A 111,776-nucleotide genomic window follows, 5' to 3' on the forward strand; every position below is an offset into this window, starting at 1 on the left:
GGCGCGCCCGCCCGGCGCGCCCCGGGGGGGCCCCCCCCCCGGGGGGGGGGGGCGGGGGGGGGGCCCCCCGGGGGGGGGGGGGGGGGGGGGGGGGGGGGCGCGCCCCCCCCCCCCCCCCCACGACCGTGCGCGCCCGCTTCGCGATCCTCGCGCACGCTCCGGTGCTCTACAGCCGCATCGCCTTGACGCCGCCGCTGCCGCGTCGTCAGCACCAGATGCACCAGCACATCTCGATGGGCTTCGTGATCAAGGTGCACGCCGTCTACGACCGTCCGTTCTGGCGCGAGCAGGGTCTCAGCGGCACCGCGTTCAGCCCCTATGAGCTCTCGCACGAGGCGTACGACAACACCAACCACGGCGACGCGCGCGGCACCCTGGTCGGCTTCGTGAGCGACCAGAATGCCGACGACCTGTTCACACTGTCGGCCGAGGAGCGCAAGGAGCGCATCCTCGAGTCCCTCTCGCACTACTACGGCGACGAGGCGAAGAACCCCGTCGTGTACTACGAGAGCGACTGGGGCACCGAGGAGTGGACTCGCGGCGCGTACGCGGCGAGCTTCGACATGGGCGGACTGCACCGCTACGGCGCGGACCTGCGTTCGGCCGTCGGACCCATCCACTTCGCGTGCAGCGACATGGCAGGAGCCGGCTACCAGCACGTCGACGGCGCGATCCGCATGGGACACCTCGTCGCCTCGAACATCGTCGAAGCCACGCGCGCCGCGGGCGACACCGCCGAGGTCGGCCGATGAGCGGCGCGATCGTCGTCGGCTACACGGCGACGGATGCGGGAGCGGATGCCGCTGCGCTCGGCGCGCGGCTCGCCCGCAGCCTCGGTGCGGTCCTGCACCTCGTGATCGTGCTGCCCTCGGAGGGCACTCGCAGCGCGGCCGTCCCCCCGGAGCGCGCCTACGAGGAGCACATCCGGCGACAGGCGAAGGAGTGGCTCGAGGATGCTGTCGTGCGAATGCCTCAGGAGCTCACCCGCACGGGGCACGTGCGCTTCGCGGAGTCGTTCGCCGAGGGGCTCATCGCCGCCGGTGAGGAATTCGATGCGCGCCTGATCGTCATCGGCACCGCAGGCGGCAGCATCTTCGGCCGTCATCGCCTCGGCAGCGTCGCTTCTGAGCTGCTGCACTCGTCGACCATCCCCGTCGCGCTCGCCCCGGCCGGCACGGCGGAGCGGGACGACCATGTGCTTCCGAGGGTGACTGCGGCGGTCGGCAACCGCGCCGGCGCCGACAATCTCCTCGACGAGGCCGCCGCGATCGCGAGCGAGTCCCGCGTCGGTCTGCGACTGGTCTCGCTCGTGCCGTTCGACGTGCCGCCCGGTCTCGACACCGGCGCGATCCGCGTGGTCGGCGAAGAGCACGCGAGCGAAGTGCTCGAGGTGGCCAAGGGGCTGCTGCCGGAAGAGCTGAAGGCCGAGGCCGAAGAGGCCCCCGGCGACACGGTCGAAGACGCCGTCGCGAACCTCACCTGGCTGCCCGGTGAGGTCGTCCTCGTCGGTTCCAGCCGTCTGGCGCAGCCGCGCCGCCTGTTCCTGGGCTCGACCGCAGCAAAGATGCTGCACGAACTGCCCGTACCCATGATCGTCGTCCCGCGCACCCGCGCCGAAGCAGGAGTCCGCTGATGAGCAGCTCGAACCGGGCGACGAAGCCCGAATCAGGAGTCACGACAGGAATCTCCACGAAGGGGCTGAGCGCGGGAACCGTGGGCCTCATCGGTGCCGTGGTGATCGGCATCTCGTGTATCGCCCCGGCATACACGTTCACGGCGGCCATCGGGCCCACGGCGTCGGAGGTCGGCGCGCAGATCCCCGCCATCATTCTCGTCGGGTTCATCCCGATGCTCCTGGTGGCCTTCGGCTATCGCGAGCTCAACAACCGGATGCCCGACTCGGGCACCTCGTTCACCTGGGCGACGCGGGCGTTCGGCCCCTGGATCGGCTGGATGGCCGGGTGGGGCCTGGTGGTCGCGACCATCCTGGTGCTCTCCAACCTCGCGGGCGTGGCGGTGGACTTCCTCTTCTTGCTGATCTCGCAGATCACCGGCAACGCGGACATCGCCGCGATCGCGTCGAACACCTGGGTCAACATCGGCGTGTGCCTGCTGTTCATGCTCGGTGCCACGTGGATCTCATACCGCGACATGCAGACCACGCAGAAGCTGCAGTACTGGCTGGTCAGCTTCCAGATCCTCGTGCTGGTCTTCTTTGCCGGCGCGGCGATCGTGCAGGCGGTCAACGGCAACGGCTTCGACTACCAGCCGTTCGACCTGAACTGGTTCAACCCGTTCGCGATCACGTCGTTCAGCGCCGTCGCCGCCGGTCTGTCGCTCTCGATCTTCATCTTCTGGGGCTGGGATGTCACCCTCACGATGAACGAGGAGACCAAGGATCCCGAGAAGACACCCGGTCGCGCCGCGACCGCCACGGTTCTCACCATCGTCTCGCTGTACCTGCTGCTCGCCGTCGCGATGATCATGTTCGCGGGAGTCGGTGACGGGGAGCTCGGTCTCGGCAACGGAGACATCCAGGAGAACGTGTTCTTCCACCTCTCCGGTCCGATCCTCGGCCCGCTCGCGTTCCTCGTCTCGCTCGCGGTGCTCACCAGCTCCGCCTCGTCGCTGCAGTCGACGTTCGTGGGGCCGGCACGCACGCTGCTGGCGATGGGGCACTACGGTGCGCTGCCGAAGCCCTTCGCCAAGGTCAGCCCGCGGTTCTTCACGCCGGGGTACGCGACCATCGTGTCGGCCATCGTCGCCTCGGCGTTCTACGCCGTGATGCGAGTGGTCAGCGAGGACACGCTCTGGGACACCATCCTGACGCTCGGCATGATGATCTGCTTCTACTACGGCATCACGGCGTTCGCCTGCGTCTGGTACTTCCGCAAGCAGTGGTTCGACTCGACGAGGAACCTGTTCTTCACGTTCCTGTTCCCGCTCATCGGCGGGATCATCCTCGGCATCCTGTTCTTCACCACGCTGATCGACTCCATGGACCCGGCCTACGGCTCCGGGTCGCAGATCGGCGGCGTCGGCATCGTCTTCATCCTCGGGATGCTCATCATCGTGGTCGGCATCGCGGTGATGATCTGGCAGCGCATCAAGCGCCCGGCCTTCTTCCGCGGCGAGACGCTCGGGATGGATGCCCCCGCGAGCATCCGCAGACGCTGACCGCTCTCCGCCGAATCCGGATTCCCCCCTCCCCACAGAAAGAGATTCATGAGCACTCAGACTGAGCAGGCGCTGCTCGACAGCATCCCCACCGGCCTCTTCATCGGGGGAGAGTGGATCGACGGCGAGACCGGCGGCACGTTCGACGTGCAGGACCCGGCGACCGGCGCGGTCATCCGCACGATCGCCGACGCGACGCCTGGCGACGGCATCCGTGCATTGGATGCTGCCGTCGCCGCCCAGGACGAATGGGCGGCCACGGCACCGCGCACCCGGAGCGAGATCCTGCGCCGCGCCTTCGACCTCGTGCAGGAGCACAAGGAGGACCTCGCGCTGCTGATGACGCTCGAGATGGGCAAGCCTCTCGCCGAGGCCCGCGGAGAGGTCGCCTACGGCGGTGAGTTCCTGCGCTGGTTCAGCGAGGAGGCGGTGCGCATCAGCGGTCGCTACGGCATCAATCCCGAGGGCACCGGCCACATGGTCGTCTCGCAGCGTCCCGTCGGCCCGTCGTTCTTCGTCACTCCGTGGAACTTCCCCTTCGCGATGGCGACGCGCAAGATCGCTCCGGCTCTCGCCGCCGGCTGCACGGTCGTCATCAAGCCCCCGGCACTCACGCCGCTGACGACGATGTTCTTCACGTCCCTGCTCGAGAAGGCGGGCCTGCCTGCCGGCGTCGTCAACGTCGTGCAGACCTCGAAGTCGTCGGCGCTGTCCGCGCCGATCATCGCCGATCCTCGTCTGCGCAAGCTGTCGTTCACCGGGTCGACCGAGGTGGGCCGCAAGCTCATCGCGCAGGCCGCCGAGGGCGTGCTGCGGGTCTCGATGGAGCTCGGCGGCAACGCACCGTTCGTCGTGTTCGACGATGCCGACCTCGACAAGGCGGTCGACGGCGCTCTGGCGGCGAAGTTCCGCAACATCGGCCAGGCGTGCACCGCGGCCAACCGCTTCATCGTGCACCAGGACGTCGCTGAGGAGTTCGCCCGCAAGGTCACCGAGCGCGTGAAGTCGATGAAGATCGGCCGCGGCACCGAAGACGGCGTCTCGATCGGACCGCTCATCGATGAGGGCGCTGTGGCGAAGGCCGGCGAGCTCGTCGATGACGCCGTCGAACGAGGTGCCACGCTGCTCGCCGGCGGCAAGGCGCTCGAGGGCACCGGCACCTTCTATGAGCCGACCGTGCTCACCGACGTGGTCGCGGGCTCGGCGATCCTCCGAGAGGAGATCTTCGGTCCGGTGCTCGCGATCGCGACCTTCGAGACCGAGGACGACGCCGTGCGTCTCGCGAACGACACCGAGTACGGTCTCGTCTCGTACGTGTTCACCGAGAACCTGCAGCGTGGCCAGCGGATGATCGACAAGCTCGAGACCGGCATGATGGGTCTCAACGTGGGCGTCGTGTCGAACGCGGCGGCACCCTTCGGCGGCGTCAAGCAGTCCGGCGTCGGCCGCGAGGGCGGTCTCGAGGGCATCCACGAGTACCTGTCCACCAAGTACACGCTGATCCCGATCTCCTGACCAACACCTCCGGTCTGGGTCCCTGAGCCTGTCGAAGCGCCCAGACCAACAACATGAGAGGACACGACATGACCGATTACGCCGTCATCAACCCCGCCACCGGAGAGACGCTGGCGTCCTTCGACACGTTCACGGATGCGCAGATCGAAGAGGCCGTAGCGGCTGCCGACGAGGCGCACCGCGAGTGGTCGCGGTCCTCGACCGTCGCGGAGCGCGCAGCGCTGCTGCGCCGTGCGGCAGAGCTGCACCGCGAACGCCGTGAGGAGCTCGCCGACGTGTTCGTGCGCGAGATGGGCAAGCCGCGCGAGGCCGCGCTCGGAGAGGTCGACTTCGCCGCCGACATCGCCGAGTACTACGCAGACCAGGCCGAGGCGATCATGGCCGACCAGCCGATCGCCATCCTCGGCGAGGGCTCGGCGATCGTACGCCGCTCGTCGCTCGGACCGCTCGTCGGCATCATGCCGTGGAACTTCCCGGCGTACCAGATCGTGCGCTTCGCGGCCCCGAACCTGATCGTCGGGAACACCATCCTGCTCAAGCCGGCGCCGCAGTGCCCCGAGTCGTCGACGGCGATCGAGGCGATCTACCACGACGCCGGATTCCCGAAGGGCGCCTACCAGAACGTCCTCGCGACGAATGACCAGATCGCCGACATGATCGCCGACCCGCGCGTGCAGGGCGTCTCGCTCACGGGCTCGGAGCGTGCAGGCGCCGCGGTCGCCGAGATCGCCGGACGCAACCTCAAGAAGGTCGCGCTCGAGCTGGGCGGTTCAGACCCGTTCATCGTGCTGTCGACCGATGACCTCGACGCCACGGTGCAGGCCGGTGTCGACGCGCGCCTCGACAACAACGGCCAGGCGTGCAACGGAGCGAAGCGCTTCATCATCGTCGACGGGCTGTACGACGAGTTCGTCGAGAAGTTCACCGCGGCGATGGCTGCGGTGACAGCGACCGACCCGACACTCGATGACACCGTGCTCGGCCCTGTGTCTTCCGAGACGGCGGCCGAGAACCTGCAGAAGCAGATCGACCAGGCCGTCGAGCAGGGCGCGACGCTGCTGACCGGCGGCACGCGCGACGGTGCGTTCTTCGCGCCGACCGTGCTGGCCGACGTGACGCCCGAGATGAACGTCTACCACGAGGAGCTCTTCGGCCCCGCGGCGGTCGTCTACCGGGTCTCCGACGAGGACGCCGCCGTCGCCCTCGCGAACGACACGACCTTCGGGCTCGGCTCGTACGTCTTCACCACCGACGAGGAGCAGGCCGAGCGGGTCGCTGACAACATCGAGGCGGGCATGGTCTACGTCAACCTCGTGCTGGCCGACAGCCCCGAGCTGCCGTTCGGCGGCATCAAGCGCAGCGGCACCTCGCGTGAGCTCGGACACCTCGCCGCAGACGAGTTCGTGAACAAGAAGCTCATCCGCATCGGCTGAGCGTCTGTGCGAAGGGGCGGATGCTGCAGCATCCGCCCCTTCGTCGCACCCGCCGCCCTCTCGTGTCGGCTCCCGCAACCGTCTGCAGGACCGAGGCACGTCCGCAGGATAGAAATCGCTTCAAGACCCTGCAGACGTGCCTGAGTCCTGCAGCCGGACGTGAGCAACGGATGTCGAGCTGAGGTCCGACGGATGCCGGAGCCCGCACCGGCCCCCGGGCGTAGGTTGGAAGCATGGCAACCGTCGCAGCGAACATCGTCAAGACCCTCCGCGCCAACGGGATCGACCGTGTCTACGGCCTTCCGGGTGACTCCCTCAACGGGTTCACCGACGCCCTCCGCAAGGACGGCGGCATCCGATGGGTGCACGTGCGTCATGAGGAGTCGGCGGCCTTCGCGGCGGCGGCGGATGCTGCGCTCACGGGTGACCTCGCCGTCGTCGCCGGCTCGTGCGGGCCGGGCAACCTGCACCTGATCAACGGCCTCTACGACGCCAACCGCTCGCGTGTGCCGGTGCTCGCGATCGCGGCGCACATCCCCACGACCGAGATCGGCACCGGGTACTTCCAGGAGACGCACCCGCAGGAGCTCTTCCGCGAGTGCAGCGTCTACGTCGAGTACGTCGCAGACCCGAAGCAGATGCCCCGTCTGCTCGAGATCGCGATGCGCGCCGCGATCGAGCAGCGCGGGGTCGCGGTGCTCGTGATCCCCGGTGACGTCGCCCTGGCGGAGATCGCCGACGACCGAGCTGTGGTCATCGAGCGGTCGCACCCGGTGATCGTGCCGAGCGGCGACGAGCTCGCCAGGGCCGCAACACTGCTCAACGCCTCGAAGAAGACCACGATCCTCGCCGGCGCAGGCGTCGAGGGCGCCCACGATGAGGTCATCGCACTCGCCGACCGGCTCGGTGCGCCGATCGTGCACGCCCTCCGGGGCAAGGAGTTCATCGAGTACGACAATCCGTTCGATGTCGGCATGACGGGCCTGCTCGGCTTCGCCTCCGGCTATCGGGCGATGGAGGCGGCCGACACGCTGTTGGTGCTGGGAAGCGACTTCCCCTACGAGCAGTTCTACCCGGAGCACGCCACGACGATCCAGGTCGACATCCGCGGCTCGCAGCTCGGCAAGCGGCATCCGCTCGATCTCGGTCTGGTCGGCGATGTCCGTGCGACCGCCGAAGCGCTGCTCCCGCGCCTCGCGGAGAAGAGCGATCGCGATCACCTCGACGACTCGACCGCGCACTACCGCAAGACGAGGGCGAAGCTCGACGACCTCGCGACGCCCACGAAGGCCGGTCGGCCCATCCACCCGCAGTACCTCGCGCGACTGCTCGATGAGCAGGCAGCGGATGACGCGGTATTCACCGCCGACGTGGGTTCGCCGACCGTGTGGGCCGCCCGTTATCTGTCGATGACCGAGAACCGACGACTGATCGGCTCTTTCACGCACGGGTCGATGGCCAACGCGCTGCTGCACGGCATCGGCGCGCAGGTCTCGCATCCTGACCGGCAGGTGATCGCCCTCGCCGGCGACGGCGGACTGGCGATGATGCTGGGTGAGTTGCTCACTCTCACGCAGAACAAGCTCCCTGTGAAGACGATCGTCGTGAACAATTCGTCTCTGAACTTCGTCGAGCTCGAGATGAAGGCAGCCGGCTTCGTGACCTACGGCACCGCGCTCGACAACCCGAGTTTCGCCGCGATCGCCGAGGCCATGGGCATCTTCGCCCGCCGGGTCGAGAACAGCGAGGATCTGCCGGATGCCGTGCGCGAGGTGCTCGCGCACGACGGCCCCGCGCTGCTCGATGTCGTCACCGAACGGCAGGAGCTGTCGATGCCGCCGGCGATCGAGGCCGCGCAGGTCAAGGGCTTCGCGCTCTATGCGATCCGCACGGTGATGTCGGGCAAGGGAGACGAACTGCTCGATCTCGCGCGAGCGAACTGGCGCCAGTTCCTCTGAGCCGCGCACCCCTTGGGGAGGAGAACACCTCCTGGGGAGGAGCAATCCGCCCGATCTCTCCTCGCCAAGGGGAGATCTCCTCCCGACGAGGTGCTGCCCGGAAGTCGGACCCGGGCCCGAACCCGCACCTAGCTCTCGATGAGCGCGCGCACCTCGGCAGCCTCGAGCTGGCGGCCGAGCGACTCGAGCACGTTGCCGAGCTCGAGCGCCGACACCTGACGCAGTGGCGCATGGTCCGCGGCGTGCTCGAGAGCGCTGCGGTAGATCGGCACGGCGTCAGCGGCGCGGTCGTCGCCGGCGAGCAGGCGGGCGGCGAACAGCTCTGATCCTCCGGCCGACCCCGCATCCCCGATCACGGCGAATCCGTCGGCTGCGGTCAGTGCTGCGGCGACGGCCTCATCGATGCGCCCGAACTGAGCGAGCGCCCGACCCCGCGAGTCGGTGACGTCGGCCAGCAGCCACTCCGCGTCGTGTTCCCGAGCCAGCGCCGCGACCTCATCGAACAGTGCGAAGGCACGGTCGTCCTGCTTCGCACTGTAGGCCTGGCCGAGGTTGTGCAGCACGTCGGCGAGTGCGCCGACCGCCTCGGGTGCCCGGCGCACGATCACGGATGCTGATTCGAGCGACTCGATCGCCTCGTCGTGCCCGTCGAATCGGGCGAGGATCTTCGCGCGCTCGGTCAGTGCCATGGCCTGATCGGCGTGCTCTTCCGCCTCGCCGAAGAGATCGGCCGCATAGCCGAACGCGCCGACCGCCTGACCGAACTCGCCGGCCGAGCCGAGGGCGCGAGCGAGCAGCGATGCCGTCATCGCCCGAGACGCGGCAGGCACCTCGGCCTTCTCCTCACGCTCGAGGACCTGACCGAGGAGCTCGGCGGCCACTTCGGCATCGCCCGCGGCGAGCATCGCCCGCGCGAGACGGAAATCAGCCCCGGCCTGATCGCCGCCCTCCTGGGCGACGAGACGTGAGGTGACGCGGTAGCGGGCGACGGCCTTCTCGGGGTCTCCGGCGTCCTCCCAGAGCGCTCCGGCGAGCAGGTGCGCCGTCGCCAGCGCGGTGGTCGCACCCAGTCCGACCAGGAGACGCGACGCCTCGTCGGCATCCGCCGCGCCCTCCGCGTAGTCCTCGCTGCCGCCGCGCACCCTGGCACGCGTCTGCAGTGCCTGTGCGCGGTGTCCGACGCTGAGATCGTCCTGAGCCAGGAAGCGATCGAGCAGAGCGGATGCCGCCTCGACGTCACCCTTCTGCAGCACCGCCGCGACGGCGACGAGCGTCGTCGTGTTCGAGAGAGGCACATCGTCGGCGTCGGCGAATGCTCGAGCAGCGATCTCCGCCATGTCGAGCGCCGCATCCGGTTCGTCGGCCTGCATGTGCAGCGATGCCCGGCTGATCGCCACATCTCCCCGGGACCAGGCCGGGAGGGATGCCGCGTCCGCGAGCTCGTCCTCGAGTGCCGCAGCGGCATCGGCGGTGTTCAGCCCGAAGGTCGCGAGACCCAGGCGCTGCTCGAGATCGGCCTGTGCGTCGAGCCCGGCGGCGCGCAGGGCATCGATCCGTGCGGGCAGCAGCTCGGCGGCCTCGTCGGCGCGGTCGAGGGCGATGAGGATGCCGAGGCGCATCGACATGAGCTGAGCGAGCTTCGAGGGGTCCTCGATCCCCAGGGCATGCGGCAGAGCCCGCAGCGTCTCGTGCTCAGCACCGAACTGGGCGAGATCCATGACCCGATCGAACCAGGCGTTCGCATCGCCGGGGGTGGCCGAATCCGGAGTGGTGACGAACGCATCCGACCTGATCGGCACGTCGTAGTGCTCGTCCGCGAGAGAGCGCATGCGGGCGAGGCTGCGTGCATGGCCCTCGGTGTCGTCGCGTCGATCGAACTCGGAGCCGATGCGCTCGGCAGCGACCCATGCGGCGGCGGCGAGCTCGGCTGCGCCCCACGCTCCGTCGTGCTCGCCGAAGAACGCGGTGAGCGCGGGGGAGTCGGCACCGCGCACCGGGGCGTCACCGTGGCCCGCTGCGGTGACGCGGTCGAGGGCGAACGCGAACGCGGCCAGCGCCGCGAAGTGCGCGTCGACGTTCAGCCCGTCGTGCGCGAGCCACGGGATGTGGCGCTCGACCTGCGCGAGCGCCCTGGCCTCGTTGTCCGTGAGGGCGGAGAACACGATGTTGTTGGCCACGATCCGCAGGTTGTCGGGGTTGTCCTTCGCGAGACGGTAGCTGCGCAGATGCGCGCTCCTCGCCTCGTCGAGGCGCCCGGCGCGCAGATAGGGCACGAGCACGCGCGACAGTGCGTGCTCCGGCTCCTCGCCGCATGAGAATCCGCCCTCGAGCATCTCCTCGACGAGCCGGATGGCCTCGGCGTCTCGATCGGTGTCTGCGAAGAACCCGGCGAACTGGCTGCGCCCGCACGCGTCGCAGTGGCTGTGGTCATCGCGGGGCGTGGTCTCCAGCTGCACGCGCAGCGCCTCGGCATCATCGATGCGCCCGGCATCCCACGCGTCTTCGAATCGCGCGGTGAGCACTCCGCTCATGCCGAGCCCGGCAGCGCGGTAGTGCGTCTCCATGTCGTCGAGCACCGCCGCGATCTGCTCGACCGAGAAGGCGGGAGACGAACGCAGAGACGACGCCATCCACTTGAACTGCCACATCAGATCGGCGCCGCCGTACTCGAGGTCGGCGGGGAACCGCTGTGGGTCGGCGTCGTGCCTGGCGAGGCACCACGCGAAGGAGTTCAGCATCACGTCGGTCGCGCCGTTCATGTTCGCCGACGCGGTCTGCCGCATCCGCGCCTCGTACTCGAGCCGCTCGTCGCCGAGCTCGACGGCGAGTGAGACGGCATCGGCCACCAGCGCCTGCTCCGCCGGCCCCCACGGCGTGCGATCGATCTCCTCGATGAGCTGCGTGAAGCGCTTCTTGGGAGGTGTCATGGGGATCCTTCGAACGGAGTGGACGGCAGAGCTGTGCTCAGACGGCGTCGCCGAAGGGGATCGAGTCCTCTTCGATGCCGGCCGAGAGCGAGACGAGGTCCGAGAGCGCGGTCGTCATGAGCGCACGATCGGAGTCGGAGAGCGGGTGGTGACCGGCCAGCAACGCCTGGATGTAGAGCAGCTGCACGGTGCGTGCGAACACCGCGTCGTCGTGCACCCGCACCAGCGCCCGCACGACGCGGTTCGACCAGTTCAGACACAGGCGAGCGCTCAGATCGTCGTCGCGGGATGCCGAGACGGTCGAGTCGATGCGGTCGAGCACACCGCCCCACAGGGATCCGGTGATGCCCTTCGTGCGACCTCGGTCGATCCGGCGCAGCACCTCGGGGTCGGCGACGTAGAGCGCTGCGAGCTCCGGCTGGTCGATCGAGCGCACCGTGACGGAGCATCCGGATGCCGTCAGCACGCCGCCCGCTCTTTCCTCCAGGGCCATCGCTGCATCACGGTCGTCGAGGGGCGGAGGGTCGAGGCGATCGAGTTCGCCGGCGACGTCGACGAGCTCGATCGTGACGTGAGGGTACAGCTCCGGCAGCATCCGCACGAGGTCCGCGTCGTACAGGTAGCCGCCGTTGACCAGCACCTCTGATCCGGGCGAGATCCCTGCGACCTGGCGGAACTCGTCGACCGACTGCGCGAAGCGCACGTGCGGGTACCGCTCGACGAGATCTCCGATGCGGATCGTGCCGTGCGTCGTCTCGAGCGTCAGCCAGCGGGTGATGAACCTCGCCAGCTCGTCGTCGTGGCGCACGAGGGACTTCAGTCCGACCTCGTGGATGGCCACGAACTGGGCCAGTCTGTGCGGCTCACGCAACCCGAGCTCGAGCACCCAGCGACGGATTCCGGCGCCCAGCTGCTCGCGCACGCGCTCGAGTGCCGCGTCGTCGACGAGCGACTCGCGACTCGCCGTCGGAGCGAGGCCCGTCGAATCGACGACCGCGCGCACGAAGAACGCCCACTCGGGCAGCACGTCGTCGACCCGCTCGCCCAGGAGCATCCTGCCGAGGTACATGCGGGTGGCCTGACGAGCACCCGGCGGGGGAGCGTAGGGGAGCACGTAGGCGAGGCCTCTGGTGCCCGTGGCCGGTTCGCTGAGCTCGATCGCGTCGAGCGGCGTGGCACCGAGCAGGTCGCGTCCGTACTGCACAGCTCCGTCGATGTCGTCGACCGCGTCGAGGAAGGGCGCGCGCCTCGTGATGTCGATGTCGCCGTTCGAGGACTCGAGCGTCACCCGCACAGGCAGGAACTCGGCGAAGGCGGTGGCCAGTTCGCGCACGGCCGCGGGGCGCAGCAGCTCGTCGGCGTCGAATCGGGGTGTCAGATGCACGCTCGTGCCGATGGGCAGGTCGTCGTCGATCTCGACGACGCGGAAGGTGCCGTCGGCGCTGCCCGTCCACTCGACGGCCGAACCGCCCCGTGCGCTGCGTGAGCGGATCACGATCGAATCGGCGACCATGAAGCAGCTGAGCAGGCCGATGCCGAACTGACCCAGGTAGTCGCTGCGAGGAAGGTCGAAGATGTCGCGCTTCGAGCTGCGCCCGACCGTGGCGAGCAGATCGCCCACTTCGGCGGCGTTCAGGCCCACCCCGTCGTCTCGCAGCACGAACTCGCCGGAGCCGTCCGTCAGCGCGGTGATGCGGATCCTCCCACCCTCACCGTCGACCTCGCGCCGTGCCGTGATGGCGTCGCGCGCGTTCTGCAGCAGTTCACGCAGATACACCCGCGGGCTCGAGTAGATGTGGCGGCTCAAGAGGTCGACGACACCGCGCAGGTCCACCTGGAACTGCTGCACGTCTGCGCTCACTGCGCCCCCTCCCGTTTCGTCCGCCCGCCGAGCCTAACAACAACGATGAGAGCGGGCCCGGTTCGGCACCGACCGGCGGATGCCGTATGCTTGACCAGCAGTTGTTGTCTGCATTCTTTCGCCGTGCCCGGTCCTTCCGGTCCGGCAGCGGTGGCAGGATGAAGATGACACCCCGAGACCTCCCGGTCTCTAGGGCGGTAGCTCAATTGGCAGAGCAGCGGTCTCCAAAACCGCAGGTTGCAGGTTCGATTCCTGTCCGCCCTGCGCGTCAGCACACGCTGACACACGAAAGGTACATTCAGGATGGATCAGGACGAACCGCGCGGCGAGGTCGTCGCGGCCGGCGCCACCCGCGAGAAGAAGCGTGGCATCGCGGGCTTCTTCGCAGGCATCGCCCTGTTCTTCCGTCAGGTCATCGCCGAGCTGCGCAAGGTCGTCACCCCGACCCGCAAAGAGCTGGTCAAGTTCACCGCAGTGGTGCTCGTCTTCGTTCTCATCGTCATGGGCATCGTCTACGGACTGGACACCCTGTTCGCCTGGGTGACGCACATCGTCTTCGGAGTCCCGGACGCCTGATGCCTCGCGGCCCCGGCCGCAGTGATTGGAAAGAAACAACGTGTCTGAACGATATTCCGACGACGCCGACTGGGCGACGGCTGCCGAGCAGTCCAGCGAAGAGGACGAGGCCCAGGAGGGCAACGTGCTCGCTGCGGAAGAGCAGTCGGTCACCTCGGCCGAACATGTCGCCATCCACATCGAGAACGTCGACGGAGACGACGACGCAGATGCGCAGGACGACACCGACATCGACATCAACGACCCGGAGGCGGACGCGATCGTGAACGACGCTCTCAACCTGGACGAAGCGGCTGAGACTGAGGCTGCCGCTGAGGTCCTCAACGAATCCGTGGCGGAAGAGACCGCTGAGCTCGAAGCCGCTGAGGCCGACGAGGTCACCCCGTACGACGGGCCCGACGTCAACGGCGACGAAGACGCCGAGGCCGACGCCGAGTCGGACGACGACGCTGAGGAAGACCCGTACGAGGCGTTCCGCATGGACCTGCGGATGCTCCCGGGCAAGTGGTACGTCATCCACTCGTACGCCGGGTTCGAGCGCAAGGTCAAGGCCAACATCGAGCAGCGCAAGTCGACGCTCGAGGTCGAGGACGAGATCTACCAGATCGAGGTCCCGATGGAAGACGTGGTCGAGATCAAGAACGGCCAGCGCAAGATGGTCACCCGCGTGCGCATCCCGGGCTACGTGCTCGTGCGCATGGAGCTCACGGAAGACACCTGGTCGGTCGTGCGCCACACTCCCGGCGTCACCGGCTTCGTGGGCAACGCCCACAACCCGACGCCGCTGCGCTTCGAAGAGGCCTTCAACATGCTGAAGTCGCTCGTCGAGGTCAAGGACGTCCCGACCGCCAAGAACATCGCGTCGAAGGGCGGCCTCGCCGTCGCTCGGCCGCTGCCGGCCGAGGTCGACTTCGAGGTCGGCGAGACCATCACGATCAAGGAGGGCTCGTTCGCGGGTCTTCCCGGTTCGATCAGCGAGATCAAGCCCGAGAGCGGCAAGCTCACGGTGCTCGTCTCCCTCTTCGAGCGCGAGACCCCGGTCGAGCTGTCGTTCGACCAGGTCACCAAGATGGTCTGACACGCAGGTCACTGAGCCTGTCGAAGTGCTCGAGAACGGCCGTCCCCTTCGGGGCGGCCGTTCTTGCGTTCTCGGGGTGCTCTCGCGTCAGGTAGACTTGTGTGGTTTGCGTGACAACCCTCTGGGTCCCTGAGCTGGTCGAAGGGCGCGCAGACGACCGCAGCCCGGAGATGCCGGGTTCGCGGGAGAGCGGATGCAGCCGCACCCGTTCGATGAAAGGAAGAGGATATGGCACCGAAGAAGAAGGTGACCGGCCTGATCAAGCTTCAGATCAACGCCGGTGCAGCCAACCCGGCGCCGCCGATCGGCCCCGCGCTCGGTCAGCATGGCGTCAACATCATGGAGTTCTGCAAGGCGTACAACGCCGCGACCGAGTCGCAGCGCGGCAACGTCATCCCCGTCGAGATCACCGTCTACGAGGACCGCAGCTTCACGTTCATCCTGAAGACCCCGCCGGCCGCGGAGCTCATCAAGAAGGCCGCCGGCGTGCCCAAGGGCTCGTCGACGCCTCACACGGTCAAGGTCGCGAAGATCACCAAGGACCAGGTCCGTCAGATCGCCGAGACCAAGCAGGCCGACCTGAACGCGAACGACATCGAGGCTGCCTCGAAGATCATCGCCGGCACCGCCCGTTCCATGGGCATCACGGTCGAGGGCTGAGGAGAATAATCATGGCTACGAAGTCCAAGGCTTACAAGGCTGCCGCCGAGAAGATCGAGGCAGACCGTTTCTACACTCCCAGCGAGGCAGTCGCCCTCGCCAAGGAGACCGGCTCGTCGAAGTTCGACTCGACCGTCGAGGTCGCGCTGAAGCTCGCAGTCGACCCCCGCAAGGCAGACCAGATGGTGCGCGGCACCGTCATCCTGCCCCACGGCACCGGAAAGACCGCGCGCGTCATCGTCTTCGCCACCGGCCCCGCGGCCGAGGCAGCGATCGCCGCAGGTGCGGATGAGGTCGGCGGCGCCGAGCTCATCGAGAAGGTCGCCGCAGGCTGGACCGCGTTCGACGCGGCCGTCTCGACCCCGGAGCTCATGGGCCAGGTCGGTCGTCTCGGAAAGGTCCTGGGTCCGCGTGGACTCATGCCGAACCCGAAGACCGGCACCGTGACCCCCAACACGGCCAAGGCCGTCGAGGAGATCAAGGGCGGAAAGATCGAGTTCCGCGTCGACAAGCACGCCAACGTGCACTTCGTCGTGGGCAAGTCGTCGTTCTCGGCTGACCAGCTCAACGAGAACATCGGCGCAGCGCTCGAGGAGATCGTCCGCCTCAAGCCGTCGAGCTCGAAGGGCCGTTACATCCAGAAGGGCGCCGTGTCGACCACGTTCGGCCCCGGCATCCCGCTGGACGTCAACTCCATCTGAGTGTGATTCCAGAAAGGCCCCCGCATCGCGCGGGGGCCTTTCTGCATCCTGAACGACATCGAGCGTCATCGGATGTTGGGATGCAGGTCGGATGCCGCGTACTGTGAATGAGTTCCGCGCCACAGCACTCGCGCCTCACCGCACCCCTGGAGGGTCACATGTCTCGTCGCCTCATCGCCGTCACCGCATTGGTCGTCGCCGCAGCGGCACTCACCGCCTGCAGCGGGAGCACCGCGCCTGCCGAGAGCAGCTCGAGCGAGGGCGGATCCGACTTCGGCCTCGTCAACGACGGTGTTCTGACGGTCGCCACCGAGGGCACGTACCGCCCGTTCAGCTTCCACGATGACGGCGGAACCGGCGACCTGACCGGCTTCGACGTCGAGATCATCGAGGCGGTCGCCGAGAAGCTCGACCTCGAGGTCGAGTTCCAGGAGACCCAGTGGGACGCGATCTTCGCCGGGCTCGACGCTGGCCGCTTCGACGTGATCGCGAATCAGGTCAGCATCAACGAGCAGCGCCAGGAGAAGTACCTGTTCAGCGCTCCGTACACTGTCTCGCCGGGAGTCATCGTGGTCGCCGAGGACGACGACTCGATCTCATCGTTCGACGACCTCGAGGGCAAGACGACGGCGCAGTCGCTCACCAGCAACTGGTACGAGCTGGCCACTGAGTCCGGTGCCACGGTCGAAGGCGTCGAGGGCTGGGCGCAGGCCGTCGAGCTGCTGCGCCAGGGCCGCGTCGACGCGACCGTCAACGACATGCTGACCTTCCTCGACTACGAGACGACGAACAGTCCGTCCGGCCTGAAGATCGCTGCCGAGACCGATGAGGCCGGCGAGCAGGCGTTCGTGTTCACCAAGGACAAGACCGACCTGGTCGAGGCCATCGACGGCGCACTCGACGAGCTGCGTGCCGACGGCACCCTGGCCGAGATCAGCGACAAGTACTTCGGCGAAGACGTGACGCAGTAGCCCATGGAGAATCCCTGGCAGCTGTTCTTCGATTCGCTCGGCCCGATCGCCCTCGCGGGCGTGACGGTGACTGTTCCGCTCGCGCTGATCTCGTTCGCGCTGGGTCTCGTGCTCGCCGTCGGCGCGGCACTCATGCGGATCTCGGTCAATCCTGTGTTGTCGGGCATCGCCAGGTTCTACATCTCGGTCATCCGTGGCACGCCGATGATCGTGCAGCTGTTCGTGATCTTCTACGGGCTCGGGTCGATCGGGCTGAAGCTGGACCCGTGGACCAGCGCGATCATCGCGCTGTCGCTGAACGTCGGCGGCTACGGAGCCGAGGTGGTGCGCGCAGCGATCCTCTCCGTTCCGAAGGGGCAGTGGGAGGCGGCGTACACGGTCGGCATGAATCGCACGCGCACGCTCACGCGCGTGATCCTGCCGCAGGCTGCGCGGGTCTCGGTGCCGCCGCTGTCGAACACGTTCATCTCGCTCGTGAAGGACACTTCGCTCGCCTCGCTGATCCTCGTGACGGAGCTCTTCAAGGTCGCGCAGCAGATCGCGGCGGCGACCCTGGAGTTCATGGTCGTCTATCTGGCTGCCGCGCTCGTGTACTGGGTGATCTGCCTCGTGCTGTCGTTCGGCCAGAGCGCACTCGAGAGGAGGCTCGATCGCAATGTCGCTCACTGACCCCGCGCACGCGCACACGTCCACCGCCGACGCCCTGCTCACGGCCCGCGGCCTGCACAAGCGATTCGGTGACAACGAGGTGCTCCGAGGCATCGACCTCACGCTGCACCGTGGCGAGGTCGTCGTGCTGATCGGTCCGAGCGGGTCGGGCAAGACGACCGTCCTGCGGGCGCTCAACGGCCTCGAGACGCCGGATGCCGGCACGATCGTCGTCGCGGGCGGGCCCGACATCGATTTCGCTCCGGAGGCGGCGCTGCCGAAACGGACGCGCGCGCAGAAGCGGCTCGCACTGCGCGACCGCTCGGCGATGGTGTTCCAGCATCACAATCTCTTCCCGCATCTCTCGGTGCTCGAGAACGTGATCGAGGGTCCGTGGCGGGTGCAGGGCAGGCCGAAGGCCGAGGTGGTCGCCGAGGCGCGAGTGCTCCTCGCCAGGGTCGGGCTCGCCGACAAGGAGAACGCGCGTCCGCACGAGCTCTCCGGCGGCCAGCAGCAGCGGGTCGGCATCGTTCGCGCACTCGCGCTGCGCCCCGACCTGCTGCTCTTCGATGAGCCGACCAGCGCGCTCGACCCCGAACTCGTGGGTGAGGTGCTGCTGGTCATCAAGGAGCTCGCCGACGAGGGGTGGAGCATGGTGGTCGTCACGCACGAGCTGAGCTTCGCCCGCGAGGCGGCAGACCATGTGCTGTTCATGGATGCGGGCGTCGTCGTGGAGGAGGGCGCGCCTGCCGACATCTTCGGCGCTCCGCAGCACGAGCGCACGAAGAAGTTCCTCACCCGCATCCTGCGGCCGCTCGACGGCGACTGACCGCAAGAGATTCCCGAGCAGGCCGGGAGGAATCCCTCGAGCCGCCTCAGGTTCCGAGCACCGGCAGCACCAGGCTGATAGCCAACGTGATCATGACGACCGCGATGAGCGCGTCGACGATGCGCCACGAACGTTCGGTGCGCAGCCAGCGACCGAGGTAGCGGGCGCCGAACCCCAGCGCGATGAACCACAGGATGCTGGCGGTGATCGCGCCGGCAGCGAACAGCCAGCGATCCTCTCCGTGGGTGGCCGCGATCGACCCGAGCATGAGCACAGTGTCGAGGTAGACATGGGGGTTCAGCCAGGTCAGCGCCAACGCCGTCGCGATCACCGGGACGAGCGCCGTGCGAGTCGCCGTGGATGTGCCGCCGCTCGATCGCGCATTCGAGCTCTCACCGTCCGCCGGCTCGACCCGCAGTTGCTCGCCGCCCCGCCACGCACGACGAGCCGCCAGAAGCCCGTAGGCCAGCAGGAACAGCGCACCCGCCCAGCGGGCGACGACGACGAGCCAGGGAGCCGCGGAGATCACGAATCCGAGTCCGGCGACACCCGCAGCGATCAGCAGAGCGTCCGACACCGCGCAGATGATGACCACGGGCAGTACGTGCTCCCTGCGGATGCCCTGACGAAGGACGAAGACGTTCTGGGCGCCGATGGCGATGATCAGGGAGAGGCCGAGGCCGAGGCCCGAGAGCGCGGGAAGCATGATCCCAAACTAGGATCAGATGTACATCAACACCAGTTCGGATTTCTATCGGACCATTAGCATTCCTAATGTGAAGATCGATCCCGAACTCGCTGCCACCCTCGCCGCCGTCGCTGACGAAGGAACCTTCGACGCGGCATCCCGACTGCTGGGAGTGACCCCCTCTGCCGTGAGCCAGCGGCTGAAGAGCCTCGAAGAGCAGCTGGGGCGCGTGCTCGTGGTGCGCACCAAGCCGGCGCGCCTCACGGAAGCCGGAGAGTCGGTCGTGCGTCTGGCACGGCAGATCGCGCTGCTCGAACACGACGCCCTCGCCGGACTGGGGCTCGACGATGTGAATGCGCCGCGCACCCGCATCCCTCTCGCCGTCAATGCAGACTCGATGGCGACGTGGTTCCTCGGCCCGCTGGCGAGGCTCTCCGCAGCGCACGACCTCGATTTCGACCTGCATCGGGACGATCAGAACTTCACTGCCCGTCTGCTCGAATCCGGCACCGTGATGGCCGCGGTCACCAGTGAAGCGGAGCCCGTGGCCGGATGCTCGGTCTCACCACTCGGCGTGCTGGAGTACCACGCGATGGCGGCGCCTGTGTTCGCCCGGCGTTGGTTCGGAGGCGGCATCACGTCCGAGGCTCTCGCAGTCGCGCCGTTCGTGGACTTCGACCGTCGCGACACGCTTCAGCACGAGTGGCTGGGGGCCATGGGCGTCGCGCAGCAGGGGGTGCCCAGGCACTACGTGCCGGCGTCGCATGATTACGCGCTCGCCGTCCGACTGGGACTCGGGTGGGGAATGGTGCCGCTTCTGCAGGGCGATCACGAGCTGGTGCGGCTCGGTGGGCCGCCGTTGCGCGTCAGCCTCTACTGGCAGCAGTGGAATCTGCGGTCCGGGTTGCTCGACACGATCGCCGCCGAAGTGGCGTCTGAAGCGCGACATGTCCTGTCTCACTGAACAGTCATCCGGTCGATCGGCTGCCGATTCGTCAAGACATTATGTCGGTAGCGACGACTGGAGGCGTTGATTCGTGATCGCGCCACCCTTGAAATCGCAGTGATCTTGGACAAAGCTGTCGACAACGACATGAACACTCGGATGCGGGTCGCAGAAGGGCGACCATCCCCAGGCATCTGCGGTTCATGAATTCCTGAGGGGGAATGTCATGGCTGAGAGAGACACACAACGCAAGGTTCTGGCAGTTCTGGCCGGTGGACTGGTGCTCGGCGTCGGGATCGGGGTGACGCTCGCAGCCTGGAACGATTCCGAGTTCGCGACCGGCACCTTCACCGCAGGCGCGTTCAACCTGGAGGGCTCGACGACGAGCGCCGACGACGGATACGACGATCACAACGTCGATCTGGGTGACACCGCGGCGTCGCTCGTCTTCCAGTTGCCCGCTGTCGCGTCATCGATGTCACCCGACGATGTCGTGTACGCGCCGTTCTGGGTGCGCCTCGACAGCACGACCACGAACGGCGCAACGCTCGTGCCGTCCGGGGTCACTGCGGGAACGGGTGGCAATGAGGCGAACCTCTCGTACACCGTGACCGCGATCGACGCCGCCGACACCTGTGACGCGACGGCGACGGGAACAGTCGTGGCGACGGGCGCAACCCTGAGCGATCAGACCGGAGCCACGTCCGTTCCGCTGGTCGAGGGCACCCCGGCAGGGACGGCGGGAACGCCCGTTCAGCTGTGCTTCGCGGTGACCGCGGGCGCCGGTCTCACACAGGGCGCCACCGCGACCGCGACCTGGGAGTTCACGGCCACCTCGACTGCGGACTGATCATGGCCGACACCCGCAGAAGCATGCGGGAGGGGAAGCGACTGCTCTCCCGTCGGATACGCGCCGTGCTCGCGGGCGGCCTGGTGTTCGGCGTCGGCGCGACGATGACCCTCGCCGCCTGGAACGATTCCGAATACGGCACCGCGACCTTCACCGCGGGAACGTTCGACATCGTGGGTGCGACCGACGGCGCCACGTTCTCGAGCCATCCCGCGGGCACTCCGGCGGCGCTGTCGTTCAGTGCACCGTTCTCGGCCATGGCCCCCGGCAACACGACCTATGCGCTGTTCAGCGTGCGCACCGCGAATCCGTCGGTGGCGGGCACCCTGCAGCTCAGTGTGACCTCGACGGCGGGAAGCGGGCTCGGGACGTATCTGCGATACGGGGTGCGGACGATCGCAGGCACGGCCTGCAACAGCACGACGTATGCGGCCGGCACCGCCGTCGTTCCCGACAACTCACTGCTGTCGGTCGGGGGCACCGGAACCCAGGTGGCCGCGGCGAACGGCGGAACGACCGTGAACTACTGCTTCGCGGTGACACTGCCGGCCGCGACCGGCAACGCCGCCCAGGGACTGACGGCGATCCAGACATGGCAGGTCGCCGGGGTCTCGAGCTGATACACGGGCAGACACGTCGATGACGGCTGAGGAGGAATGATGAGCGCACCGACGAGGCGCAGCCTGCGTGAGCAGGCGACCGCGATCGACGCGTCGCCGTCTGCGCCCCCGGCTTCGGCATCCGTCCAGCCCCGTCCGACAGGGCGAGGTCTCGGGCGCATGCTCGCGGACGTGGTTCTCTGGATCGCGGCCATCGCGGGAGTCGCCTGCATGGTGCTGGTGGTCGTCGCGCTCACGGCGAACATCACGCTCATCATGTTCCGCACCGGATCGATGGCGCCGACGATTCCGGCGGGCTCGGTCGCTGTCGTCCAGAGCGTCGCGGCCCCGCAGCTGCAGGTCGGCGACGTCGTCACCGTCGATCGAGAGGGCGATCTGCCGGTCACTCACCGCATCACCTCGATCGCGCCCGGTGCGAATGCGGACGAGCGGGTGATCACCATGAAAGGAGACGCCAACGCGGCCGATGATCCCTACCCATACACCGTGCAGACGGTCCGCATCGTGCTGTTCTCCATCCCGGGAATCGCCACCGCGATCGTCGCGATGGGCAGCCCCTATGTGCTCGGCGGTCTCACGGTCGGCGCGACGGTTCTGGTCGTCTGGGCGTTCTGGCCGCGCTCGACGACGAGCTCTCGGGTGCGGCGCGCACCGACGGAGGTCGACCGGTGAACCGGCGGGCCGCATATGCGACGGGCGTCTCGGCGATCCTCGCCGGAGTGCTCGTCGCGGCAGGCCCCGCGTGGGCGGCGCCGTCGACCCAGGTCGTGCAGGGAGAGGTTCTGCGGCTGGTCTCGATCGCCGACTGGGACGCGGCGTCGAGCCTGCTGCCAGGGCAGCCGGTTCAGTGGGACGTGACGGTGAGTGCGGACGCGCCGGACCCGGGGACCGTTGCGGTGGGGATCAGCGCGAGCGGTGATGCAGCGCTCGTGCTCGACGTGCTTCGCTGCGCGCAGGCGTGGGGCGAGGGTGGGTGCTCCGGGGGAGCGACCACGCTCGAGACCGGCTGGTCGATGCCGCGGGACGGGGTCGAGATGCCGCTCCTGGAGATGGCGGATACAGAGATCGCACATCTCAGACTCGTGATCGCTCTCGGCGACGAGGAAGCCGGCAGCACCCGTGTGCGCGTCCACGCGCGCGGGGCCGGCGAGTCGGCGACGATCGGACCGGACGGAGGGCTCGCGGCGACAGGAGCCGCGCCGATCGCGCCCTGGGCCCTCGGCGGGGCGCTCGCACTGGTCGCCGGCGGCACCGCGCTGAGCGCGGCGCGGCATCGTGGGGCGACTCATCCGTCGGAGGGCGGGTCATGACCGGTCGACGCGGCCGGCGGGTCCTCGCGGGCGTCGCAGGGGCAGCGCTCCTCCTGGGCGTCGGCATGGCACCGACGGTTCACATGACCGAGGCGGCGTTCGATGACACCGACCACGCGAGGACGACCATCACTGCGCTGCGTCTCGCGCCGCCCCAGGTCACCGGCTTCTCCTCGTGCATCCGGCCTCCGCTGCTCGGTGGTTCGTTCATGAAGATCGTCTTCCAGTGGCCCAACGCTGCGGCGCCGTACTCGACCATGACATCGTCGAACGTGCAGTGGCGCGTCGGCACGACGGCGATCTCACCCACGGTTACCGGGCCGGATGCCCAGGGCAGGTACACGGCGGACATCACGACGGGATTGCTCTCGGGGCTGCTCGGGTCGTTGCTGGGCGCCGACGTCGTCCTCGAGATGCGGACGACTTATTCGGGGTGGACCTCGCCCGGGGTCACGACGGCGACGTACAACGCTCCATTGCTCGCGGGCGCGCCTACCTGCACTCCGGCGAACGGTGCCTAGTCGGCGAGGGCGAGCGCGCGGAAGGCGTCACGCTCGCGAAGGTGCTCGCGGCGGCTGGCGGCGGCGGCGGCCGCGGCATCCGCAATGCGTGTCGGCACCTGCATGCCGGTGGTTCGTCGGTACAGCTCGTCGATGAGGTCGGTGGCGAGGCCGACGAGCTTCGCGATCTCGCGGTCGTCGCGGTCGATCCAGACGCAGCGGGGCTCATCGTGGATCGGAGCGAAGTCGACGTGCTCCTCCCAGACGAACAGCGTGCGCTCGGCTCCGAGCACGTGCTGCTGCCACCAGATCTGACGGAGGTAGGTGCGGGGGATGCCGCGGAACGCCTTGTTGGTGGTCTTGATCTCGGCGAGCTTGACGCGGCCGTCTGCGTCGACCGCGATGCCGTCGGGCGTCGCGAGGTGGCGATGTTCGACTTCGGCGCGGAACAGGGCGGACGACGGCAGGATGCCGTGGGTCGCCGCCACCCAGGCGGCGATCTCAGGCTCACGGCGTCGCCCGTGGTCGGTGTAGGCGTTGCCTCCGAATCGGGGGCCACCGCCGAGCTTCGAGTCAGCCGCGCGCGCGATCGATCTCTCGCTCGTGAGTCCGGCGACGTCCGTGGCGGTGATCCCGCGGGAGCGTGCCCTCATCCAGGCGACGCGGTCGCGGGAGTCCGCGACGATGCGAGCTTGGAGTTCGGGGGTCACCTATCGAGGGTAACCCCCGTCGCCGACTCTCCCTCCCCGCACACGCCGCCCCGCGGCATCCCTCGCGCTCTTCGCGTCGAGGACGGGTCAGTCGAGCGTCGGCCACCCCTCGGGGCCGGACGATCCGGCGACGTAGTCGTCGAGAGGAACATCGCCCCGTTGCCATGCCACGAGGATCGGGGCCACGATGCGCCAGGACTGTTCGGCGGCGTCTCCGCGCACCGCCAGCATCGGATCGCCGTCCAGGACCCCGGACAGGACCTCGGCGTATGCCTTGAGCGCGCCTTCGCCGAGCTCGGCCGACAGGGTCGCCCGTTCCAGTTCGAACGGGTCTTGCGACGCGTTGAGGTTCAGCTCGAGCGATATCCGGTCAGGGCCGAGTGAGAACCGCAAAACGGCGCCGTCCGCCGTGCCGGTGAGCCCCCGCGGCAGGTGGTGGACAGGCCGGAAGCGCACGACGATCTCCCGAGCAGGTGTGCCGAGGGCTTTGCCGGAGCGCAGCCGGAACGGTATCCCCGCCCAGCGGGCGTTGCGCACTTCGAACGTGGCCTCGGCGAGAGTCTCTGTCTGGCGGTCCGGATCGACCCCGGGCTCGTCGACGTACGACGGCTTCGCTGTGCCGTCGACCTCTCCGGCGGTGTATCGGGCTCGGCGAGACGACGCCGCGGGGTCGTCTCCCCACACCGCGGTCGCACGCAGCACCGCGCCGGTCGCGGCGCGGAAGTCGATCTCGTCGAGAGTGGCCGGCTCCTCCATCGCGAGCACGGCGAGCACCTGCAGCAGATGGCTCTGGATCATGTCGACCAGTGCGCCGGCTCTGTCGTAGTAGCCCGCGCGTCCCTCCAGCGCCAGCGATTCGTCGTAGACGATGTCGACCGATTCGATGCTCTCGGCAGACCAGAGGGGTTCGAGGATGCGGTTCGCGAATCGTGCCCCGAGCAGATTCAGCGTGGTCGAGCGGCCCAGGAAGTGGTCGACTCGGAACACCTGGCTCTCCGGCACGAGCGCGGTCAGCGCGCGGTTCAGCTCGCGGGCACTCTCTTCGTCCGTGCCGAAGGGCTTCTCCATGACGAGCATCGCCCCCGCGGGCAGCATGTCGGGAGTGAGAGTGGCGATGCACGCGGCGGCGACCGCAGGGGGCACGGCGAAGTAGACGGCGACCTGTCCGGTGAGCCCGCTCAGCAGCGAGCGCAGGTCATCGGCGCGGGTGATGTCGGTGCGCACGTATGTGACGTCCACGCGCGAGACGGCGTCCTCGGCATCCATCGACGCGAAGGCCGTCCGGACGACTGCCGCGAGATCCGAGGCGGTCCATTCCTCGCGGTCCGCGCCGACGATCCGCACGGAACGTGTCGGCTCCCTCGTCAGCAGCTGTCCCAGCGCGGGAAGGAGGAGTCGGGAGGTGAGGTCGCCGCCGGCCCCGAGGATCACCAGCGTCGTCGCATCGGTCATGTTCTCACCGTAACCGGTCCGCTGGGTGCGCAGCCATGACAGACTCGATCGATGCCCGCACCGATCGAGGACTACGCCCTGCTCAGCGACTGCCGCACCGGCGCGCTCGTCTCGAAGGAGGGCAGCATCGACTGGCTGTGTCTCCCTCGCTTCGATGCTCCCTCGCTGTTCGGGGCACTGCTGGGCGAAGCGAGCAACGGATGCTGGAGCCTGCGCCCGCTCGATGCGGCGGCGACTTCGCAGCGGCACTACGTGTCGGACACGTTCATCCTCGTCACCCGCTGGGAGACGGCCGACGGCATCGCCGAAGTGCAGGAGTTCATGCCGCTGCATCCTTCGCGCAGCGATGTGGTGCGCCGGATCGTCGGCATCGAAGGTCAGGTCGAGTTCGTCACCGAGCTCCGGCTGCACTTCGACTACTCGCGCAGGCTCCCCTGGGTGCGACAGGTGGGCACGAGCGAGGAGCCGGCGCTGAGCGCGACGGCAGGACCCGAGGCCGTGATCGTGCGCGGAGCGCGGCTCGTCGCGGAGGATCATCGGCACCGGGCGACGTTCACGGTCTCTGCCGACGAGGTCCGCGACCTGACCCTCAGCTGGTTCCCCTCGCACGAGCATGCTCCGAAGCCGCTCGATGTCGACGGCGCGATCGCCGCGACACGATCGTGGTGGCAGGGCTGGGCGAGCGAGATCCAGCATGATGGACCGCACCGCGGTGAGGTCGTGCGGTCGCTGCTGGTGCTGCGGGCACTCACGAACAAGGACACCGGCGGCATCGTGGCCGCGGCGACGACATCGCTGCCCGAGGAGTTCGGCGGCTCGCGCAACTGGGACTACCGCTTCGTCTGGCTGCGGGATGCCGCGCTGACGCTCGAGGCTCTCATCGCGCACGGGTTCCTCGCCGAGGCGCACCACTGGCGACGCTGGCTGCTGCGTGCCGTCGCCGGTGAGCCGAAGGAGGTGCAGATCATGTACGGGATCGCCGGAGAGCGCGATCTCATCGAACGCGAGCTCACGAGCCTGCCCGGCTACAAAGGCGCCGCACCCGTGCGGATCGGGAACGGCGCGGTCGACCAGTACCAGGGCGACGTGATCGGCGAGGTGCTGGTCGCGCTCGAGTGCGCCCGGATCGCCGGCCTCGAGGAGGGCGATTTCTCGTGGCCGCTGCAGCGGGCGCTCATCGAACAGGTCATCGCCTCGATCGAGCGCCCCGACAACGGAATCTGGGAGATCCGGGGGGAGCCGCAGTGGTTCACCCACTCGCGGGTCATGATGTGGGCAGCGCTCGACCGCGGAGTCCGCGCCGTGCAGGAGCACGGCCTCCCGGGCGACGCCGATCGGTGGGCGGCGGTCCGCGACGGGCTGCGCCGTGAGATCGACGATCGTGGAATCGAGGCAGAACACGGGTACTTCACGCAGCACTACGGCTCGCCCGAGGTCGACGCCTCGTTGCTCGTGCTTCCGCAGGTCGGATACTGCGCGCCCGACGACCCGCGGATGATCCGCACCGTGGAGCAGATCGAGCGCACGCTGCTCACGGACGGATTCGTCCGGCGCTACCGGACCGAGTCGGGTGTCGACGGACTCGACGGGGGAGAGCATCCCTTCATCGCGTGCAGCTTCTGGCTGGTCGAGCAGTACGCGACGAGCGGGCGCATCGACGAAGCCCACGACCTGATGGCTCGCGTGGTCGAGATGGCCAACGATCTCGGTCTGCTGTCGGAGGAGTACGACGTCGCGAACTCGCGACAGGCGGGCAACACCCCGCAGGCTCTCTCGCACCTGAGCCTCATCCGCGCTGCCGACGCGCTCGCCGGCCACAGAGGACGCGCAGCGCACCGACGGTGAATCCGGCCCGATTTGGGAAGGCCGGATGCGGTGAGGTAGAGTTCTGATAACCGAAGACCGCTGGTCATCGTCATGCGTGCGAACGCGAGACGATCGAAGCTCTGCTCAGCAGGGGCCCGCGCAGGACACGAACTTCTAAAGCTCCGTGCGCTTGCGCCGGAGCTTTTCTGTTGCATGCGGTCAGGGGTCGGTGCCTCACCGCCGTGAGGCGCCTCGTACACACCAAGGAGTGACCATGGCGCAGAAGGACGCATCGGTCGCCGAGCTCACGAAGTCATTCGAGAACTCGACTGCCGTTCTGCTGACCGAGTACCGCGGTCTGACGGTTGCCCAGCTCAAGGAGCTGCGCAACAGCATCCGTCAGGACGCTGAGTACGCCGTGGTGAAGAACACGCTGACCAAGATCGCCGCCAACAAGGCTGGCATCACCGCGCTGGACGACGACCTCAAGGGTCCGTCGGCCGTCGCGTTCGTGCACGGTGACTTCGTCGCCACTGCCAAGGCTCTTCGTGACTTCGCCAAGGCCAACCCGCTTCTCGTGATCAAGTCGGGCATCTTCGAGGGCAACGCCCTCTCTGCCGACGAGGTCAACAAGTACGCCGCGCTCGAGAGCCGTGAGGTTCTGCTGGCGAAGGCTGCGGGCATGATGAAGGCCACGATGGGCAAGGCTGCCGCCACCATCGATGCTCTTCGCGAAAAGCTGGAGACCGCTGAGGCCGCGTAAGCGACCTGCGATCTCGTTCAACAAACCCATCTATCTAGGAGATACATCATGGCTAAGCTCACCACTGAGGAGCTGCTCGAGCAGTTCGCAGGCCTGACCCTCGTCGAGCTCAACGACTTCGTCAAGGCGTTCGAGGAGAAGTTCGAGGTCACCGCTGCTGCCCCCGTCGCCGTTGCAGGCGCAGGCGGCGGCGCTGCTGAAGAGGTTGAGGAGAAGGACTCCTTCGACGTCATCCTCGAGGCTGCCGGCGACAAGAAGATCCAGGTCATCAAGACCGTCCGCGAGCTCACCTCGCTCGGTCTCGGCGAGGCCAAGGCCGTCGTCGACGGTGCTCCCAAGGCCGTGCTCGAGGGCGCGAACAAGGAAGCCGCCGAGAAGGCCAAGGCTGCTCTCGAAGAGGCAGGCGCCACGGTTACCCTCAAGTAATCCGTTCCAGGTCGCGGCGCGTGCGCCTCGCCCTGGATGCGTCTGAACGCTTCACGAAAGCCCCGGGTCCGCCCGGGGCTTTCGTGCGTCCGGGGCGGCGAACGCGGTCGGGGTCAGCGTCGACCTGCGGTCGAACTGCGAACGACCAGGGCGGATGCCGTCACGGTGTGCTCTCGTGGCGAGTCCGGATGGTCGATCTGCTGCTGCAGCAGGCGCACGGCTTCGTGCCCCTGCTCTCGCGGTGACTGCTTGATCGTGGTGAGCGCGAACATCTCCGCGTGCTGGTGGTCATCGACCCCCACGATGCTGAGTTCTGTGGGGACGGCGATCCCCAGGCGTCTGGCCGCGATCATCGCTCCGATCGCCGCCTCATCGCACACGCCGACGATCGCGGTGGGTCGGCCTCTGCGGTCGCCGAGAAGCTCGACCGCGGCGGCGTAACCCCCGGGCATGCTCGGGGGCGCGTCCGAGATCCGCGCGATCGCCTCGAGCCCGGCGGCGGCCAGGGCCTCGAGATATCCTTCGACGCGCTGGGCGTCGCCGAAGCTGAGGTCGTCGGGGTCGGCTGAACCCCCGACGAAGGCGATGTCGGTGTGGCCGAGTTCGATGAGGTGCTCGGTGGCGATGCGCGCGGCGGCGACGTCGTCGATCGACACCGCACTCGACCCTTCGCTGTATGGGCCGACGCTGACGAGAGGTCGCTCCGAGCGGTGCAGACGCTCGAGCTCCTGCGCACTCGGTTGGATGCCGACGGCGATGATCCCGTCGAACCGGCGGCCGGGCAGCACCGCGTCGAAGAGGCGCTCTCGCGTCTCGCTGCCCTCGCGAATGCCGTACAGGGCGAGTTCGTAGTCGAGGGCGAACAGCGATTCCTGGATGCCGGCCAGCAGCTCGGCGAAGAACCAGCGGTCGACAGGAGGCATGATGACTCCGACGGTCTGCGTGCGGCCCGTCGCGAGGCTCGTGGCAGACGAGTGCGCGACGTAGGCCAGCTCGTCGGCGGCATCCGTCACCCGCTTGCGGGTGCCTTCCGAGACGTATCCGCGTCCGCTGAGCGCCCGACTCGCGGTCGCCTTCGATACGCCTGCACGCGCCGCGACATCCGCGATCGTGCTCATGGGTCCTCCTCGACCATGACTCGGCGCGTTGCTCCCCCCGCGCCGATGTCAGCGTAGCGGCTCCCCGGCCGTAAAGGAACCGGTTCCACACGAACGGTGAGGGAGCGCTCCCATGTTCCGGAGCTCGACAGGACGAATGGTTGCGAGCTTGTGATCCTGGCTTATTGTGTCTGGATATCGGACCCCGGTAGGTTGTCCTGGAATCGGTTCCCGATTCTGCGCCGAGGGGCGGCGCAGAATGACGTGGGAGCCGTGAACTCGAAGAGGAGAATTCACATGGGTCTGTCACAGCGTTCCCGGCGTTACGCGCCAATCGCACTGCTGGGAGTCGCGGGCATCGCGCTCGCCGGCTGTGGTGCCCCCGGCGGCACCGACGGCGGTACGGACGGCGGCGGCGGCGGAGACAACTCCGTCACCATCTACGGCACGATCGTCGAGGGGGAGGCGGAGCTCCTCGCGGAGTCCTGGGCGGACTTCGAAGAAGAGAACGACATCGAGATCAAGTACGAGGGCAGCCAGGACTTCGAGACGCAGCTCGGCACTCGCGCACAGGGCGGCAACCCGCCCGACATCGCGATCTTCCCGCAGCCCGGACTCTTCGCGGACTACGCGGCCCGTGACTTCCTGAAGCCTGCGCCCGATGCGGTCGAGGCGAACGCGAAGGAGTACTGGACGCAGGGGTGGGTCGACTTCGGCACCTACGAGGACGAGTTCTACGGTGCACCGCTCATGGCGAGCGTCAAGGGCTGGGTCTGGTACTCGCCCAAGAAGTTCGCCGAATGGGGCGTCGAAGAGCCGACCAGCTGGGAAGAGCTGCTCACGCTCACCCAGACCATCCAGGAGACGAGCGGCAAGGCTCCGTGGTGCGCCGGCTTCGAGTCGGGCGTCGCGACCGGTTGGCCCGGCACCGACTGGATCGAAGACCTCGTGCTCCGCAACGCCGGCGCCGACGTCTACGACCAGTGGGTCACGAACGAGATTCCGTTCACCGACCCGCAGATCAAGGAGGCCTTCGACGCCACGGGTGAGCTCCTTCTCAACCCCGCCTACGTCAACGGCGGCTTCGGCGACGTGCGCTCGATCAACTCGACCGCCTTCGGTGATGTCGCGCCGGCGGTCGCCAGCGGCGAGTGCGCGCTGACCCACCAGGCATCCTTCCTTTCGGGCTTCTTCCCCGAGGGCACGGACATCTCCGAGGAGGGCGACGTCTGGGCCTTCCTGCTTCCGAGCCAGAGCGAGGACGAGACCTTCATCACCGGTGGTGGCGAGATCGTCGGAGCATTCAGCGACGACGAGGCGACGCAGAAGGTGCTGGAGTACCTCTCGAGCCCCGAGTGGGCTGACAGCCGTCTCGCACTCGGTGGCGTGACCTCCGCGAACAAGGGCGTCGACGTCGAGGCCGTCGAGAACCCGATCCTGCAGGAGTCGATCAAGCTCCTCCAGGACGACTCGGTCACCTTCCGCTTCGACGGCTCCGACCAGATGCCTGGAGCCGTCGGCTCCGGAACCTTCTGGAAGGGCATGGTCGCCTGGATCAACGGAACCTCGACCGATGAGGTCCTCGAGCAGATCGAGACCGGCTGGCCTTCCAGCTGATCTGACCAGGTGGGCCACCCGATGGGTGGCCCACCATCTCTCACTCGGACCGCGCATGGGCGCGCGGTCCGCTGATCAGCTCCGCCTCATGAAGGGGAATCCATGAACGCGACTGTGTTCTTCCAATGGATCGGGTCTCTGCCCCCGATCGTCCAGGCACTCGCCGTGGTCATCGCATTCGCGGTGGTCGTCGTCGTCATCCTGCTTCTCGTCGACATCGCGCCACGAAAGGGCGCGTTCTACACCGGCATCCGCCTCGCGATGTGCCTCCTCATCCCGCTCGCGGTGATGTGGTTCTTCAACTCGTACTACTGGGCGATGGGAGTCGCAGTCGCCGTGGGAGCGCTGTTCTTCTTCCTCGACTACCGATCTCGCGACGGTGCGGGATACCTGATCCAACTGGTGGCCTTCATGGCTCCCGCCATCCTGCTGCTGCTGGCGGGACTCATCCTCCCGTCGATCCAGACCGTGTACGCCTCGTTCTGGAACTCCAGGGGAACCGAATTCGTCGGCTTCTCGAACTACCTCTGGATCTTCACTCAGTCCGACGGCGTGACCTCGGTCGTCAACACGATCGTCTGGGTGCTGCTGGTCCCGACCCTGTCGACCATCGTCGGTCTGGCCTACGCGGTCTTCATCGACAAGACCCGCGGCGAGAAGATCTATAAGCTGCTGGTCTTCATGCCGATGGCGATCTCGTTCGTCGGCGCGAGCATCATCTGGCGCTTCGTGTACGCCTACCGTGGCCCCGAGTTCGAGCAGATCGGTCTGCTCAACCAGATCCTGGTCTGGTTCGGCGGAGAGCCGCAGCAGTTCCTGCTGAACGGTCCGTGGAACAACCTGGCCCTCATCGTCGTGCTGATCTGGGTGCAGACCGGTTTCGCGATGGTCGTGCTCTCGGCATCGATCAAGGGGGTGCCCACCGAGCTGCTCGAAGCGGCCGAACTCGACGGCGCGAACGCCTGGGAGCGTTTCCGCTCGGTGACGATCCCGTCGATCCGCCCCGCGCTGATCGTCGTTCTGACCACGATCTCGATCGCCTCGCTGAAGGTGTTCGACATCGTGCGCACGATGACCGGTGGCAACTACGGGACCTCGGTGCTCGCGAACGAGATGTACACGCAGTTCTCCAAGTTCGAGGCGGGTCGCAGTGCTGCGCTCTCCGTCATCCTGTTCATCCTGGTGCTCCCGATCGTGATCTACAACGCGCGCCAGATCAAGAAGCAGCGGGAGATCCGATGACCGACACCGTGAATTCAGACACCGGCCAGAGCACGAGGGCGATCACGACAGCCGGACGCTTCGAAGCGTCGGCGGGCCGTGCGCGCAAGCGTCTCAGCCGTCCATGGGCGACGGTCGCCTCGATCGTCATCGCGGTGATGTGGACCATTCCGACGCTCGGACTGTTCATCTCGTCGTTCCGCGAGCGGGATGCGATCGAGACCACGGGGTGGTGGACGTTCTTCACCAACCCGCAGTTCACCATCGACAACTACGTGGCAGTGCTGCAGTCCGGCACCACGCAGCTGACCATCCTGGAGTCCTTCTTCAACTCGATCGTGATCACGATCCCTGCCACGCTCATCCCGCTGATGATCGCGGCGATGGCGGCGTACGCGTTCTCGTGGATCGACTTCAAGGGCCGCAACGCGCTCTTCATCTTCGTGTTCGCACTGCAGATCGTGCCGATCCAGATGGCGCTCGTTCCGCTGCTGTCGTCGTTCTCACGAGGAATCAACCTGTTCGGCGTGCAGGTGACGGAGGGCCTCGGAGCGTCCGGTGGCTATGCGCAGGTGTGGATCGCCCACACGATGTTCGCGCTGCCGCTGGCGATCTACCTGCTGCACAACTTCATGTCGGAGATCCCCGGCGAGATCATCGAGGCCGCACGCGTCGACGGGGCATCCCGTGGTCAGATCTTCTTCCGGATCGTGCTGCCTCTGACGATGCCGGCCATCGCGTCGGTGGCGATCTTCCAGTTCCTGTGGGTCTGGAACGACCTGCTGGTCGCCCTGGTGTTCGCCGACGGCGCCGCCTCGCCGATCACGAAGGTGCTCGCCGAGATCACCGGTCGCGGCGAGGGCTGGTACCTGCTCACCGCCGGTGCGTTCGTGTCGATCATCGTCCCGCTGATCGTGTTCTTCTCGCTCCAGCGGTACTTCGTGCGAGGGCTCCTGGCGGGTTCCACGAAGGGCTGATCGGCTCTCACGGAACTGCGGAACACACGATGCCGCGATCGGGCGCAACACAGCCCCGGTCGCGGCATCGTCGCACGTACGCTGTGAACATGAAGTACGCAGAGTCCATCGTCGACCTCGTCGGCGACACGCCCCTCGTGAAGCTCCAGCACGTCACCGAGGGTGTCTCGTGCACCGTGCTCGTGAAGCTGGAGTACCTGAACCCGGGCGGCTCGGCGAAGGATCGCATCGCGTCGCGCATCATCGACGCAGCCGAGGCCTCGGGCGATCTGCAACCCGGTGGCACGATCGTGGAGCCCACCAGCGGCAACACCGGCGTGGGGCTCGCTCTGGTCGCCCAGCAGCGCGGGTACAAGTGCGTCTTCGTGCTGCCGGACAAGGTCGGAGAAGACAAGATCGACGTCCTCCGGGCCTACGGCGCCGAGGTCGTCGTGACCCCGACGTCGGTGGCCGCTGACAGCCCGGAGTCGTACTACAGCGTCAGCGACCGGCTCGCCCGCGAGATACCCGGGGCATTCAAGCCCAACCAGTACGAGAACCCGAACGGCCCCCGCAGCCACTACGAGACCACCGGTCCCGAGATCTGGCGCGACACGGATGGGCGGATCACGCACTTCGTCGCGGGTGTCGGCACGGGAGGCACGATCACGGGCACCGGCCGTTATCTGCGCGAGGTGTCGGAAGACCGCGTGCGCATCGTGGGGATCGACCCCGAGGGCAGCGTCTACAGCGGCGGCACGGGGCGGCCGTATCTGGTCGAGGGAGTCGGAGAAGACATCTGGCCCGGTGCCTACGACCCGAGAGTGCCCCACGAGATCGTCGCGGTAGACGACGCCGAGTCGTTCGCGATGACCCGGCGGCTCGCGCGTGAAGAGGGGATCCTGGTCGGCGGCTCGAGCGGCATGGCCGTGGTCGGCGCGCTGCGGGTCGCGCGTGATCTGCCGGCGGATGCCGTGATGGTGGTGCTCCTGCCGGACGGCGGGCGTGGCTACCTCAGCAAGATCTTCAATGACGGCTGGATGCGTTCCTACGGCTTCAGCGAGGTCGAGGAGGGCGAGACCGTGGGCGATGTGCTGGCCTCCCGCACCCTTCGACAGGCTCAGGGCCCCAGGGGAGCGACGAGCATCCCCGACCTGGTGCACGCGCACCCGACCGACACGGTGCTCGAGGTGATCGGCATGATGACCGAGTACGACGTCTCGCAGCTGGTGGTGCTGAGTGCCGAGCCGCCCGTGATGATGGGCGAGGTCCTCGGCACGGTCGACGAGAAGGGTCTGCTCGACCTGCTGTTCCGCGGCGACGCCAAGCCGGCGGATGCCGTGGGAGAGCATGTGGGGGAGCGGCTGCCGCTCATCGGCATCCATGCTCCCCTCGCACAGGCGCGGGCCTCTCTCGCCGACGCAGACGCGCTGCTCGTCACACTCGACGGCAAGCCGCACACGGTGCTCACTCGGCAGGATCTGCTGTCTTACCTCTCGCGCTGACGCCCGGCGTAACAGGGGCGACGGACGCCCCCGGGGCGGACGTAGGCTGAGGGCATGTCCGAGCATGCTTTCGCCACCCGAGCCATCCACGCAGGTCAGGCACCCGACCCGACCACGGGGTCGATCATCCCGCCGATCTATCAGGCGTCCACCCATGTGCAGGACGGCATCGGCGGGTTCCGCGACGCCTACGAGTACAACCGTGCCGGCAATCCGACACGCTCGTCGCTGGAGACGCAGCTCGCGGCGCTCGAAGGCGGCGCGAACGCACTGTCGTTCGCGTCGGGGCTCGCAGCGGAAGACGCGCTGCTGCGCGGCATCCTGAAGCCCGGCGACCATGTCGTGCTCGGCAACGACGTCTACGGCGGTACCTACCGTCTGTTCGCCCGTGTGCTCGCGCCGTGGGGGATCGAGTTCTCGACCGTCGAACTGTCCGACGTCGACGCGGTGCGCGCGGCGATCCGCCCCGAGACCAAGATCGTCTGGGTGGAGACGCCCAGCAATCCGCTGCTGAAGATCGTCGACATCGCGCTCGTCGCCGAGATCGCGCACGCCGCGGGTGCCATCGCGGTCGTCGACAACACGTTCGCCTCCCCGGCGCTGCAGCAGCCGCTCTCGCTCGGCGCAGACCTCGTCGTGCACTCCACCACCAAGTACCTCGGCGGGCACTCCGATGTCCTCGGCGGCGCGGTGGTCTTCGGAGATGACCGCTTCTACGAGCAGATCAAGTTCCAGCAGTTCGCCGTGGGCGCCGTCTCGGCCCCGCTCGACGCCTGGCTCACGACCCGCGGCATCAAGACGCTCGCGGTGCGGGTGCGCCAGCACTCCGAGAACGCGCAGGCCATCGCCGAATGGGCCACGGCCCGCCCCGAGTTCGCGACGGTCTACTATCCGGGGCTCGCCTCGCACGCCGGGCACGATGTCGCCGCACGGCAGATGAGCGGCTTCGGCGGGATGCTGTCGCTCGGCCTCTCGGCGGGTGCGGATGCCGCGAAGGCGTTCGCCGAGTCGACCGAACTCTTCCAGCTCGCCGAGTCCCTCGGCGGCGTCGAGTCCCTCATCGGCTACCCGCCGGACATGACCCACGCCTCGGTGCGGGGCACCGCGCTCGCCGTGCCCGAGAACGTCGTGCGCCTGTCGGTGGGCATCGAGAGCGTCGACGATCTCATCGCCGACCTCGAGCAGGGGCTCGCGCGCCTCCGCTGACCCCTCCCGGGCCGCCCAGACGTCGAGCGCCCGACGCCTGGCGACGGATGCATGCTCGGAAGACGGATGCAGGCTCGGAAGACGGATGCAGGCGGAAACCACACGTTTCGGCCTGCATTCGTCGTCTCGGCATGCGGGTGTGCGTCGGCGCGCTGTAGCATGGAAGCTTCGCCCTGATCGAATCGATTCGACCCTCGCCGCCGATTCGACCGCATTTCTCGCGACTCGATCCCTCACTTCTCCTGAACGCCCTCGAACTCCGGAAGGACCGTCGTGCCCGACGCTCCACGCACTGACTCCATCCCGACGACCCCCGCCCCCGAGCGGACGGCCACCGGCAGCATCCGCATCCCGTCGGCGACCGGCGCGATCCGCACACTCGGGTCGAACCCCGCGACGGCGCCGATCATGCTGCACCCCGGCGACTCGATCTCGAACGGTCGCCGCGCGCTGTACATCGTGCTGCTCGGGGCTCTCACCGCTCTCGGACCGTTCACGATCGACCTCTATCTGCCTGCGTTCCCGGTGCTCGAACAGGACTTCGAGACCACCGCAGCCGCGATCCAGCTGACCCTGACCGGCACGATGATCGGCTTCGCACTCGGGCAGCTCGTGGTGGGGCCCCTCAGCGACAAGGTGGGCCGGCGGGTTCCGCTGATCGTCGTCACCGCACTGCACGTGCTGGCCAGCGTCGCCGCCGCCTATGCCCCGACGCTCCCGCTGCTCAGCGGCGCCCGCGTGCTCATGGGCGTGGGGGCCGCCGCGGGTGGCGTCGTCGCGATGGCCATCGTGCGCGACCTGTTCGGCGGACGCCGTCTGGTCGTGATGCTGTCGCGGCTCGCGCTGGTCTCGGGCGTCGCCCCGGTGATCGCACCGCTGATCGGCTCGTGGCTGCTCACGCTGATGCCGTGGCGCGGCATCTTCGTCGTGCTCGCCCTCTACGGCGTGCTGATGCTCGTCTCGACCGTGGTGTTCATCCCCGAGACGCTGCCGATCGCGCGCCGCCAGGAGAAGGGCGGCGCCACCGTCATGCAGCGCTACCGCTCGGTGTTCTCCGATCGTGTCTTCATCGGCGTGCTGATCATCGGCGGCATGACCTTCTCGGGCTTGTTCTCCTACCTGTCGGCGTCGCCGTTCCTGTTCCAGCAGACCCACGGACTCGACGCGCAGCAGTACGGCCTGCTGTTCGCCGTCAACTCGCTCGGCGTCGTGGCCGGTGTGCAGACGGCCTCGCGGCTCGCCGCACGGTTCGGTCCCCAGTGGGTCATGGCCTACTCGACCGCGGTGCTGCTGTTGGCCGGGATCGCGATCATCGTGACCGACCAGCTCGGCCTCGGTCTCTGGGGCACGGTCATCCCGCTGTTCTTCTTCATGACGGCCTGCGGCTTCACCTTCCCCAACGTGCAGGTGCTCGCCCTCGACAGACATGGCAAGGCTGCGGGCACTGCGGCATCGGTCATCGGCGCCACGAACTTCGGTGTCGCAGGACTCGTCTCGCCGGTCGTCGGATGGATCTCGCACGGCACCGGAATCACCGCGACGAGCATGGCCTCGGTCATGGTCGGCTGCGCAGCGATCGGCATCCTCTCGCTGTGGCTGATCGTGCGCCCGCGGACCGTCGGCATGCTGGCTCCCTGATTTTCAGCTTCCGACGGGCAGAATGGTTCGATGAGAAGACGAACGCTGCTGTGGACGGGAACAGGGATGCTCGTCGCGGCGACGCTCCTCGGAGCTGCGATCGTGTTCGGGTACACCGAGCCGCCAGGGTTCGACACCTGGTGGAATGAGACGATCAGCGCCTCGCGCGCCGACTGGATGCTGTCGTTCGCGCTGCTGCTCGATCACATCGGCGGGGGCTGGATCGCGATCCTCCTCGTGCCCCTGCTGGTGATCGTCGCGCTCCTGATCGCCCGGCGATGGCAGGCTGCCGTGTTCGCCGCTGTGGCGTTCCTCGTGAGCGCCGGTGCAGTGCAGCTGCTCAAGCATCTATTCGGTCGTGCGCGTCCGGAGGACATGATCGTCGCGAGCGACTTCGGTTCATTCCCCTCGGGGCATGCGGCCAACGCGGCGACGATCGCCATGGTGCTGTGGCTCGTGTTCCCGCGGGTGTGGACCGCGATCCTCGGCATCGCGTGGGTGGTCGCGATGGCCGTCTCGCGCACCCTGCTGTCGGTGCACTGGGCCACCGACACGCTCGGCGGGGCACTGGTCGGAGCAGGCGTGGTTCTCGTGCTCGGTGCGTGGCTCCTGCCGTGGGTCCAGGCGGCGTCGCGGCGCGACGATCCGGCGCTCACGCCGGTAGGCTGACAGCTCACCCCCAGCCTTCGAGGAGCAGCAGTGTCGCGCATCCGTCCGTATCGTCCGTCCGACCGCGATGCCCTCTACGAGGTGTGTGTGCGGACCGCGGATGCGGGCGCCGACGCGACCGGCCTGTTCACCGATGACTCGCTCTGGGGCGACCTGTTCGCAGTGCCCTATGTCGAACGGCATCCCGACCTCGCCTGGGTCGTCGAGACCGATGACGAGCGCGTGATCGGCTATATCGTGGCGACCGACGACACGGACGCCTTCGCCACCTGGTTCCGCGACGAATGGTGGCCCACGGTGCAAGACCGGTATCCGCAGGCGGCCGAGCCGACGACCCGCGAAGAGCGGATGATCGAGCACGGCTACGCGCAGGCGCCCGGCCGCAACGCGAACGCGGCGGACTACCCGGCGCACCTGCACATCGACCTGCTGCCCGAGACGCAGGGGCAGGGACTCGGGCGCGCGCTCATCGAAACGCTGTTCGCCGAGCTCACCCGACGGGGAGTGCGCGGGCTGCATATGGGCATGGATCCCCACAACACCGGAGCCGCCGCCTTCTACGAACGGCTCGGGATGACGCCCCTGCCCGCAGAGCCGGGTGGGCAGAGCTTCGGTGTGACCTTCGCCTGATCGGCGCGCGAGTCGATTCTTCAGCGGTCGATCGCGTGATCCTCGGTGTGAGCACCGTAGTAGTCGGACTGCTGCCGCATGAGATCCCTCATCGACACCTCCGGCCCGACACCGTAGACGGTTCCGACGAAGTCGAGATCCCGCTGGATCTGCCAGATCTCCTCATGGCGTTCCGGGGGCAGGATCGATGCGGGTGAACCGACGGCGACCCACCCGATCGGCACCACCGCACCCGGCTCCACCGTCGTATTGATCTGCACGACGCCGTTGATGCGCACCTCGGCACCGGTTCCGATGCGGCTGCCGGGGAAGAGCGAAGCGCCGGTGGCGATGAACACCTCGTCTTCGATGACGCTGCCGTTCACGTGGGTATGTGGCCCGACCATCACTGCTGCTCCGATGCGCGCCGGGTGACCGGAGCGACCGCGAATCAGAGCATGCTCCATGACGACCGTGTTCTCGCCGACGGTGACCTCGCCGTCCTCGGCCGTGATCACCGCTCCGTGCAGAACGCGCGCACCTGCGCCGATACGGACATCGCCCACGATCATCGCGGACGACGCGATGTACGCGGTCTCGTGGACAAAGGGTTCACGATCGCGGTGGCTCACGAGCATCTGACGGCTCCAATCATCGCTCTCACCCTAGCGATCCTCGCTGGCGCTCGGTTCTCCCCGAATCCCACGGTGCTCGATAAAAAGCACGAAGGGCCCCCGCTGGCGCGGAGACCCTTCATGCTTTTTGGCGGTGACGGCGGGACTCCGGTGCTCGCTTCGCTCGCTCCTCCCCGAATCCCACGGTGCTCGATAAAAAGCATGAAGGGCCCCCGCTGGCGCGGAGACCCTTCATGCTTTTTGGCGGTGACGGCGGGATTCGAACCCGTATCCCCCTGTCGCCTTCTCGGGCGGCCAGAGGCTCAGGCGCGGAATCTAGGCAATCTAGAGCGGGCTTCGATCAGCAGAGATGTGCCCCGATTACGAGAAACGTTGCCACCTCGTTGCCACCTGTCACGGCAGCTTGCGCGGATCGAACCCCGCGGCGGTGCGAGGCACGTCGATTGGGTGCAAGGGCTCACGTCGGGTGCATCGATGCCCCAGAGTGCCGTCATGCTGATCTTGAGCGTGCTGTTCGCGACCTCTCGCGCCGCTGTGAAGTCGCCCCAGGTTTCGACCGACTCTGGCGTCACGAATCCGCCGCGCGCGATAGCCTCCATGGACTCATTGAAGTTCTGCAGTCCTGTCCGGAACACGTCGACGAATCGCGACGGGTGCCAATCGGGCATCAGCTCAAGCTCGAGCGCTGAGTCGTCTTCCTCGGTCCAGAATTCGAAACTGGCCATGTCATCGGTCATGCGGAGACGGTAGCGCATTTGCTCGGACAGCGACGAAGGCCGAGCGCAGCCGCGGCGATATACCGACCCCGAGTCGAAGAGACCCCAGAATCAAGCGTCGATTTCGCGCCTACCGTTGAAGCATGCCCAGAAAACTGCACCCGGTCACCGGGAAGATGATGCACCTCGTCCGCACACCCGACGCGGGACTCTACGACTCTCCGCACTCATGGTTCGACGGGGTCGGGTACCTGCCCGCCACCGTTGAGGAGATCGAGCTCTACTTCCCTGACGAGGAGAGCGCGCTGGCTTAGATCGCGCTCGCTGATCGCTTCCGGGTACTGATGAACTCCGCGAGATCGGTTTCGTCGATGCGCTGGTTCTTCCGGGTGTTGCCGAGCTCGACGACCGGGAGTTCTCCGGCTTCGATTCGGCGATAGACCCAGGCGCGGCTGACACCGAGAGTTTCTGCGACCTCGGTCACCTTCAGGAGTCGGCTGTTCATGTGAGCCACGCTACGCGCGCATGCAGAAGGCGGCCCGGCTGTCCTAGTGAACTGCCTGCCGCCTTCTGTGGTCTAGTCTACGCGGCGTGCGTCGGACAGTCGAGGGGCGGTGTGCGCTCGGTGATCGTGCACTGGTGGCGGAACCAGTGTCCCCCTCTGTGACACCAGACTGGGCGGTGAATGCGGCGCATGCGTTACTCCTCTGTTCTCCGGGACCTGTGCCCCAGGAGTCGTGGAGTCTAGATCCCACGCGCGGTCAGGTGACTAGGTTGCGATGTGATCGTTTTGAGGATGCCGGCGCTGCTGGATGAACGCCTCAAGGTCGGCCTCGCTCACGCGCTGGTTCTTGCGTGTGTCGCCGAGTTCCACGACAGGGATCTCTCCGCGCTTGATGCGCTCGTAGACCCAATCGATTCCGACGCCGAGGATCTCGGCGACGTCCGCGACTTTGAGGAGCCGATCCTGCATCAGTCGAGTTGGAGATCGCCTTGTGCTTCAACGCGCAGCTGGACATCCGCGGTCGACGCGGAACGCAGCTGCACCTTGTACCGCTTGAAGACTCGCTGAGAGATCTGCTCCGGACGAACGCCGTGGACCGCGAAATGGGTCACAGGCAGCGCCCCGTCGACGTCTGCGATCTCGCGCAGTCGGTCGTAGCTGTGCACGTCGTGCGCTTCCCTGTCGATCGCGTAGACGTCGACGCTGCCGTGCTGCGGACCCGTGCCGTCGTAGAACTCGATCCCCAGGATGGTCCACTTGTCGCGGTCGAGGCCGACGACTTCATAGAGGTCATCGCCGTGGATCGTAATGTCGTGTTCGGCGGCTACGGTGCCGAGGTATTCGTCATGCTGCACGTGTGCCGGCTCAAGCAGGTACGGGTTCATCTGAGGAGTCCCTTTCGTGGTGGTCCTCGCACAATATCCGGTTGTCGCGACATCCGGCCCCGCCTGGCACTCGCTGTACCGAGGTAACGCGCCGACGTCCGCGACCTTCAGCAATCGACCTGTCACGTCTGAAGTGGTGCGCCCTAGACCTGACGCATCGTTTTGCGCACGTCGGTCTCACCCTCGTAGCGCCACTCGATGAAGATGCGGTGCGCTGGTTGCGACATATATCTGGCTCGTACCTGGAGGGCGAGAAAGTCCCCATACTCCACCGTGTGCGGACGCGGCGGGGCCCCGATCAACTGAGCTGCCTCGTCGGGCTCCACAGTGATGCCGAGGACCTCGATCGTGCGGCTCGATTGGTTGCGGAACGCCATCGTGCCTTCCCCAATGGCTTCGACTGCGCTCCAGACGGGCGGTAGCGCGGCGCGCTGCACTTTGAGTGCTTCCTCCGCGGTCCGATTCGCTTCGTCTGCTCGACGGTTCGCGCCCAGCGCGTATAGCGCCGCTGCGCCTGACGCGATGACGGCGAGTACAGCGACGACGAAGCTGGCGATCTCCATGCCTGGCACTCTATCGAGGCTCGAAGCGGTACTCCGGGTTGCGGTAGTGATACTCGCCGTCCCACGTGCTTCCGGCATCGTTGAAGCGGTAGCTGCCCTCGTGCACGGTGATCCGCTCGGGCAACCGTGCGCCGTTGTTCACCGCGACACTCCCGCGCCCCGCATTCGGACCGCCGATGAACTCGACCTCGATGTCACGCGTCATGAGCTGAGCGTACCCGCCGGTGATGAATGCCCGGCATCGCGCCGGGAAGTGGGGAGCCGGTAGCTTGAGGGCACCGAACGAAAGGAGAGTCACCATGGCTCAGACTGAACGCAACGTGGAGCGCTTCGGCGAACTCGACAACGCCATACGGACCGAGGACAACGACGACGCGTTCCTCGCCCCGGGCAACCAGGGCTTCCGTGAGTGGTACCGACGCCTGCTGAGTACGCTGGCCCTGATCACCGACGGAGAAGCGCTGGAGTACGCCGAAGCAACCGTCGCCGGAACCTCCGCAAAGATCGCGGTCTTCACCGATAGGCACGTCGTCGTGACGTTCGTGGAGGACATCGAAGACGATGACCAATCGCCCATGGCCACCGCCGTTCCCCGCTCGGCAATCCGCTCGCTCAGCGTCTCCACCGACATGGCCCATGACGGAAAGAGTGCGGCGCTCGTCGGCTGGCCCGGAGAGGTCTACATCGGCGTGCAGTACGAGGGGCAGGACGACCCGGTGATTGTCGGAGGTCCTTCGTTCGACCGGACCGTCCCCGGACACGTCGGCGCGATCATGCCACTCCTCGAGTCTCTGCGACGCGATCTGGCCGCGAGAGGTACGGACGCGGGATGACAGACGTTCCCGCCCTGTGGATCAATGCCGGGATCCTGATCCTGACCGGGGTGATGGCCCTCGTCGCGTTCGTCCAGGCGCGCGCAGCAATGAGAGGCGCGGACGACGCTGAGAAGGCGCGGGACAAGGCCGTAGAGGCACAGGTGGCGTCTGCGAACGCTCTCGCGGAGGCGAACCGGATCGCTGGGGAGGCGCGGGACGTGCTACGAGCGCGTGAGTCGCGAGAGACCGAACGGCACACGGTCAAGTGGGTGCCGCACTGGGACTTCGCGACCGGGAAGTGGCTGCTCGGCAACCACGGCCCGGACACTGCGCTGAATGTGAGGCTTGCAGTCGAGTCAGACGCGATCGGGCGAGTGGTTCTCCCCGTGGAGGACGAAGTGCCGATGGATCAGGGCATCCCGGTCCTGTTCCCGCACTACGCGGGCCAGGGAGGGATGCCCCGGGTCTACTACCGGGTCGACTGGCGGTCACCCGCCGGCGCTGAACATCACATCGGCAGCGTGTGGCCGAAGTAGTCCGGGCGCCGTTCTGAGTCGATGCGCGGTGGGCCTGCGCGACATCGCGCCGGGAAGCTTCGGTACGCTCGGCGGATGGATCTCGAGGACTTCTTGAAGTGGTACGGCTGGACAGCTGTCGGGTCGATCGCGACCGTGCTGGCTCTAGCTGCGCTCGTATTCGCCACGGTGGAGTTCGTGGTCAAGAGGCGTCAGGTCCCGGTGTTCATGCTCGGGTGGGAGGCCATCGCGACCACCACAACGCCGACCGGCGAGTTTCACCTGTTCGAGTTCCACAACTTCGGCCGCGGCCCTGGACGTCTCGTATCGCTCACGCTTTGCGGAGCGTGGGCGAAGCTCGACGACGAGCACCGGACCCCGCAAATCCTCGCCCCGGGAGGGACTTTCCAGCTGCTCGTGTCGAGCCCTGACCTCGAGCAGGCGTGGGTGCGGTACACCTACGGGACGCAGGCAGATCGCCGCACCTTCCACGTGCGCTGGGAGCCGCTGATCACTCAAGGCGCTATGGCCGACGAGTTTGCGGCACAGCAGGACAAGGACGCCGCTCAGCCCTGGATTCGCCGTATCTTCCACCGCTATCGGGTGACGTCGGTCGCGCCGGGCGGCGTTTGGTACGGCGTCGCGCGAGGGCGGAACGGAGGCGACAAGGCATATCAGATGATCATCGGAGGACCCGCCGGAGCCGTCTATCGGGAAACCGTCGCACGCCAGGTTCCGCCGTCGCTACCGTATGTCTCGCCCCCGGTGTAACGCTACGCATGAGCCTATCCGCCTTCTCGCCGTCCCTGCCGCTCTGGCCGCCGCGCTCGCTCTCCGCGTGTTCTCTGGGTGTTATGTAGAAAGGGCCCCGGCGCAGGTCGCCGGGGCCCTGGGAAGGATGCGCTGCAGGACACCCAAGACCGCAGCGCGATCCGGTTTAGCGGCGGAGTCTGTCGAGCGCGGCTGCGACAGCGGCGCTATCCGCGGCGCGCTTCTCTGGCATGCGCGTGTCGGGTCGCTTCGGCGGCGTCGGCAGGCTCTCGATCGCGCTGTCACGGACGGTGATCGCCTCGCGGTGCCCGCCGGGCACGTTGCTCTCAATGGTGCGCCGGACGCCCTCGGCCATGCTACGCAGGTGGCTCACGACCGGGGCGAGATCGCGCTGGTAGGCGAGCGCTGCTGCGAACTCAGGTTCGACAGCCGAGACCGCATCGACGACGAGGCGAGTCTGGTCTTCCAGGTCGCCGCTGGGGCCACCGCGGCCAACCATATAGGCCGGGAGCTCCTCGGCGATGATGCGACGGTCGTCGCCCTGCGCCGCCTGGAGAGCGCTGAGGCCCTCGATCTCGGCGCCCACCGGTGCGAGCTGATCGAGCGACACCTTGAGGCGCTCCCAGGCCCGCACGGCCCGGTTCTCGGCGAGCAACTGCTCGGTAGCGCTCCCGGCCGCGGGCGCGTAGATCGCGTCGACGTACCGCTTCACCGCGGAGTCGGCCTTCGACTCGAGCTCGTCAAGCGCCCGGCTGACGCTTGCGACCTTCCCCGGCAGGTTCGCGGCCTGCGCATCCGCGGAGACGGCGTCGGCGTGGCCGGCCTCAGTAAGGAGGCCCTGGTTCACTCGGTCGCGGTGGCGGGACACCGAGGCGTCGTGTGCGTCGAGTACTGCGATGAGCTGCTGCTGCAAGTCCTGTGCGGTAGTCATGGTTATTGTCCGTTCTCTCTCGTGTCATGGTTGGTTACTGTTCGCGTCGACCGCGTCGCGGTGCGCGCGGCGTGACGCGCTGTGCGGTCATGGTCAGAACTTCTGGTAGGCGATGATTTCGCCGTAGCTGAAGTCGCGGTTGACGACGTAGCGCCCCAGGTGCTCGACCTCGGCGGTGACGTCTAGGGGTGTGACGGTGTCGGGGTCGATGAGGTACTCCTTGTCGAAGGAGTAACGAGCGAAGGCGTCGTTCCCATCGATAGTTACTTTCATTACTCGGCCGACAGGCCCTCCGTATGCTGCACGGTAGGTGTTCGCCATGACGGGATCTGTGGTCCAAGACATTCGTCGCTCGGCGCCCGGGTAGCACCCGCGGTAGAGAGTCAGTGGTCCGTTGGGTGGCGAAAGGAATCTGACGAAGGGTTTTCCGCGCTCGCGCTGGTTTGAGACGACTGAATGGAAGCCAAGCTGCCGAAACTCCTCTCGAACTGCGTCGAGATCGAAGGTTTCTTGCAGCTGTGCGCTAGACCGGACGACGAAGCGTCCGTTCTCCAGGACAAGCTTGCGCAACTCGGGGTTTCCCTGGCTCATGTGGCGGCGCAGATACGCCTTGAGCTCAAGTGCGCGCGATTCACGATCCTGCGCGCTAGGAAACTCGCTCATGCCGCTCTCCCTTCGGCCGCGCGATGGGCGTTGTGGCGGGCGTAGATGCCGAGCGCGTCCCAGGCCATCCAGAACGGGAGCGGAGAGCCCTCCAGAGCGGCACTGAGACGGCCGGCGAGATCCTCCATGGCTGCCGTGTCGTCGGCGGTGATGGCCTGCAGCGCGAGCACGAGTGCGTCTCGGCGGGGATCGGCGGGGGCGATGTCGACGGCGATCGAGTCGAGGTCGACCATGTATCGCCGATTGCCGATGAGTTCGGCGGAGATTCTGCCACCTCGGATCCAGTGGCGTACTGTCTGCTCGGCGACGCCGAACTCTGCTGCGGCCTCCGCGACGGTGCCCTTGCGCGGTGTGTCCATCATGCTCGTGCTCTCTCGGAAAGCGCGTCGAGCTGGACATAGCCGGGGTGGCTAGATCGCGAGTAGATCGACGCTGCGTCTGGAGAATCTGGAGTACGAGTGCGGTGAGCCCGTCTGCCGAGCACCGCTGGTGATTGGTTACATCAATTCTCCGCCCAGCGATGACGCTATGTGCCAGAGAATCTGTGTCGGCGTGTCGCGCGCCTAGCCCTCGCTGAGTCGCCGCGGCCCGTACACGCGCCCCGCCCAGACGCCGGCAGCCGGGCGCGCTGCCTCGGCGTACGCCCGGCAGAGATCTCGCACCGGGCACGGCCAACACACCCGCACCGAAAGGAACCCGAGCTCCTCGCGCTGCAGCTCATGCGGATCGAGCGTGAAGCGCCCGTCATCGCGGCATCCCGGCGCGACGATGTCCAGAGCATTGGACAACGCCGTAAACGCCTCCTCAGCGTCGTGTTCCCGCGAGCGAGCGTGACCGGTCACGATCGCTCCTGGTGTTCGGGGCGTCCGTAGTCGTTGTCGGGGATGTCGTCGAGTGTGCCGTAGCGGGCTTCGTAGGCTTCGAGACGGAGCTGCATTTCGACGCTCTCGGCGAGGTCGTTGCGGAATTCTCGGAGAGCGGTCACGACCTCGTCGTTGCTCGTGTCGCGGAGTGGGGAGGCCTTCGTGGCGTCTGAGAAGGATCGGCTCGCGGCGGCGAGAGATCTGAGAACGCGATCCATCTCGCGGGCCCCAGCGGTTATCTGCGTGACGTCGATGGCTTCTACTGCGGCGTCGAGCTTGGTCAGGATCTTGGTCGCGAGTGCCTCGCGCCGGACGGCATTGTCGATCTGCGCTGCCTCCGCGGCCTTCCTCGTGCTCGAGCGATCGAAGCTGTAGCCCGCGGCTTCGGCGTACTTCTTCACCGTCGTGCCCGAGACGCCTACCTCCCTCGCGATGGCGTTGCGCGGCATGCCGTCCTGAGCGAGCGCCACGATGCGGTCACGTTGCTCGGCGCTGATGGGCACAGCGACGGTCACAGCGTCGCTCCGCCCTCAACGCTGAATCGCGAAGACCCGACCGCGCTTCCGTACGAGGGAAGAGCTAGATGATTCTGCCCTGAGATCACGCGGTTCTGTTGTGCGTGTGTGCATGGTGTGTGCATAGGGGTCAGTCTCTTGTGGGAGTCGTCGAGGCGTGGACTGGGGTCATCCCTCGCGCGCGCGAGGCTGACCGGTCACCGGCCTGCAGGGTTTTGATGGTCTGGTTGGCGGTTCTGAGGGCGATTCGGCGTTGTGCGCATTCGTCGGAGAGGGCGCGGATGAGGTTGTTGACGAGGGGGATGAGTTCGCGGTCGTCGCCTTGGAGGGCGTCGAGTCGTTGGCGGAGTTGGGCGTCGAGGTCGCGTCGCTCGCTGATGGGTGCGCGGAGTTCGCTCGGGTCAGTGTCGTTCATGGTGCGTTCCTTCGGCGAGGTTCGGTGATGTCGATGATCTCGAGGGGCGGGGGACTGGTGGTCGGGCGTGGGTGGTAGCTGGATTGTCCGTCGTCGCGCCATCCGCAGCCGTTGTCGCACCAACCGCTGACAGGGCTGAACCGATGAGTCCCGCGAGTGCACGGGCCCGGGTGGCTCATCGGGCTTCCTCGATGGTGGGGGAGACGAGGCTTGCGTGGCATCCGCGTTCGCAGTGTGTGGCATCGATCATTGGATGCCCACACGCGCCGATGGTGACGGGATCGCTTGCGACGGCCTTGTTGGCCGCGCTACGTGGTCCCCGTCCCCTGCGGGGGGACGGGACGGGACGGGACAGTGTCACTGACGGCGTGCGTGACGCGTCACGTGACTTGTCGGATGACGCATCAGGGCAGAACCGCGGGTCGCAAAGCGCATGATCTCCGCCGGCATGAGCGTCCTTCCGCTGCCGGTACTCCCGGTTTCGGGCCGCCGTGTGATCGCGGCGTTTGCGGACAGCCTCAGCGGTCTCCTGCTCGCTCCAATCCAGCTGGTAGCCGTCCGCCGTAGGCGTCCACATGCCAGCATCGACGAGCTCCTCGACTGCAGCGTCTGTGACGCTGACAAGCCGCACCGCGCGTTGGGTCAGCACGCCGTCTGTGAGGTTGCGGTTGCACCAGATGAGGCCCTGCACGTCAGTGCGGAACGCGGCGTCGCTGAGGTTGACGGTGGTGCCGTCGTAGTTGTCGCTGAGTCGTGTCCAGGTCATGTTGTCTCGACTGATTTCGTGGTTGGCACGCCGCGCACCCCGCTGAGCGTTCGCCGTCTCAGCGGGGTGGCATTGCGGGCGCGTGTGGTCAGTTGTCCGACTCCCGCAGTGCCTCGTCGACAGCTGCATCGCGCCTCAGCGGCCGGCGCGGCGCTGAGGGCTCCGCACGATCGCCATTGGCTTCCCTGCACTTCGCGCCGGCGACGGCAAGGTCGGCGATGAGTGAGTCGACCTGCTCGGCGTCGAGAGGTCCGTCGGGCTGTTGGAACTCCATGTACACGGCGAACTTCTCATCCGACTCGTCGGCGTCGACGTAGCGGGTCACGTCGAAGGTGTAGAACGCGCCGACCACGGTGACGGCGCGGTGCAGGTCCCCGGACGGGTCATGTTCGGTTGCGATGCACTGAACGTCCTCGCAGGGTATGGTGGTGCTCATCAGTTGATTCCTTTCGTGGGGGTCTGGCGCCTGTCCCGCTGCAACGGGGCGGGCGCTTTCTGGTTCGAGGTGAGTTGCCAGAGCTCGATAGAGCCGCTCGCGAGCCTGATGAGGCCCTTCGTGCTCAAGTTGATTCGGGCGGCGCGGACGTCGGGTGCGGAGACACGGGGGATGCCTGGGTGAGCATCCGCGCGGGCTTCGTAGAGGACCTGCAGCGACCGGTCGTTCAGGCGTCCAGTAACGCGGAAGATGTCGAGCAAGACGACCTCAACCATGTCGGACACGGGAGGCGGAGCTGCTAACGCCTCGCTCACGCCGTCGCTCCGAGTGTGCTCGTCTGCCTCGACGCCTCAAGCCAGTCGACAACATCTCGCTCGCGGTAAACGACGGTGCGAGGGGTCGGCTTGAAGAAGGCTGGCCCCTTGCCGTTGAACCGCAGCGCTGCGAGGTTGCCCTTCGTCATGCCGGGGATCAGATCGCAGACCTGATCGGGGGTGATGTACTTGTCCACTTCAATCTCCTTACGGTGTTCCGTCACGACACCATAACTGTATGGCGTCAAAGATGCATAATGCAAGCCTGACGGATCACAGTAATAAGCTGTGATTATGGAATGGCGATGGCAGGGGATCAATCTCACCGGCAAGCGGGTTGCGACCGCTCCGGACTTTACGGTCTATGACCGGATCGAGGTGACGGGCTACGACGGCCGCGAGAACGAGTTCACGTTGAGGCTGAGCTATCGAGAGTCTGAGGCGCGGTACGTCGTGCAGGGCATCCAGATCGACGTGGCGGACGATGGAGACGAGATCACTGGGGCCTGGCTCCGAGACCTCCCGGTGCTCGCACTCTCGCGGGCGGCGCTTAGGGAGGGCGGCGTGGTGGAATTTCAGGGCGGGGGCATCTTCACGCCTGAGACGGTAGAGGCTGCAGCTCAAGACATCACGTCGGGCGGACCGTCCAGTGATGAAGCGATGCTGGCCACCGCGAGGGTGTACCGGTACGCCCAGATCATGCAGCAATCGCCGGCGAAGGCTGTTCAACGAACACTGGGTCTCACCGCACCAACTGCCACACTCTGGATCCGCCGCGCTCGTTCGCTCGGGTTGCTCGGAGAAGCGGTCGAGGCTGATGGGTAGCGTCTACGCCTACGAGACGAAGGCTGGCAAGAAGCTCTATCGCATCGTCTATCGACGCCCCGACCACAAGCAGACACAGGAGCGCGGATTCTCCCGCCGGCGCGACGCAGAGTTGCGTCTCGCCGAAGTCGAGATTGGGAAAGCGAAGGGCGACTATGTCAACCCCGCGGACGCTCGCGAAGACGTCGCCTCGATCGCCACAGGCTGGCTCAGGGCGCGCGAGCAGGTCATGAAGCCATCGAGCTACCAGGCGTTGCGGGGCGCATGGGAGACGCACGTGCAGCCGCGCTGGGGTGCTCGATCAGTTGGAAGCGTAAGGCACTCCGAGGTGCAGGACTGGGTCGCTGAGCTCTCACGCGGGCGCGCGGCCACGACCGTGCTGCGCGCGCACGGCGTGCTCGCCGCAATCCTCGACGTCGCGGTGAACGATCGCCGAGTCAGTCGCAACGTTGCTCGAGGTGTGGCACTCCCGCGCAAGGTGCCGAAGTCGAAGCCCTACCTGACGCACGAGCAGGTCGACAGACTCGCGGCGGCCTCCACATACCCCGTGCTCGTGCTCTTCTTGGCCTACACGGGCCTCAGGTGGGGCGAGGCCACGGGGCTGCGGGTGAAGCATGTAGACGCGCTCAGGCGTCGTGTGAGCGTCGAGGAGAATGCGGTCCTCGTAGGGGGAGTGGTGCACGTCGGAACTCCGAAGACTCACGAGGCACGCTCGGTGCCATACCCGGCGTTCCTGTCCATGTCGATTGCGAAGCTGTGCGAGGGGAAACGCCGCGAGGATCTCCTGTTCGGCGACGGCGTCACGCACATGCGGTTGCCGAATAGCGTGCGCGGATGGTTCGCGTTCGCGGTGAAGCGTGTGCGCGACGCGGATGAGGACTTTCCCCGCGTGACGCCGCACGACCTGAGGCACACCGCGGCCTCGCTCGCCGTTTCTACCGGCGCGCATGTGAAGTCGGTTCAACGAATGCTTGGTCATGCCTCAGCGGCAATGACGCTTGACGTCTACGCGGACCTCTTTGACGACGACCTTGACAGCGTCGCAGAGGCCCTCGATTTGGCTCGCCATGCTGCAGTTGTTGCCGGAACGTTGCCACGGGTCACCCCCGCGAAATGACGAAGGCCCCGCATCCCCAGTGTTTCGTAGGGGAGTCGGGGCCTTCGATTTGGCGGTGACGGCGGGATTCGAACCCGCGGTTGCTTGCACAACACACGCTTTCCAAGCGTGCTCCTTCGGCCGCTCGGACACGTCACCAGGGAACAACCTGAACAGTCTATCCGATCGCGCGGACGGCCCTGACCAGGCATCTCGGATGCCGATGCCGCCGCCCTCCCCGAGCGGGATTCCGTTGAGCCGATATGTGATGTGTTGTCGTCTTGCGCTCGCAGTGACGTGCTTCTTAGCCTCATATACAGGCGCAATGTCGTCATACGAAAGCACTCCTGCGTCGATAGGGCGCCTTACCTCAGAAGGATATCGATGACGACTGTCGACACCGCGGCCACGACCAGCACCGCTCTGCGTATCGCGCTGCGCACTGCTCATTCCCGTTCGCTCGCAGATCTCGGACTCAACGCGATCGGTCGCGCTCGATTCGGGTGGCGCGATCGGTCGATCGGGTCGGTCGTCGAGCGCGCAGGTGGGCGGTATTGGCTGCGCGTCGTCTGGTCTGCGCGAGGTCGGGCGCGCGGTGCCTGGTGGACCGGCAACCAGGACGCCTCGCGGATCGACGGGGTCGCGAAGCCGCGCCTGCTCGATGTGCGGGCCTGGGAGGAAGGGCCCCTCGTGTACCGCGCCGAACTCATGACGCTGTTGTCGGGGCGCGCGTGCGCGACGGACGCCGTGCTCGCAGGGGCACCCGGTCTCGACGAAGCGTGGTGGGGGGAGCTGGAACGCAACCTCGAAGCCCTGTCGGATGTGAGGACGGACCGGATGGTGCTCGACGCTGAGATCATGCGGCGGCGGATCAGCGTCTTCTTCGGCATCGAGATGGACATCGACTCAGACGACTGGGTGCCGAGCCACGGCGACCTGCACTGGAACAACATCCACCGCGATCCGTTCGCGATCGCCGACTGGGAAGCATGGGGCCTCGCCCCTCGCGGGTACGACGCCGCATTCTTGCTCGGGCACTCGCTGGCAGTGCCCCATGTGGCCGAGGAGATCGACCGACGCTTCCGTCGCGACCTGGAGTCGGAAGGCGGCATCGTGTCGCAGCTCTACGTGATGACGAAACTTCTGACCCGCGCCGATGCGGGGGAGCACGAGCATCTCGTCCCCGCGCTTCATCGCCATGTGGGGCGCCTTCTCGGCGCCAGGGTCCCTCTGGAGCGCAGATCGTCAGTCGCCACCTGACGCCGCCTCCGCGGCCGCGACCGAGCCCTCGCGTCAGACTTTTCGTCACAGATGGAAAATATTGCGCCACATTCGATAGATATATAGCCTCATGTGAGGACGCACCGATGCTGACAAGCATCTCGATATTTCTGGGGAGAAATGCACATCAGCACGACTGAGGCAACGTGGGAAGGCCACGACCGGGAGCTCGTCGGGGCCCGGGCGCTCCGTGAATGGATCACCGGCCAGCATGAGCAGTACTCGCGGGTGTTTCTCGTCGAGAACGGAGCCGGAACGGAGACTGTTGCTGAGGTGGCGGGCGGAGACGACGCGGTTCTGCTGCACGCGCAGAGCGGCCCTTATGACGGACCCGCCGAAGCCGTTCGCTACACGGGTGCGCTGAGTGACATCGGTGACGAGCTGTTCTTCGGCGAACGCGGCGTCGAGGTCCAGGACTACGTCGCGGCGGCGTTCGTCCAGATCATCGGTCCCACAACGGTGGGCTTCTTCGACGAAATCAGTTGGCAGTCGTTTCTCGACGACGCCGAGCTCGCTCGTCGCACGGGAGTCTTCCCCTCGTCATTGATCGACCCGAGGGTGCTGCTCGCGAACCGCCGCGCACTCGCGGCACCGGGCGAACTCACGACTCCGAGCGCGATCAGGGTGGGCTCGGATGGGCGAGTGAGCGTCGGTATGCAGGGCGAGATCATCGGCGACGTCGATGACTTGAACAGCGTGATCGAGTCCTACTTGCCTCGCGCCGTGGCGTGGGGAGGCATGGCGCCGAGTCAGGCGCTCATCGAAGACCTGACCGTCCGCGAATGGATCGGTCGGTACCTGAATGCGACCGACCTCATCAAGATGCTCCGCGTGGAGAACGGCGTCGCGAAGATCTCGGGATTCGGCTGGTCACTCGTCGACGATGGCCGAGCAGACGCGGATCCGCTGTCCTCGGATCCGTTCCTGCTCGAGACCTCAGGCGGCTTCGTGCTCGCCGACACCACGACGCTGCGTCGGCAGCTGTTGTCGCCAGTGACCGCGAAGGTCGTCGCGGCCACTCAGACCTCGAGCACGTCTGAGATCGCGGTCGACCGATTGGTTCGGGAGTGCGGCTTGTCCGAAGCCGACGCGAACACCCTGTGCCGCGACGCTGCCGCCGCGCTCAACATCCACTTCGGCACACGCGCTCACGCGTCGCGCCGGGCGGCGTCGAGCAGCGGACGATGAGCGTCCCGCACGCGTTGTGGACGTCGATGCTCCCCGCAGACACCACCTTCGCGCCAGACCGGGTCGCCGTCGGGGCCGCCGGAAACCGCATCGAGTTCACGGACGGATCCACACGCCTCAGCGCGACGAGCGGACTGTGGAATGTTCCCCTCGGGTTCGGAAATCAGGCGATCGCCGACGCCGTGAGCAGAGCGACGCACGACGCCTCCTACCTGACCCTGTTCCGCGCGCCGCATCGGTACGCCGAGGTCGCGGCCGAGGCGCTGATCGAGCTCGCCGACCCGATCAGGTACAGCCGGGTCATCTTCTGCACGTCGGGCGGGGCAGCGAACGACTCCGCGATGAAGCTCACGCGACAGTACTGGGCACAGCAGGGAGCCGCGTCCCGCTCGCTCGTCGTCGGCCTGAGGGGCAGCTATCACGGCACGATGTACGGCAGCCACGCACTGAGCGGCGACGACCTCCTTCAGTCCGTCTACTCGGTTGATCGCAGGTCGGTGCGGCATGTGTCTCACAGCGATGACGGGGAGGAGCTGGAGACACTGCTGAAGCGAGAAGGCGCCAGAGTCGCGTCGGTGGTCGTGGAACCCGTCCTGGGCAGCGGCGCGCACGCGCTGTCCGATGCGTACATATCTCGGCTCCTCGACCTTCGCGACGAGCATGGATTCCTGATCGTCGCCGACGAGGTCGCGACGGGCTTCGGACGCACCGGCACGATGTTCGCCACAGATGAGTGGGCTGCCCCGCCGGACGTCCTCGTTCTCTCGAAGGCGTTGACGAACGGCGCGACAGGCGCTGCGGCGCTGCTTGTGGGAGACCTCGTCGCGTCCGAGTTCACGCGCGGGGGCTGGACATTCGTCCACGGTGAGACGCAGGCGGGGACGCCCGCATGCTCTGCGGCCATCGTCGCGGTGATCGAAGAGCTGCACCGCATCGACGTCGAGTCGACCACGCGGGCGCTCGCGGCCGACCTGTGGCGTCTGGCGACTCGGCTGAAGTCCGACGGGGTGGTCTCTGAGGTGACAGGACGAGGCTGCTTCGTGGGGCTCGCTCTTCAGAACCAGGACGCGAGTCAGCTCTCCGGTGCCGAGGTCCTCAGAGTCGTCGACGCCATCGCCGAGAACGGAGTCCTCGTGCAGCCCGGCCCGAGTGCCATCGAACTGATTCCCGCGTACGGGTTCAGCACGAGTGAACTTCTCGAGATCGACTCGGCTGTGCGCGCGGGCGTCGCGCAGGCGCGGGGGCATCAGCATGAGCTCTGAGTTCGCTGCACGGGTCCCGACACTCTGGCACGGGCACGACATCGCGCGGCAGATGACCTCGCGGCTCACCGCCGGTCGCGAGACCCTCGTGATCGCGGATTCGTCGCTGGCATCACGGGCCATCGCTGACGACGCGGCCAGAACGATCGAGGTGGACGCTCGTTCCCTGACCGTCACGGCTGTGGTCGGCATCGCGGAGGAGATCGCTCGTCGGTCCCCGAGCGTGATCGTCGCCGTGGGCGGAGGGAGCATTCTCGACGCCACCAAGATCGCATCGCTCTCGCTCGCTCCGGGGCACGTGTTCGACTTCGCCGTCGAACGCGCGTCGAGGTCGGCGTTGACCTTCCTGCCGGATGTTCCGTCTCCCGTGGACATCGTCGCGGTGCCGACGACGCTCGGCACGTCGTCGGAGACGAACAGCGTCGGCATCCTCAAGAACGAGAGCGGATATCGGCTCATCGTCGGACGCTCCCTGAGCCCCCGCCACGCCATCATCGATCCCTGCAATCTGATGACTCTCACACCGGCATCCGTCAGGGAGGGAGCGCTCGAGGCATTCCTTCGTCTCGCGGGCGCGTCGACGAGTTCACGCCGAAGCGCCAGAGGGCGACGCGACGCGGTCGCGCTCGGGGGCGCCCTTCTCGAGACGGCCTCCGGTGACGTGGCCACTGCCGCCTCACGCCTGCGTCTCGGTCGCCTGAGCGCCGCGACGCAGCGTAGCGCGGCGCTGAGAGGGCAGGACCCTTACAGCGCCCGCCACTGGTATGTCGCCAATGAAGTCGCCTTCGCGCTGGAGGTTCGCAAGATGGTCGCCACAGCGGCGATCATCGCGGCGGTCTGGCGTCGAGTGTGCTCGGGAGACCCGCGGTGGGGAGATCGCGAGAGCCTCGAGGAATTCTGGATGGGGGTAGCCGGCCGAGCCGCACTGCCACCGGACCCACCCACCGGTATCGCTGCGCTCATCGACCGCTGGGGGATCCCCTCTCCGCCGCGGCCGACCGTTCGGGAGATCCACCGCATCTCTGCTGCCACAGAGACAGCGTGGGGAAACCGCTACCCGATGCTCGCGGGGCTGTTCGCAGACGACTTCTGCGATCTGCTCCGTGATTCCTACTGGAGCGAAGGAGGTGAATGAGATGAACGACAGCGTGGAGACACGAATCCAGTTCCAAGAACTGGAGGGAATGGATGCCCCCAGTTGGGAGAGCTTCTATCGGGGCGCGATCAGTGCGCTGGTGCTGATAGGGATCGGCGCCGCCGCTGCGACGTGACCCTGTCGAGCGGACAGAACGAAATGGGAGGGAGGTGAGTATGCACGCAGCAATGCCGACCCTCGAGTTCACCGAACTCGAGGCCATGGAGGCGCCGGATGACGCCCTTGATTGGACCCGCGGATTCGCCGTCGGAGTGATCATCGGAATCATCGCCCTGACATAGGATCCGCCTTCGCAAGGCGTACCGAGGAGGTAGGAAATGCAGACGAAATCGCTCGAGTTCGTGGAGCTCGATCACATCGATGCGCCACTCGAATGGTGGGAGCACGCGAGCTACATCATCGCCATCATCGGCGGTGCGGCAGCGATCGCGACCTGACCGAAGGGGTGCGGGTGGGTGCAACGCACCCGCACCCCATTTTTTCTCCGCTGAGAGGTGATGCGTGAATGTCCAGTTCTCTTACTGACGCCGTAGTGGCGAGGCTCCACCTGATCGGAGCGGTGCCCAGGGAGCAAGATCTGTATTCGGGTGCCGGCACCGACTTCTACGATCGGCTGGTCGGGTCCGACCGTGCGGAGATCAGAGAGGTGCTCGCGCTCGCGAGAGACGCCGAGGGGCCGATCCTCGACGTTGCGGCCGGGACGGGGAGGTTGACCGTCCCGCTGGTGAGATCGGGCAAGCGGGTGACTGCGATCGATCTTTCCGATGACATGCTATCCCGTCTTCGTCGAACGCTGCCGGACCACGCGATGTTGGAATGCGTCGTCGCAGACATGCGCGACTTCTCGCTGCCCCGGCAGTTCGGGCTCGTGATCATCGGAGCCACCTCCATCACGTTGCTCGACCGCGCGGGGAGGTCCCTCCTCTACGCGAATGTACGACGTCACCTCGCGGTTCGCGGCGTCTTCGCCTTCACCGTTGCCGGAGACGCCTCCGCGGAGAGCTTCTCGGTGTCGAGAGACCGAGAGATCGAGGTACCCGGTCCCGACGGCGCCGAGACCTACCTGTTCTCTCAGCAGGTGGAAGAGGACGGCGCGGCGCGGCTGGTCAACTGGGTCCGCGTCGCCGACCTGACGGAGGGCGGCGAAGTGACAGTGCTCACGAGCCGTCTGAGAGTGCTCGACCACGGGGTCCTCTCGCGAGAACTCATCCACGCGGGATTCGCCCCTCCGGCCGTCTCTCCTGTTCGAACGCTCGGTGGAGAGGACATCGTTCTTCTGACCACCACCCGCACAGGGTGCGCGGAGGCAAGGGATGACGATGCGTCCCGGTAGCCTCCCTCGACGCCGACAGTCTCGGTCAGGGGAAGATGTGCTCGCTGCCGACTCGCGACCCCTCCTCGCATCCGGCGTGGACTTCGAACAGGCGGACGAAGACGGGGCATGGATCGCGATGCTGCACGGAGTGCCGTCATCGCGGGTCTCTCAGGCGGTCGTCGACCTGCTGCGAGCGATGAACGGCGAGACTGCACTGCACGATCTGCACCGGCGCTTCGCCCCATCCGAGTCGTGGGAGCACTTTCTGCAACTGGCCGGGCGGTTCCGCGCCTGTGGACTCCTCGAGGGCGACGACAAGCTCCCACCCGGCCGAGTGGTCTATCGGCCCCCTTTCACTCTGCAGATCGCGACGCTTCGCGCACCCGCCATCTTCGGTCGTCTCGAGCGACTGGTCGTCCCGCTCTCAGGCCGAGCAGTTCTGGGGTCGGTTGCGATTCTGCTCTGCCTGGGATTCCTCGCCGCGTCGGCTCAGGCCGAAGAACTGTGGGCCGCCCTCACCACGCCGGTGCCGCTCGTCGCACTGGTGTATCTCGTCATCGTGCTCTCGCTCATGACTCTGCTCCACGAGAGCGCTCACGGCGTCACGCTCATGAGGTTCGGCGGCAGGCCCCGCCGGGCGGGCTTCATGCTCTTCTACCTCAGCCCGGCGTTCTTCGTGGACGTGACGGACGGGTGGCGGCTCCCGCAACGCCGGCAGCGCGTCGCCATCGCGCTGGCGGGGCCAGGGGTGCACGCCGCCGTCGGCTCGATCGCGCTCATCGTCGCGCTCACGCTCTCACAACCCGTGCTCCACCAGACCGCGCTGCTCCTCGCCGTCTCGTGCGGCGCCATCGTCCTCATCAATCTGATCCCCTTCGTGCGGTTCGACGGGTACATCGCGCTCATGAGTGCGCTGGACGAGCCGAACCTGAGGGCTCGGGCGATCCACGATGGATCGGACTTCCTGACCGGTCTGCTGTTCGGAGGTCGGCGGAGGACCAAGCGTCTGGACACGTGGTGGAGTGTGCCGTTCGGACTTGCGTGTCTCGCCACTCCGGTCGTGCTGGTGGTGTTCGCCGTCGCCCGCATAGCTCGAGCACTCGCGGGCGGCGGACCGATCCTCGGCGTTCTCGTCGTCGCGCTCGAGGGCATCGTCGTTCTCGCAGGTGTCGTGATTCTCGCCAGGGCCCTTCGTCGTGTGCTCCGCTCGGGTGTGTCGCGGATCCGATTCGGATCCGTCGTCACGGCACTGGTCACGAGCATCGTGATCGCCGGTGCCGTTATCCCCGTGCCCGTGACAGCCACCTTCGGCTTCACCGCGCACGACGACCGCGTGGTGCTTCTGCACGCCGGCGACACCGGCGACGCGGTCGGGGCAGACGTCCCCGAGGGCGCCCCCGTGGTCCTGCTGAGCAACGGCATCCTCGCGAATGAGCAGGTCGGTGAAGGAACAGTCAGGTCGCGGCGATCGGAACCGATGACGGTGCCGCTCGAGGCGCTGTTCCCGATCACGGCGGACGGTGTGACGGTCCCCGCGGTGATCATCGCCGGGGTGGACATGGCCGAGGAGAGCCGCTCCCTGCCTGCGACCGGGCAGGCGCGAATCGAACTCGGTATGAGAAGTCTGTGGCAGACGCTCTGGGCGACCGGTGTGGCGATGCCACTGTCATCCCTTCAGAGCGGAGAGGTGGGAAAGGAATGAAGATGCGCGACCATGCGATCGAGGTTCGAGGACTCACGAAGAGATACGGAGATCGGACTGCGGTCGAAGAGCTGTCGTTCGCTGTGCCGTACGGGTCGATCGTCGGCCTTCTGGGGCCCAATGGCGCGGGCAAGTCGACGACTCTGCGAACGATCGTCGGCCTGCTGAAGCCGACGATCGGCGACAGCCTCATCGACGGCAGGCCGTTCTCCGCGCTCGACAATCCCGCGTCTCACGTCGGTGTCCACATGGACGGATTCGGCTTCGAGGGTGGCATCACCGCCCGGCGGCATCTCGAGATCTGCCGGCTCGCGGCCGGAGCGCCTCGCGGACGAGTCGACGACGTGCTCGAGGAGGTCGGGCTCGCGGCGGATGCCCGTCGCCGTGTCAAGACCTTCTCGACGGGGATGACCCAGCGACTCGGACTGGCCGCTGCCCTCATCGGCTCACCACGGACACTCATCCTGGACGAGCCGGCCAACGGGCTCGATCCCGACGGCATCCGCTGGCTTCGCAGGTTCCTGCGCGGGTATGCGGAACGCGGCGGCACCGTCCTGATCGCCAGTCACCAGCTGTCCGAGCTCGAGCAGGTCGTGGACGAGGTGGTCGTCATCAAGCGGCGTGCGCTCTTCGCCGGGAGGCTCGGCGACCTCGTGACGAGCGACGCCGATTCGCTCGAGAGCAAGTACTTCGATCTCGTCGAAGGAGCATCCGCATGAAAGACACCATCCGAAGCGAAACACTGCGCTCAGTGAGCGGGTCGTCCATTCTGGCGGTATACCTCGTGGCCGTCCTGATGCCGGTCTTCGTGCTGTTCTCGGACGGTTCGCGATTCGACCTCGTGGGTCTCGATCCCGCTGCGGCCACCGCCCTGCTTCTTGAGCCGCTCGCCTGGTCGGCCATCTCCGCGGCGTTCATCGGCGCCTACGGTGTCACCCGCGAGTGCTATTACGGCTCGATGGACAGAACGCTCACCGGAGTCGGTTTCCCGCGCGCCTTCTCGGGAAAGCTCGTCGCCGGTGCCGTCGTCGCGGTCGCGCTGTCGCTCTGCATCTTCGTGGTCTGGACGGCGGGCGTCTTCGTCCTCCTGGCTCAGAACGGACTGACGCTCGCGCTCACCGGGGGCGCGTGGCGCATCTACGCGGGTGCGCTCGTCGGGGTGGTTCTCGGTGCATTCATCGGAGGCGCCATCGGCTGGATCACCAGGAACTACTACGTGACCGCAGCGATCGTCCTCGTTCTTCCGATGGTCGTGGAGTTCGCCCTGCTGCGCACTGCGCCGGAGCTGGCGAAGTTCTCGCCCGGGCTGGTACTGGCCGCGCTGGGCGTTCCCGGATACCAGGACCGACTGCTCGAATTCGCGCCCGCCCTCTGCCTCGCGCTCGCGTGGGCAGCCGGTCTGGTCGCCGCCGCATGGGGAACAGGGCGAAGGAAGGTCGTGTGATCGGCCGGGCCTTCCGCGCTCAGGCCCGCGGCTTCGCGGGCGATGTCGTTCTTGTCTGGGTGGTGGTCGCAGGGTTCGTGCTCTCGCTGTCGGTGGCCACCAACATCCCACCAGAACTCGCAGATGCACCGGCTGACGTCCGAGCCGCTCTCGCGGCGCCGTACGAATCGGTGCTCGCGACGTATGGAGCAGTTCTCGCGGCCGCCTACGGGGCATTCCGCTACACCGTCGATCGCCGAGACGGTGTCGTCGCCCAGCGTCTGATGCTGCAGCCTCGGTGGGCGACTTTTCTCGTCAGGCTGCTCGCCTCCGCCGTCGGCGGAGCGATCGTGGCTCTCGCCGGTTCCGTCGGCGGACACGCAGCGCTCACGGTGGCCATGGGCGGTCTTCCACTGGAGTGGGCGTCGGTCGGGTCCACCCTGAGTCTCGGAGCGCTGGCAGGAGTCTGGGGAATGGGAGTGGGAGTCGTCGTGCAGGCTCATCTCGTCGCTCTCTTCGTGGCTCCGATGTCGATGAGCGTGGCAGTTCTCCTGGCGATCTTCTGGGGACCCGGCGCTGCGTACCTCCCTCTCCTCGCGATGCTCGAAGCTCTGCGGTTCGATGTCTCCGCCCTGGGGATCCTGCCGAACGAGGGGATCGACAGCCGGGTGGCTGTGCTGGTGACGGCTGCCTGGGTTCTCGGCGCGCTCATCGCTGCGGGACTGTCGTTCATGAAGCGCGACGTGAAGTAGCAGCCTCGGGGCCGTGAAGGCGGGCGGTCAGGTGGCCGACGTAAAATCGCTGGGTGGCAACACCCAAGATCGTCCTCTTCTACGTCTTCACCCCGCTCGCCGATCCGGACGCGATCCGGGTGTGGCAGCGCGACCTCGGCGAAGTCCTCGGGCTGCGTGGCCGGCTCCTGATCTCGAAGGACGGAGTCAACGGCACGCTCGGCGGTGATCTGCCGGCGCTCAAGAAATGGGCGCGGTCGTTCCGGTCCTACGCTCCCTTCTCTCACGCCGACATCAAATGGAGCGAGGGCACCGGCGTCGACGCCGATGGTCGCAGTGTCGACTTTCCGAAGCTCAGCGTCAAAGTGCGCGACGAAGTCGTGTCGTTCGGAGCGCCGGGCGAGCTGCGCGTCGACGAACAGGGCGTCGTCGGAGGCGGAACGCGGCTGACCCCCGAAGAACTGCACGAGCTGATGGGGGAGCGCGGTGACGACGTCGTCTTCTTCGACGGCCGCAACGCGCTCGAGGCGCAGATCGGCCGCTTCCGCGGAGCCGTCGTTCCCGACACGGAGACCACGCGCGACTTCGTGCAGCTGCTCGACTCCGGGGCGTACGACGAGCTCAAGGGCAAGCCGGTCGTCACCTACTGCACAGGCGGAATCCGCTGCGAGGTGCTCTCGAGCCTCATGACCGCACGCGGGTTCGGCGAGGTGTACCAGCTCGAAGGCGGCATCGTCCGCTATGGAGAGCAGTACGGCGACGACGGCCTGTGGGAGGGCTCGCTCTACGTGTTCGACAAGCGCGGATCCGTCGACTTCTCCGACCACGCGGCCGTCATCGGCGAGTGCGCCGGATGCGGCACGGCGACGAAGCGGACCGCGAACTGCCCCGACCTGTCGTGCCGCACCCAGTTCGTGGTCTGCGAATCCTGCGACTCCGTGCGCTGCGAGCAGCACGCGGCCTGATCCCTCCGCCTGAGCCGCCGCCTGCACCGCCGCCGAAGACGCGCTGCGCCGCCACCGACGACGCGTCGCGTCGCGTCGCGACGACCTCAGGTGAGCAGCAGCACGTCGGTGCGTCGACTCGCGAAGAGCGATCGCGGAAGCAGGAACGCGTGCAGCCTCGTCCACCTGTCGACGCTGCGGCGCAACTGCACCGTCACCTCGACGAGGGCGGCGTCGAGATCTCGCGCGGCGTCCGCCGAGGGACGCGCATAGCTGGCCCGCTCGACTGCGGCGACGAGCACCCTCATGGCGTCGGCATCCACACGGCTGTCCCTGACGAGATCGTCGCCGCGCATACGCGGCGTCTCGGCATCCGACAGCGGCACGCGGAGATCCTGCATGGTTGCCCGCAGCTCGGCCCAGGCCGCCCCCGCGTCACCGCGTCGTGCGCGCCCGCGTCGGGCCACGCGCAGTGCGAGACGGGCGAATGCGGGCAGCAGCAGCACCGCCAGCACACCGAGCGTCGTCAGCACGACGGGGGTGGGGTCCAAGCGCCGGAGCTCTGAGGCCGCCCCCGCGTTGTCGCCCGCGTCTTCACGCTCGAGCTCCGGTCCTGAGGTCTGCTCGGTGCTGGGGGCGGCCGTCGGAGCCGGAGTGGCAGCGCCGCCCGAACCTCCGCCTTCGGTCGCGGCAGCGCTGAACGCCGTGGGAACCCCGAGTGAAGCGGTCGGCTCGAAGGGCACCCATCCGACGCCGGGGAAGAGAACCTCGGGCCACGAGTGCAGCTGGTCGCTGGAGACCGAGTACACGGCTTCATCGTCGCCGCGGGTGGTCTCGGTCAGCGCACCCGGGAGATAGCCGACGACGATGCGCACCTCCATGTCGAGGCTCTCGGCCATGAGCGCGAACGCGCCGGCGAAGTGGATGCAGTATCCCGATCGCACATCGAGGAACCGCGCGACCGCGTCGGCGCCGGTGCCGTCGAAGCCCTCGTCGACCGGGGTCTCCAACGAGTAGGCGAACTGACTCCGGAACCACGACTGCAGCGCGATCAGTCGGTCGTAGTCGTTCGTGGCGTCAGCGGTGACATCGGCGGCCGTCTCGCCGATCACCTCAGGCAGCTCGACGGGTTCCGTGTCGGGGTCGATGATCGGCGCAGCGGCGGGGAGCCCGCGGATCTGCTCGAGAGTCGGCGACACCTCGAGCGACCGCACCGTGTAGTCGTTGCCGACGGCATCCGCGCTGCGAGATGCGAGAGTGCGGTTCTCGGGGCTCACCCGCCAGGCCGAGGGGAGCCCCTGCACGCTCGTGGCGGGGTAGGGCACCGGAAGCCAGGCGCTCGACATCCGGATGATCCTGATGGAGGTGTTCTGGTCGGTGGTCTCGATGTCCTCTGTCCACTCGGCGGGGCCGAATCCCTCGCTCTGCGCCTGCAGGTCACCGCGATCCGGCTCCCACACGCGGCCGTCGAACGCCGACAGCGTCGTGAGCCGCAGGTAGGGCGCGGTGTCCGCCGTCGTCGCCACCGTGAGCACCTCGACCGGGTTCGGCTGTCGCAGGTCATCGCCGAGCCGCAGCGACGCGTCGACAGTGACGCCCGTGCCTGTGCCCGCCAGGTTCGCCGAGACAGGCAGGGTCGGTGCGATGATCACGGTCGCCGCCAGCGCTGCGACGCCGACGCCCGCGGCGACCGCCACGGACGTCCGTCGGGGTGATTCGGTGTTCTGCGCCGCCGTATACCGAAGCATGACGAGGATCAGGATGCCGAGCATCACGAACCAGACGACGTTGACCCCGCCGAGGGTGACGATCATCGGCATGGATCCCACGACGGCTGTGAGAAGACTGGCGAGGATCGCTCCGCGCTGCGCGACCAGTTGGTCGAGCAGGATGGCGACGATGCCGAAGCCGACGCCCATCACGGCTTCGAGTCCGGGGGAGGCGGCGAGCGGCGCAGACCCGAAGGCGATCTCCTCCCACGCCGCGGCTCCGAGTGCCTGGAAAGTGAAGAAGGTCGCCTCGGTGGGGATGAGGCCGAACACCGCGGTGTCACCGGCGACGAGCAGGGTCACGGCGCCCATCACCGCCAGGATCTGCACGGCGATGGAGACGAGGTCGCGTGCCCAGGCCGGACGGCCGCGCATCAGGGTGCGCGACGTCATGCCGGCGAGCGCGGTGACGACGATCACCGCCAGGACGGCGAACGACCAGCTGCCTGGTTCGATGACCGACGTGAACGGCCACATCGCGACGAGCCCGGCGGCCGCCGCCAGCACCGACGGCACGACCGTTCCGACGGGCAGCTCGTGCTCACGGTGCCACGACAGGCGGGATCGGCGTTCGGCGCTTCGCTCAGCTCGTGACATCGGTCGCTCCCCGCTGCTCGGCGGTGCCGCCGATGCGGTCGGGCAGCACGTCTTCCCACGCCTCTGCGACGTCGTCCCCCAGCCGTGCGAAGCGCCAGCCGTGCTGCTCGGCTGCTGCTGCGGCCCCGCGGTGCGGCGCGGTCGCGAACAGCATCGGCGCCGCGGCGCCGGACGGGCGCAGCAGCGCGGCATCCTCTTCGTCGATCTCGCCGGTGATGTAGACGAGCGGACCGGGAGGGGTGCCGCCGATCAGTGTCATGATGTCGCGGGCGTCGCCGCGGGGGCCGACCAGCGCGAGGGCGACGAGCAGACCGTCGCGGTCGTCCTCGTGACCGCGCAGGGTGCCCAGCAGAGTCCCGCTGCTGTCGATCACGTCGACCCCGTAGCCCTCCTGCACGAGATGCACGGCGACGGAGGCGCACATCGACACGGCGGTCTCGAAGTCTGGATCCTCCTCGTCACCGGGGCGCGCCCAGCGCGAGGCGCTGCGGTCGAGGATCACGAGAGCGTCGGGGCTCGACTCCTCTTCTTCCTGGCGCACCATCAGCTGTCCGCGGTGCGCGGTCGCTCGCCAGTGGATGCGTCGCATCGAGTCGCCGGAGATGTAGCGTCGCGGCGACAGGTTGTCGCTGCCCTGTCCGAGTCGGCTCGACGAGGTGTGCGCGGTGCCGCCGGCGGCGCCGACCTTGACGGTCAGCGGTGCGAGCGTGAACACCTCGGGAACGACCGTCACAGAGCGGGTCTCGCCGAATGCCTGCTCACGCTGGGCGAGGCCGAACGGGTCGACCGTTCGCAGTACCAGTGGCCCGATCGGCCAGACACCGCGTCGCACACCGGTGATCAGGTAGCTCAGCTGGCCGGTCTCCGACGGGTACTCGCCGGCCGAGTCGCCGGTGACCGCGGACGGGAGCACGTCGCGCCAGAGACCTCGGGGAACCCGCAGGGCACGCAGAGTGAAGCGCAGTGTGACGCGAGACGTCTCCGACACTGTGAGCAGGTCGGTCGAGACCTGACGGGTGACGGAACCTGCGCGGCGTGGCAGCCGCACGACCAGCACCGAGAGCACGGTGAGAGCGAGAAGGAGGACGCCGATGTAGAGGAGGATCGGTGCGCCGACCATGTTCGCCGCGATCAGGCAGCCGAGACCGGAGAGGAGCGCACCCGTGCCCCGAAGGGTGAGGGTTCGACGGCGGGGCATGGCGAGCGAGGGGTCAGGAGCGAGCGGTCACGGGCACCCGCACGCGCTCGACGATCTGTCGCAGGGCCGCCTCGACGGGCTGCGCTCCGGCGCGGTGCGCTCCGCGTGCGGGAAGGAGACGGTGCGCGAGCACAGGGATGATCAGCGCTGTGACGTCGTCGGGGATCACGAAGTCGCGTCCATCGAGCGCCGCCCACACCTTCGCGGCCCGGATCAGCTGCAGGGTCGCCCTCGGACTCGCACCCAGGTGCAGGTTGGGGTCTGCGCGGGTGGCCTGGGCGAGGGCGACCGTGTACTCCTCGAGAGCCGGGGCGACGTGCACCGAACGGGCCCAGGCGATCAGCCCCGAGATCGACGCCGCGTTCGCGACGGCTCGCACCGCGGCGAGCGGGTTCACGGTGTCGCGCTGACGGAGCATGAGGGCTTCGGCCGCCGCATCGGGGTAGCCCATGGAGATGCGCATCATGAAGCGGTCGCGCTGAGCTTCGGGCAGCGCGTAGGTGCCCTCCATCTCGAGCGGATTCTGCGTCGCCACGACCAGGAAGGGGTCGGGAAGCATGTGCGTCGATCCGTCGACCGTCACCTGCCCCTCTTCCATGGCTTCGAGCAGTGCCGACTGCGTCTTGGGAGACGAGCGGTTGATCTCGTCCGCGATCACGATGTGTGCGAACACCGCGCCGCGCTTGAACTCGAACTCCCGATCGACGGGGTTGTACACGCTCACACCTGTCACATCACCGGGAAGGAGGTCAGGGGTGAACTGGATGCGGCGGACAGTGGCGTCCACGCTCGCGGCCAGCGCGCGTGCCAGCACCGTCTTTCCCACTCCCGGCACGTCCTCGATCAGCAGGTGTCCCTCGGCGAGCAGGCACACGAGCGCGCTCCGCACGGCATCCGGCTTTCCGTCGATCACCCGTCCGACAGACTCGACGATGGCCGACGTCTGCGCGGCGAACTGCTCTGCGTTGACGATGGCCGGGGTCAGGGGCGGGTTCTCTGGCATGCGTTCCCTCTCACGTGGGCGCTGCGGTGCGCGTGATCCGATCGTAACCCGGCTGTCTACGGATGGGGTGGGAACCGTCCTCCGGCTCCGCGGCACGGCGCCGCCGTGGTCGCGGCCTTCAGCCCCACACGCGGGCTCGGGGTTCAGCGCGGTCGAGTCGGTCGTCGGCGCTGCGAGCGACCCGCAACAGTGCGAGTCCCTGCATCCCGGTGAGCTCGTGCAGCGTGCAGGTGCCGATCAGCGCCTGCCAGTGCTCGCGGAAGCGTTCGGCGTCGCCCCGGCGGCGGGCGATCGATCGGGGCACCGCGAGCAGGGTGCGACCGGGGGAGAGGCGGTCGGCGAGTCGTTCGAGCAGCCGCAGTCGTGGCAGTCCCGCTGAGTCGATGCGCAGCAGGAAACGCGCAGTGCGCACCGGCGCGAACAGCTCTTCGACGGCATCCGCGATCGCGCGCGCGTCGACGGCCGAGCCTCCCAGCTCGATGTGGATGCGGGTCGGATCGGCGGTGTCCGGTCGAGCCACGATCACGGCCTCGTCGATGCGCCCGATCCGCTCCGCATCCTGCAGGGTGCGGGCGACGGCGATCGCCGCCGACCGGTAGATCTCGGCCGGTCGCCGACGGTCGCGCAGCAGCCGGGCGAGCATCCGCAGCGAGGAGACTGTGGCAGCGACGGTGCCACCGCCGAGCGCGAGCGCGGTCCAGACCAGCGGGGGGACATCGGCCCCCGATGCGATCAGCACGCCGACGAGCCCGCCCGCTCCGGCCGTTCCGGCGACGAATGCTCCCACTGCGCCGGCGCGCGCTGCCTGCGCAGTGCGCAGCAGCGGTGCGCGCGGGGTGCGGCGCACCGCCACGACCTGGCGTTCACGCGGTTCGTAGCGCTCGCCGATCCGCCACTCGCTCCTGGTGCTGCTCCGTGTCGGCCATCGTTCACGCAGCAGCGCGTCGAGATCGCCTATGGAGGTCGACCTGTCCTTGTCGAGCACACGGTGCCACGCGTCGAAAGCCGTGGTGGGGAGCGCATGGCCGAGTCCGCTCACGATCCGACCGTCGCCGTCGGCGCTCAGGCCCCACAGGTGCGAGTGCCGACGGCGCAGTCGAGCGGACTCGGATGAGTCGTCGAGGTCGACATCCGAGGGGATCAGGCACACGACCGACCAGTTGTGCGCGACCTTCTCGGGCCAGGCGGGATCCAGGCGCAGGGTACGGCCCCGGAGCTGCTGCGTGCCCGATGAGGTCGCCACGGTCGTGAGGTCGATGAGGGTGTTGACCGCCGGGCAGTCCCAGCCTTCGCCCAGCAGCCCGCGGGTGCCGACGAGCAGCCGCACATCACCGCGGCGGATCAGCTCCGACACCGCGGCGACGACGCGCCCGCTCCCGACGCCCCGCACCTCGAGATCGCGCACCGGCCCGGTGCCCTCGGCGACGTCGACGGGCTCTCCGAGCAGATCGGCCAGGGCATCGGCGAGGACGACGGCATCATCCGCGCGGACGCGCAGATGCTGAGCAGTGAGCAGCACAGGGCGCAGGGCGGCGGTGACGTCGTCGACCGAGAGCAGGTCGAATGTGCGCAGCGCGCCTGCCGGTGCGTCGCCGGCCAGGCCGCGGTTGTTGCCGTGCTCGACGAAGTCGGTGACGACGACGGCGCGGATGCGGTCGCCGTCGGGGCCGTCGAGCTCCCGGCGGAGGATGTCGACCGCAGCATGGTCTTTCGCCGCCGAGAACGCCAGGGTGCTCTCCACCGGGTTGCGGCCCCGACGGATGCCGCGGTCGGTGAGGGCGTAGCCGAAGTCTGCGAGAGACCGTCGGACGTGCTCCCACTGTCGTGCGGCCGCGGGGTCGGACAGCAGCCGTGCCTGAGCGAAACGCGAGAGCACCGTGAGCAGATCATCGGTGGTGCAGCGCTCGAGCAGTACCGGCGGGATCGCGGCGATGAGCGGATGCCGGGGCGCGACCTCCCGCAGCACGACAGCGCAGGACCGCGTGAGAGTGAAGTCCGTCGAGAACGCGCGGTCGATGCGGGTGGCCGATACGGCCGCGTCGTCGGAGGCCTCCGCGGGTTGCAGCTGCTGCTCGAGGTACGACACCGCGTCGGGCGTCGAGAGCACCCGGGTGATCATGTCGTGGAGCAGTGCCTCGTGCCGCCGGATGAACCCGGCCTCTGCGGGCGTGGGTTCCGTGAACAGCACGTGATCGCGGTAGGGGGCCAGATGGCCCTCCTTCACCACGGCGGGGGTCGGCACCTCGTAGTCGACCTCGCCGAGCAGCTGGCTGTAGTTCTCGAACTCGGTCTCGTCGTCGGGAGACGGAAGGGTCGCGGTCAGGCCGATCAGCAGGGGCTCGACGCCGCTCTCGCGGATGCGACCGGCGAGGTACGCGACCACGATGGCCCAGTGATCGAGAAGATGATGGCACTCGTCGAGTACGACCGTGCGCACACCCGCGGCCACGAGTCGATCGATCAGGGCGACGGCGTTCGGATGCAGGACGCGGGCGAGTTCGGCGGGTCGCCGCCTCGCGAAGCGCGAGCGCAGGCGCCGGGAGCGGGTGCGGATGCCGGTGCGATACCGCCCCGGGTTGTCGACCGCGAGTTCGGCGAGCCACGTCGACGCGTCTGCCTCCGCGCGCCCACGTGCCGTGAGCTCCTCCACCCACACGGCGCGCGCGAGATCGTCGAAGGGCGAACCGTCTCCGGTCACGCTGAGCAACTGATAAGTCAGCGCCGTGAGATCTCCGATCTGCGCGGGGTCGTCCGAGATGGGCGCAGCCTCGGGCGCCAGCGACTCCGCGGTACGCACCCACTGTTGACGGATCGTCACCGTCGGCGAGAGCACGAGGGTTCGATGGCCCTCACGCGCGGCGAGCAGCAGACCGAGCAGGGTCTTGCCGGAACCGGGCGGGGCGACGATGTGCAGCGGACCCGCTGCTCCCGGCGCGAGACGCTCGAGCACCTCGGCCTGGTAGGTGCGCAGTGTGCCCGGAAAGCGCCACGTCGACAGGGGAGGGGCGGTGACGGAATCCATGACCTGCCCAGTCTGTCAAAGAGCGGGTCCGGACATCGGCTAGACTTGTCGACGGCTCTCCGCGTGGCGGCATCCAGGCCAATTCCCCCAGGGCGGAAACGCAGCAAGGGTAACCGGGCTCTGCTGGGTGCGCGGAGAGTCACTTTCTTTTTGTCAGCGTCTTCCGGGGCAGTCCTGACAGGATCGTGACGTGACAAGGCCAGATGTGATCAGCACCGCCGATTCCCCGCGCTCCAGTGCTCTCGGCCGTTTCGCAGCGCCTCTTCTTCTGGTCGCACTGATGTGGGCCGTGCAGCTCGTCGATGCGATCCTCCCCGGGTCCTTCACGGGTTTCGGGCTCCGTTCGTGGGATCTCTCGGGCCTCGGCGGCATCGTCGTCGGGCCACTGCTGCATGCGGACTGGGCGCACCTGATCGGCAACACCGTGCCGCTGCTCGTGCTCGGCTGCCTCGTCGCCGTCGAGGGCGTACGCCGGTTCTGGATCGTCACCGCGTTCGCCGCCGTGATCGGCGGTCTCGGCACGTGGCTCGTGAATACACCGGGGGCGTTGACGGTCGGTGCGTCCGGTCTCGTCTTCGGATACTTCGGATACACCGTGATGCGGGTCTTCGCGCCGGGGCGGGTCGCACACCGCGTGCTCTACGCGATCGTCGCGCTCATCGTCATCGGCCTCTACGGCGGATCCATGCTCGCCGGGGTCGTCGGCGTGCGCGAGGGCATCTCGTGGCAGGCGCATCTGTTCGGCGCGATCGGGGGCGGGATCGCCGCATTCGTCGGCAGAGGCAGCACCCAGACCCGGGGCGCATGAGCACGACCAGGAGCACCCGAGGCGCTGCGACCCGTAAGAAGCCCGCAGCCCAGAAATCGGGCGTCAAGAAGCCGGCGGGCAGGAAGCCGGCGAGCAAGAAGCGGCCGACCCGTCAGCAGTCGCGCACGCGCCGTGCGTCGCCGCGTCGACGAGCGCAGCGGCGCATTCAGCGTGCAAAGCTCCTGCGTCGTATCGCGCTGTCCGCCGCGGCCGTGATCGTCGTCGCGCTCGCCGCGGTGCTGATTCCGCTGGGGCTCGCTCACGAGAAGCCGCTGGCGATCTGCATCACCGATCCGACCACCTTCCCCGAGTCGGGCGTCGAGGGGTGGCGGGGCGAGCAGCTCGAGAACGCCGCGACCATCATGCAGACGGCGACGGCGCTCGGCTTCGGTCGCGACGGCCAGATCCTCGGGGTGATGACGGCGATGGGCGAGAGCAGCCTGAACAACATCGACTACGGAGACTGGGAGACGAGCGGGTTCACCAACCCGGACGGCAGCCGGACGACGAGCATCGGGCTCTTCCAGCAGCAGCACTGGTGGGGGTCGGCCGAGCAGCGCATGGACCCGGCCACCGCTGCGACTCTGTTCTACGAGCGGCTCGCGAAGGTGCGCGACTGGCAGTCGATGGATCAGTCGCTCGCGATCCACCGGGTGCAGATCAACCTCGACCCCGCGTACTACACGCGCTACGCGGCGGATGCCACGGCCGTGGTCGATGCTCTGTCCAGGCCCTGCTGAGCGTTTTCGCACGGCTGTCAACCCAGCGAGATCATGAGGCCGTGCACCTAGGGTGGAGCTGTGGCGCAGAGCATCTACATCACCTCGGCCGAAGGCCATACCGGAAAGTCGACCATCGCCCTCGGCGTGCTCGACGCGCTCATGCGCGTCACGCCGCGGGTCGGCGTCTTCCGACCGATCGCGCGGTCGGTCACCCAGCGCGACGACGTGCTCGAGCTGCTGCTCGCGCACGACGGGGTGCACCTCGACTACGACGACTGCATCGGTGTGACCTACGACGACGTGCGCGATGACCCCGATCGAGCGCTCTCGACGATCGTCGCCCGGTTCAAGGCCGTCGAGGCGCAGTGCGACGCCGTGGTCATCATCGGCAGCGACTACACCGATGTCGCCAGCCCGGCGGAGCTGGGATACAACGCCCGGATCGCTGCGAACCTCGCGGCACCCGTGCTGCTGGTGCTGAGCGGTCGCGATCAGCAGCGTCAGGCCGAACAGTTGGGCACGACCACCGCGCGCAGTCCCGCCGCGGTCGGGCAGATCGGGTCGCTCGCGCTCTCCGAACTCGAGGTCGAGCGCGCAGAGCTGTTCGCGGTCGTCGTGAACCGCGCCGACCCCGACGCACTCGGCGACATCGAGGCCGCGGTCGCCGCGGTGCGACCCCAGAAGACCACGCCCGTGTGGGCGATCCCCGAGGACCGCACCCTGGTGGCGCCGTCGATCAACGGCATCCTCACCGCCGTCGACGGGCGTCTCATCAAGGGCGACCCTGACCGTCTCGGCCGTGAGGCCCTGACGATCGTGGTAGCGGGCATGTCGATGGTGAACGTGCTTCCTCGACTCACGGACGAGTCGGTGGTGGTGATCCCCGCCGACCGCACCGAGGTGCTGCTGGCGACACTGCTCGCCGATGCCTCCGGCACGTTCCCGCGGGTCGCCGGCATCATCCTCAACGGCCCGTTCCCGCTTCCGGAGCCGATCGTCCAGCTGCTCGACGGCTTCACCTCGACGGTGCCGATCATCGCCACGGACCTCGGCACGTACGACACCGCGGTGCGCGTGATGGGAGCGCGGGGTCGCCTCTCTCCCGACTCGCGCGGCCGCTACGACCGTGCTCTGGGTCTCTTCCAGACCCACGTCGACATCACCGAGCTCACCACTCAGCTGGGTCTGGCCGAGTCGCGCGTCGTGACTCCGCTGATGTTCGAGTACGGGCTCATCGAGCGCGCCCGCTCCGACCGTCGACGCATCGTCCTGCCGGAGGGCGATGACGATCGCATCCTCCGCGCGGCCGCCACCCTGCTGGCGCGCGAGGTCGCCGACCTCACGATCCTCGGCGACGAGTCGGCGGTCCGCGCCCGCGCCGTCGAGCTGGGGGTCGACATCTCGGCGGCGCAGGTGATCAGCCCGACCGATCCCGAGATGGTCGAGCGCTTCGCGACCGAGTATGCGCGACTGCGTGCGCACAAGGGCATCACACTGGCCCAGGCGGCCGACACCGTCACCGATGTCTCGTACTTCGGCACGATGATGGTGCATCTCGGGCTCGCCGACGGCATGGTGTCGGGCGCCGCCCACACGACCGCGCACACCATCCGCCCGTCGTTCGAGATCATCAAGACGAAGCCGGGGGTCAATGTCGTCTCGAGCGTCTTCCTGATGGCGCTCGCCGACCGGGTGCTCGTGTACGGCGACTGCGCCGTGATCCCTGATCCGACCAGCGAGCAGCTGGCCGACATCGCGATCTCGTCGGCGGCCACCGCGCAGCAGTTCGGCATCGAGCCCCGCATAGCGATGCTCTCGTACTCGACCGGCGAATCCGGCTCGGGGGCCGACGTCGACAAGGTCCGCGCAGCTACGGCCCTGGTGCACGAGCGCGCGCCGGAGCTGCTCGTCGAGGGGCCGATCCAGTACGACGCGGCCGCCGACGCCGCGGTGGCGAAGGCGAAGCTCCCCGACTCCGCAGTGGCGGGGCGCGCGACAGTCTTCGTGTTCCCCGACCTCAACACCGGCAACAACACCTACAAAGCCGTGCAGCGCTCGGCCGGTGCCGTCGCGATCGGCCCTGTGCTGCAGGGGCTCAACAAGCCGATCAACGACCTGTCACGCGGCGCACTGGTCGACGACATCGTCAACACCGTGGCGATCACGGCCATCCAGGCACAGTCCGAAGGAACGACCGCATGAGCGCCATCCTCGTCATCAACAGCGGGTCCTCGTCGCTCAAGTACAGCCTGATCGACATCGAGAACGAGAATGAGCTCGCCGCGGGCCTCATCGAGCGGATCGGGCAGGATCTCAGCGCGATCCGGCACACGGTCCGTCCGGACACCACCGCGGATGCCGTCGTGGCGATGCTCGACGCCTCGTATGACTCCGAGCGCCCCGTCGCCGATCACGGCGCGGCGTTCACGGTGATGCTCGAGCAGTTCGCCGAGCACGGCCCGCTGCTCGACGAGCATCCTCCGGTCGCCGTCGGTCACCGCGTGGTGCACGGCGGGGCGAGGTTCTATGCGCCGACCCTCGTCACGCAGAACATCGAGGAGCAGATCGAGGAGCTCTCGGTGCTCGCCCCGCTGCACAACCCCGCGAACCTGGCGGGCATCGTCGCGGCGAAGGCGGTCTTCTCCGACGTCCCGCATGTCGCGGTGTTCGACACGGCGTTCCATCAGACCCTGCCTCCGGCCGCCTACACCTACGCGATCGACGCCGAACTCGCCGCCCAGCACCGGGTACGCCGGTACGGATTCCACGGCACGAGCCACCAGTTCGTGAGCGAGTCGGCGGCCGCGTTCCTCGGACGCGACCTCAAGAGCCTGCGGCAGATCGTCTTCCATCTCGGCAACGGCGCATCGGCGACCGCGATCGACGGCGGCCGGTCGGTCGAGACGTCGATGGGGCTGACACCGCTCGAGGGACTCGTGATGGGCACGCGTTCGGGCGACCTCGACCCTGCGGCGCTGGTGCATCTGTCGCGGAGAGCCGGATACTCGATCGACGATCTCGACGCGCTCCTGAATTCGCGCAGCGGCCTGAAGGGGCTCGCCGGGCACAGCGACATGCGCGACATCCTCGCGGGCAGGGATGCAGGGGATGCGGCTGCGACGCTCGCCTTCGACGTCTACATCCACCGGCTGCGCGCCTACGCGGGGTCGTACATCGCCCAGCTCGGCGGTGTCGACGTGATCTCGTTCACCGCGGGGGTCGGCGAGAACGCGGCCGCCGTGCGCGCCGAGGCGATGGCGACGCTCGGATTCGCGGGGGTCGAGATCGATCAGGCGCGCAACGCCGCGCGACAGCGCGGCATCCGACGGATCTCCACCGACGACTCGCGCGTCGACGTGCTGGTCGTGCCCACCGATGAAGAGCTCGAGATCGCCAGACAGACCTCTCGCCTGCTCTGATCGACACGCCTCGGGGGTTACCGCCTGGCGCCGGGCGCCACTACGCTTGCACAGTGGCACGGAGAGGTGCCGGCAATACCCCTCGTCCTTCTCCTGGAGGCTCCTGTGCCCGAAGCTCTGCCCGATCCGCTCCGCGCCGAAGGCGTCCTGTTCGACCTCGACGGGGTGCTGACGCCGACCGCCGAGGTGCACATGCGCGCCTGGAAGGTCGTGTTCGACGACGTGTTCGAACGCTGGGGCATCACGCCTGCGTACTCGGATGCCGACTACTTCGACTACGTCGACGGCAAGAAGCGCTATGACGGCGTGGCGAGCCTGCTGCGCAGCCGCAATGTCGAGATCCCGTGGGGAGCGGTCGACGACCCGCCCGAGGCCGAGACCATCTGCGGCATCGGCAATCGCAAGAACGCCGCATTCGCCGAGTCGCTGCGGGGCGAGGGCATCGCCCCGTTCCCCGGCTCGCTCGCGCTCGTCGAGAAGCTGTCGGCCGCCGGCATCCCGATCGGCGTCGTGTCCAGCTCCAAGAACGCCGAAGAGGTGCTCGCCGCCGCCGGCCTCCGCTCGTTCTTCCACGTCGTGGTCGACGGCGTCGTCGCAGAACGCGACAACCTCGCCTCGAAGCCCGCCGCCGACATGTTCAGCGCGGGCGCCGCGGCGCTGGGCGTCGATCCCGCCCACAGCATCGCCGTCGAGGATGCGACCTCGGGGGCGGCCTCCGCGGCCGCCGCGGGGTTCGCGATCGTCGTCGGCGTCGACCGCGGCACCGGAGCCGATGCGCTGCGCGCCGCCGGTGCGACCGTGGTCGTCAGCGATCTCGACGTGTTCGTCGATGCCGCCGCCGACCAGGGTGCGCACTCCGACACAGACTCCGCCGACCAAGACACGCTCTCCGACAACGAGGACACCGCATGATCGACCGCGACCGCTTCCCCGTAGACCCCTGGCGACTCATCGAGACGCGGTACTCCGAAGACGGAGTGGCCGAGACGCTGTTCGCCGTCGGCAACGGCTACCTCGGCCTCAGAGGAAACCACATCGAGGGGCGAGGTGCTCACGAGCACGGCACCTTCATCAACGGTCTGCACGAGACCTGGCCGATCCGGCACGCCGAGCAGGCGTACGGCTTCGCCGAGGTCGGGCAGACGATCGTCAACGCCCCCGATGCCAAGGTCATGCGGGTCTACGTCGACGACGAGCCGATCTCCTTCGACGAGGCCGACGTGCGCGAGTACCGCCGCACTCTCGACATGCGCACCGGCGTGCTCGAGCGCGTCGTGGTGTGGGAGACGCCGTCGGGCAAGCGCGTGCGGATGCGCGACGAGCGCATCGTCAGCTTCGAGGAGCGACACCTCGCCGTGCTCCGCCTCGAGGTCGTCGTCGAGAACGCCGATGCCCCGGTCACCGTCAGCTGCCAGATGATCAACCGCCAGGACGGCGCCGGCGTGTACGCGGGCACTCCCAACCAGGCGAAGGGCGGATTCGATCCGCGCAAGGCCGAGAAGATCGCCGAGCGCGTGCTCGAGCCCGGGGAGTACTGGCAGGACGGACTGCGCTCGGCGCTGTCGTACAGCGTCGCAGATTCCGGCATGACGGTCGCCGTCGTCGCCGATCACATCATCGAGACCGAGAACGACTACACGTCGCGCACTCTGATCGAGGCGGACATCTCGAAGAACGTGTTCCGCGTGCAGGCGAAGGCCGGTGTACCCATCACGGTCACCAAGCTCGTCAGCTACCACACCTCCCGAGGTGTGCCGGCTCGCGAGCTCGTCGACCGCTGCCGTCGCTCCCTCGACCGCGTCGCGTTCGAGGGCGTCCAGGCGCAGTTCGACCGGCAGGCCGAGTGGCTGGCCGCCTTCTGGGACCGCAGCGATGTGCAGATCGGCGGGCACGAAGACATCCAGCAGGCGACACGCTGGTGCCTCCTGCAGCTCGCTCAGGCCTCGGCACGCGCCGACGGAACGGGCGTGCCCGCGAAGGGCGTCTCGGGGTCGGGCTACAGCGGCCATTACTTCTGGGACACCGAGATCTATGTGCTCCCGTTCCTCACGTACACGTCGCCGCAGTGGGCACGCAACGCGCTTCGGGCGCGAGCGCTCATGCTCCCGGCCGCCCGCCGCAGGGCCGCGCAGCTCAATGAAGCGGGCGCGTTGTTCCCCTGGCGCACGATCAACGGCGAAGAGGCGTCGGCCTACTACGCGGCCGGCACCGCTCAGTACCACATCAACGCCGACGTCAGCTTCGCGCTCGGCAAGTACGTGCGGGCGACCGGTGACGAGGACTTCCTGCGACGTGAGGGCATCGACATCGCCATCGAGACGGCTCGTCTGTGGGCCACGCTCGGCTTCTGGCGCACCTCGCGGCTCGTCGCCGACACGAAGGACGACGACGGCGTCGAGACCTTCCACATCCACGGTGTGACGGGGCCCGACGAGTACACGACGGTCGTGAACGACAACCTGTACACGAACGTCATGGCGCGCTACAACCTGCGCTACGCGGCGAGGGTCGTGCGCGAGGCGGAGGAGGCCAATGGCGAGGAGTTCGCCAGGGTCGTCGAGCGCACCGGCCTCGCGGAGGGCGAGGCGGAAGGGTGGGAGCGCGCCGCCGACGCGATGTTCATCCCGTTCAGCGAGAGCCTCGGCATCCACCCGCAGGATTCGCTGTTCCTCGAGCGCGAGGTCTGGGATCTCGCCCACACGCCGAAGGAGCAGCGGCCGCTGCTGCTGCATTTCCACCCGCTCGTCATCTACCGGTTCCAGGTGCTCAAGCAGGCCGATGTCGTGCTCGCGCTGTTCCTGCAGGGAAACCACTTCACGCCCGAGGAGAAGAAGGCGGACTTCGACTACTACGACCCGCTGACCACCGGCGACTCGACGCTGTCGGCGGTCGTGCAGTCGATCCTCGCCGCCGAGGTCGGCTACCAGGATCTCGCTCTGCAGTACTTCCGGCAGTCCCTGTTCGTCGACCTGCACGACCTGCACCACAACGCGGCCGACGGCGTGCACGTCGCCTCCGCCGGTGGCGTATGGACGGCTCTCGTGTGCGGCTTCGGCGGCATGCGCGATTACGCCGGCGAGCTCAGCTTCGACCCGCGACTGCCCGCCGACTGGCCCTCGCTGTCGTACCCGCTGCAGTGGCAGGGGTCCGCGCTGCAGATCACGCTCACGACGGGTGAGCTGCGCGTCCGCGTGCTCAGCGGAGACCCTGTGCCGTTCACCGTGCGCGATGTCGCATACATCGCCACGGCCGACCAGGAGGTCGTCGTGCCGCTCGCGGATCAGGGACCGATGATCCCCGGGCGCCCGTCGCTGCGGCAGTTCGCGGATGCTCTTCGCGAAGACGGCACCCGTCTGTCGGCATCCGTCCCGGTGATCACGACTGCGATCCCCGTCATCGATTCGACCGACTGAGGGCGCTGATCACCGCAGCTCTGTTCGGGTTCGCGCCCGCGCTGCTCGTGCTCGTCGTCGAGGTCTTCGGCGGCGTCGTCGAGGCCGTGTCGTCGTGATTCCTCGCCGCGCTTCGGCGGCCTGAGCGGAGAGCAGAGGATCACCCGCATGATCCTCTGCTCTCGGCTGCCGGAACGTCCGTGGCACGCCGTAGGCTGTTCTGGTGACCACAGCCCTCTACCGCCGCTACCGCCCCGAGTCGTTCGGCGAGATGATCGGGCAGTCCCAAGTGACCGAACCCCTGATGACCGCCCTCCGCGGCGACCGAGTCGGCCACGCATACCTGTTCTCCGGACCCCGTGGATGCGGAAAGACGACGTCCGCGCGCATCCTCGCCCGCTGCCTCAACTGCGCGGAGGGTCCGACCGACGTGCCCTGCGGCACATGCCCGAGCTGTGTCGAGCTGTCGCGCGCCGGCGGTGGATCGCTCGACGTGGTCGAGATCGACGCCGCCAGCCACAACGGCGTCGACGACGCTCGCGACCTGCGCGAGCGGGCGACGTTCGCTCCCAGCCGCGACCGCTACAAGATCTTCATCCTCGACGAGGCGCACATGGTGACGCCGCAGGGGTTCAACGCCCTCCTCAAGCTGGTCGAAGAGCCGCCGGAGCACGTGAAGTTCATCTTCGCGACGACCGAGCCCGAGAAGGTGCTCGGCACGATCCGCTCGCGCACGCACCACTATCCGTTCCGTCTGGTGCCGCCGGCCGCGATGCTCGAGTACGTCGAGAAGCTGTGCGGCGAAGAGGGTGTGGTCGCCGAGCGCGGTGTGCTGCCTCTGGTGGTTCGGGCGGGTGGTGGCTCGCCACGAGACACGCTCTCCCTGCTCGACCAGCTGATCGCCGGGTCAGATTCGCCCGCAGGCTCCGAGACGGTGACGGTCGCCTACGAGCGCGCAGTCGCTCTCCTCGGCTACACGCACGCAGCGCTGCTCGACGAGATCGTCGACGCCCTCGCCGCCGCTGACGCGGCCGCGGCGTTCCCCGCCATCGACCGCGTGGTGCAGACCGGCCAGGACCCCCGTCGTTTCGTCGACGACCTGCTCGAACGACTGCGTGACCTCATCGTGATCGCGGCCGTCGGAGCCGGGGCATCCTCCGTGCTCCGCGGCATCGCAGACGACGAGCTCGCTCGCATGCGCACCCAGGCGGAGTCCTTCGGCTCGGCGCGGCTGTCGCGCACGGCCGACATCGTCAGCGCCGCACTCGATGACATGTCGGGCGCGACGTCGCCCCGACTGCACCTCGAGCTGATGGTCGCTCGGGTGCTCGCCTCGGGAGGGGGAGCGGCCGTCCCGTCCGTGCAGAACGCCTCGGCAGCCTCGGCAGCGCCGGCACGCGCGACAGCTGCGGCTGCGGCGCCGCAGCCTGCTGCCGCTGCTGCTCAGCCCGCTGCGGCTCAGCCCGCTGCTGCTCAGCCCGCTGCGGCTGCCACGACCGATCCCGTCGACGCCGAGCCGACGGAAGCCCGACCGACTGCCGCCGTGGCTGAGGCCCCCGTGACCGAGAACGCGGTTGCCGAGCGCGAGACGTCGGGAGACGCGACGCCGAGCACGCCGCCGACCGCACCGGCCACCGACACCGCCGCGCACTCGGGTCCGGTCGCGTTCGAGCAGATCACCGCAGCCTGGCCGGCCGTGCTCAAGCGACTCGAGAGCGTCAGCCGCACGTCGTGGCTGCTGGCCACCGCGGTTCAGCCCCTCGCGTTCGTCACCGAGACAGAGGTGCTGACCCTCGGCTTCGCCAGCCAGCACGACGTGGCGAAGTTCAAGGGGACGACGCCGGGTTCCGGCCCGTCCGATCATCTGCGCGGAGCCATCGAGCAGGAGCTGGGTGTGCGGGTCAAGTACCTGCCCGCACCGATGCCGGCAGGTGGTGCGCCTCGCCAGCCCTCGTCGCCCTCGGCGGCGCGGCCGACAGACGACGCGCCCGCATCGGAGCCTGCGTCAGCGGGTTCACCGCGAGCTCAGACATCACGTCCTCAGACGGCGCGTTCTGAGGCATCGCCGTCTCAGAACAACCGTGCGTCCGCAGCTCCGGTGACCGAATGGGCGGTCGCGTCGATTCCGGCATCCGAGGTCGCAGTGCCGGCCTCGGTGCCTTCAGCGGTGCCGGCCGCCGTGCCGGCAGCGATCACGACTCCTCCGGCAGCCCCCGTCGCCGAGCCGATGCAGAAGCCGTCGACCCCGATCGATGATCGGCCGGGCGGGGGAGATGAGCCGCCGCCACCCATCGACGATGAACCGCCCTATTTCGACGACGAGCCACCATACGACCCGTCCTACGAGCCTGCGTCGACATCGCAGGCCGCACCGACGGCCGCCAGCGCGGCGCCGGCGTCTCCTTCCGCATCCGCGCGGTCGACGCCTGCCCAGGCTGCCCCGGTGCGCAGAGCGGCTTCGGCTGCAGCAGCCCCGGTGATCACCGAGCGCGCTCCCTCTGGGGGAGTCCAGCGCTACGGTGAGGCCGTGATCCGCCAGGTGCTCGGCGCGACGTTCGTTCGCGAAGAGCCCTACGAGCCCCCGACGAGGTTCTCCTGATGTACGACGGAATCGTTCAGGAGTTGATCGACGAGTTCGGTCGGCTCCCCGGAATCGGACCCAAGTCCGCGCAGCGCATCGCATTCCACATTCTGCAGACGCCGACGTTCGACGTCGCTCGGCTCGCCGAGCTTCTCGTCGAGGTGCGGGTGCGGGTGCGCTTCTGCGAGATCTGCGGCAACGTGTCGGAGCAGGATCGCTGCGCGATCTGCCGCGATCCCCGACGCAATCCCGCCCTCATCTGCGTGGTCGAAGATGCGAAGGATGTCGCCGCGATCGAACGCACCCGTGAGTTCCGTGGCCTGTACCACGTGCTCGGCGGGGCGATCAGTCCGATCGCCGGCATCGGACCCGACGACCTGCGCATCGCGCAGCTGATGAGTCGTCTCGCCGATGCCACGGTGCAGGAGGTCATCCTCGCCACGAACCCCAACCTCGAGGGGGAGGCGACGGCGAGCTATCTCAGTCGTCTGCTCACCAGCATGCAGATCACCGTGTCTCGCCTCGCGTCCGGCCTTCCGGTCGGCGGCGACCTCGAATACGCCGACGAGGTCACCCTCGGGCGCGCCTTCGAGGGCCGTCGCGTGCTGTGAACACGCAGGGCGGCTTCACGCGACGCGGCTGGCTGCTCTTCGGGGCCATGGCGCTGCTGTGGGGCGTGCCCTATCTGTTCATCAGCATCGCCGTCGAGTCGTTCTCGCCGCCCGCCATCGTCGCAGGGCGCACCCTCATCGCGGCACTGCTGCTTCTGCCGTTCGCGCTCCGAAGCGGTGCGCTGACAGCTGCGTGGAAGCACTGGCCCTGGGTGCTCGCCTTCGGGCTCGTCGAGATGGCCGGCCCGTTCGTGCTGCTCGGACACGCCGAGATGACCCTGTCCTCGGGCATGACCGGCCTGCTCGTCGCGACCGTGCCGCTGTTCGCCGCCCTCATCGCCCTGGGCAGCGGAGATCGTGGCGTCCTGCGCCCGACGCGCGGAATCGGCCTCCTCGTGGGTTTCATCGGTGTCGCGATCGTCGTCGCCGGCCCCGGGCTGTTCGGCGGCGAGGTCAGTCTGCTCGCGGCCGGCGAGGTGCTGCTGGTCGCCATCCTCTATGCGATCGCGCCCTTCATCGTCGCGCGCAAGCTCAACGACGTCCCCTCGCTCGGCACCATCACGCTGTCATTGCTCATGATCGGTGTGATCTATCTGCCCATCGGCCTGCTCACGCAGCATGAGGTGCCGACACTTCCCTCGATCTTCGCGCTCCTGGCGCTGGCCGTCGTCTGCACCGCCGTCGCCTTTCTGGCGTTCTTCGCGCTCATCCGCGAGGTCGGCCCTGTTCGCGCCCCGCTGTTCACGTACGTCAACCCGGTCGTGGCGATCATCCTCGGTGCGATCGTGCTCGCCGAGCCCCTGACGCCGGGGCTGCTCATCGGATTCCCGCTCATCATCGCGGGCTGTTGGTTCGCCGCCACGGGCGGACGCCTTCGCCCGCAGGCGCCCGCCACTCCCGACCTGGCTGTCGCGCCCCTGCCGCCGGCGCCCTGACCTCGCCGCCGAGCACAACTTCGGATCTCATGCGCGACGCGCCGCGGGGGTGGACTCCGGAGGCGGCGTGTCCGTCGCCAGGTCCGAAGCTGTGCCCGCCCAGACCTGACCTCGCCGCGAGCGTCACATGCGAAGAAGCGCATATGCGCCGCTCGTAGAATGAGGGTGGGCGGATCCGCCCGACATCCCAGGGAGTGAACGTGGCCCTCATCGTGCAGAAGTACGGCGGCTCCTCAGTCGCCGACGCAGAGAGCATCAAGCGCGTCGCCAAGCGCATCGTCGACACACGCCGTGCGGGGCACGACGTCGTCGTCGCCGTGAGTGCGATGGGCGACACGACCGACGAGCTGCTCGACCTCGCGAACGAGGTTGCTCCGATCCCGGCTCCGCGCGAGCTCGACATGCTCCTCTCGAGCGGAGAGCGCATCTCGATGGCTCTCCTCGCCATGGCCATCCACTCGATGGGGTTCGAGGCGCGTTCGTTCACCGGCAGCCAGGCCGGAATGATCACCGACTCGCAGCACGGCGCGGCGCGCATCGTCGACGTCACGCCCATCCGTCTGCGGGAGGCCCTCGACGAGGGGGCGATCGTCATCGTCGCCGGGTTCCAGGGGTTCAACCGCGACACCCGCGACATCACCACGCTCGGTCGTGGCGGTTCCGACACGACGGCCGTAGCCCTGGCCGCAGCTCTCGATGCGGATGTCTGCGAGATCTACAGCGACGTCGACGGCATCTTCACGGCTGACCCCCGCGTCATCCCGAGAGCGCAGAAGCTCGACCATATCGGCAGCGAGGAGATGCTCGAGCTCGCCGCCAACGGCGCCAAGGTGCTCTACATCCGCGCCGTCGAGTACGCACGCCGTCACGGCGTCCTGATCCACGCCCGTTCGACGTTCTCGTCGTCCGAGGGCACATATGTTCTGGGCGAGGGTATGAAGAACCCCCGCGAAGCCGAGGGAGCAGCAGCCATGGAAGAACCGATCGTCGCCGGTGTCGCCACCGATTTCGGCCAGGCCAAGATCACCGTCGCAGGCGTTCCCGACGTTCCGGGCAAGGCGGCAGAGATCTTCAAGATCGTCGCCAAGTCCGGTGCGAACGTCGACATGATCGTGCAGAACGTGTCTGCGACCGGTCGCACCGACATCTCCTTCACGGTTCCCAAGGCCGATTCCGCGGGCGCGCTGAAGGCGCTGGCCGGTGAGCAGACCGAGGTCGGCTTCCAGAACCTCGTGCACGACGACCAGATCGGCAAGCTGTCGGTCGTCGGAGCCGGCATGCGCACGCACTCCGGTGTCTCGGCTGTGCTCTTCGAGGCGCTGTCGGCCGGTGGGATCAACATCGAGATGATCTCGACGTCGGAGATCCGCATCTCGGTCGTGCTCCGAGACACCGACCTCGCCGAGGCCGCACGCACCGTGCACACCGCCTACGGACTCGACGGCGACGCCGAGGCGACCGTGCACGCGGGCACCGGTCGCTGACCTCGCGGTCGGCGACGATCAGCGGACGACAAGACGATTCGCGGACACATTCGGCGATCTAATCCGCGATTCGTCATCCCGTCCGCGATTCGTCACCCCCACAGATCGCCCACCCGTCGCAGGCCGAGTGCCGCCCGGCTCCTCGACCTCCGCACAGCACGATAGACTCACCGAAACCCTGACATCGGCGCCAGGCGCGGCATCCGCACCCCGACGTCGCGCCCGAAGCCTCGCATGCAGCACTGCACGACGCCAAGGAACATCATGACCCGCATCTCCGACTCAGGACTCTCCGTCGCCATCGTCGGCGCCACCGGCCAGGTGGGCACCGTGATGCGAGAGATTCTCATCGAGCGATCCTTCCCGATCCGTGAGCTGCGCCTGTTCTCGTCGTCGCGCTCTGCGGGCACGGCCATCGAGTTCGGCGGAGCGACGGTCATCGTCGAAGACGTCGAGACCGCGGATGCCGGGGGCATCGACATCGCCCTCTTCTCGGCCGGTGCGACAGCCAGCCGCGCATACGCTCCTCGTTTCGCCGAGGCCGGAGCCGTCGTCGTCGACAACTCCAGCGCCTGGCGCAATGACCCCGAGGTTCCGCTCGTGGTCAGCGAGGTCAACCCGCATGCGATCGATGACCGCCCTCGCGGCATCATCGCGAACCCGAACTGCACCACGATGGCCGCGATGCCGGCCCTGAAGGCTCTGGATGCCGAAGCGGGCCTCGAGCGGCTCATCGTGTCGACCTACCAGGCCGTGTCGGGCTCCGGCCTCGCCGGTGCGCAGGAGCTTCTCGGCCAGGTCGAGGGCGTGCTCGCCCAGGGAGACACGCTGCGTCTCGTGCATGACGGCTCGTCGATCGACTTCCCCGAGCCCGAGAAGTACGTCGCACCGATCGCCTTCGACGTCATCCCGTTCGCGGGCAGTCTCGTGGACGACGGCCAGAACGAGACCGACGAAGAGAAGAAGCTGCGCAACGAGAGCCGCAAGATCCTCGAGCTTCCCGATCTCCGCGTTGCGGGCACGTGCGTGCGTGTGCCGGTCTTCACCGGTCACTCTCTCTCGATCAACGTCGAGTTCGCCAGAGACATCACTCCTGAGCGCGCGACCGAGGTGCTCTCCGCGGCACCCGGCGTCGTGCTCGACGAGGTGCCCACACCGCTGCAGGCCGCAGGCAAGGACCCGAGCTTCGTCGGTCGCATCCGCGCCGATCAGTCCGCGCCCGAGAACAAGGGCCTCGTGCTGTTCATCAGCAACGACAACCTGCGCAAGGGGGCGGCGCTGAATGCCGTGCAGATCGCCGAGATCCTCGCCGCGCGCCTGGTGGCCATAGCCTGACCGCATCCCCGTCATGCGGAACCGGTCTGATCAGGCAGGCCCGCGTGGTCGGCGGCGCCGTGACCTCGAACTAGACTGTTCCGGTGACCGAAACCGTCGATGTCGTCTTGATCGGTGGTGGCATCATGAGCGCCACCCTGGGTACCCTGCTGCACGAATTGCAGCCGGATTGGAAGATCGTCGCCTTCGAGCGACTCTCCGATGTGGCGCAGGAATCCTCGAACCCCTGGAACAACGCGGGCACCGGCCACGCGGCGCTCTGCGAGCTGAACTACATGCCGCAGCAGAAGGGTGCTCCGCTCGACCCGGCCAAGGCCGTCTCGATCAACGAGCAGTTCCAGCAGAGCCGTCAGTTCTGGTCGTCGCTGGTCGACAGGGGAGTGCTCGATGCTCCGTCGACCTTCATCAACGCGACGCCGCACATGACGTTCGTGCGCGGTGAGAAGGACGTCAAGTACCTCAAGGACCGCTACGAGGTACTCAAGAAGCAGCCGCTCTTCGAGGGCATCGAGTACAGCGAGGACTCGCGCGTCATCAACAAGTGGGCGCCGCTGCTCATGCAGCAGCGCCGCAAGGGCGAGCCGTTCGCCGCCACCCGGGTGCCCGCGGGCACCGACGTCGACTTCGGTGCGCTCACGCATCAGCTCTTCGACCACCTCACGGACTCGGGCGTCGCGTTGCGCACCAACCACGAGGTCAAGAGCCTGAAGAAGCAGAAAGACGGCACCTGGCTGATCAACTACCGCACGACGATCGGGCGCACGCCCAATCAGATCAAGGCGCGCTTCGTGTTCGTCGGCGCCGGCGGCTGGGCGCTCAAGCTGCTGCAGCGCTCGGGGATCCCCGAGATCAAGGGCTACGGCGTCTTCCCGATCGGCGGACAGTTCCTCAAGACCTCCGACCCGAAGATCGTCGCCCAGCACCAGGCCAAGGTCTACTCGCAGGCATCCGTCGGCGCACCACCGATGTCGGTGCCGCACCTCGACACTCGGGTGGTCGACGGCGAAGCATCTCTGATGTTCGGACCCTTCGCGACCTTCAGCCCCAAGTTCCTCAAGAACGGCTCGATGCTCGACATCGTGTCGCAGGTGCGCACGCATAACCTGTGGCCGATGCTGCGCGTCGCGTTCGCGAACCCCGACCTCATCACCTACCTGGTCGGCGAGCTAATGAAGAACCACGCCAAGAAGGTCGACAGCCTCCGCACGTTCATGCCGACGGCGAAGGACGAGGACTGGACGCTGATCGACGCCGGTCAGCGTGCGCAGGTGATGAAGAAGGATGCCAAGAAGGGCGGCATCCTGCAGTTCGGTACCGAGGTGGTCGCGGCGGCCGACGGCTCGATCGCCGGTCTGCTGGGTGCCTCGCCCGGTGCGTCCACTGCTGTACCGATCATGCTCGATCTGCTGAAGAAGTGCTTCCCCGACGAGTACCCCGCTTGGGAGTCCGAGCTGCGTGAGCTCATCCCCACGTTCGGAGAGCAGCTGAACAAGCATCCGGAGCTGGCGGCGAAGTCCACCGCGGCGACGGCGGCCACTCTCGGCATCAACGAGTAGCGCGCCGGTGGCGAAGCTCTACTTCCGCTACGGGGCGATGAACTCGGGCAAGTCCACCTCGCTGCTCCAGGCCGCGTACAACTACGAGGAACGCGGCCAGCATGTGCTGCTCGCGAAGCCGGCGATCGACACCAAAGGCGCGTCCGAGATCGCGAGCCGTCTCGGCGTGACCCGTGAGGTCGATTTCCTCATCGGCGCCGATGCCGACGCTCGGGCGCTGTTCGCCGCGCAGCGAGAGGCGGTGCGCAGCGCGGTTGCGGGGGAGCACCTCACCGACGGAGGGCTCGACGTCGCGTGCCTCCTCATCGATGAGGCACAGTTCCTCACCTCCGAGCAGGTCGATGACCTCTTCCGCATCGCGATCGAAGACGGCATCCCGGTGATCGCCTACGGGATCCGCAACGACTTCCTGACACACGCATTCCCGGGTTCGGCACGGCTTCTCGCGATCGCGCACTCTCTCGAGGAGCTCAAGACCATCTGCCGCTGCGGGCGAAAGGCCGTCTTCAACGGCCGCGTGGTCGGCGGGCGCTTCGTCTTCGACGGCGATCAGGTCGCGATCGACGAGGGCGCTGACGGGTCGGCGGCGCCGGAGATCACCACATACGAGTCGCTGTGCGGTGCGTGCTACCTCGAGGAGTCCGGCGGGCGCCTGGGCTGAGAACGCACCCGCACCGCATCTCCCTCCGCCTCTCGGGCGGTGTGTCGGCGTGGGCGGATTGCGTGGTCTGACCACACGCGCTACTGTGGTCAGACCACATAGGCGCGGCCACGACGGACGCAGCCGAAAGCGGACGACGAGGAGAGCGGATGCCGGAGCAGCCTGCACGCGCCTGGCGTCTCGTCCTCGAGCACGTCGAACGCGACCTCCTCGACGGCCGTCTCGGACCCGGTGATCGGCTCGCCTCCGAACGCGACCTCGCTGCCGACCTCGGAGTCGGCCGCTCGAGTGTCCGCGAGGCTCTGCGTGTGCTCGAGGTGATGGGCCTGATCCGCACAGCGACGGGCTCAGGGCCCCAGTCGGGCGCGATCGTGATCGCGACCCCGACCGGCGGCATGTCGACGCTGCTGCGTCTCCAGGTCGCGGCGCAGGGGTTCCCGCTCGCAGACGTGGTGCAGACGCGTCTGCTGCTCGAAGATGCCGTCGTCGCAGCACTCGCCTCCCAGTCGGCCCCGGATCTCGACGCGGCTCACCGGGTGCTCGCTGCGATGGACGCGCCAGCGCTCACCCCGGCGGAGTTCCTCGCGCTCGACGCGCAGCTGCACCTCGCCCTCGCCGAGTCGAGCGGCAACTCGGTCGTCGCGGCGATCATGGCCGGCCTGCGCACTGCCATCGAGTCATACGTGCAGGAGGGTGCGGCAGCCATCGCCGACTGGGACGCCATGGCCGCGGTCCTCCGCTCCGAGCATCGCGCCATCATCGCGGCCCTCGGCGCGGGCGACGCGCAGACCGCGCAGGCCCTCGTGCATGCGCACATCACCGGCTACTACACCGCGGCGGGCCTCACCCGCAGCATCCGACCCACCGACTGAGAGGACACGACATGGTCCAGCGCCAGGTTCCCAACCCTGCAGAGCTTCTCGACCTGATGAAGTTCAAGAAGCCCGAGTTCAACGGCAAGAAGCGCCGCCTCGACGCTGCGCTCACGATCGATGACCTGCGCACGATCGCGAAGCGTCGCACGCCGAAGGCGGCGTTCGACTACACCGACGGCGCGGCCGAGGGCGAGCTCTCGCTCACACGTGCGCGCCAGGCGTTCCAGGATGTCGAGTTCCACCCCGGCATCCTTCGCCCGGCTCCTTCGGTCGACACCTCGGTCGACATCCTCGGCGGCCCGTCGGCGCTGCCGTTCGGGATCGCCCCGACCGGATTCACCCGTCTCATGCAGACCGAGGGCGAGGTCGCCGGTGCAGGCGCCGCAGCCGCGGCGGGCATCCCTTTCACGCTGTCGACGCTCGGCACGACGTCCATCGAGGACGTGAAGGCGGCGACCCTTCGAGAGCCTCAGGGGCCGGTTCCGGGAAGGAACTGGTTCCAGCTGTACGTCATGCGCGATCGCGAGATCTCGTACGAGCTCACCCGTCGCGCGGCCGCCGCCGGGTTCGACACGCTGCAGTTCACGGTCGACACCCCGGTCGCGGGTGCGCGACTGCGTGACAAGCGCAATGGATTCAGCATCCCGCCGCAGCTCACTCTCGGCACGATCATCAACGCGATCCCTCGCCCGTGGTGGTGGTATGACTTCCTCACGACGCCCAAGCTCGAGTTCGCGTCGCTGAGCACCACCGGCGGCACCGTCGGCGAACTGCTCGACGCCGCCATGGACCCGACGATCAGCTACGACGACCTCGCCGTGATCCGCGACATCTGGCCAGGGAAGATCGTGATCAAGGGAGTGCAGAACGTCGAGGACTCCCTGCGGCTGCGTGACGCCGGCGTCGACGGCATCGTGCTCTCCAACCACGGAGGCCGCCAGCTCGACCGCGCGCCGATCCCGTTCCACCTGCTGCCCGAGGTGCGCAGGGCGGTGGGCGACGACTTCACGGTCATGATCGACACCGGCATCATGAACGGCGCCGACATCGTCGCCGCCGTGGCGCTCGGCGCCGACTTCACGCTCATCGGCCGAGCCTACCTCTACGGCTTGATGGCGGGCGGGCGTGCAGGTGTCGATCGCACGATCGAGATCCTCCGCAGCGAGATCGAGCGCACCATGCGACTCCTGGGCGTCGCCTCGCTCGCCGAGCTCGAGCCGTCGCATGTCACACAGCTCACCCGCCTCGTGCCGGTGACGCGCTCGGCCTCCGACGCGGTGGTGCGCTGACGCGGCCGTCGGTCAGGCCGCGGGCTCGGCGACCGGCCGCGCCCGCGGCGGCCACGGGATGAGCATCGACGTGCTGCGGCGATACTCGGCATAGGCCGGGTACTTGCCGGCGGTGATGGACTCGGTGAAGATCGTCGAGCCGACGAACAGGACGCTGAGCAGCAACGGGCCGATGATCGTCCCGTTGATCACGCCGCCGAAGAGCCCCGCACCCGATGCCACAGCGGCGCTCGCACCGATCGCATAGAGCACCCACCACTGGCTCTGCTCGAAGAAGAAGTTGGGGTGGCGACTGTACCGGAACAGCCCTTCAGTGACGAAGCCCGGAGCCAGCGTCCCACCGGCCTGCTTCTTCCGTCGGTGGAACTCCCACTGCTCGCGGTCCGCGACCGTCTCGCCGACCAGCAGCATGAGGAAGAGCGCGCCGAAGAGGAGGTCCCAGGCGTTCAGCGGCGCGGGGTTCTGCAGTGCGATCTCGGCGGGCAGCGTGATCAGCACGAGCAGTGTCATCTGGTAGCCGATGATGAACAGCAGGTTGAAGATCTGGAACTGCCAGGGCTTCATCCGCCCGCGCAGAATCGCCCACCGGTAGTCCTCCATGCCGGTGTACCCGCCCTTGCGGGCGAAGTTGAACGTCAGCCGGATGCCCCAGGCGGTCACCAGCGCAGCCATCAGGGTCAGACGGCCCGCATCCTCGCCGCTCGCGATCCCTGTTCCCGCGAAGATCCACACGTAGATGACCGGGACGATCGACCACGCCCGGTCGACCCAGGAGGTGTCGCGGGTGAGGAGAGACAGGATCCAGCACGCCGCGCTCGCGACAGCTGCGGTCAGGATGACGATCAGCAGCGGTTCCATATCGACATGCTAGAACTCTGCAGGCTGATACTGGGGGAGGCGGGCGTCGACCGTCAGAGAGTCTGGAGAAGCTCGTCGAGCTTGTCGGCGGTGTCTTCCCAGCCCTCCACGGCCACCGAGGGCACGCCGATCGCGAGGACGGGGTAGTCGTTGCCGCCCTCATCGAGTCGGTCACCGTAGAAGAGCATCGACGTGAGCGGGATGCGCGTATGCTCGGCGAGCTGCGTCATGCCGAACGCCTTGTCGATGCCCGCCAGGGTGATGTCGATCGAGGTCGAGCCCCCTGAGCGCACCTCGAGGTCGGGGAGTCGCGCCGCCACGGCGTCCCGCAGAGACTCCCGCTTCGCACCAGACGGGTCCCAGTCGTGCTTCGCGTCGCGGGGAGCCTTCTGCCCGAGCGCCGAGAAGGTGATCTGAGATCCGCGGTCCTCGAGGATCTCGCCCCAGGGCTGCGCCTCCCAGAGTCCCAGGCGCTCCGCCTCTTCGCGCAGCGCGGTGAGGGCGGCGGACTTCTGTTCGGCGGTGAGGTCGTGCGCGTAGAGCGGCGAGAAGTCCGTGCCGTCGTGTCGCAGGTACCGGGTGCCGCAGGTCGGAAGCAGATGCAGTCGTGCGGCGGACTCGTCGTCGATGGCTCCGAGCCGAGCGATCACCTGTGCGCGGAACTGGGTCTCGTTGCCGCCCGAGATGATCGCGACCTCGACCTTCTGCAACAGGGCGAGCAGCAGCGAGGCCATGCGTGCGTCGATGGGCTCTTTCGACGGGGCGAGGGTGTCGTCGAGATCGAAGGCGACGAGTGCAGGCGAGGTCATGATGCCTCCAGGGTAGACGGGCGATGCTGAGAGAAGTGCGGTGCGAAGAGCAGGGTGCCCATGATGGCGAGGGCGACCCCGACCAGGGCACCGCAGGAGTTCGCGACCACGTCGGTGAGGGTGGCTGTGCGATGAGGCAGAACGAGGCGCTGGAAGACTTCGATCGCGAGCGACAGGGCCGGTCCGAGCGCGATCGCGAGTGGCCAGAAGCGGCGCGGCACGAGGATGAAGGCAAGGATGCCGATGGGTACGAACACCAGCACGTTGGCGATGATCTCGAGTCGCGTGAAGTTGAGAGACTCCCACCCCAGGCGGTGCGCGGACGACAGCACGAGATCGAGCAGGTTCGGCATCGACTCTTCGACACGCGTGGGCGTGAGCGTGAGCAGCACCAGAACCAGGAGGAACGGGATGCCGAGAGCGAGCGCGATACCGCGAGTGAGACGGCGCGGGGGAGGCAGCAGACGACTCACACGGTGCCTTTCGCCTCGGGATGGATACAGAGAAGGCCGCCCGTGAGGACGGCCTTCCGGTGTTACTGGTCGGGGTGACAGGATTTGAACCTGCGACCTCTTCGTCCCGAACGAAGCGCGCTACCAAGCTGCGCCACACCCCGTTTTGCAACCCTCCGAGTCTACAGCGAAATGCTCTCAGCGCCGAATCGAGGCGTCACCTGCGCGCGCCGTCAGGGTGAGCAGCGTCGCCTCGGGTCGGCATGCGAAGCGCACGGGTGCGTAGATCGAGTGCCCGCACCCGGCGCTGACGTTGAGCGGCACCGTGCGTTCTCCCTGCGTCCACGTGCTGAGGCCCTTCGCCTGCTTCAGCGGGATGTCGCAGTTCGCGACGAGAGCGCCGAAGCCCGGCAGACAGACCTGGCCCCCGTGCGTGTGACCGCCGAAGACCGCGTCGGCTCCGAGGTCGACGAAGCCGTTCAACACCCGCTGATACGGCGCGTGGGTGACCCCGAGCACGGTCGTGTCGGCATCCCGGGGTCCGAGGGCGGCGATCGCCTCTGGCAGATCTTCGAGTCGATCCCAGTCGCAGTGCGCGTCGCTCACTCCGAAGAAGTCCAGCGGGTTGCCGGCGACCGTGAGCCGCGCTGCGGCGTTGTTCAGACCCGTCCATCCGAGCTCGTCGGTGAAGTAGGAATCCATCGCGTCGGTGTCGAGGAAGTTCACGTCACGCGGTCGTTCCGACGGGCCCGCGAAGTACCGGATCGGGTTGCGCGGCGACGGGCCGATCACGTCGTTGGAGCCGTGCACGAAGACGCCCGGGATGCCTGCGAGAGGTTCGAAGGCCCGTCGGATGCCCGCGAGACCGTCTCGATGCCCCAGGTTGTCGCCCGTGTTGATGATGAGATCGGGCTTCAGCTGAGCGAGGGAGGCGAGCCAGTCCTGCTTGCGATGCTGCCACGGAGCCATGTGCGCGTCAGAGATGTGCAGCACGCGCACCGGTGCGGAGCCGGGAGCGAGAGCGGATGCTGTCGCCTCACGCACTGTGAACAGGTAACGCTCGATGCCGATGCCCCAGACGGCGGCCGCAGCACCAGCGGACCCCACCGCGCCGAGCGCGATGAGGGCCGGGTGTGCCGCACGACGCGGCGTCACTTGCAGCTGACCTTGATGGATGTGCTCTTGGTGGTCGCCGTGTTCGCTGCCGGGTCGGTCGAGGTCACAGCGGCGTTCTGGCCGTTGCACGATCCGTCGAAGTCGATCGACGAGAATCCTGCGCCGAACAGTGCGCTCTGCGCTTCGGACTTCGACTGCCCGGTGATGTCCGGCACTATCACCCCCTGGCCGTTGCTCGGCGAGATCGTGATGGTCGCTCCGCTCGGAGCCTGTCCGGACGGGTCCTGAGCCATGATCACATCACCAGCGGGGCCGTCGACGGCCGGACCGACGGACGCGGTGAAGCCCGCGGCCTCGATGAGAGAGCGTGCCTCTCCGACCGACTTGCCCACCACATCGGGAACGTCCGTCAGCACCTGGCGGACCAGCTTGTCATCGGGTCGCGGGAACTGGTCAGCGGGGTAGACCGCGTTCGCGGCGCCCTGGATGGCTCGGGCGAGACCGTAGCGGATGTCACCCAGTCGGGTGCCGTCACCGTTGCGGAAGTCGTTCAGCGGCACGCGACCGTCGATGTTGCCGACCCACACCGCAGTCGTGACCTTGGTGCTCGACTCGACGAGCATGGTGTGCTCCTTCTCAGCCGTACCGGTCTTGCCGATCAGCTGGGTGCCGTCGAACGGGTTCGCCCTCGTGCCGGTGCCGTTGCCCTCCATCACACCGCGCAGTGCGAACGCGGCGGTGGCGGCCACCTCGGGAGTGAGCTGCTGGGAGCAGTTCTGCGCGGGAGGCGTGATCTCCGCTCCGTTCTCGCCGACGACCCTGTCGATCACGCGCGGCTCGCAGTAGATGCCGTTGTTCGCGACCGTCGCGTAGGCACCGGCCATCTGCAGCGGGGCCACGCTCTTCGAGCCGAGGACGGTCGGGAACGGGTCGTTCGGCGCGGTGTTGGAGGTGGTTCCGCCGACCGTGATGTCATCGCCGTTGCCGTAGTGGACGCCGAGTCTCTTGGCGACCTCGTTGATGTCGCAGAGATCGAGCTGCTGCGCCATCGCGAGGAAGCCGGTGTTCAGCGACTGCGCGGTGAACTGCCGCACGCTGCCCACCGAACCGCCGGAGTTGCCGAAGTTGTTGATCTTGTCATTGTTCGTCACCCTGTCCCCGCACTTCGTGAAGGGACTGAAGGTCTTGAGACGGCCGTCGAGTACCTGGTTGACCGAGTGGCCCGACTCCAGCCAGCTCAGAAGCGTGAAGAGCTTGTAGGTCGATCCGGTCTCGAACCCGTAGGTCGAGCCGCCGTGGGCCTTGTCTGCGGCGAAGACCTGCGAGGTCTCACCGGCGGCGAGGTTCGCCTCGGGAGTCTCGTTGAAGACGGTGTTCTGGGCCATGGCGAGGATGCGCCCGGTGGACGCCTCGATCGACACTCCGGCGCCGCCGACCAGGATCCCGGGCATCGCCTGCGGGACCTGCGACCTCACGGCGTCGATCGCGGGCTGCTGCACCCGCAGGTCGAGCGAGGTGTAGATCTCCATGCCGCCGCGACGCAGGTTCGAGCGACGCTCCTCCGCGGTGGCGCCGAAGGCCTCGTCGTTCTCGATGACGGCCTTGACGTACTGGCAGAAGTAGGCATTGTCGCCTGCGGCCCCGCAACCCTGCTGAGGCTCGCTCAGCACCGGGGCGATCGGCGTGGCCACGGCCTCGTCATGCGCGGCCTGCGTGATCTTGCCGTCGAGCAGCATCCGCTCGAGGACGTAGTCCCGGCGGTCCTTCGTGTCCTTGTAACCGTCGGCGTCTCCGTTGTGCGCCACCCCGGCGTCATCGGTCCAGATCCCACCAGGGCGGTCGATGCGGAACCTGTTGGGCTCCTGGACCATGCCGGCGATCGTGGCCGCCTGAGCGAGGCTGAGGTTCGCCGCGGTGGTCGAGAAGTATCGGTTCGCCGCGGCCTCGATGCCGTAGATGGTGCCACCGAAGTTGGCGATGTTCAGGTAGCCGAGGAGGATCTCGTTCTTCGAGTACTCCTTCTCGATCTTCAACGCGTAGCGCATCTCCTGCAGCTTGCGCTCGATGCCCTCGCCGCCCTCGGCGACTGCCGCATCGAGGAAGCACTGCTCGATCTGAGTGGAGTAGTCCTCGGCCGCGGGGTCGACGTCCTGCTCGCACTCCTGCACCTGGACGTTCTTCACGTACTGCTGCGTGATGGTGGAGGCGCCTCGGTCGGTGGTGCCTGCGACGTTCCCGACGGCGGCCTTGATCGTCGCCCCCAGGTTGATTCCGCCGTGAGTGTAGAAGTTCTTGTCCTCGCTCGAGAGCATCGCATCGTACATCACCGGTGCGACCTGGTCGTACGCGACCGGGATGCGCTTCTGCTCATAGAACGACGCCAGTGCGACGGGGTTGCCGTCGAGACCGGTCGCGTAGATCGTCGACTGCTGCATCGGTGCGCCGACCTGGAGGTTCTCCGGGAGGTCTTCGAAGATGGTGAGGGCCTGCGACCCGGCGATGCCGGTCATCGCCAGCACAGGGGTGACGCTGGCCGCGACGAGGAGACCGGCGACGGCGCTCAGCCCGACGAGTCCGAGGACTCCGCCGAGCGCACCTTTCACCGTGCGATTCTTTTGAGGCATACGCTAGATCGTAGGGGAGTTCCCTGAATACCGCCTTTGACGCAGCCGCCAGCGCGGATGCCGCCAGACAGGAGAGCCATGACCACGTGGGAGTACCTCACCACCCCGCTTCTGATCCACAACACCGCTGCGATCCTCAACAACTGGGGCAAGCAGGGCTGGGAGCTCGTGCAGGTCATCCAGGGGCCCGAGGGCGGGCTCGTGGCCTACTTCAAGCGTCCCGTGTCGGCGGATGCCGCCGGCAACGCCGGTCTCGCCGCCGCGGCTGAGGCGTCGCGCCAGTTCGAAGGAGGCGCGGCATGAGTGTCTCCCAGCGCCTGACTGAGCTCGGCATCGAGCTTCCGGCGGTGGCAGCGCCCGTCGCTGCCTACGTTCCTGCCGTCGTCCACGACGGACTCGTCTACACCTCCGGTCAGCTGCCTTTCACCGCCGGCGAGCTGCCAGCGACGGGCAAGGTCGGCGCCGACGTCAGTGCCGAGGATGCCAACGGGTACGCCCGCACCTGCGCGCTGAACGCCCTCGCCGCAGCGGCGGGTGCTGCCGGGGGAGTCGACAGGATCGGCGGAGTGCTGCGAGTCGGCGGCTTCGTGGCATCCACCCCCGATTTCACCGGCCAGCCCGGCGTCATCAACGGGGCGAGCCTCGTGCTCGGCGAGATCTTCGGCGACGCCGGTCGTCATGCGCGCGCGGCCGTCGGCGTGCCCGTGCTGCCGCTCGACAGCCCGGTCGAGGTCGAGGTCACCTTCATCCTCGCCTGACGCCGCGGTTACAGAAATGCCCCCTCCCGGTGCGGGAGGGGGCATTCCTGTCTCCGGCCTACTTGACCTGAGCCGAGATGATGCTCATCACCGCGGTGTCGGCCAGTGTCGTGGTGTCGCCGACCTCGCGGCCCTCGGCCACGTCACGCAGCAGGCGCCGCATGATCTTGCCCGAACGGGTCTTCGGCAGTTCGCCGACGATGTACACGTCGCGGGGTCGTGCGATCGCACCGATCTGCTCGCCCACCCAGAGGCGCAACTGCTGAGCGAGGCCGGCAGGATCGTGCGCCGAGAGGTAGCTCTCCTTGATGATCACGAACGCGACGACCGCCTGCCCCGTGGTCTCGTCGGCGGCCCCGACCACAGCGGCCTCGGCGGTGGCCTCGTGCGCCACGAGCGACGACTCGATCTCGGCGGTCGAGAGTCGGTGACCCGAGACGTTCATGACATCGTCCACTCGTCCGAGCAGCCACAGGTCGCCATCCTGATCGAGGCGTGCGCCGTCACCAGCGAAGTAATAGCCCTGCTTCTCGAACTTCTCCCAGTACGTCTCCGCGAAGCGCTCCGGGTCGCCCCAGATGCCGCGCAGCATGCTCGGCCAGGGTTCGGTGACCACGAGGAGGCCGCCGTTGCCATGGCCCACCTCGGCGCCGGTCTCATCGACCACGTCGATCGAGATCCCGGGCAACGGTACCTGCGCTGAGCCGGGCTTGGTCGCGGTGACGCCTGGCAGCGCCGAGACCATGATCGCGCCCGTCTCGGTCTGCCACCAGGTGTCGACGATGGGGGTCTTGCCGGCGCCGATCACGTCGCGGTACCAGATCCAGGCTTCGGGGTTGATGGGTTCGCCCACCGAGCCGAGCAGGCGCAACGATGACAGGTCGAACTTCGCCGGCACGTTGCGGCCGATCTTCATGAACGAGCGGATCGCAGTCGGAGCCGTGTAGAAGATCGAGACCTTGTACTTCTCGATGATCTCCCACCAGCGCCCGGGATGCGGGGCGTCGGGGGTGCCCTCGTAGATCACCTGGGTCGCGCCGTTCGCGAGCGGGCCGTAGGTGACGTAGCTGTGCCCGGTGATCCATCCGATGTCGGCCGTGCACCAGTAGACGTCGGTCTCGGGGTGCAGGTCGAACACGTACTTGTGCGAGTACGCGGCCTGGGTGAGGTATCCGCCCGAGGTGTGCAGGATGCCCTTGGGCTTTCCCGTCGTGCCCGACGTGTAGAGGATGAAGAGCGGGTTCTCCGCGGGAAATGCCTCGGCCGTGTGCTCGGGTGAGGCGGCCGGAACCACGTCATGCCACCAGAGGTCGCGGCCGTCCTGCCAGTCGACCTCGTTCTCGCCACGCTTGACGACGAGCACGTGCTCGACGGTCTGCTGCTCGCCGTCACCGCGGTCTGCGAGAGCCTGGTCGACAGCCGGTTTCAGCGCCGAGACACGGCCCTTGCGGTATCCGCCGTCGGCGGTGATGACGAGCTTGGCGCCCGCATCGTCGATGCGCGAGCGCAGACTGTCGGCGCTGAAGCCGCCGAACACGACCGAGTGGATCGCTCCTACGCGCGCGACGGCGAGCATCGACGCGACCGCCTCGGGGATCATCGGCAGGTAGATCGCGACGCGGTCTCCGTGACCGACGCCGAGGCCCTCGAGCACGTTGGCGACGCGCTTGACCTCGTCGGTGAGCTCGGCATAGGTGATGGTGCGCGAGTCGCCCGGTTCACCCTCCCAGTGCAGGGCGACGCGATCGCCGTTCCCTGCCTCGACATGACGGTCGAGGCAGTTGTAGGCCACATTCAGCTCGCCGTCATCGAACCACTTGGCGAACGGAGGTGCCGACCAGTCGAGCACGCGGGTGAACGGCTTGTGCCATTCGAGGAGCTCGGTGGACTGAGCGGCCCAGAAGGCCTCGCGATCGGCGGCCGCGCTCTCGTACAGCGCGGGAGAGGAGACCGACTGTGCGACGAACTCCTCGGAGGGCGGGAACTGGCGGGTCTCATCGAGAAGATGATCGATCTGGCTGCTCATCGGCAGGCGCTCCTTTGCGGCGTGGCAGGTCGTGCGGGCATGAACGCGTCTCCACGCGATCAGGTCAGGCCGAATCTAGCCTCGGGCACGGACATCGCATACTGCCGAAAGGAGGTAGTCCGGCCGGTTTTGTCAGGACGGTCGCCTTGCGTACACTCGACGTCAGCCGAATTATCATTCTGGCCTTGGCGTGCCCGATTCCCCCATGAGGGACGCCGTGGGCGGCATCTCATTCCCCCCGTGAGATGCCGCCCTCTCTTCTTCGGGAGCGCTCCCATCCGGGGGTCACTCCTCGTGCTCGTCTTCACGACCTCCTCTGCACGCCGACCGTCCGATCGGGGTTGCCCACAGGCGCCGTCCGATGCTCGGCACGCGGGGGCCGTGCGCTCGGCGCCGGGCCTAGTTTCGGGGGATGTCCGATCCCTTCGTCATCCAACCGCGCGAGACGTCGTCGCTCGTCGCCGGCGCCGCGCGAGGCGGCCGCACACCGCTGCAGGTCGATCCCGTCTTCGGCCCGCTCGCAGAGCACTGCGCTGACGAGGAGGTCACCGACATCTTCGTCAACGGCACCTCAGGGCTGTTCGTCGACCGGGGTCGGGGCGCCGAGGCTGTGAGCGGGTGGAGTGCGTCCGAAAGGGAGGTTCGCGATCTCGCGGTCGCGCTCGTCGGCCTCGGCGGTCGCCATCTCGACGACCAGGCGCCCTGCGTCGATGTGAGGCTCGAGTCCGGCATCCGAGTGCATGCCGTCCTCTCGCCGGTCTCGACGTCGGGAACGGCGCTGTCGATCCGCGTGCCCAGAGTGCGCGCCGCGGACCTCGATGCGCTGGCGGCGCTCGGCGCCTTCGACGCCAGGCAGCACAGCTGGCTGCTCGGTCTGGTGGCTGAGCGCGCCAACATCCTCATCACCGGCGGCACCGGCACAGGCAAGACCACTCTGCTGTCCGCGCTGCTGTCGGCGGCGCCGAGCTCCGAGCGCATCGTGACCATCGAGGATGTGGCCGAGCTGCGGCCGCAGCACCCTCACCATGTCGCTCTCGAGGCGCGGCAGTCGAACCTCGAGGGCGCCGGTGGCATCAGCCTCGCACGGCTGGTCCGTGAGTCGTTGCGCATGCGCCCCGACCGGCTCGTGGTCGGTGAATGCCGAGGCGAAGAGGTGAGAGAGCTGCTGACGGCTCTGAACACCGGGCACGATGGCGGCGCCGGGACCCTCCACGCGAGTGGTCTGAGCGATGTGCCGGCTCGGCTCGAAGCGCTCGGCGCGCTGGCAGCGATGGACGCCATGGCGCTCGCGCGTCAGGCCGTGAGCGCTTTCACGATCGTTCTGCATCTCGACAGGGAGCCCGGCGGGCGGCGCCGCATCGCGCAGGCGGGGGAACTCGCCCTGACCGGCGACCGGCTGAGCATCGAGGAGGTGCGACCGTGGTGAGCGCTCGGCGGCGGGCCGCCCGCGACGGAGGAGGCGACGCGGCGACGTCCGTGCAGACGCTCGCCGTGCTGCTGCAAGCCGGAGCGGTGCCGTTGGTCGCCTGGCGTCACCTCGCGTCGATCGGCGACGTGCGCGCGGCCTCCGTCGTGGATCGAGTGGACGATGGCATCCCGCTCATCGCCGCGATCGAGGCCGAGGGTGGCCCCTGGCGAGATCTCGCCGCCGCGTGGGAGGTGGCGACAACCGTCGGGGCACCGCTGGCCGAGGTGCTGCGGATGATCGCCGAGACGCTTCGCGACTCCGCAGCGGCGACCGACGATGTGCGAATCGCGCTGGCTGAACCGGCGGGGACCGCGCGTCTGCTCCTGTGGATGCCGTTCGCCGGTCTGCTGCTCGGCTTCGCCCTCGGCTTCGACACCCTCGGCGTCATCTTCGGGACGCCGGCAGGCGCGGCCTGCGTCGTGGCCGGGCTCCTGCTCGTGCTGGTGGCCCGAAGCTGGACGAACCGACTGCTTCGGCGTGCGCAGCCCGAGCCGGGCACGCCAGGCATGCAGGCGGAGCTCATGGCTGTCGCGCTCTCCGGGGGCGCCTCGATCGATCGTGCCCTGCGCCTCGTCGCGGAGAGTCCGGCGTCTCGTCGTGGAGACGACGAACGGATCCGTGCGGTGCTCGAGCTCTCGCACGCCGCGGGTGTGCCCGCCGGCGAGCTGCTTCGCGCCTCCGCCGGGCAGGAGCGCCACGCGTCTCGCGTCGACGGCCGACTGCGCGCGGCGAAACTCTCGACGAAGCTGCTGATCCCGCTCGGCGTCTGCACGCTGCCGGCTTTTCTCCTGCTGGGAGTCGCTCCGCTGCTGCTGAGCGTGCTCCTCTCGACCCCGTTGCCGCTGTGACGGCAGCCGACCACAGGATGCTCGTGCATCCGCATATAGAGAAAGAAGGAACCATGAACACCCTCCCTCCACTCACTCAGCGCCGTTCCGCGACCCTGTTCGGAGACGACAGCGGTGCGGCCACCGCCGAGTACGCGATCACGACGATGGCCGCCGTGGCTCAGGAAAACATACCCCGCGCAGCAGAATCAGTCAGAACAACGTGTCTGCCTCGAAAGCGTCATCTCGCCCAGATACTTCGCTGACGATCTCCTCCCACGGCCAGCGCACAGTGCTGAACTTCCGATACAAGAGCAACTGGAGATCAACCACACTGACCTCTTCTTGACCTTCGTCGTAGGACACCACGAGGCCACGTCCATCCTCATCGATCTGAAGCCCGTCCAGATGTCGGAGGATCGTTTTGAGGTTCGGTTGCTGAATGCGCTTCTCGCGGGCATGCGCCTTCTGGTAGATCTCTCGTGCTCGTATCCCGTTGATGAGCGTGTCGTCGTCTTGGTCAAGGATCACGGCCATCGTGTGTGCATAGATTCCCGTGCTGTTGTGCCGGGTACGTATCCCCGATGAGGTCCGCTTGGCGAACGACTGATACAGAGGGTTCAAGCTCTCGGCCAGGCTCATCGCGGCGGCGTCGAAGAGATCTTGTTCTGCGACCTCGAACAGGTGAGGTCCACTCTCTTCGAACGAGGCTTCGTCCAGCACACCGAGTGCGAGCGCCTGGAGAAGCCCCGCGTTTCCGTATGCGTGCTCAACCAATTTTGCTTTGATGGGCTCGGAGATACTGATGTTGAGAGCATCCTCGCCCTTCTTGATGATTCGTCCGAGATCCGGGGCATTCCAGCTCACAGAGAACTCACGAACTCGATTGCTGAGGTCTGGATTTAGGTCGATCAGCGATTGCTGACTCCAGATTCCAACGATGATGACGAACACTCCGAAGTCCCAGAACGTCTTCAGGTCGTATGCGAGGCGCTTCCTCTCATCGTGGGAAAGGTAGTGAACGTCTTCGATTACGAGCCGCCGCTCGCTTTCGTTCAGAAGCTCCGCGATGAACCGCAGGTCGCTGATGTCCTGACTCACTGGTTCGAGCTGAAGTTCCTCGCTCCGCGTGTAAGAGAGCCCGAGCTTGCCAGCCACCTTCATAATCAGCGCCTGACCAAAGGCGACCGATGACTCGACGTGACCGGTGAAGTTGCCACCCTTGGTCTCTCGAATGACGAGATTGATGCCGAGCACTCCGAGGGCCTCTTTATAGAGGTCCTCAGCGGTCTTGTTCAGCCGGCACTGGACGACGATGGCATCAGGGACCGCCGCCTGTCGAAGCCACGACTTGCCGCTCTTGCTGGGGCCACGCAGTGAAATGTGGACGTCCCGATTCAAGAAACGCTGAACGGTCTTATCGAGTCCCGCGCGATCAACGTATGAGTCATCTCGCACTTGCTGAGAGACACCGAACACTTCATCTGCGCGCTTACCCCACGTGGTCATGGTGTCACTGTAGCGATGCTGGGTCTCAGCAATGGGGGCCACCATGCAGCGGCGGCGTAAGCGCGAACGCTTGTTGGTAGCTCTGGGGAGTTCTAGCGCGTACAGGACGTAAATTAAATCCCTGGTTAGCGCGAATTTACACAATATAGACGAGTGGCGTCAGAGCGAGTACGCTCACCCTCAAACCCGTCCGGTGGTGAGCATGGAAATGCCGCCGCCCTCCTGCGAAGAGAGCGACGGCAGAGAATTGGATTTCCAGTGTCTAGCGTACCTGCGAGCGTCCCTCGTCGCACCCCTCGCCGCGTGCCTCTTCTGTATCGCTCCGACGATCCGCGCTTCGGCGTTAGCGCGTACGCGCCTCGAAAGCTCACCCTGCAAGAGATGCGAGCCTCGGCTAGCGCGAACCCGCCAGAAAAGGTGCTCGCGCTCGAATCGGAAGTTAGCGCGAACGCGGTCGATGTGAGCCCGCCATCTAACCCCTCTTTCCAGGGGAAACGTAGGGCTACTGATGAGGGCACGCTGTGGACCTACTCGACCCTGGCGACGAGAGCCCGCACAGCCGGACGACAGCAGCGGCGAGCGCTGAGGTTCCCGCCCCTCCGTCCGATGTACGCGAAGGAACGCCGCGACCTGAACGGGTTCGTGGTGCGCAAGGCAAAGAGCTACCGCGGCGACGTCTGGGCGTACCTGACCAACTGGGGCTACCGGACGCTGAACGATCTCGACGGCGTTGGATTTGCTCCGCCCTCTCATGCCGATCTTGCTGACCTCTTCGAGCGTCGAGTGCGCGAGCGAGCGAAGACCTACGACACCTACTACTCGAACCGCGGTCATGGCATCAGCGACTCAGACGTCGAGACGATGGCCGACCATGCCGCAACCGCCGTCCTCCGCGATTGGTCGCCGGAGTGGATTCGTGAGCAGCGGGAGCGTGGACGGCGCGGAGGTCAGATCTCGAAACGAAAGCCCTCGTGGACGGATGACGATCTCGATGCGTTGGCCAAGCTCGCGCACCTCCCCATGCAGGCACGCGCCGACGCGCTGGGCCGCAAGCTCCGCACCACCGAACGTATGTGGAGCGCCCTCCGAGGCCGTTAGGGCGAACCAACAGAAGTCTCATCGGACCGCATCTCGAACGTAGATCCCGATTGTGTCGATATATCTCTGTGAACGTTCTTTCAGGGAGATGCCATGTCCGCACCGCAGAGCAACCCCAGCCTCTATGGCCGGTCATGCTCGATCTGCGCTCACGACGAGCTAGGCGAGATCGATGCAGCGCTCGTCGTGCATACGCCCATTGCGCAACTCGTGCGACGGTTCAACGTGTCGCGCGATGCGCTCTACCGGCACGTCAAGTTCCACCTCCGGCCGGCCATCCAGCAGACCATCACGAGCACGCCGGACACTCGTCCTCTCGCGCTGGTCGAGCGACTGGCCGACATCGCCAACGATGCCCGTGCAGCACGCGTTAGCGCGTATGCAGCCGGTGAAGCCGCACTGGGTGCCCGACTCGGGGATGCCGAGACGCGAGCACTCGACAGCCTGGCAGACCGCTTCAAGATCACGCATGACGACGTCGCCGCCGACCGCGCGAAAGTTGCGCAGCTCGCGCGGGCTCTCGACACCGCATTGGAGCGGTCTCCCGAGCTGGGGGCAATCATGGCAGACGCGCTAGAGGCCGAGGGCCTGATGCAGCTTGCAGCGGACTTCCGCGCCGACCTTCCTACCAATTCGAGAAACGAGATCGAATCATGAACGACACTCAGACCGAGACCCCGATCCAGCGACTGGAACGTCTCCGCGCCGAGACCGCCGAGCGGACGAATGCGGCGAGCGCGGCCCTGCCCGTTCGACCCGGTGACACCTTTCATTGCCTGACGAGCGGCGCGACGATCCCGACTGGCCAGGGCTTCCTGAGTGCCAGCCACATCTCGAAGGCGGGCCAGAACGTCATCGTCACTCAGGCGATGATCGACGCGAGCTACAGCTCCTCCGGAGCCTCGTGGATGGCGCTCATCGATGATCCCGAGGGGCAGCGCGCACGGTGGAGGGAGGAACGGTTCCGACTCGGACCGGCTCCCGCGGATGCACCAACGTGGGGAGCCGTGGGTGATGCGGATTGGCGCGAGGCCAGAGAGCAGGCAAGACGTGAGGCGTGGGCGCAGCCGACCTTGCAGGCGCGGGCCGAAGCGCTCGCCGCGGTGAACGCGAGGTTCGGCCCCGCAGCTCCGACCTCGACCATCATTTCGACCTCGCCCGATCCCTCGATCAAGCTCGCAGCCGAGCAGCGGGCCGCGCTGGATGCTGGAGGCGTCCGACACGTCTCCCACTACACCGCAGTGGAGCCGGGGGCGCGCCGATGACCACTCCGACCGGCAACCAGTCCCGCCGCCTGAATGAGAGTCTTCGCAGCCTGACTGCGTTCTTCCTTAGCTCCGAGGGTTTTGACGCCGCGCCGAGTCCGATCCACTCGAAGATCTCCACGGCGCTGGATGCGGGGCTCGTGCCCGACGTGGTCGGCGTTCCGGGCGTCTGGATCGATGTTTCGGCGCGGGGGAATCATCGTCTGAGCACCGACCTCGATTCCGCACGCGCTACCGCGGCGCTCGCGGGTTATCCGGTGACGGCCCTCGTGCAGACGAGAGGCGGACGCGGCATCGATGAGGCGTTTGTCGTGACCAGCTTGGCCGACTTCGTCAAGCTGGCCCGCCCCGCAGCTCCAGCCCCTTAGGCCCCACGAACCCCGGCCCTCCGCCCCGACCAATACAGGGGCCGCTGGACAGAAACGGCGGAGGGTCGGACCAACCACCACCTGGAGATCCCAATGACCAGTCGAGCAGGACGCAAAATCGGCGCTTTCCGATACTCGGGCGTGAACCCTCGCCCGCAGCCTCAGCCGACCACACAGGCCGCTCAGCAGCCGCAGCAGCGCCCGCAGCCGGGAACTCTGACCATCGGGCCGGGAAGGCCCTCGCCGCGAGCACAGGCCCATCTGGACGCCGCGAAGGACACGCGCCTCACTGACCCGCCGCGCATCCCCGCATCGGCCCCCACGGTTTCGGTGCACATCGACGGCGCGAAGGTGTCGATCCCGAGCGACTGGGCCGTCGCGTTCAGTTCGAGAAACGACAAGGACGTCCTATACGGGCTGGAGCCGTCCGGCAAGTTGCACGTGCTCGTGATCAACGGCAGCGGTCAGCTACGCGCCCTGGACGGCCTCACTGACGCGCTCGTGTCCGACATCATCCGGTGGCGCTTCCCGCGGGGTGTCCGATGACCGGCGTGCGCATGGTGAGCGTGGGAGACTCAGTCACTACGGAGGTGGCCCTGGACTCCGACGCGCTCGTGTTCCGTGACTACACGCTGATCCGCACGAGACAGGGCACCGTCCATCGGCTGATCGAGCGAGACGGTCGCGTTGTCGATGCCCCGATGACGACCGAGCAGCGCTCTCACGTGCTCCAGATGTTCGGTGTTCAGACGTGAAAGCCGCACGTGGACCAGGCAAGCCACGTGCGCTCAGCCCCGAGCGTGAGGCGATGGCCGCTGCACTGCGACGCGCCGGGTTCGGAGTCGCGCCCATCGCGGAACTGTTCGCCATCAGCCCGAGAACGCTGCACGCAGTGTTCAAGCGAGAGGGCGTGGAAACCACCCGGGGTCGCCGCCGGCTGACCGTCGAGCAGGAGTGCGAGCTTCTCGATCTGTGGCGGGGTGGCTGGACCCACGCGAAGCTGGCCGAGCACTTCGGCGTCGCTCGTGAGACCGTCGCCCTCGCGATACAAGGGACACTCCGGGCATGACTTCGATGTGCTTGCATCGTTGGTGCAGGTCATGGCATCAGGTCGCGCCTCGGGAGCGCGTCTCAATAACGATGGTCCAGTGAGAGTGTCGAGATCGGCCCACTCAATACTTTCCGAAGCTCTCAGAACTATCTCTCATTATCTCTTGTTATGAGAGATGAGTTGTGAGACAATCGACTTATGACCAAGTTCGGGTACGTTCGCACCAGCACCAAGGATCAGAATGCTGATCTCCAGCGCGACGCCATCGCCAAGGTGGACGGCATCAAGCGCGTGTACGCCGACGAGGGCGTCTCGGGCACGCTCGCATCCCGTCCCCAGTGGGATGCACTGATCGACCGACTCGAAGAGGGCGACGAGGTAGTCATCTGGAAGTTTGACCGCATCGGGCGCAACACCATGAACGTGCTCGAATCGGTGCAGCGGATCACGGCCAAGGGTGCGACCTTCCGCAGCTTGACCGAGAACATCGATCTCAACTCCGGCCCCATGGGTCAGGCAATGCTGACGATCATGGCGGCGTTCGCGCAACTCGAACGCGACACCATCGTGCAGCGCACGCGCGCCGGTCTCGATGCAGCGAAGGCACAAGGTCGCGTCGGCGGTCGCCCCTCCGTCGTGGACGCTGAAAAGCTGGCGACGATCAAGAAGCTCGTCGCTTCAGGAGATCACTCCCGAGCTGACATCGCCCGCATGGTCGGCGTCAGTCCCGCCACCCTCTACCGGGTGCTTCAGTCGCTCTGACTCCAGCTCCTTGTGACGCTTCCGTGCCGCGCGACGCTCTGCGCGCACTCCGGCCTTCGCGACCCGCAGCGCCTTCGCCGCGTCAGCCGACTCTCTCTCTTCTTTTGTGGGTTGAGCCCAGATGATCGGGTATGTAACGATTCCGAGGAGAGAGTAGAAGGTCGCGAGCAAGACAACGAAGGTTCCCGGCGTCGAGATAGGTTCCTTGGAGATCACGCTGACGAGGCAGATCGCCTCAGCGACGACGGTTACGGCGATTTCTGATGCGAAATACCTTCGGCTCGCCAGGTCGAGCTTGGTTCCGCTGAGGAGGGGGCCAAGTAGGCCGGCCACAAGCAGGGCAGGAAGCACCTGTGCCAGGATGGCAGCCGTCTCGTGGGGTAGCGACCCGATCACAATACTTGACGACCGCAGCATCCCCACAGCCTAAAGCCGAACAGGTACAGTGCCCGCATGGCACTGCCACCCATCGACCACGACATTCCGACGTCGGATGGCTACGACTTCGACGGGATGAGTCCGCGGTGCCCCGAGTGCTTGTCCACAATGGAGCCGCAGATGCGCCCCCGCGGCGAGCGCTGGATGTGTCCTCAGTGCGGAGCCCTAAAGCTCAGTTAGCGACCGCTACGCGGTGTATCTGCCGGTGGCCGACTTCAACTCTTGGCGTGCTTCCTCGGGCGACGTTGTCCCGTTCACGACGCGCTGTCGGAGCGCGAACAGATCGCGGGTGTCGATCAGTGCTCCGTGATAATTCTCCGCGAACGAAGCGAGGTCATCATCTCGACCGAGTAGCGCCATGTTTCGACTCGTGGGAGCTGTCTCGCGCTCGATGTTCGGGACATACCAGAGTGAGTCAGGCTCTCGTTGCTCATTCATCGCGTAGGCCATAGCGGCGCGAGACACCTGGGACAGATCGTTGGACTTCGCCGCCCCGGCATATCCCTTGACCTCTACGAGCGCCGTCCACTCGCCATCACTCACTCTCAGATCTTCTCTCTTGGCCGCTTTGTGTTGCGGCAACTCATCTGCATCCAGCACGAAGAAGCCCAGAAGCTCGAACGCTTCTTTGACTGCCGTTACAAGCGCATCGCCGGTGTCAGTGAGCATCGCGCGCCACGCGTCGCCTTCGTGCACAGCCTGATCTAGAGAAGTAGCGAGGGTTTGCCGTTCGTGGTCGATGGCCTGGAGCCTTGCTTGTTCCTGCCGCTCAAACTCCGCGATCTGCGCACGGATAGAGATCTCGTCAAGGGAGGACCACTTGTCGTCCTCCATCCAATCTGCAGAGATCGGAAACAGGTCAGGGGCCTCGGCGCGCCAGTACGACAGGGCAAAACTGACCCACTCCCGAAAAGCCGACCGCGCAACATCGGGTAGCCAGATAACCGAATCGGTCAGCTCCTCTTCGATGGAACGCAGTTCGAGAACCGCCGCGAGAGTGAGAGGAGAAACCAAGGCTTCCTTGATCAGGGGGCGCACGGTGCGTTCGGGGAAGACGGGCTCTTTGATGCCTGTGTACTTCGATTCCGCCGCTGGTCGAACAGACCGAGCCACCAGGCCCGCCAGACCTAGAGATTTCGCATCATCGGTCAGATCGAAATCCCTGGCAGGCCGTTCCTGCTCTTGGGCGTGCGTGTACGTTTCGGGTTTGCCGGCGCGCATACCCCAGGCGCTGTGGTCAATTACGCGCGACACGCCTGGTGCGGGACTGAACGCAAGCCGCCGCGAGTACGTGCGATGCATCGTGTGGAACTGCGCGTTGGTGAAAATAAGCACGTCGTGCTCTTCAGGGTGCGCGTCGGAGAGCCGTCGGGCGACGACGACGCTGCCAGCGAGCGAGCGCACGATCTCGATCTCCTCGTTGGTGAGGCCGTGCACAAGCACACGGGGGCGCGGAGCGCCGGTCGAAGTTGACATTTGTTGTCTGTGCTCCCGGGACTAACTGAGAAGGGCGTGCTCGCCTCGCAGCACGAGCACGCCCATCATAGAGGCGGGATCAGCCGTCGAGGGAGTGCGCTAGCGCAGCTCGCATGCCCTCTGACAGAGGCGTATAGCTCCCCAGCTCCCTGGAGACCTCAGCCTCATTAACGAGCGATGGCAGGGCTACATGAGCCCTTCCGGGGCGACGCCAGACAACATCGACAGTGCGCGCAGCGTGCTCCAGCGTGGTCACCCGTACGCCCTTACCTACGGGGCGGATGATCATCACGAACAGCTCCGAGACGATGCGACGTTTCCTGGCCAGAGTGAGCGCATCCCACGCCGACTGGACATCGTCAGCGGACACGACGGCGGCGAACGGATCTACGGCGAGCGCAGCCCCAATAGTGGCCGTCACCTCCGCTAGCTCCGCGTCGATGGGCGCTACCTTATCGCGCACCTCCGCGGCGTCGTAGGTGCCGGACGCGGCAAGATCCAGCAGCACCGCCCGCCGACCTCTGAGAGCGCCCTCACGAGCCCTCAGAGCGTCCAGATCTACCCCGCGCGAGGGTTGGACTAGAGAGGCCGCGTCAGGACGGCTCAGGCGCTCGATCACCACCTGTTCGGCGTACTGATCCAAGATGGCTCCCGACCGCTGGAAATGGCCCTTGGGGCAGCGGTAGCCCTGATACCTCTCCTTGGTCCGCGCCGAGCGGACACGCGCCCCGCAGACGTCACACACGGCGAGTCCCGAGAGCATCCACCGCCGAGAGGTGCCCTGGTGCTTTCGGCGCTTCGGATCGATGAGCAGCCCTCGCGCAGCCCGCACCTCATCCACCTCCACGATGGCTTTCCAGATCCCCGGCGTGCACGCATCGAGATCTACCAGCTCCGCGCGGTAGTTCCCCGCTCCCGGCACGATGCCAGGGAGCAGCGCCGCGTAGTACGGCGACAGAGCGATGCGCCGAACGGTCGTTGCGCTCCATGCTGCCCCGCTCCGCGTCGTCCGCGTGGATTCCGCGAGCAGTGCCCTCGACTCCGGATCTCGCGCCGTCCCATTGTTCAACTCTCGCGCGATCATCCCGAGCGGCGAACCTCCGATCACCTCCGAAAACACAAACCGAATGGCGGGCTCTTCGGCCTCGCTGACGGCATAACGCGGCGCGTTCCGCACGCGCTCTCTCGCCGTGTCGCCGCACCGGGTATCGTCGTTGGCGCGCTCGCCTTCGGTCCTCCAGCGATAGCCGTACGGGACCTTTCCCGGGGAGGGATGCCCCTGGGCGTTCCGGTTCTCTCGGTACGGGATCGCCCGACGCGTCTTCGTGCGGTTCTCTTGCTCTGCCACGAGCACGAACAGTCCCAGGATGAACTGTCCAACGCCGCTTGTATCGTCGGTATCGATACCGCCGCGCACCACGATAACTCGCACATCACGCCGAGGTGGGCGGATCTCCAGCACGTCCACCAAACGCCGCATGAGCCGATCTACCGCCACCACCACAATGCAGTCGATGCGCCCGGCATCGATGTCCGCGAGCATCCGTGCCCACGCCGTGCCCTCCCCACGATCCTTCGACGCGCTCGTCTGGTTGTCCGGGTAGGTCTCCACGATCTCCCACGACTCAGGCTCCTTCCCGGGTTTTGCGTCGCGAGCGGCCTGCGCACGTCGTCTCTCGATCTCTGCTTGACACTCCGCTTTCTGCTGTTCGATCCCGTCGTCTTCCGTCACACTCTGCCGGACGTAGATGCCTACCCGCATGGTGGCTCCCTTCTTGTATGGGTGATACGGGCGGGGAGCGCGAGGCGTACATGCTAAGTACGTCTTTCTTCTCGACGGTCGCCGCTGTCGCCTTCGCAGGTCTGCTCGTCGTCATCATGAGGTCGGATGAGGTGCGCGGCATCCTCACCGACCTGGTGCGTCGGGCCCTCACGGTGTCGTGATGAGTGCCGGTCGAGACGACGAACGAGGGTCCGTGGCCGCCGAGCTCGCACTCGCACTGCCCGCAGTGGTCCTCACCCTTCTGCTCGGGGCCGGTGCTCTGGGCGCGGCGTCTCGGCAGGTCGCGCTCCAGGACGCGTCTGCCGACGCCGCGCGCCTTCTCGGACGAGGGGAGGACGCGGGCAGGGCATCGCACGCCGTGTCGATCGCGGTTCCCGGCGCCGGAATGTCGAGCACCTCATCCGGAGACCTCGTATGCGTGGAGGCGCGCGCCGACGTCGCGATCGGCAGCTTCATCCGAATCCCGCTGCAGGCGTCCAGCTGCGCGCTCGCCGAAGGGCTCTGATGCGTGCCATCGCCGGGGAAGACAGCTGATGGCCGGGTCTGCTGTCGCGGCCGGCGTTCTCTCGGTTGCGGCGGCGCTCTCGCTGGGGCTCGCCGCCGTCGGGGGAGCGGCCGTCACCGCGCAGCGGGCCGCCGGAGCCGCTGACGCTGCGGCGCTGGCCGCAGCCGATGCGGCCAGCGGAGCGATCGTCACGGCCGACGACCCGTGCTCCCTCGCCGCGCGGGTCGCGGCGGCCTCCGGTGCGACCCTCACCGATTGCGCCGTCGAAGGCTTCGTGGCGACTGTGCAGGTGAACGCGGCGTACGCTGGACTCGCTGCCGTCTCCCGAGCCCGTGCTGGGCCACCCGAGGGATCCTGACGGCGGCACGAGCACTTTCCGGCGAAAATGCAGGCGACCACTGTGACCAACCCATCACGGCGGTGTGTATGGTGTGCTTCGAAGAAAGGACGCTCCCTTGGCTGAAGGCAAGAAGCTCGTCATCGTCGAGTCCCCGACGAAGATGCGGTCGATTCAGGGATACCTCGGCGATGGCTATGAGGTGCTCAGCTCCGTCGGCCACATCCGCGACCTCGCGGACAAGAAGGACATCCCCGCCGCCGACAAGCAGGCGTACGGGAAGTACTCGATCGACGTCGACAACGACTTCGACCCCTACTACGTCGTGTCCGATCGCAAGACGAAGACCGTCGCCGAGCTCAAGCGTGCGCTCAAGACCGCCGACGAGCTCCTGCTCGCCACTGATGAGGACCGCGAAGGCGAGGCGATCGCCTGGCATCTGCTCGAGACTCTGAAGCCGAAGGTCCCCGTCAAGCGCATGGTCTTCCACGAGATCACGAAGGACGCGATCCAGGCGGCCATCGGCAACACCCGTGAACTCGACACCGACCTCGTCGACGCGCAGGAGACCCGTCGCATCCTCGACCGGCTGTATGGCTGGGACGTCTCGCCCGTGCTCTGGTACAAGGTCAAGACGGGCCTGTCGGCCGGACGTGTGCAGTCCGCCGCCACCCGAATGATCGTCGAGCGCGAGCGCGAGCGCATGGCGTTCGTGTCGGCCGAGTACTGGGATGTCGAAGCTCTCGCCTCGTCCTCCTCGGGCTTCAAGGTCCGGCTGGTCCGCGTCGACGGCGGCCAGCTCGCCCGAGGCACCGACTTCGACGACGAGGGAAAGC

General features: G+C 67.3%; 115 protein-coding genes, 3 tRNA genes, 1 other RNA gene and 3 pseudogenes (1 of these 122 cut by a window edge). 83 read left to right on the forward strand and 39 right to left on the reverse strand.

Features of this window, described 5'->3' with window-relative positions; translation table 11 throughout:
- Positions 1-119 precede the first annotated feature (119 nt).
- From ACIOU8_RS07255 to poxB, 6 genes and pseudogenes are all read left to right on the forward strand, one after another.
- Positions 120-752 (forward strand): annotated as a pseudogene (locus ACIOU8_RS07255) (flavin monoamine oxidase family protein); the annotation flags it as partial.
- Entirely contained in the window at positions 749-1,633 is an 885-nt protein-coding gene (locus ACIOU8_RS07260) for a universal stress protein (RefSeq protein ID WP_400787582.1), read from the forward strand. The pseudogene ACIOU8_RS07255 and the gene ACIOU8_RS07260, both read left to right, overlap by 4 nt.
- Positions 1,633-3,177 carry an APC family permease gene (locus ACIOU8_RS07265; protein ID WP_400787584.1) on the forward strand — a complete coding sequence of 515 codons (1,545 nt, stop codon included), beginning with the start codon at positions 1,633-1,635 and terminating at the stop codon, positions 3,175-3,177. The genes ACIOU8_RS07260 and ACIOU8_RS07265 overlap by 1 nt, the downstream gene beginning before the upstream one ends.
- A 48-nt stretch (positions 3,178-3,225) precedes the next feature.
- Positions 3,226-4,692, forward strand: a complete 1,467-nt coding sequence (locus ACIOU8_RS07270; RefSeq protein WP_400787587.1) for an NAD-dependent succinate-semialdehyde dehydrogenase — start codon at positions 3,226-3,228, stop codon at positions 4,690-4,692.
- Between the two features lie 68 nt (positions 4,693-4,760).
- On the forward strand, positions 4,761-6,125 hold the full coding sequence (locus ACIOU8_RS07275) for an NAD-dependent succinate-semialdehyde dehydrogenase (RefSeq protein ID WP_400787590.1): 1,365 nt from the start codon (positions 4,761-4,763) through the stop codon (positions 6,123-6,125).
- Positions 6,126-6,358: 233 nt separating this feature from the next.
- The gene (gene poxB, locus ACIOU8_RS07280; protein WP_400787593.1) at positions 6,359-8,083 is read left to right on the forward strand and encodes a ubiquinone-dependent pyruvate dehydrogenase; all 1,725 of its coding nucleotides are present in this window, start codon (positions 6,359-6,361) and stop codon (positions 8,081-8,083) included.
- Positions 8,084-8,211: 128 nt separating this feature from the next.
- Here the strand turns inward: poxB and ACIOU8_RS07285 are convergent, their stop codons facing one another.
- Both ACIOU8_RS07285 and ACIOU8_RS07290 read right to left on the reverse strand, forming a co-directional pair.
- Positions 8,212-11,010, reverse strand: a complete 2,799-nt coding sequence (locus ACIOU8_RS07285; RefSeq protein ID WP_400787595.1) for a hypothetical protein — start codon at positions 11,008-11,010, stop codon at positions 8,212-8,214.
- A 37-nt stretch (positions 11,011-11,047) separates the two neighbouring features.
- Positions 11,048-12,871: an HSP90 family protein gene (locus tag ACIOU8_RS07290; RefSeq protein WP_400787598.1), complete on the reverse strand. Its 1,824-nt coding sequence runs from the start codon at positions 12,869-12,871 to the stop codon at positions 11,048-11,050.
- Between the two features lie 191 nt (positions 12,872-13,062).
- On the opposite strand from ACIOU8_RS07290, the gene ACIOU8_RS07295 reads away from it, so the two are divergent.
- From ACIOU8_RS07295 to ACIOU8_RS07330, 8 genes are all read left to right on the forward strand, one after another.
- Positions 13,063-13,135: transfer RNA gene (locus ACIOU8_RS07295), tRNA-Trp, on the forward strand.
- Positions 13,136-13,174: 39 nt separating this feature from the next.
- Positions 13,175-13,447, forward strand: a complete 273-nt coding sequence (secE, locus tag ACIOU8_RS07300) for a preprotein translocase subunit SecE (protein WP_400787601.1) — start codon at positions 13,175-13,177, stop codon at positions 13,445-13,447.
- A 40-nt stretch (positions 13,448-13,487) separates the two neighbouring features.
- The gene (nusG, locus tag ACIOU8_RS07305) at positions 13,488-14,525 is read left to right on the forward strand and encodes a transcription termination/antitermination protein NusG (RefSeq protein WP_400787603.1); all 1,038 of its coding nucleotides are present in this window, start codon (positions 13,488-13,490) and stop codon (positions 14,523-14,525) included.
- Positions 14,526-14,753: 228 nt separating this feature from the next.
- The gene (rplK, locus tag ACIOU8_RS07310; protein ID WP_053097443.1) at positions 14,754-15,185 is read left to right on the forward strand and encodes a 50S ribosomal protein L11; all 432 of its coding nucleotides are present in this window, start codon (positions 14,754-14,756) and stop codon (positions 15,183-15,185) included.
- 11 nt (positions 15,186-15,196) lie between these two features.
- Positions 15,197-15,886 (forward strand): 50S ribosomal protein L1, encoded by a 690-nt coding sequence (rplA, locus tag ACIOU8_RS07315; RefSeq protein WP_400787606.1) that lies wholly within the window; start codon positions 15,197-15,199, stop codon positions 15,884-15,886.
- 158 nt (positions 15,887-16,044) lie between these two features.
- Positions 16,045-16,857: an amino acid ABC transporter substrate-binding protein gene (locus ACIOU8_RS07320; protein ID WP_400787608.1), complete on the forward strand. Its 813-nt coding sequence runs from the start codon at positions 16,045-16,047 to the stop codon at positions 16,855-16,857.
- A gap of 3 nt (positions 16,858-16,860) precedes the next feature.
- A complete protein-coding gene (locus ACIOU8_RS07325; RefSeq protein ID WP_400787610.1) occupies positions 16,861-17,526 on the forward strand; it encodes an amino acid ABC transporter permease in 666 nt (221 codons plus the stop codon).
- A complete protein-coding gene (locus tag ACIOU8_RS07330) occupies positions 17,513-18,334 on the forward strand; it encodes an amino acid ABC transporter ATP-binding protein (RefSeq protein ID WP_400787612.1) in 822 nt (273 codons plus the stop codon). Before ACIOU8_RS07325 ends, ACIOU8_RS07330 begins: the two co-directional genes overlap by 14 nt.
- 46 nt (positions 18,335-18,380) lie before the next feature.
- Here ACIOU8_RS07330 and lysE read toward each other — a convergent pair whose 3' ends face one another.
- Positions 18,381-19,040: an L-lysine exporter gene (gene lysE, locus ACIOU8_RS07335; protein ID WP_400787614.1), complete on the reverse strand. Its 660-nt coding sequence runs from the start codon at positions 19,038-19,040 to the stop codon at positions 18,381-18,383.
- A 70-nt stretch (positions 19,041-19,110) separates the two neighbouring features.
- Here lysE and ACIOU8_RS07340 point away from each other — a divergent pair, with 70 nt between their 5' ends.
- The 6 genes from ACIOU8_RS07340 to ACIOU8_RS07365 all read left to right on the forward strand — a co-directional run bounded on the left by ACIOU8_RS07340 (position 19,111) and on the right by ACIOU8_RS07365 (position 23,269).
- Positions 19,111-19,986 (forward strand): LysR family transcriptional regulator ArgP, encoded by an 876-nt coding sequence (locus ACIOU8_RS07340; protein WP_400787616.1) that lies wholly within the window; start codon positions 19,111-19,113, stop codon positions 19,984-19,986.
- Positions 19,987-20,194: 208 nt separating this feature from the next.
- Complete coding sequence (locus tag ACIOU8_RS07345) at positions 20,195-20,818, forward strand: SipW-dependent-type signal peptide-containing protein (RefSeq protein WP_400787618.1); 624 nt, start codon at positions 20,195-20,197, stop codon at positions 20,816-20,818.
- Between the two features lie 2 nt (positions 20,819-20,820).
- Positions 20,821-21,438, forward strand: coding sequence for a SipW-dependent-type signal peptide-containing protein (locus tag ACIOU8_RS07350; RefSeq protein WP_400787620.1), 618 nt, complete (start codon positions 20,821-20,823; stop codon positions 21,436-21,438).
- Positions 21,439-21,477: 39 nt separating this feature from the next.
- Entirely contained in the window at positions 21,478-22,110 is a 633-nt protein-coding gene (locus ACIOU8_RS07355; RefSeq protein WP_400787622.1) for a signal peptidase I, read from the forward strand.
- A complete protein-coding gene (locus ACIOU8_RS07360) occupies positions 22,107-22,748 on the forward strand; it encodes a hypothetical protein (protein WP_400787624.1) in 642 nt (213 codons plus the stop codon). Before ACIOU8_RS07355 ends, ACIOU8_RS07360 begins: the two co-directional genes overlap by 4 nt.
- Positions 22,745-23,269 (forward strand): hypothetical protein, encoded by a 525-nt coding sequence (locus ACIOU8_RS07365; RefSeq protein WP_400787626.1) that lies wholly within the window; start codon positions 22,745-22,747, stop codon positions 23,267-23,269. Before ACIOU8_RS07360 ends, ACIOU8_RS07365 begins: the two co-directional genes overlap by 4 nt.
- Here ACIOU8_RS07365 and ACIOU8_RS07370 read toward each other — a convergent pair.
- Together ACIOU8_RS07370 and ACIOU8_RS07375 are read right to left on the reverse strand one after the other, a co-directional pair.
- On the reverse strand, positions 23,266-23,958 hold the full coding sequence (locus tag ACIOU8_RS07370) for a YqaJ viral recombinase family protein (protein ID WP_042539571.1): 693 nt from the start codon (positions 23,956-23,958) through the stop codon (positions 23,266-23,268). The genes ACIOU8_RS07365 and ACIOU8_RS07370 overlap by 4 nt on opposite strands.
- A gap of 87 nt (positions 23,959-24,045) precedes the next feature.
- On the reverse strand, positions 24,046-25,410 hold the full coding sequence (locus ACIOU8_RS07375) for a glucose-6-phosphate dehydrogenase (protein ID WP_400787629.1): 1,365 nt from the start codon (positions 25,408-25,410) through the stop codon (positions 24,046-24,048).
- A gap of 51 nt (positions 25,411-25,461) precedes the next feature.
- On the opposite strand from ACIOU8_RS07375, the gene ACIOU8_RS07380 reads away from it, so the two are divergent.
- The 3 genes from ACIOU8_RS07380 to rplL all read left to right on the forward strand — a co-directional run bounded on the left by ACIOU8_RS07380 (position 25,462) and on the right by rplL (position 28,405).
- Complete coding sequence (locus ACIOU8_RS07380; protein ID WP_400787631.1) at positions 25,462-27,255, forward strand: glycoside hydrolase family 15 protein; 1,794 nt, start codon at positions 25,462-25,464, stop codon at positions 27,253-27,255.
- A 235-nt stretch (positions 27,256-27,490) separates the two neighbouring features.
- Positions 27,491-27,979 carry a 50S ribosomal protein L10 gene (rplJ, locus tag ACIOU8_RS07385; protein ID WP_053097428.1) on the forward strand — a complete coding sequence of 163 codons (489 nt, stop codon included), beginning with the start codon at positions 27,491-27,493 and terminating at the stop codon, positions 27,977-27,979.
- Between the two features lie 48 nt (positions 27,980-28,027).
- Positions 28,028-28,405: a 50S ribosomal protein L7/L12 gene (gene rplL, locus ACIOU8_RS07390; protein ID WP_042539579.1), complete on the forward strand. Its 378-nt coding sequence runs from the start codon at positions 28,028-28,030 to the stop codon at positions 28,403-28,405.
- Between the two features lie 113 nt (positions 28,406-28,518).
- Here the strand turns inward: rplL and ACIOU8_RS07395 are convergent, their stop codons facing one another.
- The gene (locus ACIOU8_RS07395; protein WP_400787634.1) at positions 28,519-29,523 is read right to left on the reverse strand and encodes a LacI family DNA-binding transcriptional regulator; all 1,005 of its coding nucleotides are present in this window, start codon (positions 29,521-29,523) and stop codon (positions 28,519-28,521) included.
- A gap of 276 nt (positions 29,524-29,799) precedes the next feature.
- Here ACIOU8_RS07395 and ACIOU8_RS07400 point away from each other — a divergent pair, with 276 nt between their 5' ends.
- From ACIOU8_RS07400 to ACIOU8_RS07435, 8 genes are all read left to right on the forward strand, one after another.
- Positions 29,800-31,119: an ABC transporter substrate-binding protein gene (locus ACIOU8_RS07400; protein ID WP_400787637.1), complete on the forward strand. Its 1,320-nt coding sequence runs from the start codon at positions 29,800-29,802 to the stop codon at positions 31,117-31,119.
- 102 nt (positions 31,120-31,221) lie between these two features.
- Positions 31,222-32,361, forward strand: coding sequence for a carbohydrate ABC transporter permease (locus tag ACIOU8_RS07405; protein WP_400787640.1), 1,140 nt, complete (start codon positions 31,222-31,224; stop codon positions 32,359-32,361).
- Positions 32,358-33,317: a carbohydrate ABC transporter permease gene (locus ACIOU8_RS07410; protein WP_400787643.1), complete on the forward strand. Its 960-nt coding sequence runs from the start codon at positions 32,358-32,360 to the stop codon at positions 33,315-33,317. The genes ACIOU8_RS07405 and ACIOU8_RS07410 overlap by 4 nt, the downstream gene beginning before the upstream one ends.
- 89 nt (positions 33,318-33,406) lie before the next feature.
- Positions 33,407-34,801, forward strand: coding sequence for a cystathionine beta-synthase (locus ACIOU8_RS07415; protein WP_400787646.1), 1,395 nt, complete (start codon positions 33,407-33,409; stop codon positions 34,799-34,801).
- Between the two features lie 54 nt (positions 34,802-34,855).
- Positions 34,856-36,007, forward strand: coding sequence for a cystathionine gamma-synthase (locus ACIOU8_RS07420; RefSeq protein ID WP_400787649.1), 1,152 nt, complete (start codon positions 34,856-34,858; stop codon positions 36,005-36,007).
- Positions 36,008-36,280: 273 nt separating this feature from the next.
- The gene (locus ACIOU8_RS07425; protein ID WP_400787652.1) at positions 36,281-37,645 is read left to right on the forward strand and encodes a multidrug effflux MFS transporter; all 1,365 of its coding nucleotides are present in this window, start codon (positions 36,281-36,283) and stop codon (positions 37,643-37,645) included.
- Between the two features lie 30 nt (positions 37,646-37,675).
- Positions 37,676-38,314, forward strand: a complete 639-nt coding sequence (locus tag ACIOU8_RS07430) for a phosphatase PAP2 family protein (RefSeq protein ID WP_400787654.1) — start codon at positions 37,676-37,678, stop codon at positions 38,312-38,314.
- Between the two features lie 30 nt (positions 38,315-38,344).
- A complete protein-coding gene (locus ACIOU8_RS07435) occupies positions 38,345-38,944 on the forward strand; it encodes a GNAT family N-acetyltransferase (protein ID WP_400787657.1) in 600 nt (199 codons plus the stop codon).
- Between the two features lie 20 nt (positions 38,945-38,964).
- On the opposite strand, the gene ACIOU8_RS07440 is transcribed toward ACIOU8_RS07435, so the two are convergent.
- Positions 38,965-39,561, reverse strand: coding sequence for a gamma carbonic anhydrase family protein (locus ACIOU8_RS07440; protein ID WP_400787660.1), 597 nt, complete (start codon positions 39,559-39,561; stop codon positions 38,965-38,967).
- A gap of 299 nt (positions 39,562-39,860) precedes the next feature.
- On the reverse strand, positions 39,861-40,295 hold the full coding sequence (locus tag ACIOU8_RS07445) for a hypothetical protein (RefSeq protein WP_400787663.1): 435 nt from the start codon (positions 40,293-40,295) through the stop codon (positions 39,861-39,863).
- Positions 40,296-40,417: 122 nt separating this feature from the next.
- Between ACIOU8_RS07445 and ACIOU8_RS07450 the strand changes: the two genes are divergently transcribed.
- Positions 40,418-40,588, forward strand: coding sequence for a hypothetical protein (locus ACIOU8_RS07450; protein WP_400787666.1), 171 nt, complete (start codon positions 40,418-40,420; stop codon positions 40,586-40,588).
- Here the strand turns inward: ACIOU8_RS07450 and ACIOU8_RS07455 are convergent.
- The 5 genes from ACIOU8_RS07455 to ACIOU8_RS07475 all read right to left on the reverse strand — a co-directional run bounded on the left by ACIOU8_RS07455 (position 40,585) and on the right by ACIOU8_RS07475 (position 42,431).
- Positions 40,585-40,779, reverse strand: a complete 195-nt coding sequence (locus ACIOU8_RS07455; protein ID WP_400787669.1) for a helix-turn-helix transcriptional regulator — start codon at positions 40,777-40,779, stop codon at positions 40,585-40,587. The two genes, ACIOU8_RS07450 and ACIOU8_RS07455, sit on opposite strands and share 4 nt — an antisense overlap.
- A gap of 264 nt (positions 40,780-41,043) precedes the next feature.
- Entirely contained in the window at positions 41,044-41,247 is a 204-nt protein-coding gene (locus ACIOU8_RS07460) for a helix-turn-helix transcriptional regulator (protein ID WP_400787672.1), read from the reverse strand.
- Complete coding sequence (locus ACIOU8_RS07465; protein WP_400787675.1) at positions 41,247-41,663, reverse strand: hypothetical protein; 417 nt, start codon at positions 41,661-41,663, stop codon at positions 41,247-41,249. Before ACIOU8_RS07465 ends, ACIOU8_RS07460 begins: the two co-directional genes overlap by 1 nt.
- Before the next feature lie 143 nt (positions 41,664-41,806).
- On the reverse strand, positions 41,807-42,226 hold the full coding sequence (locus ACIOU8_RS07470; RefSeq protein WP_400787678.1) for a hypothetical protein: 420 nt from the start codon (positions 42,224-42,226) through the stop codon (positions 41,807-41,809).
- Between the two features lie 10 nt (positions 42,227-42,236).
- On the reverse strand, positions 42,237-42,431 hold the full coding sequence (locus ACIOU8_RS07475; RefSeq protein WP_400787680.1) for a hypothetical protein: 195 nt from the start codon (positions 42,429-42,431) through the stop codon (positions 42,237-42,239).
- A 94-nt stretch (positions 42,432-42,525) separates the two neighbouring features.
- Between ACIOU8_RS07475 and ACIOU8_RS07480 the strand changes: the two genes are divergently transcribed.
- The 3 genes from ACIOU8_RS07480 to ACIOU8_RS07490 all read left to right on the forward strand — a co-directional run bounded on the left by ACIOU8_RS07480 (position 42,526) and on the right by ACIOU8_RS07490 (position 44,327).
- Positions 42,526-43,059 (forward strand): hypothetical protein, encoded by a 534-nt coding sequence (locus tag ACIOU8_RS07480; RefSeq protein WP_400787683.1) that lies wholly within the window; start codon positions 42,526-42,528, stop codon positions 43,057-43,059.
- The gene (locus tag ACIOU8_RS07485) at positions 43,056-43,577 is read left to right on the forward strand and encodes a hypothetical protein (protein WP_400787685.1); all 522 of its coding nucleotides are present in this window, start codon (positions 43,056-43,058) and stop codon (positions 43,575-43,577) included. The genes ACIOU8_RS07480 and ACIOU8_RS07485 overlap by 4 nt, the downstream gene beginning before the upstream one ends.
- A 75-nt stretch (positions 43,578-43,652) precedes the next feature.
- Entirely contained in the window at positions 43,653-44,327 is a 675-nt protein-coding gene (locus tag ACIOU8_RS07490; protein ID WP_400787688.1) for a hypothetical protein, read from the forward strand.
- A gap of 166 nt (positions 44,328-44,493) precedes the next feature.
- Here the strand turns inward: ACIOU8_RS07490 and ACIOU8_RS07495 are convergent, their stop codons facing one another.
- The 10 genes from ACIOU8_RS07495 to ACIOU8_RS07540 form a co-directional block, all read right to left on the reverse strand.
- Complete coding sequence (locus ACIOU8_RS07495; RefSeq protein ID WP_400787690.1) at positions 44,494-45,258, reverse strand: hypothetical protein; 765 nt, start codon at positions 45,256-45,258, stop codon at positions 44,494-44,496.
- Positions 45,259-45,351: 93 nt separating this feature from the next.
- Complete coding sequence (locus ACIOU8_RS07500) at positions 45,352-45,921, reverse strand: hypothetical protein (RefSeq protein ID WP_400787692.1); 570 nt, start codon at positions 45,919-45,921, stop codon at positions 45,352-45,354.
- Positions 45,918-46,283: a helix-turn-helix domain-containing protein gene (locus ACIOU8_RS07505; RefSeq protein WP_400787694.1), complete on the reverse strand. Its 366-nt coding sequence runs from the start codon at positions 46,281-46,283 to the stop codon at positions 45,918-45,920. Before ACIOU8_RS07505 ends, ACIOU8_RS07500 begins: the two co-directional genes overlap by 4 nt.
- Positions 46,284-46,484: 201 nt before the next feature.
- Positions 46,485-46,763 (reverse strand): WhiB family transcriptional regulator, encoded by a 279-nt coding sequence (locus ACIOU8_RS07510; RefSeq protein ID WP_400787697.1) that lies wholly within the window; start codon positions 46,761-46,763, stop codon positions 46,485-46,487.
- Positions 46,760-47,299 carry a helix-turn-helix domain-containing protein gene (locus ACIOU8_RS07515; protein WP_400787700.1) on the reverse strand — a complete coding sequence of 180 codons (540 nt, stop codon included), beginning with the start codon at positions 47,297-47,299 and terminating at the stop codon, positions 46,760-46,762. The genes ACIOU8_RS07510 and ACIOU8_RS07515 overlap by 4 nt, the downstream gene beginning before the upstream one ends.
- A 130-nt stretch (positions 47,300-47,429) precedes the next feature.
- Complete coding sequence (locus ACIOU8_RS07520; protein ID WP_400787702.1) at positions 47,430-47,714, reverse strand: hypothetical protein; 285 nt, start codon at positions 47,712-47,714, stop codon at positions 47,430-47,432.
- A gap of 175 nt (positions 47,715-47,889) precedes the next feature.
- Entirely contained in the window at positions 47,890-48,480 is a 591-nt protein-coding gene (locus ACIOU8_RS07525) for a hypothetical protein (protein ID WP_400787704.1), read from the reverse strand.
- Positions 48,481-48,568: 88 nt separating this feature from the next.
- Positions 48,569-48,916, reverse strand: a complete 348-nt coding sequence (locus tag ACIOU8_RS07530) for a hypothetical protein (RefSeq protein WP_400787706.1) — start codon at positions 48,914-48,916, stop codon at positions 48,569-48,571.
- Positions 48,916-49,191, reverse strand: coding sequence for a hypothetical protein (locus ACIOU8_RS07535; protein ID WP_400787708.1), 276 nt, complete (start codon positions 49,189-49,191; stop codon positions 48,916-48,918). Before ACIOU8_RS07535 ends, ACIOU8_RS07530 begins: the two co-directional genes overlap by 1 nt.
- A 35-nt stretch (positions 49,192-49,226) precedes the next feature.
- Positions 49,227-49,427, reverse strand: a complete 201-nt coding sequence (locus ACIOU8_RS07540; protein ID WP_400787710.1) for a helix-turn-helix transcriptional regulator — start codon at positions 49,425-49,427, stop codon at positions 49,227-49,229.
- Positions 49,428-49,524: 97 nt separating this feature from the next.
- On the opposite strand from ACIOU8_RS07540, the gene ACIOU8_RS07545 reads away from it, so the two are divergent.
- Together ACIOU8_RS07545 and ACIOU8_RS07550 are read left to right on the forward strand one after the other, a co-directional pair.
- Complete coding sequence (locus ACIOU8_RS07545; RefSeq protein ID WP_400787712.1) at positions 49,525-50,055, forward strand: hypothetical protein; 531 nt, start codon at positions 49,525-49,527, stop codon at positions 50,053-50,055.
- Between the two features lie 112 nt (positions 50,056-50,167).
- Positions 50,168-51,172: a tyrosine-type recombinase/integrase gene (locus ACIOU8_RS07550; protein ID WP_400787715.1), complete on the forward strand. Its 1,005-nt coding sequence runs from the start codon at positions 50,168-50,170 to the stop codon at positions 51,170-51,172.
- Between the two features lie 50 nt (positions 51,173-51,222).
- Here ACIOU8_RS07550 and ACIOU8_RS07555 read toward each other — a convergent pair.
- Positions 51,223-51,310 (reverse strand) — tRNA-Ser (locus ACIOU8_RS07555).
- 225 nt (positions 51,311-51,535) lie between these two features.
- On the opposite strand from ACIOU8_RS07555, the gene ACIOU8_RS07560 reads away from it, so the two are divergent.
- From ACIOU8_RS07560 to ACIOU8_RS07620, 13 genes are all read left to right on the forward strand, one after another.
- Complete coding sequence (locus ACIOU8_RS07560) at positions 51,536-52,411, forward strand: hypothetical protein (RefSeq protein ID WP_400787717.1); 876 nt, start codon at positions 51,536-51,538, stop codon at positions 52,409-52,411.
- Between the two features lie 141 nt (positions 52,412-52,552).
- Positions 52,553-53,620, forward strand: coding sequence for a daptide biosynthesis RiPP recognition protein (gene mpaB / locus ACIOU8_RS07565; RefSeq protein WP_400787720.1), 1,068 nt, complete (start codon positions 52,553-52,555; stop codon positions 53,618-53,620).
- A complete protein-coding gene (mpaD, locus tag ACIOU8_RS07570; protein WP_400787723.1) occupies positions 53,617-54,882 on the forward strand; it encodes a daptide-type RiPP biosynthesis aminotransferase in 1,266 nt (421 codons plus the stop codon). Before mpaB ends, mpaD begins: the two co-directional genes overlap by 4 nt.
- Positions 54,872-56,017, forward strand: a complete 1,146-nt coding sequence (gene mpaC / locus ACIOU8_RS07575; RefSeq protein ID WP_400787725.1) for a daptide-type RiPP biosynthesis dehydogenase — start codon at positions 54,872-54,874, stop codon at positions 56,015-56,017. Before mpaD ends, mpaC begins: the two co-directional genes overlap by 11 nt.
- Before the next feature lies 1 nt (position 56,018).
- Positions 56,019-56,153, forward strand: coding sequence for an MpaA1 family daptide-type RiPP (gene mpaA1, locus ACIOU8_RS07580; protein ID WP_400787727.1), 135 nt, complete (start codon positions 56,019-56,021; stop codon positions 56,151-56,153).
- 52 nt (positions 56,154-56,205) lie between these two features.
- On the forward strand, positions 56,206-56,319 hold the full coding sequence (gene mpaA2, locus ACIOU8_RS07585) for an MpaA2 family daptide-type RiPP (protein ID WP_290159307.1): 114 nt from the start codon (positions 56,206-56,208) through the stop codon (positions 56,317-56,319).
- A gap of 36 nt (positions 56,320-56,355) precedes the next feature.
- Positions 56,356-56,475 carry an MpaA3 family daptide-type RiPP gene (gene mpaA3 / locus ACIOU8_RS07590; RefSeq protein ID WP_400787731.1) on the forward strand — a complete coding sequence of 40 codons (120 nt, stop codon included), beginning with the start codon at positions 56,356-56,358 and terminating at the stop codon, positions 56,473-56,475.
- A gap of 95 nt (positions 56,476-56,570) precedes the next feature.
- A complete protein-coding gene (gene mpaM / locus ACIOU8_RS07595) occupies positions 56,571-57,371 on the forward strand; it encodes a daptide-type RiPP biosynthesis methyltransferase (RefSeq protein ID WP_400787734.1) in 801 nt (266 codons plus the stop codon).
- A gap of 76 nt (positions 57,372-57,447) precedes the next feature.
- Positions 57,448-59,055, forward strand: coding sequence for a daptide biosynthesis intramembrane metalloprotease (gene mpaP / locus ACIOU8_RS07600; RefSeq protein WP_400787736.1), 1,608 nt, complete (start codon positions 57,448-57,450; stop codon positions 59,053-59,055).
- Between the two features lie 2 nt (positions 59,056-59,057).
- On the forward strand, positions 59,058-59,774 hold the full coding sequence (locus tag ACIOU8_RS07605; protein WP_400787738.1) for an ATP-binding cassette domain-containing protein: 717 nt from the start codon (positions 59,058-59,060) through the stop codon (positions 59,772-59,774).
- Positions 59,771-60,499 carry an ABC transporter permease gene (locus tag ACIOU8_RS07610; protein WP_400787740.1) on the forward strand — a complete coding sequence of 243 codons (729 nt, stop codon included), beginning with the start codon at positions 59,771-59,773 and terminating at the stop codon, positions 60,497-60,499. The genes ACIOU8_RS07605 and ACIOU8_RS07610 overlap by 4 nt, the downstream gene beginning before the upstream one ends.
- Complete coding sequence (locus ACIOU8_RS07615) at positions 60,496-61,230, forward strand: hypothetical protein (protein WP_400787742.1); 735 nt, start codon at positions 60,496-60,498, stop codon at positions 61,228-61,230. The genes ACIOU8_RS07610 and ACIOU8_RS07615 overlap by 4 nt, the downstream gene beginning before the upstream one ends.
- 53 nt (positions 61,231-61,283) lie before the next feature.
- Entirely contained in the window at positions 61,284-62,174 is an 891-nt protein-coding gene (locus ACIOU8_RS07620; protein WP_400787744.1) for a rhodanese-related sulfurtransferase, read from the forward strand.
- Between the two features lie 86 nt (positions 62,175-62,260).
- On the opposite strand, the gene ACIOU8_RS07625 is transcribed toward ACIOU8_RS07620, so the two are convergent.
- The 4 genes from ACIOU8_RS07625 to ACIOU8_RS07640 all read right to left on the reverse strand — a co-directional run bounded on the left by ACIOU8_RS07625 (position 62,261) and on the right by ACIOU8_RS07640 (position 69,742).
- On the reverse strand, positions 62,261-64,519 hold the full coding sequence (locus ACIOU8_RS07625; protein WP_400787746.1) for a transglutaminaseTgpA domain-containing protein: 2,259 nt from the start codon (positions 64,517-64,519) through the stop codon (positions 62,261-62,263).
- A complete protein-coding gene (locus ACIOU8_RS07630; protein WP_400787749.1) occupies positions 64,506-65,717 on the reverse strand; it encodes a DUF58 domain-containing protein in 1,212 nt (403 codons plus the stop codon). Before ACIOU8_RS07630 ends, ACIOU8_RS07625 begins: the two co-directional genes overlap by 14 nt.
- Before the next feature lie 13 nt (positions 65,718-65,730).
- Positions 65,731-66,720, reverse strand: a complete 990-nt coding sequence (locus ACIOU8_RS07635) for an AAA family ATPase (protein ID WP_400787751.1) — start codon at positions 66,718-66,720, stop codon at positions 65,731-65,733.
- A 118-nt stretch (positions 66,721-66,838) separates the two neighbouring features.
- Positions 66,839-69,742: a DEAD/DEAH box helicase family protein gene (locus ACIOU8_RS07640; protein ID WP_400787754.1), complete on the reverse strand. Its 2,904-nt coding sequence runs from the start codon at positions 69,740-69,742 to the stop codon at positions 66,839-66,841.
- 50 nt (positions 69,743-69,792) lie between these two features.
- Between ACIOU8_RS07640 and ffs the strand changes: the two genes are divergently transcribed.
- The 16 genes from ffs to ACIOU8_RS07720 all read left to right on the forward strand — a co-directional run bounded on the left by ffs (position 69,793) and on the right by ACIOU8_RS07720 (position 89,410).
- An RNA gene (gene ffs / locus ACIOU8_RS07645) (signal recognition particle sRNA small type) lies at positions 69,793-69,889 on the forward strand.
- A gap of 43 nt (positions 69,890-69,932) precedes the next feature.
- Positions 69,933-70,550, forward strand: coding sequence for a rhomboid family intramembrane serine protease (locus tag ACIOU8_RS07650; RefSeq protein ID WP_400787757.1), 618 nt, complete (start codon positions 69,933-69,935; stop codon positions 70,548-70,550).
- Positions 70,547-71,290 (forward strand): hypothetical protein, encoded by a 744-nt coding sequence (locus tag ACIOU8_RS07655; protein ID WP_400787760.1) that lies wholly within the window; start codon positions 70,547-70,549, stop codon positions 71,288-71,290. The genes ACIOU8_RS07650 and ACIOU8_RS07655 overlap by 4 nt, the downstream gene beginning before the upstream one ends.
- A 60-nt stretch (positions 71,291-71,350) precedes the next feature.
- Positions 71,351-73,474: a phosphate acetyltransferase gene (gene pta, locus ACIOU8_RS07660; protein ID WP_400787763.1), complete on the forward strand. Its 2,124-nt coding sequence runs from the start codon at positions 71,351-71,353 to the stop codon at positions 73,472-73,474.
- On the forward strand, positions 73,471-74,691 hold the full coding sequence (locus ACIOU8_RS07665; protein ID WP_400787765.1) for an acetate/propionate family kinase: 1,221 nt from the start codon (positions 73,471-73,473) through the stop codon (positions 74,689-74,691). Before pta ends, ACIOU8_RS07665 begins: the two co-directional genes overlap by 4 nt.
- Before the next feature lie 105 nt (positions 74,692-74,796).
- Positions 74,797-75,603, forward strand: coding sequence for an HAD family hydrolase (locus ACIOU8_RS07670; RefSeq protein ID WP_400787768.1), 807 nt, complete (start codon positions 74,797-74,799; stop codon positions 75,601-75,603).
- On the forward strand, positions 75,600-78,104 hold the full coding sequence (locus ACIOU8_RS07675; protein WP_400787771.1) for a glycoside hydrolase family 65 protein: 2,505 nt from the start codon (positions 75,600-75,602) through the stop codon (positions 78,102-78,104). The genes ACIOU8_RS07670 and ACIOU8_RS07675 overlap by 4 nt, the downstream gene beginning before the upstream one ends.
- Before the next feature lie 202 nt (positions 78,105-78,306).
- Positions 78,307-80,682, forward strand: a complete 2,376-nt coding sequence (locus tag ACIOU8_RS07680; RefSeq protein WP_400787774.1) for a DNA polymerase III subunit gamma and tau — start codon at positions 78,307-78,309, stop codon at positions 80,680-80,682.
- A complete protein-coding gene (gene recR / locus ACIOU8_RS07685; RefSeq protein ID WP_400787776.1) occupies positions 80,682-81,275 on the forward strand; it encodes a recombination mediator RecR in 594 nt (197 codons plus the stop codon). The genes ACIOU8_RS07680 and recR overlap by 1 nt, the downstream gene beginning before the upstream one ends.
- Positions 81,272-82,210 (forward strand): DMT family transporter, encoded by a 939-nt coding sequence (locus ACIOU8_RS07690; RefSeq protein ID WP_400787779.1) that lies wholly within the window; start codon positions 81,272-81,274, stop codon positions 82,208-82,210. Before recR ends, ACIOU8_RS07690 begins: the two co-directional genes overlap by 4 nt.
- Positions 82,211-82,410: 200 nt before the next feature.
- The gene (locus ACIOU8_RS07695; protein ID WP_400787781.1) at positions 82,411-83,694 is read left to right on the forward strand and encodes an aspartate kinase; all 1,284 of its coding nucleotides are present in this window, start codon (positions 82,411-82,413) and stop codon (positions 83,692-83,694) included.
- A 264-nt stretch (positions 83,695-83,958) separates the two neighbouring features.
- Positions 83,959-85,029 (forward strand): aspartate-semialdehyde dehydrogenase, encoded by a 1,071-nt coding sequence (locus tag ACIOU8_RS07700; protein ID WP_400787783.1) that lies wholly within the window; start codon positions 83,959-83,961, stop codon positions 85,027-85,029.
- A gap of 83 nt (positions 85,030-85,112) precedes the next feature.
- Positions 85,113-86,585, forward strand: coding sequence for a malate:quinone oxidoreductase (locus ACIOU8_RS07705; protein ID WP_400787786.1), 1,473 nt, complete (start codon positions 85,113-85,115; stop codon positions 86,583-86,585).
- 7 nt (positions 86,586-86,592) lie between these two features.
- A complete protein-coding gene (locus ACIOU8_RS07710; RefSeq protein ID WP_400787788.1) occupies positions 86,593-87,246 on the forward strand; it encodes a thymidine kinase in 654 nt (217 codons plus the stop codon).
- A 149-nt stretch (positions 87,247-87,395) separates the two neighbouring features.
- Positions 87,396-88,118 carry a FadR/GntR family transcriptional regulator gene (locus ACIOU8_RS07715; protein ID WP_400787790.1) on the forward strand — a complete coding sequence of 241 codons (723 nt, stop codon included), beginning with the start codon at positions 87,396-87,398 and terminating at the stop codon, positions 88,116-88,118.
- Positions 88,119-88,129: 11 nt separating this feature from the next.
- Positions 88,130-89,410, forward strand: a complete 1,281-nt coding sequence (locus tag ACIOU8_RS07720) for an alpha-hydroxy-acid oxidizing protein (RefSeq protein WP_400787792.1) — start codon at positions 88,130-88,132, stop codon at positions 89,408-89,410.
- A gap of 12 nt (positions 89,411-89,422) precedes the next feature.
- Here the strand turns inward: ACIOU8_RS07720 and ACIOU8_RS07725 are convergent, their stop codons facing one another.
- The 6 genes from ACIOU8_RS07725 to ACIOU8_RS07750 all read right to left on the reverse strand — a co-directional run bounded on the left by ACIOU8_RS07725 (position 89,423) and on the right by ACIOU8_RS07750 (position 95,269).
- Positions 89,423-90,268, reverse strand: coding sequence for a DUF1295 domain-containing protein (locus tag ACIOU8_RS07725; RefSeq protein ID WP_400787795.1), 846 nt, complete (start codon positions 90,266-90,268; stop codon positions 89,423-89,425).
- Between the two features lie 53 nt (positions 90,269-90,321).
- Complete coding sequence (locus tag ACIOU8_RS07730) at positions 90,322-91,077, reverse strand: HAD-IIB family hydrolase (RefSeq protein ID WP_400787798.1); 756 nt, start codon at positions 91,075-91,077, stop codon at positions 90,322-90,324.
- Positions 91,074-91,550, reverse strand: coding sequence for a VanZ family protein (locus tag ACIOU8_RS07735; protein WP_400787800.1), 477 nt, complete (start codon positions 91,548-91,550; stop codon positions 91,074-91,076). Before ACIOU8_RS07735 ends, ACIOU8_RS07730 begins: the two co-directional genes overlap by 4 nt.
- A 66-nt stretch (positions 91,551-91,616) precedes the next feature.
- Positions 91,617-91,693: transfer RNA gene (locus tag ACIOU8_RS07740), tRNA-Pro, on the reverse strand.
- A gap of 34 nt (positions 91,694-91,727) precedes the next feature.
- Entirely contained in the window at positions 91,728-92,684 is a 957-nt protein-coding gene (locus ACIOU8_RS07745; protein WP_400787802.1) for a metallophosphoesterase, read from the reverse strand.
- Positions 92,681-95,269, reverse strand: coding sequence for a transglycosylase domain-containing protein (locus ACIOU8_RS07750; protein ID WP_400787804.1), 2,589 nt, complete (start codon positions 95,267-95,269; stop codon positions 92,681-92,683). Before ACIOU8_RS07750 ends, ACIOU8_RS07745 begins: the two co-directional genes overlap by 4 nt.
- 78 nt (positions 95,270-95,347) lie before the next feature.
- Between ACIOU8_RS07750 and ACIOU8_RS07755 the strand changes: the two genes are divergently transcribed.
- Both ACIOU8_RS07755 and ACIOU8_RS07760 read left to right on the forward strand, forming a co-directional pair.
- Positions 95,348-95,572: a hypothetical protein gene (locus tag ACIOU8_RS07755; RefSeq protein WP_042539664.1), complete on the forward strand. Its 225-nt coding sequence runs from the start codon at positions 95,348-95,350 to the stop codon at positions 95,570-95,572.
- On the forward strand, positions 95,569-96,027 hold the full coding sequence (locus ACIOU8_RS07760; protein WP_400787807.1) for a RidA family protein: 459 nt from the start codon (positions 95,569-95,571) through the stop codon (positions 96,025-96,027). The genes ACIOU8_RS07755 and ACIOU8_RS07760 overlap by 4 nt, the downstream gene beginning before the upstream one ends.
- 58 nt (positions 96,028-96,085) lie before the next feature.
- Here ACIOU8_RS07760 and acs read toward each other — a convergent pair whose 3' ends face one another.
- Positions 96,086-98,053, reverse strand: coding sequence for an acetate--CoA ligase (gene acs, locus ACIOU8_RS07765; RefSeq protein ID WP_400787809.1), 1,968 nt, complete (start codon positions 98,051-98,053; stop codon positions 96,086-96,088).
- A gap of 412 nt (positions 98,054-98,465) precedes the next feature.
- Here acs and ACIOU8_RS07770 point away from each other — a divergent pair, with 412 nt between their 5' ends.
- From ACIOU8_RS07770 to ACIOU8_RS07780, 3 genes and pseudogenes are all read left to right on the forward strand, one after another.
- Complete coding sequence (locus tag ACIOU8_RS07770; RefSeq protein ID WP_400787811.1) at positions 98,466-99,479, forward strand: TadA family conjugal transfer-associated ATPase; 1,014 nt, start codon at positions 98,466-98,468, stop codon at positions 99,477-99,479.
- A complete protein-coding gene (locus ACIOU8_RS07775) occupies positions 99,476-100,369 on the forward strand; it encodes a type II secretion system F family protein (protein WP_400787813.1) in 894 nt (297 codons plus the stop codon). Before ACIOU8_RS07770 ends, ACIOU8_RS07775 begins: the two co-directional genes overlap by 4 nt.
- A gap of 53 nt (positions 100,370-100,422) precedes the next feature.
- Positions 100,423-100,530: pseudogene (locus ACIOU8_RS07780) on the forward strand (DUF4244 domain-containing protein); the annotation flags it as partial.
- Positions 100,531-100,561: 31 nt separating this feature from the next.
- Here the strand turns inward: ACIOU8_RS07780 and ACIOU8_RS07785 are convergent.
- A complete protein-coding gene (locus tag ACIOU8_RS07785) occupies positions 100,562-101,857 on the reverse strand; it encodes a hypothetical protein (protein WP_400787815.1) in 1,296 nt (431 codons plus the stop codon).
- Positions 101,858-102,463: 606 nt separating this feature from the next.
- Here ACIOU8_RS07785 and ACIOU8_RS07790 point away from each other — a divergent pair.
- From ACIOU8_RS07790 to ACIOU8_RS07825, 8 genes are all read left to right on the forward strand, one after another.
- Positions 102,464-102,955 (forward strand): hypothetical protein, encoded by a 492-nt coding sequence (locus ACIOU8_RS07790; protein ID WP_400787817.1) that lies wholly within the window; start codon positions 102,464-102,466, stop codon positions 102,953-102,955.
- A gap of 93 nt (positions 102,956-103,048) precedes the next feature.
- Positions 103,049-103,612, forward strand: coding sequence for a hypothetical protein (locus ACIOU8_RS07795; protein ID WP_400787819.1), 564 nt, complete (start codon positions 103,049-103,051; stop codon positions 103,610-103,612).
- Positions 103,609-104,220: a hypothetical protein gene (locus tag ACIOU8_RS07800; protein ID WP_400787821.1), complete on the forward strand. Its 612-nt coding sequence runs from the start codon at positions 103,609-103,611 to the stop codon at positions 104,218-104,220. Before ACIOU8_RS07795 ends, ACIOU8_RS07800 begins: the two co-directional genes overlap by 4 nt.
- Positions 104,217-104,588 (forward strand): hypothetical protein, encoded by a 372-nt coding sequence (locus tag ACIOU8_RS07805; RefSeq protein ID WP_400787823.1) that lies wholly within the window; start codon positions 104,217-104,219, stop codon positions 104,586-104,588. The genes ACIOU8_RS07800 and ACIOU8_RS07805 overlap by 4 nt, the downstream gene beginning before the upstream one ends.
- A gap of 93 nt (positions 104,589-104,681) precedes the next feature.
- Positions 104,682-105,134, forward strand: coding sequence for a hypothetical protein (locus ACIOU8_RS07810; protein WP_400787825.1), 453 nt, complete (start codon positions 104,682-104,684; stop codon positions 105,132-105,134).
- Between the two features lie 44 nt (positions 105,135-105,178).
- Complete coding sequence (locus tag ACIOU8_RS07815; protein ID WP_400787827.1) at positions 105,179-105,343, forward strand: hypothetical protein; 165 nt, start codon at positions 105,179-105,181, stop codon at positions 105,341-105,343.
- A gap of 53 nt (positions 105,344-105,396) precedes the next feature.
- Positions 105,397-105,657: a hypothetical protein gene (locus ACIOU8_RS07820; RefSeq protein WP_400787829.1), complete on the forward strand. Its 261-nt coding sequence runs from the start codon at positions 105,397-105,399 to the stop codon at positions 105,655-105,657.
- A gap of 180 nt (positions 105,658-105,837) precedes the next feature.
- A complete protein-coding gene (locus ACIOU8_RS07825) occupies positions 105,838-106,401 on the forward strand; it encodes a recombinase family protein (protein WP_400787831.1) in 564 nt (187 codons plus the stop codon).
- Here the strand turns inward: ACIOU8_RS07825 and ACIOU8_RS07830 are convergent.
- From ACIOU8_RS07830 to ACIOU8_RS07840, 3 genes are all read right to left on the reverse strand, one after another.
- Positions 106,318-106,818, reverse strand: coding sequence for a hypothetical protein (locus ACIOU8_RS07830; RefSeq protein ID WP_400787833.1), 501 nt, complete (start codon positions 106,816-106,818; stop codon positions 106,318-106,320). The genes ACIOU8_RS07825 and ACIOU8_RS07830 overlap by 84 nt on opposite strands.
- 207 nt (positions 106,819-107,025) lie before the next feature.
- Positions 107,026-108,315, reverse strand: coding sequence for a hypothetical protein (locus tag ACIOU8_RS07835; RefSeq protein ID WP_400787835.1), 1,290 nt, complete (start codon positions 108,313-108,315; stop codon positions 107,026-107,028).
- A gap of 79 nt (positions 108,316-108,394) precedes the next feature.
- The gene (locus ACIOU8_RS07840) at positions 108,395-110,077 is read right to left on the reverse strand and encodes a recombinase family protein (protein WP_400787837.1); all 1,683 of its coding nucleotides are present in this window, start codon (positions 110,075-110,077) and stop codon (positions 108,395-108,397) included.
- A 71-nt stretch (positions 110,078-110,148) separates the two neighbouring features.
- Between ACIOU8_RS07840 and ACIOU8_RS07845 the strand changes: the two are divergent.
- The 4 genes and pseudogenes from ACIOU8_RS07845 to topA form a co-directional block, all read left to right on the forward strand.
- Positions 110,149-110,259, forward strand: a pseudogene (locus ACIOU8_RS07845) (DUF4244 domain-containing protein); the annotation flags it as partial.
- Positions 110,259-110,603 (forward strand): TadE family type IV pilus minor pilin, encoded by a 345-nt coding sequence (locus tag ACIOU8_RS07850; protein ID WP_400787839.1) that lies wholly within the window; start codon positions 110,259-110,261, stop codon positions 110,601-110,603. The pseudogene ACIOU8_RS07845 and the gene ACIOU8_RS07850, both read left to right, overlap by 1 nt.
- A gap of 28 nt (positions 110,604-110,631) precedes the next feature.
- A complete protein-coding gene (locus tag ACIOU8_RS07855; RefSeq protein ID WP_400787841.1) occupies positions 110,632-110,961 on the forward strand; it encodes a helicase in 330 nt (109 codons plus the stop codon).
- A 97-nt stretch (positions 110,962-111,058) separates the two neighbouring features.
- Positions 111,059-111,776, forward strand: partial view of a type I DNA topoisomerase gene (gene topA / locus ACIOU8_RS07860; protein WP_400787843.1) — the start only. Its footprint extends 2,159 nt past the window's final position; the window shows 718 of its 2,877 coding nt (coding positions 1-718); the start codon lies at positions 111,059-111,061; its stop codon lies beyond the right edge, outside the window.

It is taken from the genome of Microbacterium sp. NPDC087589, assembly GCF_044743635.1.
Classification (GTDB): domain Bacteria; phylum Actinomycetota; class Actinomycetes; order Actinomycetales; family Microbacteriaceae; genus Microbacterium.

Bases quoted from the DNA above. Each gene is read 5' to 3' on its own strand.
- ACIOU8_RS07350 (WP_400787620.1), top strand. From the start codon at position 20,821: ATGGCCGACACCCGCAGAAGCATGCGGGAGGGGAAGCGACTGCTCTCC.
- acs (WP_400787809.1), bottom strand. From the start codon at position 98,053: ATGAGCAGCCAGATCGATCATCTTCTCGATGAGACCCGCCAGTTCCCG.
- mpaD (WP_400787723.1), top strand. From the start codon at position 53,617: ATGAGCGTCCCGCACGCGTTGTGGACGTCGATGCTCCCCGCAGACACC.
- ACIOU8_RS07840 (WP_400787837.1), bottom strand. From the start codon at position 110,077: ATGCGGGTAGGCATCTACGTCCGGCAGAGTGTGACGGAAGACGACGGG.
- ACIOU8_RS07330 (WP_400787612.1), top strand. From the start codon at position 17,513: ATGTCGCTCACTGACCCCGCGCACGCGCACACGTCCACCGCCGACGCC.
- ACIOU8_RS07715 (WP_400787790.1), top strand. From the start codon at position 87,396: ATGCCGGAGCAGCCTGCACGCGCCTGGCGTCTCGTCCTCGAGCACGTC.
- rplA (WP_400787606.1), top strand. From the start codon at position 15,197: ATGGCTACGAAGTCCAAGGCTTACAAGGCTGCCGCCGAGAAGATCGAG.
- ACIOU8_RS07805 (WP_400787823.1), top strand. From the start codon at position 104,217: ATGACCACTCCGACCGGCAACCAGTCCCGCCGCCTGAATGAGAGTCTT.
- rplL (WP_042539579.1), top strand. From the start codon at position 28,028: ATGGCTAAGCTCACCACTGAGGAGCTGCTCGAGCAGTTCGCAGGCCTG.
- ACIOU8_RS07825 (WP_400787831.1), top strand. From the start codon at position 105,838: ATGACCAAGTTCGGGTACGTTCGCACCAGCACCAAGGATCAGAATGCT.
- ACIOU8_RS07365 (WP_400787626.1), top strand. From the start codon at position 22,745: ATGACCGGTCGACGCGGCCGGCGGGTCCTCGCGGGCGTCGCAGGGGCA.
- mpaB (WP_400787720.1), top strand. From the start codon at position 52,553: ATGCACATCAGCACGACTGAGGCAACGTGGGAAGGCCACGACCGGGAG.
- ACIOU8_RS07265 (WP_400787584.1), top strand. From the start codon at position 1,633: ATGAGCAGCTCGAACCGGGCGACGAAGCCCGAATCAGGAGTCACGACA.
- ACIOU8_RS07535 (WP_400787708.1), bottom strand. From the start codon at position 49,191: ATGGTTGAGGTCGTCTTGCTCGACATCTTCCGCGTTACTGGACGCCTG.
- ACIOU8_RS07770 (WP_400787811.1), top strand. From the start codon at position 98,466: ATGTCCGATCCCTTCGTCATCCAACCGCGCGAGACGTCGTCGCTCGTC.
- ACIOU8_RS07500 (WP_400787692.1), bottom strand. From the start codon at position 45,921: ATGAGCGAGTTTCCTAGCGCGCAGGATCGTGAATCGCGCGCACTTGAG.
- ACIOU8_RS07760 (WP_400787807.1), top strand. From the start codon at position 95,569: ATGAGTGTCTCCCAGCGCCTGACTGAGCTCGGCATCGAGCTTCCGGCG.
- mpaC (WP_400787725.1), top strand. From the start codon at position 54,872: ATGAGCTCTGAGTTCGCTGCACGGGTCCCGACACTCTGGCACGGGCAC.
- ACIOU8_RS07285 (WP_400787595.1), bottom strand. From the start codon at position 11,010: ATGACACCTCCCAAGAAGCGCTTCACGCAGCTCATCGAGGAGATCGAT.
- ACIOU8_RS07545 (WP_400787712.1), top strand. From the start codon at position 49,525: ATGGAATGGCGATGGCAGGGGATCAATCTCACCGGCAAGCGGGTTGCG.
- ACIOU8_RS07400 (WP_400787637.1), top strand. From the start codon at position 29,800: ATGGGTCTGTCACAGCGTTCCCGGCGTTACGCGCCAATCGCACTGCTG.
- poxB (WP_400787593.1), top strand. From the start codon at position 6,359: ATGGCAACCGTCGCAGCGAACATCGTCAAGACCCTCCGCGCCAACGGG.
- rplK (WP_053097443.1), top strand. From the start codon at position 14,754: ATGGCACCGAAGAAGAAGGTGACCGGCCTGATCAAGCTTCAGATCAAC.
- ACIOU8_RS07525 (WP_400787704.1), bottom strand. From the start codon at position 48,480: ATGACCTGGACACGACTCAGCGACAACTACGACGGCACCACCGTCAAC.
- ACIOU8_RS07750 (WP_400787804.1), bottom strand. From the start codon at position 95,269: ATGCCTCAAAAGAATCGCACGGTGAAAGGTGCGCTCGGCGGAGTCCTC.
- mpaA3 (WP_400787731.1), top strand. From the start codon at position 56,356: ATGCAGACGAAATCGCTCGAGTTCGTGGAGCTCGATCACATCGATGCG.
- ACIOU8_RS07320 (WP_400787608.1), top strand. From the start codon at position 16,045: ATGTCTCGTCGCCTCATCGCCGTCACCGCATTGGTCGTCGCCGCAGCG.
- ACIOU8_RS07790 (WP_400787817.1), top strand. From the start codon at position 102,464: ATGTACGCGAAGGAACGCCGCGACCTGAACGGGTTCGTGGTGCGCAAG.
- ACIOU8_RS07470 (WP_400787678.1), bottom strand. From the start codon at position 42,226: ATGGAGATCGCCAGCTTCGTCGTCGCTGTACTCGCCGTCATCGCGTCA.
- ACIOU8_RS07375 (WP_400787629.1), bottom strand. From the start codon at position 25,410: ATGACCGATGCGACGACGCTGGTGATCCTCGGGGCCGGCGGCGACCTC.
- ACIOU8_RS07520 (WP_400787702.1), bottom strand. From the start codon at position 47,714: ATGAACGACACTGACCCGAGCGAACTCCGCGCACCCATCAGCGAGCGA.
- lysE (WP_400787614.1), bottom strand. From the start codon at position 19,040: ATGCTTCCCGCGCTCTCGGGCCTCGGCCTCGGCCTCTCCCTGATCATC.
- ACIOU8_RS07420 (WP_400787649.1), top strand. From the start codon at position 34,856: ATGTCCGAGCATGCTTTCGCCACCCGAGCCATCCACGCAGGTCAGGCA.
- ACIOU8_RS07475 (WP_400787680.1), bottom strand. From the start codon at position 42,431: ATGACGCGTGACATCGAGGTCGAGTTCATCGGCGGTCCGAATGCGGGG.
- ACIOU8_RS07635 (WP_400787751.1), bottom strand. From the start codon at position 66,720: ATGCCAGAGAACCCGCCCCTGACCCCGGCCATCGTCAACGCAGAGCAG.
- ACIOU8_RS07820 (WP_400787829.1), top strand. From the start codon at position 105,397: ATGGCCGCTGCACTGCGACGCGCCGGGTTCGGAGTCGCGCCCATCGCG.
- ACIOU8_RS07795 (WP_400787819.1), top strand. From the start codon at position 103,049: ATGTCCGCACCGCAGAGCAACCCCAGCCTCTATGGCCGGTCATGCTCG.
- ACIOU8_RS07490 (WP_400787688.1), top strand. From the start codon at position 43,653: ATGGATCTCGAGGACTTCTTGAAGTGGTACGGCTGGACAGCTGTCGGG.
- ACIOU8_RS07260 (WP_400787582.1), top strand. From the start codon at position 749: ATGAGCGGCGCGATCGTCGTCGGCTACACGGCGACGGATGCGGGAGCG.
- ACIOU8_RS07505 (WP_400787694.1), bottom strand. From the start codon at position 46,283: ATGATGGACACACCGCGCAAGGGCACCGTCGCGGAGGCCGCAGCAGAG.
- ACIOU8_RS07785 (WP_400787815.1), bottom strand. From the start codon at position 101,857: ATGACCACGTGGGGTAAGCGCGCAGATGAAGTGTTCGGTGTCTCTCAG.
- ACIOU8_RS07345 (WP_400787618.1), top strand. From the start codon at position 20,195: ATGGCTGAGAGAGACACACAACGCAAGGTTCTGGCAGTTCTGGCCGGT.
- ACIOU8_RS07655 (WP_400787760.1), top strand. From the start codon at position 70,547: ATGAGCACGACCAGGAGCACCCGAGGCGCTGCGACCCGTAAGAAGCCC.
- ACIOU8_RS07465 (WP_400787675.1), bottom strand. From the start codon at position 41,663: ATGAACCCGTACCTGCTTGAGCCGGCACACGTGCAGCATGACGAATAC.
- ACIOU8_RS07665 (WP_400787765.1), top strand. From the start codon at position 73,471: ATGAGCGCCATCCTCGTCATCAACAGCGGGTCCTCGTCGCTCAAGTAC.
- ACIOU8_RS07755 (WP_042539664.1), top strand. From the start codon at position 95,348: ATGACCACGTGGGAGTACCTCACCACCCCGCTTCTGATCCACAACACC.
- ACIOU8_RS07495 (WP_400787690.1), bottom strand. From the start codon at position 45,258: ATGACTACCGCACAGGACTTGCAGCAGCAGCTCATCGCAGTACTCGAC.
- ACIOU8_RS07410 (WP_400787643.1), top strand. From the start codon at position 32,358: ATGACCGACACCGTGAATTCAGACACCGGCCAGAGCACGAGGGCGATC.
- ACIOU8_RS07485 (WP_400787685.1), top strand. From the start codon at position 43,056: ATGACAGACGTTCCCGCCCTGTGGATCAATGCCGGGATCCTGATCCTG.
- ACIOU8_RS07835 (WP_400787835.1), bottom strand. From the start codon at position 108,315: ATGTCAACTTCGACCGGCGCTCCGCGCCCCCGTGTGCTTGTGCACGGC.
- ACIOU8_RS07455 (WP_400787669.1), bottom strand. From the start codon at position 40,779: ATGAACAGCCGACTCCTGAAGGTGACCGAGGTCGCAGAAACTCTCGGT.
- ACIOU8_RS07850 (WP_400787839.1), top strand. From the start codon at position 110,259: ATGAGTGCCGGTCGAGACGACGAACGAGGGTCCGTGGCCGCCGAGCTC.
- ACIOU8_RS07810 (WP_400787825.1), top strand. From the start codon at position 104,682: ATGACCAGTCGAGCAGGACGCAAAATCGGCGCTTTCCGATACTCGGGC.
- ACIOU8_RS07430 (WP_400787654.1), top strand. From the start codon at position 37,676: ATGAGAAGACGAACGCTGCTGTGGACGGGAACAGGGATGCTCGTCGCG.
- ACIOU8_RS07450 (WP_400787666.1), top strand. From the start codon at position 40,418: ATGCCCAGAAAACTGCACCCGGTCACCGGGAAGATGATGCACCTCGTC.
- ACIOU8_RS07700 (WP_400787783.1), top strand. From the start codon at position 83,959: ATGACCCGCATCTCCGACTCAGGACTCTCCGTCGCCATCGTCGGCGCC.
- ACIOU8_RS07405 (WP_400787640.1), top strand. From the start codon at position 31,222: ATGAACGCGACTGTGTTCTTCCAATGGATCGGGTCTCTGCCCCCGATC.
- ACIOU8_RS07275 (WP_400787590.1), top strand. From the start codon at position 4,761: ATGACCGATTACGCCGTCATCAACCCCGCCACCGGAGAGACGCTGGCG.
- ACIOU8_RS07530 (WP_400787706.1), bottom strand. From the start codon at position 48,916: ATGAGCACCACCATACCCTGCGAGGACGTTCAGTGCATCGCAACCGAA.
- ACIOU8_RS07605 (WP_400787738.1), top strand. From the start codon at position 59,058: ATGCGCGACCATGCGATCGAGGTTCGAGGACTCACGAAGAGATACGGA.
- ACIOU8_RS07725 (WP_400787795.1), bottom strand. From the start codon at position 90,268: ATGGAACCGCTGCTGATCGTCATCCTGACCGCAGCTGTCGCGAGCGCG.
- secE (WP_400787601.1), top strand. From the start codon at position 13,175: ATGGATCAGGACGAACCGCGCGGCGAGGTCGTCGCGGCCGGCGCCACC.
- ACIOU8_RS07380 (WP_400787631.1), top strand. From the start codon at position 25,462: ATGCCCGCACCGATCGAGGACTACGCCCTGCTCAGCGACTGCCGCACC.
- ACIOU8_RS07830 (WP_400787833.1), bottom strand. From the start codon at position 106,818: ATGCTGCGGTCGTCAAGTATTGTGATCGGGTCGCTACCCCACGAGACG.
- ACIOU8_RS07720 (WP_400787792.1), top strand. From the start codon at position 88,130: ATGGTCCAGCGCCAGGTTCCCAACCCTGCAGAGCTTCTCGACCTGATG.
- ACIOU8_RS07560 (WP_400787717.1), top strand. From the start codon at position 51,536: ATGACGACTGTCGACACCGCGGCCACGACCAGCACCGCTCTGCGTATC.
- ACIOU8_RS07610 (WP_400787740.1), top strand. From the start codon at position 59,771: ATGAAAGACACCATCCGAAGCGAAACACTGCGCTCAGTGAGCGGGTCG.
- ACIOU8_RS07270 (WP_400787587.1), top strand. From the start codon at position 3,226: ATGAGCACTCAGACTGAGCAGGCGCTGCTCGACAGCATCCCCACCGGC.
- ACIOU8_RS07415 (WP_400787646.1), top strand. From the start codon at position 33,407: ATGAAGTACGCAGAGTCCATCGTCGACCTCGTCGGCGACACGCCCCTC.
- ACIOU8_RS07480 (WP_400787683.1), top strand. From the start codon at position 42,526: ATGGCTCAGACTGAACGCAACGTGGAGCGCTTCGGCGAACTCGACAAC.
- rplJ (WP_053097428.1), top strand. From the start codon at position 27,491: ATGGCGCAGAAGGACGCATCGGTCGCCGAGCTCACGAAGTCATTCGAG.
- ACIOU8_RS07630 (WP_400787749.1), bottom strand. From the start codon at position 65,717: ATGCCCCGCCGTCGAACCCTCACCCTTCGGGGCACGGGTGCGCTCCTC.
- ACIOU8_RS07640 (WP_400787754.1), bottom strand. From the start codon at position 69,742: ATGGATTCCGTCACCGCCCCTCCCCTGTCGACGTGGCGCTTTCCGGGC.
- ACIOU8_RS07855 (WP_400787841.1), top strand. From the start codon at position 110,632: ATGGCCGGGTCTGCTGTCGCGGCCGGCGTTCTCTCGGTTGCGGCGGCG.
- ACIOU8_RS07445 (WP_400787663.1), bottom strand. From the start codon at position 40,295: ATGACCGATGACATGGCCAGTTTCGAATTCTGGACCGAGGAAGACGAC.
- mpaA1 (WP_400787727.1), top strand. From the start codon at position 56,019: ATGAACGACAGCGTGGAGACACGAATCCAGTTCCAAGAACTGGAGGGA.
- ACIOU8_RS07395 (WP_400787634.1), bottom strand. From the start codon at position 29,523: ATGAGCACGATCGCGGATGTCGCGGCGCGTGCAGGCGTATCGAAGGCG.
- ACIOU8_RS07355 (WP_400787622.1), top strand. From the start codon at position 21,478: ATGAGCGCACCGACGAGGCGCAGCCTGCGTGAGCAGGCGACCGCGATC.
- ACIOU8_RS07440 (WP_400787660.1), bottom strand. From the start codon at position 39,561: ATGCTCGTGAGCCACCGCGATCGTGAACCCTTTGTCCACGAGACCGCG.
- ACIOU8_RS07325 (WP_400787610.1), top strand. From the start codon at position 16,861: ATGGAGAATCCCTGGCAGCTGTTCTTCGATTCGCTCGGCCCGATCGCC.
- recR (WP_400787776.1), top strand. From the start codon at position 80,682: ATGTACGACGGAATCGTTCAGGAGTTGATCGACGAGTTCGGTCGGCTC.
- ACIOU8_RS07730 (WP_400787798.1), bottom strand. From the start codon at position 91,077: ATGACCTCGCCTGCACTCGTCGCCTTCGATCTCGACGACACCCTCGCC.
- ACIOU8_RS07800 (WP_400787821.1), top strand. From the start codon at position 103,609: ATGAACGACACTCAGACCGAGACCCCGATCCAGCGACTGGAACGTCTC.
- ACIOU8_RS07625 (WP_400787746.1), bottom strand. From the start codon at position 64,519: ATGTCACGAGCTGAGCGAAGCGCCGAACGCCGATCCCGCCTGTCGTGG.
- mpaA2 (WP_290159307.1), top strand. From the start codon at position 56,206: ATGCCGACCCTCGAGTTCACCGAACTCGAGGCCATGGAGGCGCCGGAT.
- ACIOU8_RS07460 (WP_400787672.1), bottom strand. From the start codon at position 41,247: ATGCAGGATCGGCTCCTCAAAGTCGCGGACGTCGCCGAGATCCTCGGC.
- ACIOU8_RS07675 (WP_400787771.1), top strand. From the start codon at position 75,600: ATGATCGACCGCGACCGCTTCCCCGTAGACCCCTGGCGACTCATCGAG.